Genomic DNA, 113999 nt, shown 5'->3' with positions numbered 1-113999 from the left:
CCCGCCCCCCGCCTCTCCCGCACCCCCGGCACCCTGCGCCGCCCCCCGGCCCGCCCCGGCGCCGACGCGGCCGGGGTGGCCCGCGACTGGGGCGTCCCCACCGACCGGCCCGACCCCCAGGAGGCCCCGCAGTGAAGCGCACCCTCTTCGCCCCCGAGCACGAGGCGTTCCGCGCGACCGTCCGGACCTTCCTGGCCAAGGAGGTCGTCCCGCACTACGACCGGTGGAACGAGGCCGGCATCGTCTCCCGCGAGGCGTGGCTGGCCGCCGGCCGCCAGGGCCTGCTGGGCCTCGCCGTCCCCGAGGAGTACGGCGGCGGCGGAACGCCCGACTTCCGCTACGGGGTGGTGCTGGCCGAGGAGTTCACCCGCGCCGGCGCCTCCGGCCTCGCCGTCGGCCTGCACAACGACGTGATCGGCCCGTACCTCACCAACCTGGCCACCGACGAGCAGAAGCGGCGCTGGCTGCCCGGCTTCTGCAGCGGCGAGATCATCACCGCCGTCGCCATGACCGAACCGGGCGCCGGCTCCGACCTCCAGGGCATCCGCACGTCCGCCGAGGACAAGGGCGACCACTACCTGCTGAACGGCGCCAAGACCTTCATCTCCAACGGCATCCTCGCCGACCTGGTGATCGTCGTCGCCAGGACCACCCCCGAGGGCGGCTCCCGCGGCCTCAGCCTGCTCGTCGTCGAACGCGGCATGGAAGGCTTCGAACGCGGCCGCAACCTGGAGAAGATCGGCCAGCACGCCCAGGACACCGCCGAACTGTTCTTCAACGACGTCAAGGTGCCCAAGGACAACCTCCTCGGCGAGCTCAACGGCGCGTTCCTGCACCTGGTCACCAACCTTCCCCAGGAACGCCTCACCATCGCCGTGTCCGGCATCGCCGCCGCCGAGAACCTCCTCGAGATCACCACGCAGTACGTCAAGGACCGCGAGGCGTTCGGCCGCCCGATCGCCACGTTCCAGCACATCCGCTTCGAGATCGCCGAGATGGCCACCGAGTGCGCCGTCACGCGCACGTTCGTCGACCGCTGCGTCGAGGACCACGACCGCGGCGAACTCGACGCGGTCCACGCCTCGATGGCCAAGTGGTGGGCCACTGAACTCCAGAAACGCGTCGCCGACCGCTGCCTCCAACTGCACGGCGGCTACGGCTACATGGCGGAGTTCCCGGTGGCCCGTGCCTTCACCGACGGCCGTATCCAGACCATCTACGGCGGCACCACCGAGATCATGAAAGAGATCATCGGCCGCTCCCTGCTCGCCTGAACCCTCACCCCGAGAGGCACACCCATCGTGACCACCGAAGCGTACGTATACGACGCGATCCGCACCCCGCGCGGCCGCGGCAAGGCCAACGGCGCCCTGCACGGCACCAAGCCGATCGACCTGGTCGTCGGCCTGATCCACGAGATCCGGGCCCGCTTCCCCGACCTCGACCCCGCCGCCATCGACGACATCGTCCTCGGCGTCGTCGGCCCCGTCGGCGACCAGGGCTCGGACATCGCCCGGATCGCGGCCATCGCCGCCGGACTGCCCGACACCGTCGCCGGCGTCCAGGAGAACCGCTTCTGCGCGTCCGGTCTGGAGGCCGTCAACCTGGCCGCCGCCAAGGTCCGCTCCGGCTGGGAGGACCTGATCCTCGCCGGCGGCGTCGAGTCCATGTCCCGGGTGCCGATGGCCTCCGACGGCGGCGCCTGGTTCGCCGACCCGATGACCAACTACGAGACCGGCTTCGCCCCCCAGGGCATCGGCGCCGACCTCATCGCCACCATCGAGGGCTTCACCCGCCGCGACGTCGACGAGTACGCCGCCATGTCCCAGGAGCGCGCCGCCGAGGCCTGGAAGGACGGCCGCTTCGCCCGCTCCGTCGTCCCCGTCAAGGACCGCAGCGGCCTTACCGTCCTCGACCACGACGAGCACATGCGCCCCGGCACCACCGCCGACTCCCTGGCCAAGCTCAAGCCCTCTTTCGCCGACATCGGCGACCTGGGCGGCTTTGACGCCGTGGCGCTGCAGAAGTACCACTGGGTCGAGAAGATCGACCACGTCCACCACGCCGGCAACTCCTCCGGCATCGTCGACGGCGCCTCCCTCGTCGCCGTCGGCTCCAAGGAGGTCGGCGACCGCTACGGCCTCACCCCCCGCGCCCGCATCGTCTCGGCCGCCGTCTCCGGCTCCGAGCCGCTCATCATGCTCACCGGCCCCGCCCCTGCCGCCCGCAAGGCCCTCGCCAAGGCCGGACTGACCATCGACGACATCGACCTCGTCGAGATCAACGAGGCCTTCGCCGCCGTCGTCCTGCGCTTCGCCCGCGACATGGGCCTGTCCCTCGACAAGATCAACGTCAACGGCGGCGCCATTGCCCTGGGCCACCCCCTCGGCGCCACCGGCGGCATGATCCTCGGCACCCTCGTCGACGAACTGGAGCGCCGCGACCAGCGCTACGGCCTCGCCACGCTCTGCGTGGGCGGCGGCATGGGCATCGCCACGATCGTCGAACGCATCTGACGTCCCTTCCCGACGGATCTCGCATACGGAGCCGAACAGCATGAGCTTTACGAACACCATCCGCTGGGAACAGGACGACAACGGTGTGGTCACCCTCGTCCTGGACGACCCCAACCAGTCGGCGAACACCATGAACGCCGACTTCATCGCCTCCCTCGAGGCCGCCGCCGACCGCCTCGAGGCCGAGACCCCGCGCGGCGTGATCTACGCCTCCGCCAAGAAGACCTTCTTCGCCGGCGGCGACCTGAAGGACATGATCAAGGCCACGCCCGACGACGCGGCCGACGTCTTCGCCACCGGCATGCGCGTCAAGCGCGCCCTGCGCCGCATCGAGACCCTCGGCGTCCCCGTCGTCGCCGCGATCAACGGCGCCGCCCTCGGCGGCGGCTACGAGATCGCCCTGGCCTCCCACCACCGCGTCGCCCTTGACGCCGGCAGCTACAAGATCGGCCTCCCCGAGGTCACTCTCGGCCTCCTCCCGGCCGGCGGCGGCGTCACCCGTACCGTGCGGATGCTGGGCATCACCGACGCCCTGCTGAAGGTGCTCCTCCAGGGCACCCAGTACAACCCGAAGCGCGCCCTCGACAACGGCCTGGTCGACGAGCTGGCCGCCGACGCCGGCGACCTGCGGGCCAAGGCGCTCGCCTTCGTCGACGCCCACCCCGAGTCCAAGCAGCCGTGGGACGTCCCCGGCTACCGCATCCCCGGCGGCACGCCCGCCCACCCCAAGTTCGCCGCCAACCTCCCGGCGTTCCCCGCGAACCTCAAGAAGCAGACCAACGGCGCCCCCTACCCGGCCCCGCGCAACATCCTCGCCGCGGCCGTCGAGGGCTCCCAGGTCGACTTCGAGACCGCGCAGGTCATCGAGGCCCGCTACTTCACCGAGCTGGTCACCGGCCAGACCGCGAAGAACATGATCCAGGCGTTCTTCTTCGACCTGAACGCCGTCAACGCCGGCCGCAGCCGCCCCGACGGCGTCGAACCGCGCAAGGTCACCAAGGTCGCCGTGCTCGGCGCCGGGATGATGGGCGCCGGCATCGCGTACTCCTGCGCCCGCGCCGGCATCGACGTGATGCTGAAGGACGTCTCGCAGGAGGCCGCCGACAAGGGCAAGGCGTACTCCGTCGCGCTGCTCGACAAGGCGCTCGCCCGGGGCCGTACCACCGAGGCCAAGCGCGACGCGCTGCTCGCCCGGATCACGCCGACAGCCGACCCGCAGGACCTGGCCGGCTGCGACGCCGTGATCGAGGCCGTCTTCGAGGACCCGGCGCTCAAGCACAAGGTGTTCCAGGAGATCGAGGGCGTCGTCGCCCCCGACGCGCTGCTCTGCTCCAACACCTCCACCCTGCCGATCACCGTCCTCGCCGAAGGCGTGCAGCGGCAGACCGACTTCATCGGGCTGCACTTCTTCTCGCCCGTCGACAAGATGCCCCTCGTCGAGATCATCAAGGGCGACCGGACCGGCGACGAGGCCATCGCGCGCGCCTTCGACCTCGTACGCCAGATCAGCAAGACGCCGATCGTCGTCAACGACTCGCGCGGCTTCTTCACCTCCCGCGTCATCGGCCACTTCATCAACGAGGGCGTCGCGATGGTCGGCGAGGGCGTCGAACCGGCGTCCGTCGAGCAGGCGGCGGCCCAGGCCGGCTACCCGGCGAAGGTCCTCTCCCTGATGGACGAGCTGACGCTCACCCTGCCCCGCAAGATCCGCAACGAGACCCGCAAGGCGATCGAGGCCGAGGGCGGCACCTGGGACGTGCACCCGGCGGAGCCCGTCATCGACCGGATGGTCGACGAGTTCGGGCGTACCGGCCGCAGCGGCGGCGCCGGCTTCTACGACTACGCGGACGGCAGGCGGGCCGGGCTGTGGCCGGGGCTGCGCGAGCACTTCACCAGGGCGGACACCGAGATCCCGTTCAAGGACATGCAGGAGCGGATGCTCTTCTCCGAGTCCCTGGACACGGTGCGGCTGCTGGAGGAGGGCGTGCTGACGTCCGTCGCGGACGCCAACATCGGCTCCATCCTCGGCATCGGCTTCCCGCCGTGGACCGGCGGCGTGCTGCAGTACATCAACGGCTACGAGGGCGGCCTGCCCGGTTTCGTCGCCCGCGCGCGTGAGCTGGCGCAGACGTACGGCTCCCGCTTCGAGCCGCCGGCGCTGCTGGTGGCCAAGGCGGAGAAGGGCGAGGCCTTCACCGACGCGTGACGGTGTCCGCGGCCGCCCTCCGGGGGGAGGGCGGCCGCGGGCCCTGCGCTAGCGGACGACCGTGATGCCGTCCGTCGTTATCGTCGGGCGGCCCGAGGTGCCGACGACCTTGATGGTCAGCTTGTGGGTCCCGGCGGTCGACCAGTGCGCCGCCCATATCGCGTAGCGGTAGGCGACCGCCGACGACTTGAGGTCGACCGTCGCCTTCTTCACGCCGTCCAGATACACCGCGGCCTGCCCCGAGCCGGAGGCCCGCGAGACCACCCAGCCGACGGACGTCCCCGTGAACGTCCAGCTGAGCGACGCCCCGGTGCTCGAGCTGGTCAGGGACTTGCCGCCCAGATAGCTGGTGCTCGACTTCACCTTCCAGGTCCCCGTCCTGGCCGCCGCCGTCTCCTGCACGATCGTCCCGGTACGGGTCTTCGAGCCGTTCGCCACCCGGTTCACCCAGTCGACGGTCTTCATCGTCCATGTCGTCGACACGGCCGGTTTCACCCCGGTGTTCCACGAGGTCGTCGAGCCGGAGAACGACTCCGCGCGCGGGGAGACGGACGAGGTGTAGCGGACGCCCGTGTCGTCGTGGGCGTTCCAGTAGAGCTGGACGGGCACGAAGTCCGGCTGTACGTAGCCCTTGCGGGCCCAGAAGTCCGGCCCCTTCGTGAAGGTGGGGGCCGCCGAGTCCGCCGCGTACGTCCGGATGGTCGCCACCTTCGCGTACAGCTTGGCCCCCGGGCAGGCGGTCGCGTACACGTTGCGATGGGCGCTGACCCGGTAGAGGCTGACCGTCTGGCCCTTCTTGTACGTGCCGTTGTCGACGCCCGCGGTCAGCGTCACCTTGCTCGTGGACTTCACCCCGGACAGGCCCAGCTTCCACGCCGCCAGCCGGCTGAAGGCGGCGGTGACCTTCTCCGGCACCGCGGCGCTGGAGTAGTCGCCGATCACGGCGGCGCCGGCGGTGTTGGTGTTGAAGCCCATGGAGTGCGCGCCGATCACGGGGCGGGTGATGCCGCCGTAGCGGCCCTCGTAGATCTGGCCGCACTTGTCGATCAGGAAGTTGTAGCCGATGTCGTTCCAGCCGTTGGTCCGCACGTGGTAGCGGTAGATGGCGCGGATGATCGCCGGGGCCTCCGAGCAGGAGTAGCTGTTGCTGTCCACCGTGTGGTGGACGAAGAACGCCTTCACGCTCGTGCCGTACTCCGGCGGATCGGGGCGCAGCGACTCGTCGGCGCCCCAGCTCGCGCGCGAGCGGATCGACGGCTGTGGGACGCCGGAGGCGGCGAGGGGTGTTCTCTCCAGGTAGGGGGTCGCCGTCCGGGCCGGCTGGGGGCCGGGGGAGACGAGTTCGAGCCGCGCGTTCGCGGGGAGGGCGCTCACCGTGCCGTCGGTATGACGCAGCCGCGCCTGCGCCGCGGTCGAGGGACCGGCCCACAGGGGCTCTGTCGAACGGCGGGCGCGGGCCCGCGCACCCTCCTCGGTCTGCTGCGGGGAGGACTCCAGCGTCCGCCAGGCGGACCAGTCACCGGACTTCGCGTCCCGGGTACGCACCTGGGGCGTACCCGGCAGCGGGCCGGCGGAGGCGGGCCAGGAGACGCCGACCAGGCTGAAGTCGTCGCCGCGTTCGGTGGTCGCCGCCGACGCGGGAGCGGAGGGGGCCAGCAGGCCGGCGGCGGCCAGCGCCACCGCGAGGAGGGGAGGCACCCACCGACGCCCCCGGATTCTCAGCGCGCGCATCCCCGTACCCCCGTTCGTCGAAAAGCCTATCTCCCTCCGGAAGCATGACAATTGGTGCGACAGGGTGGCAAGAGGGCTACAACAACTGGCACGACGCCGACGGACCACCCGTACGCCCATGGCACACTCGCACCCATGGCGACGACCGGGAAACCCCAGACCAGACTGACCGCCACCGTGCTCGACGGCCCCGATCCCCGGGCTCTTGCCGCGTTCTACCGGGACCTGCTCGGCTGGGAGATCACCACCGACGAACCGGACTGGGTGAAACTCGATCCGCCCGGCGGCGGCCCGGGCCTCTCCTTCAGCGAGGAGCCCCGCTTCCGGCGGCCCGTCTGGCCGGCCGCCGACGGCGAGCAGCAGATGATGATGCACCTGGACGTCGAGGTGACGGACCTGGACGAGGCGGAGGCGTACGCCGTCTCACTCGGCGCCCGGCGCGCGGAGTTCCAGCCGCAGGACGACACGCGGGTGTTCTTCGACCCGGCGGGGCACCCGTTCTGCCTGTGGGTGCGGACGTAGTCAGGCCGTTTCGTCGTCCGCGGGGAACGACGCCCGCAGCTCCTCGCGCATGGACCGCTGGAACGCGGTCACGAGGGCCTGCACGACCATCGGCTGCATATGGGCGGACAGCGACCGCATCGTCTCCACCTGCTCCGGATCCGGCCCGCCCTCGCGGTACGGCTCCCACACCTCGTCCCGGAACAGCCGGGTGAGCTCCCGCGCCGCCTCCCGGGTGTGGGTGAGCACCACGTCCCGGGCGGCCAGAATCGTCTTCAGCGCGATCGGCACGTCCAGCAGCCGCACCCCGAGCCGCAGCAGCCCCGCGTCGACCCGGAAGACGTCGGGATCCTCGGTACGGCCCAGCGCGTCCATCGCCACCAGCCGGTCGAGATCCTGCTCGCCGAGCTCCCGCCCGGCCCGCCGCTCGAGCTCCGCACGGGCGATCGTCCGCTCGGAATCCGGCTGCCAGGTCGCCACGAGAGCCCGGTGCAGCGCCAGATCGTCGGGACTGAGCCCGGCGGGCAGCTGCTGTACGTACCGCTCGATCGCGGCCAGCGTCAGCCCCTGATGCTGCAGCTCCTCGATGAGCTCCAGCCGCCGCAGATGCTCGGGCCCGTACCGCCCCACCCGCCGCGGCCCGATCACGGGCGGCGGCAGCAGACCGCGGGTGCTGTAGAACCGAATGGTCCGCACGGTGACACCGGCCCGCGCGGCCAGCTCGTCCACGGTCAGGCCGGCGGCCTCCACCTGCTGCGTCATGGTGCAACAGTATTACTGTCTCACCAAGACTGTCGCAACAGAGCCCTGACCTCGGGTCCTGCGCAGAGATCACCGGGCGGGACTCAGGGACCGGGGACCGTCCAGTGTCCGAGGGGGGTCCGGACGCCGGCTTCGAGGTGGTCGGCCACGTGGGTGAGCAGTGCCGCCAGGCTCGGCCAGGCCGGCTCGGCGGCGTGTCCGTCGCGTGAGTAGCGGATCAGGCAGCCGCGGCGGGGTCCCGGGCGGAGGTCGGCGAACAGGCCCGCGCCGCCGGTGTCGTGGGCGACGGGGATCCAGGCGGGCAGCCAGACGGCGGTGGCTTCGTGCGGGTAGGTGGTGCCGGCGGGGTCGTGGGCGCAGCGCTCCAGGAAGGCCTCGAGGTCGTCGAGGAGTGTGTCCGGGCAGATGCGGCGGGGGGTTTCGAGGAAGACCGCCTGGTGCCGGAGGGCGTCGTCCAGGGGGAGCGGGTGGCAGCTGTCCGGGAAGAGGGCGCCGGGGCCCGACGGTTGGCGCAGGCCGTGGCGGCGGCGCCACCAGGCGGCGAGGTCGGGGGGCAGGTCCGTGCCGGTGAGGTGCTCGACGCGGCGGAGGGTCGCTTCCGGGGCCGGGGGGCACAGGGCGGCGCTCATGCGGGGGGCGTGGTGGGCGAGCCAGTTCTCGATGCGGGTCCAGGTCTCGTTGGTCTGCCGCGCGGTTTCGGCCATCAATTGACGCTCCTCTTCAGCTGTACTTCGGCATGTGACGAATATGTCCCTCGGTAATCAGGTGCATTAGGTCAGACACGCATGGATACGCGTGGGGTCTCCATCTTGCGCGGTGATAGTTTCCCTCGCGCCCGCTCCGTAATCCCGGCCAGTCAAAGGAGATGAGTTGGCGATGAGGACGAAGAGAATTGGCCCGCGTAATAGTCTCGTCGGATCAATGCTGGTCGCGCTTCTGTTACCAGTCGTGCTGGCCGGATCGAGTGCGGCAGCGGATGAAACCGAGAAGACCGAGCCTCGTCTTCTGATGAAGCCGGTCGTCATGGACGACGCCGAGTACCGTGCGAACAAGGCCGATGGAACTCTCGACAGATCCGACTGGACGGTCGTCGACTCAGCCTCCGTGAAGAGTGAACCGCTCACGGAGGACCGGGCCAACGCCGAACTGGCCGAGGCGCCGGGAGCCGTCGACAAGAGTTACGGGGACACCTCCGCGGTCCCGCTGCGGTCCGCATCAAGCGGCGTCCGGGCGCCCTCGCCCCGGATGGCGGCGCCACCCACCTCATGGAGCACCACACCGACGCCCGACGCCGAGACGTGCCTCGGCCGCGACAGGGCCAACCAGTCCGGCGGACTCACGTTCAACCGGTGGACCTGGTGCCACCGGATGCGGATCGGCTTCCAGTACTGGGAGGTCGACGGACGCGGTATCCCGGTCGAGTACGAGGGCACGAACTCGCTCGTCGCCGACGTCGCGGCCGTGGGCAGCGGCGTCGAGCGCGGAATCCGCACCTACCTGCGGGCGGAGGAAGGCTCGGTCTCGTACGACGACTGGGACGTGTTCGACCGGTGGTTCACCGCTCCCGACCTCCACATGTACATCCTCTCCGACTGCGACGGCACCCCCGACCGCTGTCACGGCAGCGGCAGCGGCGTCGAACACACCTGGTCTGACTGGGACTACAGGGACGAATGGCTGTACTGGGACATCTACTCCCACGAAGACGCCGCCACCGGAGCGGACCGAGTCCTCTACCACAACTGGTTCTTCCGTTTCGGGGGCGGTGACGACGACGAGTACAAGGGGCCCGAAGGGCGCACCGACAGCTGGCAGATCCGCTGTGACTCCGCGAACTACTTCTCGTATTTCGGCGTGGACTACGCCAAGGCGTGCGTGAATTACAACGTCATTCCGCACCTGATCTACAAGGTGAGCGACGACCGGGTCGAGGCCGTGGCCCGCCACATCCGATTCGCGCAGGACGACCCCACGCGCACCTATCCGGTCGAGATCGGCGAAGAGCGGAAGGACATCCCCGGGAAATACACGGGCGTCCGGGACGGCAGAGGCCTGACCCGCGTCCCGTACCAGGGGATCGTCTACAGCGCCAACGAGGACTGGAAGAACCGCGCCTGCCAGCGCCGGGAACCCTACGGCGACGCCTGGGGCCTGCCCCCGTACGACACCGGCACCCACGACTGCGACGAGTACCCCTTCGCGGTCACGAACGAGGGCGCCGCGTCCCGCAACTTCTCGGTCCGCGCCGTACCCCGCGAACAGAACCGCGCGGCGGGCGGGCTGCTGCGGTGGTACCTCTTCGCGGACCGGATCCTGTACAACAGCGACCCGTTCTGGGTGGAGATCCAGGACTGATCACCCGGCCGGGCTGCCGCATGGCGCACGCCTTGCGACAGCCCGGCCTCCGACGTTCCACCGCGATGTTCGCGGGGCGAGAATGCACGGGTGAGCATCCCAGCGCCGCCGGCCACCTGGTGCGTGCCGTCTTCGACGACGTCTCCCTTCTCCTTCGTTCGTGGCCAGAGGCAGATGCCGACACCGGCGGAGCCCAGCCGGAGGACCAACTCGTACGGCTGTGGGAGGAACACCGGCGCCGTTCCCCGGGAGTTTCCGGTGGCGTGGACATCAACTCGAGGTGGAGGCCTCGGCGGGCCCGGTGAAGGTGAAGGCCGACAGCAGGTCGTGGCCCGAGAACAGGAGGCGGATCACGATGATCGCCATGGCCTCCAGGTGGCGGGCCTGAGTGAGGTCGCCGGTGTCCAGCGGGGTCGCGCCGAGGTCCGTGATCAGGGTGCGTGCCGCTGTCTTGCCGGCCTCGTCGCCCGCCATCGGAACCGTGAGCGGCCGGCCGTCGAACGCCGGAGGCTGCATCCGCCAGACCGAGGCGTGTGCCTGATTGAAGGCCTTGACCACGTGGGCGCCGGGCGACAGGCGGGCTATCTCCTCTGCCATCGAGGTGCCGTTCTCGTAGGTGATCTGCGAGAAGTCGGATACGTCGACCGCGTTGCCGCAGTCGATCACCGTCTTTCCTGCGAGCGTGCCTTGCGGCGCGCCGGCCGCCCGCAGCGTCTTCTCCAAGCCTTCGAGGCGGACGGCGAGCAGCACGACGTCGCCGAACTCCGCGGCCTCGCGCAGGGTGCCCGCCCGGGCGCCGATTCGCTTGGCGAGGTCGGCCGTCTTGTCGGGTGTGCGGCCGCCGATCAGTACGTCGTGGCCTGCCCGGATCCAGCCGGCCGCCAGCGCTTCGGTCATCATTCCGGCCCCGAGTACACCGATCTTCATGACAGTCCTCCTGTTGAATTCGAGGTTCTGTGAAGAACGGTAGAAAGCCGTGGGGAACCCGGCGGTGCCCTACGCGGAGGCCTGAGCGTCGAGCAGCGCGTCGGTGTTGTCCTCCGCCCAGCGGGACAGTGCGGCCAGGGGTTCGAGGAGGCTGTGGCCGAGTTCGGTGAGGCGGTATTCGGTGCCGGGTGGGGCGGTACGTAGCGCGCGCCGCTCGACGAGGCCGTTGGCGACGAGCCGGTGGAGCGTCTGCGTCAGCATCTTCTTGCTGATGCCTCCGACCGTGTCACGCAACTCCGTGTAGCGGGCGGGGCCACGCCCCAATGCGACCACGACGACCACCGACCAGGTGTCGGTGATCAGGCCGAGGGTGGTGCGGGCCGGGCAGTCGGCGAGGAAGACGTCGTAGGCGACCACCTCGGAATCGTACGCCTGGCCGGTCAGGCTACCGCAGCTGTTCGAAGTGGAAGGAGCGGACGAAGCAGTCCCGGGGCTGAGTGATCGCGAACAGGACGCAGTCGACGACCGACTGGGCGGTCAGCGGGTCGTTCGCCGTTCGGGAGGCCTCGTCCCAGGACGGGTCGAGCGGGTCTCCGTCCGTGAAGTCCGGCGGGTAGAGGGAGATGACGCGGATGCCCTCCGGGCGGAGGCGGTGGGACAGGATGTCCGCGAAGCCTGCCTGGGCGGCCTTGGCGGCGTAGAACGCGGGATGGGCCTCGGAGCGGTGGTCGCGAGGTTCCGCGGCGGAGGAGATCAGGTTGACGATGTCCGCCGCGGCGGAGGCCCGTAGCAGCGGCAGGAAGTGCTTGACCGTCAGCAGTGTGCCGGTCGCGCCGGAGGCGATGGTGTCGCCGATCGCGTCGTCGCCGGCGTCCTCGAGGCCGGGGGAGGCCAGGTAGCGGGCGCCGTTGTTGACCAGGACGTCGGTACGGTCCGTACGGGCAGCGACCGCCTCGGCGAACTCCCGGACGGAGACCGGATCGGCGAGATCGCATGCGAACGCATCGGCCGCGGCGGAACTGTCCGCCGTAACCGCATCGGCCACCCCACGAGCCGCCCCCAGGTCCCGCGCGGACACGAACACCCGCGCCCCCAGCCGCCCCGCCCGCAGCGCCAACGCCCTCCCGAGCCCCCGCCCGGCTCCCGTGACCACCACCGTGCGCCCCGACAGATCCACGCAGCCCCTCCCCTCAAAACAGACGGTGCCGCCCGGTGGCCCGGGCGGCACCATGGCGTCACCAGCGGTCGTGGATCTCCGCCCGGAACCGGCGGTCGTACAGCTCCCGCACCGCCTCCAGCGTCGACTCCGGCAGCGGCGGAAGCGCCGCGGCCCCGGCGTTCGCCCGCGCCTGCGCGGCGTTGCGCGCGCCCGGGATCACCGTCGACACCCCCGGCTGCTGCATGATCCACCGCAGCGCCGTCTGCGCCGGGGTCGCGCCCTCGGGGGCGAGGGCGGCGAACTCCACGGCCGCCTCCACACCGGTGGCGAAGTCGACGCCGGAGAACGTCTCGCCCTGGTCGAACGCCTCGCCGTGGCGGTTGAACGTACGGTGGTCGTTCTCCGCGAAGACGGTGTCCTTGGTGTACCGCCCGGACAGCAGACCGCTGGCCAGCGGTACGCGGGCGATGATCCCGACGCCGGCCTCGGCGGCGGCCGGAAGCACCTCGTCCAGGGGCTTGAGGCGGAACGGGTTGAAGATGATCTGCACGCTCGCCGTCCCCGGGCGGGCGATCGCCGCGAGGGCCTCGGCGCAGGTCTCCACGCTGACGCCGTACGCCGTGATCCGCTCCTCCTCGACCAGGGTGTCCAGGGCGTCGAAGACCGCGTCGGAGGAGAACACCGGCGTGGGCGGGCAGTGCAGCTGCACGAGGTCCAGCCGGTCCACGCCGAGGTTGCGGCGGGAGCGGTCGGTCCACGCGCGGAAGTTGTCGAGGGTGAAGTGCGCGGGATCCTGCTCCACCCGGCGGCCCATCTTCGTCGCCACCAGCACCCCGGCGTCCGGGCGCTCCTTCAGGAACCGTCCGATGAGCTGCTCGCTGCGCCCGTCCCCGTACACGTCGGCGGTGTCGAAGAACGTCACCCCCGACTCGAGGGAGGCGTCCAGCACCGCGAAGGCCTCGGCCTCCGGTACGTCGCCCCAGTCGGCCCCCAGCTGCCAGGTGCCCACACCGCAGACGGACACCCGCTGACCGGTCCTGCCGAAGACGGACTGCTCCATGATTCCCACTCTCGTCGCTGTCGAAGCAGCACGCTACGGCACGGGGGGACCGCTTCGGGCCACCGGCCGGCCGCATCGCACGCGCCTTCGGAAGTCTATGCGGACCATCGCATTCCGGCTTACGGCCTGACCGTTTCGAGTGGGTTTGACTCAGGCGATCCGGGGTACGGTCGCCCCGCGCGGGAAGCGGGGCGACCGTACCCCGAGGGCGTCAGCGGATGCCGACGGCCGCCAGCGCGGCGCGCTGGCGGGGGGTCGCCTCGTTCGGCCACAGGATGTAGCAGACGCCGCCCGTGCCGCCGCTGACGCCGCCCGACGCGTTGATGCGCTTCGTACGGAGCCAGATGTTCTCGAACTGGCGCCGCTTGTACACGTGGCGCACGGCCGGGTTGCTGGGGCTCGCCGGGTCGTTGGCGACGACGTCGCCCTCTTCGGTGAAGCCGATGACCGTCATCAGATGGCCGGAGGTGCCGTACCCGGCCCCGTCCAGCTCCTTGGCGAGGAAGGACTGCGACGTGATCAGCGGGATCCCGGCGCCGACCAGGAGCTCCGCCTCCGTGAGGGAGCCGATGCGGTGGACGACGCCGTTCATGCCGCTGTACGTGGCGGCGTACGCGGTGTTGAACGGCCAGTTGCCGCAGCCGTCGTACTGGTAGTCGAAGGTGTGACGGGCGGCGTGGCAGACCTGCGGGTCCGAGAAGTCGGGGTTCACCCAGGAGACGTCCGACGCGGACGGGCCGCGGCCCCAGTACTCGATGATCATCTCCGACGAGGTGGGGCTGCACCACGCCTCACCGCCGTTGTCGTACTCGGGGTACTGGCCGACGTGCACGTTCTGCGAGTAGCGCGGGACGAGCAGCTCGCGGGCGAGCCCCGGCTGCGAGGCGGGCACCTCGAAGCGGTCGGGCACGTCCGAGCCCATGGCCCCCAGGCGCCACACGGTCGGCGCGGCGCCGCTGCCCGGCTTGCTGTACAGCGTCACCCGCAGCCGGTAGTCGACCAGGCGCAGGCCGGTCGCCGCGTCGTCGATGGCGAAGGTGTCGGTCCAGATGCTCGACTTGCCGTCGCTCTGGTCGTCCTGCGAGGTGCGGCGGATGTCGCCGTCGCCGGCGGCCCAGCGGCCCATCATGTACCAGGGGGTGGCGGTGCCGTCGTTGTACGTGCCCTGCAGCTCGACCTGGATCCAGGTGCCCGCGGGGGTGTCGGCGTTCCACGAGGGGACGATCTCCGTGGCGGGAACCGCGAGGGTGTACGACGGCGAGGTCCACGTCGCGTAGTCCCAGGTGGCGGTGGTGCCGGTGTGCGGGTCGGTGTACTCGACGCTGCCCTGCGGGCGGCGGACGGTTATCCCCGGGCGGAACCCTCCGACGAGCTTGGTGCCCTCGTGCCGGCCGCTGAGCCAGGCGGGGGCGGTGGCCCAGCCGTGGTAGTCGGACAGCGCGCCGACGCGGCCGGGCGCCGGCGCACCGGCGCGCGGGGCGGCCGAGGCCGGTGTCGAGACGGTGGCTCCGGCGGCGGCGGCCGCGAGGGCGGCGGCGAGCACGGTGCGTCGGGAGGCGGTTCCGGGCATGCGGTAACTCCCCTGGGAGAATGGGTCGGACGTGGGTCAACGCGAACGCCACTAAACACTGTCGGCGAGGGGTTCGGTAGGTGTTCCCGGCTCGATAATTGGTGTAGGCCACTGGCGTGATCTGCGCGTTCGTACCGGAGCTTCGTCAACTTCCCTGATCGGGCGATGAGTTTCGGCTCCCGTGCAGGTCTAACCCGGCATGACACTTCACACGCCCGCGCCGCCCACCGTCCTCGAACTGCCCGAAACACCGTGCGTCACGATGCGCCGCACGGTGACCATGCGCTCGATGGGGGAGATCGCCGACCGGATCCCGGAGGTGCTCGGCTGGCTCACCCGGCGGGGGATCGCCCCGGCCGGACCGCCGTTCCTGCGGTACGAGCTGATCGAGATGGACAAGCAGCTGGTCGTCGAGGCGGGCTGGCCCGTCGCCGAGGCCGTGGCGGGGGACGGGACGGACGACGGCGTCCGGGCCGGGGTCCTGCCCGGGGGCCGGTATGTGTCCCTGGTCCATCGCGGCCATCCCGACCAGCTGATCCATGTCATCAAGGCGCTGCTGGTGTGGGCCCGGGAGCGGGGCCTGGAGTGGGACATGACGCCGACCTCCGAGGGCGAGCGGTGGGGGTGCCGGCTGGAGAGCTACCGCACGGATCCGCGGGAGGAGCCGGACCCCTCGAGCTGGGAGACGGAGCTGCTGTTCCGGCTGGCCCGCTGAGCGGTGCGCGGGGCGCTGTCAGTGCCCCGCGCTACCGTCTGTGACATGGGGGAAATCACGTATCTGCGGGGCGACGCGACGGCCCCGCAGGCCAAGGGCGTCAAGCTGATCGCGCATGTCTGCAACGACCTGGGCGGCTGGGGCAAGGGCTTCGTGCTGGCGGTGTCGCGCCGCTGGCCGGAGCCCGAGGCCGCGTACCGCCGCTGGCACCGCGAGCGCGCGGGGAACGACTTCGGGCTGGGGGCCGCGCAGTTCGTCCGGGTCGGCGAGTGGACGTGGGTGGCGAACATGGTGGGGCAGCACGGCATCCGGACGGGCAGCAAGGGGCCGCCGGTCCGGTACGAGGCGATAGGCGCCGCGCTCGGTGCGGTGGGCGACCGGGCGCTGGAGCTGGAGGCCTCCGTCCATATGCCGCGGATCGGCTGCGGGCTGGCCGGGGGAGTGTGGTCGCGCGTCGAGCCGCTGGTCGAACGTGCCCTGACGGGCCGCGGGATAGCGGTGACGGTGTACGACCACGGCTGAGCCGGACGGTTATTCGCCGGTGGCGCCGTCCACCGCCTCGCGGAGCAGGTCGGCGTGGCCGACGTGGCGCGCGTACTCCTCGATCATCGCCATGACGATGTAGCGCAGGGTGGGGGACTCACCGCGGCTGTTGGTGAAGTTGCCGAGCTGCTCGAGCCCGCCGTTCTCCAGCGCGTGCGCGATCGTCTTGTCGGAGCGGGCCACGGCGTCGCGCCACATACGGTGCAGCTCCTCCGGGCTGTCGTTGGCGGCCGTGCGCCACTCCCAGTCGGGGTCGGAGTCCCAGTCCACCTCGCTCCAGGGCGGACCGACCTCCGTACCGAGCAGCCATTCGGCGAGGGTGGTGTCCTCGACGCAGGCCAGATGCTTGAGCATCCCGCCGAGCGTCATCGACGTCGGCCCCACGGTCGTCCGCAGGCCCTCGGCGTCCACGCCGCGGCACTTCCACTCGATGGTGGCGCGCAGGAAGTCGAGATAGCCGAGGAGGGTCTCGGCCTCGCCGCCGGCGACCGGGGGCTTGGGGCGTCCTTGCTCGTCCATGTACGGCATGCGCGGGAGCCTACTGGGGATGCCCGCCGGCGGGGCTGGCGAGGGGTGGTTCGCGTCCGAGTTGCGGCGGATCAGGACCGGGGTTTGACTTCGGGGAAAGCGCCGGCGGCGGGAGGTTCGGTCGTGGGCCCGGTGCCGGCACTGCTTCTGGGGCTTGCCGCCCTGGTGGTGGGCGCCGACATGGTGGTGCGCGAGGGGTCCGCCCTGGCGGCCCGCTTCCACCTGAGCCCGCTCGTCATCGGCATGACCGTCGTGTCGCTGGGCACCAGCCTGCCCGAGCTGGCCATCGGCATCACGGCCGCCCAGCAGGGCAACGGCGGGCTCGCGGTCGGCAACATCGTCGGCACCAACGTGGTCAACGTGCTGCTGATCCTGGGGCTCAGCGCGCTGTTACGGCCCATCGACTTCGAGCTGCGGACGCTGCGCGTGGACCTGCCGGCGATGGCCGGGGCGGCGCTGCTGCTGTACGTGCTGGCCCGCGACGGCAGCCTCGCCACCGCCGACGGCTGGTGGATGTGCGCGTACGGCGCCGCCTATCTGGCGCTGATGATCGAGCTCGCCCGCCGGGACGCCCGCCGGGTTCGGCTCGTACGGGACAGCGGCGGTGGCCCCGCCCCGGCGAAGACCCGCCCGCGGCCGGTGGCCCTGGCGCTGCCGCTGCTCCTGCTGGGGCTCGCGGTCATCGTCGCCGGGGCCGAGTTCCTGGTCGACGGGGCGGTGGAGATCGCCCGTGACCTGGGCGCCGGGGACGCGCTCATCGGCCTCACCGTCGTCGCCGTCGGCACCTCGGCGCCGGAGCTCGTCACCACCGTGGTCGCCACCGTGCGCGGCGGCGACCGGTCCATCGCGCTGGGCAACCTCATCGGCTCCAGCGTCTTCAACATCGCCCTCATCCTCGGGCCCACCGTCCTGGTGGCGCCCGGCGCGGTCCCCGTGCCCGACGACGTGCTCGCGCTGGACCTGATCGTCATGGTGGCCGCCGCGATCGTGTGCGTGCCGGTCATCGTCACCCGCCGCCGGCTGACCCGCGTCGAGGGCGGCGCGTTCGTCGCCACGTACATCGGCTACATGACCTGGCTGCTCACCACGCGGCTCTGAACCGGTGTGAGCTTTCCCGAAACCCTGTGCACGGACTATCACCCTGCGCTACGTTCTCCCCACGCATAACGCTCGTATGCCCCCGGAGAGACGTTCAGGTGAGCACGATCGCCCGTCCGCGCGCGCGGAACACCGCCCTGGTGCTGGCCGCGGCCGCCGTGCTGATCGGCATCAACCCCAGTGCCCCGGCGAGTGCCCGCATCCCACCCCGTACCGGATTCGAACAGCGGGCCGGTTCGTCCTGGACCACCGAGGCCGAGGAGACGAGCTTCCTCACCACCGTCCGGCAGCGCAGCAGCCGGGTGGCCGTCGAGCGGATCGGCACCACCCGCAAGGGCCGCCCCCTGCGCCTGGTACGCGTCGGCGAGCCCCGGGAGAACGTGCTGCTCCTGATCTGCTCCCAGCACGGCGACGAACCCGCCGGCCGCGAGGCCTGCCTGACCACCATCCGCGACCTGGCCTTCGGCGAGGACCCCGCCACCCGCCGGCTCCTGGCCCGGACGACCGTGCTGGTCGTGCCCACCGCCAACCCCGACGGCCTGGCCGCCGGCACCCGCGGCAATTCCGAGAACGCCGACATCAACCGCGACCACATCGTGCTGCGCACCGCCGAGGCCCGCGCCATCGCCGCCGTCCTGCGTGACCGGCAGCCGGACATCGTGTACGACCTGCACGAATTCCTCGGCGACGAGCCGTACTACACCCGCGACCTGCTGACCCTGTGGCCCCGCCACCCCGGCGTCGACCCGGCCGTCCGCGCGGCCTCCAAGTCCCTCGCCCGAACAGACGTCCGCGCGGCGGCCGAACGGGCCGGCTTCACGACCGGCGACTACGGCATCTGGATCGACCCCAGGACCGGCGTCCCCGTCCGCCAGGTGGCCGGCGACGGCCAGGAACGGATCCTGCGCAACACCGTGGGCCTGAAACACGCCCTCGGGGTACTCGCCGAAACCCGCGTCAACCCCGCCCCGCCCGGCCCCGCCACCAACCGCCGCCGCGTCCGCGCCCAGCTCACGGCGCTCCATGGGGCACTCGCGTTCACCACCCGCAACGTGACCGCCGTCGAGGCCGCCACCACCGCGGCCCGCGCCGGCGACGGCGGCACCGGGCCGCTGGCCGTGGGCGGCGCGGACAACGCACCGCCCAGGCGCGGCGAGACGATCACGGACCTGCCCTGCGGGTACCGCCTCGACCCCACCGAGTACGCCCGCGCCAGCGAACGCCTCGCGCTGCACGGCATCGAGGTGCACCCCCGCAAGGACGGTGCCTTCGTCCCCCTGCGCCAGCCGCTGCGCAGCCTCGTACCGCTGCTCCTCGACGCCCGCGCCGCCCACCCCCTGGCGGCCGCGGTCCCGCTGCGCCGCTGCCCCTGAGGGGCTAGCCCACCAGGCGTACGACCTCGTCCGCGCACCCCCACGCCACCGTGACGCCGGCCCCGCCATGCCCGTAGTTGTGCACCACCCGCGTGCCGTCCGCCGTGTCCTCCGCCTCCAGCCGCACCGCCGGCCGGGCGGGACGCAGCCCCACCTTGTGCGCCAGCACCCGGGCCGAAGCCACCTCGGGCACGAAGCGGGCGCAGCGCGCCACGATGGCCTCGGCGGTGGCGGGGTCCGGGGTGCGGTCCCAGGCGTCCTCGTCCGCCGTGCCGCCCAGGACCAGACCGTAGGGCTGGGGCAGCAGATACGTCGTCTCGGTCTCCCGCGGGTCGGCCGCCACCAGCCACTCCTCGACCCCCGGGTTCTCCACCACGAGGATCTGCCCGCGCACCGGCGCCACGGATTCGTCCCCGGCGAGCTCCCGGGCGCCCAGGCCCGCGCAGTTGACGACCACCGACGCGCGCGGCTCCGCCAGCGACGCCGCCATGCGGTCCTCGACCCGGCCGCCCGCCGCCTCCAGCCGCCGCCGCAGCCAGCCGAGGTGGAACGGTACGTCGACCAGCGGCACCCGCGCCCGCAGGCCCCGCCCGAACGACGGCGGCAGCTCCTCCGGCAGCGCCTCGCGCAGCCCCTCCAGCTCCCGCGCCCAGGGCCCGGTGTCCTCGAAGCCGGCCCCCGCCTCCGTGCCGACGACCATCCGCACGCCCGTCTCCTCCGGCCGCTCGGCCTGCTCCCGGAAGACGTCCATCGCCCGCAGGCCCCAGCGCGTGACCAGGCCGGCCGGCTCGATGCGGTACGGCCACCAGAGCCCGCCGGCCACGGCGGACGTCGTCGCCTCCGCCGGCTCCCGGGTCCAGACGGCCACGTCGTGCCCCGCCTCCGCCAGCCGTACGGCGGAGGTCAGACCCACGATGCCGCTTCCGATCACGATCACATCTGTCATGGTTCGAGTCTGGCCCATGCGCATATCTGATCGCTAAGCTGGGGGTATGACCTGTGACCTGGAGGCTCTGCCTCACACACGATGAGCGGCGACCGGAGCGGAGCGAGGATCCGCACCCGAAGCCCCCGTGAACTCCGCCGCGACCGCCGCCCCCGCGGCCACTCCTGCTGGGACCATCTCTACGCGGCCCCCCTGTGGCCCCTGCACGGCGCCAACCTCGGCACCCTGCTCCGCACGTGCGACGCCGTCGGCGCCTGCCTCACCGTCCCCCGCTTCCCCTGGGTCCCCGAGGCCCTGGCCCGCGGCAACACCCTGCGCAGACAGCCGTGCGTGCACTGGACCGGCGACCCCCTCGGCTGGCTCACGCGCCAACGCGAACGCGGCGCGCACATCCTCGGCGTAGAACTCGCCGAGGAAGCCACCCGCCTCGCCGACCTCACCCCGGCCCGCAACCCCACGGTGATCGTCCTGGGCCACGAACAGACGGGCATCCCACCGGAGGCCCTGGACCTCCTGGACGAGGCCGTGGAGATCCCGATGGTGGGCACGGGGGCCAGCCTGAATGTGGCGGTGGCGGGATCCCTGGTCCTCTACAAGAAGGCGGGTCTCCTGTGACCCGGCGGGCCGCCGCCCTGCGGGAGCTCCTCGTCGACAGCGCGTGACGCCGATTGTCAGTGGCCGGCGTTAGCGTGAAGGGCATGGGGAGGTTCGAGGCGGTTCCGGTGTGTCATGAGTGGGCGTTACCGCGCGAGGTGGCGCGGGGGCGGGCGCCGCTTGCCGTTATGCGGGGGTGGCAGGACGGGCGTTGTGCGATCTGCGGGCTGCGCGGGGAGCTCGTCGTCGATCACCATCATGTGTCCGGGCTGATACGCGGGTTACTGTGCGGCGCCTGCAACACCGCCGAGGGCCGTCGCACCAGCCTGTACGACCAGCCCTACGGCGCCTACCGGGAGCGTCCGCCCGCGCTGATCCTCGGTGTCACCGAGGCCTATCCGGGGCGGGCCAAGGACGCCTACTACTACGAGCTCGGCGAGCCGCCCGACGATCCGGCGCAGGCGGCGCGCGTCCTCGCGTACCTGATCCGCCACCCACCGCGGAGGCCCGGGCGGCCGGTGGAGATACCGGGGCTGCCGGGGCAGTACGTGGTGCGCGACGGGATGCGGCGGATCGCCGACCGGCTGGCCGCCGGGGGGTGAGCGGTGATCGGGTACGATCCGGCGCAATGCCCCGGTGTAGCGCAGAGGAAGTCGCGCCGCTTGCACAGCGGAACACGCCGGTTCGAATCCGGCCGCGGGGGCAGCTGACGGGCCGTCCCGTGACCGGACGGCCGCAGGGGTCCCGTAGCGCAGAGGCAGGCGCGCCGCCTTGTCAGGGCGGATACGCCGGTTCGAATCCGGCCGGGACCGCGTGGAGGGGATCACCGACGACGAACTGGCCGCCTTCGACCGCACGGTCGCGAGGCTGCGCGCCCTGCCCGCCGACGACCCCGTGCGGCTGCGCGCCGAGCAGGTGGCCGCGTCCTTCGCCCGCGACGGACGCGTCCGGCGGCGCAAGGACCGCCGCGACGGGACGGCCGCCGCCGACGCCGCGCTCGTCGCCGCCACCGCGACCGGCGGCACGGCGAGGCGCGAGGACGCCCCGCTGCCCGGCGAGACGGGTGAGGGCGGCGAGCTGCTGCGCCCGCAGCGGTGCTACGTGTGCAAGCAGATCTACCGCCGCCTCGACGGCTTCTACCACCGCCTCTGCCCGGACTGCGCCGCCGACAACTCCGCCCGCCGCGCCCTGCGTACGGACCTGCGCGGCCGCCGGGCGCTGATCACCGGCGGCCGGGTGAAGATCGGCTTCCAGCTCGCCCTCATGATGCTGCGCGACGGCGCGGAGGTCCTGGTGACCACCCGCTTCCCGCACGACACCCGCCGCCGCTTCGAGACCCAGCCGGACTCCGCGCAGTGGCTCGACCGATTCGGCGTCATCGCCGTCGACCTGCGCGACCCCCGCCAGGTGCTCGGGGTGTGCGAGCACCTGCGCCGCGGCGGCGAGCCGCTGGACATCCTCGTCAACAACGCCGCGCAGACCGTACGCCGCCCGCCCGAGTCGTATGCCGCGCTCAGCGCCGGGGAGGGCGACGGACTGCCGCGCGAAGTGCTCGCGGCACCGGGGTTCCGGCCGATGGCCGCCCTTGCCGGTGACGGTGCCGCCGGCGCCCCGGCCGCCGGGGCACTGGCGCTCGTACTCGACGAGATCGACGAGGCCGGCCTGCTGCCCGACACCGCCCCCGAGAACTCCTGGTCCGCGCAGCTCGGCGAGCTGGACCCCGCCGAGGTGCTGGAGACGCAGCTGGTCAACTCCCTGGCCCCCGCGCTGCTGTGCGACCGGCTGCTGCCGCTGCTGCTGGCCGCGCCCCGCGAACGCCGGTACATAGTCAACGTGACCGCCGTCGAAGGCCGGTTCACCGTCCGCAACAAGATGCCCGGCCACCCCCACACCAACATGGCGAAGGCCGCGCTCAACATGCTCACCCGCACCAGCGGCCCCACCCTGGCCGAGCACGGCGTGTACATGTGCGCCGTCGACACCGGCTGGATCACCGACGAGAACCCGATGCCGAAGAAGGACCGGATCGCCGCGGCCGGCTTCCGCACCCCGCTGGACATCGTGGACGGCGCGGCGCGCGTCTACGACCCGATCGTGCGCGGCGAGGCGGGCGACCCGGTCGCCGGGGTCTTCCTCAAGGACTACCGGGAGGCGGCGTGGTGACCGAACCTCCTGAACCCTTCGCGGGCATCGGCCCGGTCACCCCGCGCCCCACCACCGACCTCACCCCGCTGCTGGCCTGGCTGCGCGAGGGCCGCGGCGTCACCGAACGCACCGACTTCCCGGCCGGCACGGCCCTGCCCGACGGCCGCCTCGACCTGTGCAAACAGCAGCTCGGCCCCGACGGCGCCGCCCTCGTGGCCGACGCCCTGCGCCCCGGACCGGTACGCCATCTGCTGCTCGGCACCGACGGACTCGGCGACGACGGGGCCGACGCCGTCGCCCACAAGGCCGTCGAGGCCGACGTCAAAACCCTCTACCTCGGCTGCAACGGCATCTCCGCCGACGGCGCCTGCCGGATCGCCGGCCAACTGCGCGGCTCCCCGCAGGCGGTGAGCGGCGTCTGGCTCAAGCGCAACCCGCTCGGCGCGGGCGGCGGGGACGCCGCGGCGGAGCTGATCGAGGCGGCGCGCTCGCTGCGCACCCTCGACCTGGTGCAGACCGGCCTCACCCCGCAGGGGCTCGCGGTGCTCGGCGACGCCCTGATCGCGGCGGCCGGCGCGGGACGGCGCATCGAGCGGCTCTACGCGGGCGGCAACTCCCTCGGCCCGGCGGGCGCGGCGGCGATCGCCCCCGCCGTCGGCGCCGGGGCGCTGGGCGAGCTGTACCTGTCGGCGGCCCGACTGGGCGACACCGGGGCCCTCGCGCTGGCGGAGGCGCTCCGGCAGGCCCCGTACGGCAGCCTGCGGCGGCTCTCCGCCGCCAGCAACGGCATCGGGCCCGAGGCCGCCGTCCGCCTGGTGGAGGCGGCGGTCACCGCGGGCGTCGAGGTGCTGGACCTGGGCCGGGTCCGGGCGGCGGGGACGCTCGGCGCCGCCGACAACCGGCTCGACGAAGCCGCCACCGCCGCCGTCGCCCAGGCCCTGGCCGCGCGCGAGCACCGCCTCGGCCACCTCGTCCTGTCCAACACCGGCCTGCGCAGCCGCCAGGCGCTCCCCCTCCTCGCCGGCGCCGAACGCGCCGCCACCCCCACCCGCTACCTCCTCGGCAAGGGCATCGCGACCAGCGTCCGCCGCCGCCTCGACACCCTCGCCGCCGGCCTGCCCGAGCTCCCGCCCGTCCCGGACGACGTGGCCGCGATCCGCAGCGTGCACCGCGCCCCGCCGCTCCCCGGGTGAGCCCCGGACACCCCGACGGACCCGCAGGCCAGGCCGTGAGCCGGTCTCCGGACACGACGCAGCGTCGGGGCGGGCGGACCCCCTCACCGCGATATCTGCGCGAACACCTCGATCCAGAACCGCTGCGCCTTCTCCGACGCCCCCACCAGATACGTCGACCGCAGCTTCGGCGGCAGCAGCGCCACCAGCCGCACCACCGCCTTCCGATGCCGCTTCAGCTGCGACAGCTCCGCGTTGGCCAGCACCTGGTGCACCACATCGCTGTCATCACCGCCCTCCGCCGACTCCGCCGCCGCCCGCCGCAGCCGCACCTCCCACGCCCCGACACTCGCGGCCAGCTCCCGCAGCCCCGTCACCGGCCGGTTGTCCAGCCGGTCGACGAGCGCCGTCAGCGGTACGGGCGCGTACTCGCCGTCACCCAGATAGATCGTCCCCAGCTCCAGCGGCAGCCCCTGCCGATGCAGCCGGATCAGCCGCTCGATGGTCCGCTTGGTGATCCAGGCCCGCCCGTCCTCGTCGATGTCGTGCTTCCACCACTCGAGCACCGTCTCGGCGACCGGACCGTACCTGTCGATCAGCCACTCGTTCGCCGGGATGTCCTCCGGCTGCACCTCGAGCGAGATCGTGAACCGCGTCGCCTGGGCGATGTTGTTGCGCGCGACCAGCAGCTTGCGGCCCAGGTGGTAGGGCGGGTTCTGGATGGCTATCTGGGCGCGCAGGTTCTCGATCCGGCGGCCGGCCAGCGACCACTCCTGCGTGATCTCCATCAGCTTGGCGAACGCCGCCTTGTCCTTGGGCCGGTTGTACTCGTCCCACACGATCGCCTTGGGTGCCGCGCCGGTGAACGGCAGCGCCAGCAGATTGTCCAGCGTGCCGTCCGCCGCCGGGATCGGGGCGCACAGGTCCTCGACGTTCGTCACGGGCAGCGAGAAGTACAGCGGCTCGGCGCCGAGCCCGTCCCGCACCTCCTGCCGGACCAGCTCCGTCTTCCCGCAGCCGGGCGGCCCCTGCAGCAGCACCGACCACCGGTTGCGCAGCGCCGCGCGCACCACGCGGCGTACCGGGTCCGCCACCCGCGCCGGATTCGGCACGCCGAGGGCCTTCGCGATCCGGTCCAGGATCTCCGCCGTCCGGTCCGGCGCCCTGCGGCCGTCCCCCGCGTCCTCCACCAGACGCAGCCGCTCGCCGTTGACCAGCGGCAGCCCCCAGCGCAGCGGGAACCCCTCGCGGGCACACGCCAGGACGTGCTCCAGCGTGCGCGGCGACAGCAGCTCCCGCAGCCCGGGCGTCAGCGACGCCCACACCGCGAACACGCCGCTCAGGTCCCACGGGCGGAACACGGCGCTCAGCTTGCTCCGCCACGAGGTGTCGTTCGCGGTGATCCGCAGCGTCACCATCCGGTCCAGGATCGCCAGATCGCTGCGCCGCGCGGACGTCTCGGCCAGCGACTCGTTGTCCGTCAGGAACACACCGATGCAGCCCAGCGCCCGCAGATCGTGCTCGCCGAGGGTCCAGTTGCAGGCGATCTGCATCAGCTGCGACTGGATCGTCTCACCGGCCTGCAGCGAGTCGTCGATGAGCAGGACGAACGGCCGCCCCGGCGTCAGCTGGCGCATCACGAGCTGACGCAGCACCAGCGCACCGGACTCCGCGTCCCGTACCGGCGCGTTGACCAGCAGATCGTCCGGCGTCAGATTCGCCGCCGGGACGAACACCAGCTCCGCGTCCGGGTGGGCGCGCGGGATGTGCGAGAAGAACGTCGACGTCTTGCCGATGCCGTGTTCGCCGAAGACCTGCCCCGTCTGCCCCATCTCGATCATCGCGTCGATGAACGCCTCGAGCTTGGAGAGGGTGCGCGGGGGCCGCGTGGTGCTGCCGGTCGTGCTCATCGGTCTCCTGTCGTGACGCGGTGGCAGGCCATGGGCGGGGAGTGGGCCTCCGGCCAGTCGTCGCCGTACTCGGTGATCAGCCAGATCCATTTGTCCGGCTCGGCGGGCGTGATGTGCGGGGCGTAGCCGTCGGTGAGCATCACCACGGCGTCCGGTCTCTCGTCGAAGAACTCCCCGTCCACCGCCGTGCGTCCCTCGACGTAGTCGGCGACCGCCTGGAAGCTCGTCCCGCCGCCGCCGTACACCCGCTCGCCCGCCTTGAACGGCATCACACAGCCGTCGAACGACAGCCAGTGCGCCTCGACCCCGTCGATCCGGCCGACGAGGTCGGTCAGCCACTCCACCACGTGCCCGGGCATCGAGCCGGACGTGTCGTACGCGACGACCAGCACCTTCGTCCGCTCCGCACCCCGGCGCGAGAGCATCGGGTCCTGGCCGAGGGCGGCCAGCAGCGCGCCGCGCTTCTTCGGGTACACCAGCCGCTCGCCCTCGCGCAGCTTCGAGGCGAGTACGTCGACGAGCCAGCGCTGCCACCAGTCGACGCGCCGCGTCGCGGACGTCTGCCCGCGCAGCCGGCCCGCGCCCAGCCGTCCCCAGATCCGGCTTGCCCGGTCCGTCGCCCCGTCGGTGCGGTCCATCAGGTCCAGCAGCTCGCCCTCGGCGGCGGGGTGGCCCCGGCGGGCGGCCAGGAGGGAGTTGAGCAGCACGGAGGAACAGACGGCGTCCACGGTCTCCTGGTCGGCGGGCACGCCGTCCTCCGTGAGATGGACGCACAGGGGCGGGGGCACCGGCGGGTTCTTCATCCGCTTGAGCTCGCCGTAGATCGTCATGTCGGTCTCGGCGAAGTGGTCGTAGCCGAGCGGCTCCAGGCCCTGGCCGAGGAGGTCCTCGCGGTAGTCCTCGTACACCACGCGCGGGTCGATGCCCGTGGGCTCGCCGTCCAGGAGGGGCAGCCCGGTGCGGCCCAGCCGGATCAGCGCCACATGGTTGATCGCGACCTCGGCGGCGACGGTGAACACCGGGTCCTCGCGCAGCTCCGGCTCGGCGAAGAGATGCCGGTGGACCAGATGCCGGGCCTCGTGGAACAGCACGAACTTCACGCCGTCCAGGCCGAGTCCGGTGAAGAACCCCGGGTTGAAGAGCAGCAGACAGCTGCCGTCGCCGGAGGCGACCACGGCGGCGGTGCCGACGGCCGTCGTCGCTATGTGGTGGCGGCACTTGGAGTACAGCCACGACGTGACCGCCGAGGTGGTCATGCCGAAGTCCAGCAGCGCGGCCTCCTTCAGCCGCGTCGCCTCCGCCACCACCGCGGGATCGGCGGGCCGCCACTGCTCCAGCGCCCGTCGGTCGGCGAGATCCACGACACGCCGGCGCACCACGCGCTCGTCACCGTAAGCCATGCCCGACACCCCCCGTGATCCAGCTTGACTCATTGGTATCAGGAGGCGCTGACAATTTTCGCGCGGGACCGGGGCGTCAGAAGCTGACGGGCTCCCTGATCAGCGGGCAGGTCATGCAGTGGCCACCGCCGCGGCCCCGGCCCAGTTCGGCGCCGACGATCGTGATGACCTCGACGCCGGCGTCCCGCAGCAGGGCGTTGGTCTGGGTGTTGCGGTCGTACGTGAAGACCACGCCGGGCTCGACGGCCACCGCGTTGTTGCCGCTGTCCCACTGCTGGCGCTCGGAGGCGTACACGTCGCCGCCGGTCTCGATCAGCCGGAGCTTCGACAGCCCGAGGGACTCCGCCACGACCTCGGGGAAGGCGCGGGAGCCCTCGTCGGTGACGTGGACGCCGGGCGGGCGGTCGTCCGGGCGCAGGGTGAACGTGTGGATCTCGTCCACGATCCGCGGGTAGACGGTGACGATGTCGCGGTCGGCGAAGGTGAACACCGTGTCGAGATGCATCGCGGCGCGCAGCCTCGGCATCCCGGCGACGACCACCTGCTTCGCGGCGCCGCTCTCGAACAGGGCCAGCGCGACCTGGCTGATCGCCTGCCGCGAGGTGCGTTCGCTCATGCCCATCAGCACCACGCCGTTGCCGACGGGCATGACGTCGCCGCCCTCGAACGTGGCCTGGCCCCAGTCCTGTTCCGGGTCGCCCCACCAGACGGTGGAGCCGGCGAAGTCCGGGTGGAACGTGTACACCGCCTTCATCAGCAGCGTCTCGTCGTGCCGGGCGGGCCAGTACAGGGGGTTGAGCGTGACACCGCCGTACAGCCAGCACGTCGTGTCCCGGGTGTAGAGCATGTTCGGCAGCGGCGGCATCAGATACTCGCGGGCACCCGAGTCGCCCCGCAGCAGCGCGGCGTACGCGGGCCGGAACTCGTCGAGCAGATCGTTCGTGGCCAGCCCCCCGATCAGGTAGTCGACCAACTGCCGGGGCTCCAGGGTCTCCAGAAAGGACCGCGTCCCGTCCAGCAGCCCGAGACCCACCCGGTTCGGAGTGATCTTCCGGTCGAGCAGCCAGTCCTTCGCCCCCGGTACGGCCATCGTCTGCGCCAGCAGATCGTGCAGCTCGACGACCTCGACCCCGCGCGATGTCATCTTGCCGACGAAGTCGGCGTGATCGCGCTGCGCGTTCTCCACCCACATCACGTCGTCGAAGAGCAGATCCCCGGAGTTCGACGGCGTCAGCCGCCGATGGGCGAGCCCCGGCGAACAGACCAGCACCTTGCGCAGCCTGCCGACCTCGGAGTGCACGCCCAGCGGACGGGAACCGGGGGAGTCGTCACGCACCACGGGAGCCCCTCAGAAATAGACCGGACATTTCCGGATGATATGCCGCATCACCCCGCCGCGCAGTCCCACGACCACCTGCGCCACACCCCCCGAACGGCCTAAGATCACGCCCAAGGCGGGGCCGTAACGCAGAGGCAGACGTACCGGACTCCCAATCCGGAATTTACGCTGGTTCGAATCCAGCCGCCCCGCCCCATCGCACAGCCAAGGCTCAGACCCCGCTGACCGCCCGGGTCGTCCTGAGGAGCTCCGGGAGGGTGCCCGTGAATGTCGGGAGCAGTTGGGTGAGGATCGCCCAGGGTTCCGGGGACGGGCCCAGGGACTGGGCCAGGGGGCGCAGGACCGAGGCGGCCTCCGACTGGCGGGACGGGGGGAAGGCCCAGGCGCCCAGGGCCAGCAGGGACAGGACGCGGCGGGCCGGGCGGTAGGTCTCGACGTACTCGGCGGGGCCGCTCACGATGCCGGCCTGGCGCAGGCGGTGGCGGAACTTGGGGTGGTCGCCGAACTGCGCGCGCAGCTCCGGCGGGCAGTCGATGCGGATCGCGAGGCTCCAGCGGGCGAAGCCGGGCAGTGGGGCGTCGTGGTCCGCGGCGGCGATCCGGGGCCAGTCGTCGCGGGTGACGGTGCCGGCCGCCGCGCGGCCGTGCGCCATCGTGCGGACCGCGTACAGCTCGGCCAGCAGGTCGTACTCCGCAGTGTCGACGGGCTCCGGCGGCCGGTCCCAGCGGTCCGTCTTCGGCGGCCTCACGCTTCCCGTGGCGCCGGGCGCGAAAGAGCGGCCCGCCATGATCTCGCGGCGCAGGCCGTCCGACATCCTGGGCGCCCGGTACGCGGAGATCCGGACGTCCGGATCGTCCGTCTCCAGCATCCACAGCAGCGCCGAGGCCGGCGCCGCCGTCTCGTTCAGCAGCCGCGTCACGTACCACGGGTCCCGCTGCCGGGGCGCCACCTCACCCTCCCGGAGACCGAGCCGCTCGTACACCGGCCCGGTCTCCCCGTCGAGCAGCCCCAGCAGCAGCCGGACACCGCCTGCGTCCCCCTCCGCGATCAACTCAGCGCCGGCCCTTCCCCTGGTCGCCCTTGCCCAGCAGCCCCGCACGGCGCAGGGCGTCCGCCATCGCGCTGTTCTCCGGCGCCGCCTGTCGGCCGGCCCCCTGTCGGCCGGCGCCGCCCTGACCCTGGGCGCGGCCTCCGCCCTGGCGCTGCTGCCGCGGGGCGCCACCGCGCCGGCCGCCACCGCCGCCGCCCTGGGCGGCGTCCGGCTTGCCCGGCTCGTCCTCCAGCCGCAGCGTCAGCGAGATCCGCTTGCGCGGCACGTCCACCTCGAGGACCTTCACCCGCACTATGTCGCCGGACTTGGCGACCTCACGCGGATCCTTCACGAACGTCCGCGACATCGCCGACACGTGCACCAGCCCGTCCTGATGCACGCCGACGTCGACGAACGCCCCGAAGGCGGCCACGTTCGTCACGACGCCCTCCAGGATCATCCCCGGGGTGAGGTCGGAGATCTTCTCGACGCCCTCCTTGAAGGTGGCCGTCTTGAACGCCGGCCGCGGGTCGCGCCCCGGCTTCTCCAGCTCCTTCAGGATGTCCGTCACGGTCAGCACACCGGTGGACTCGCCGACGAAGTTCTCCGGCCGCAGCGAGCGCAGCGCCTTGGAGTTGCCGATCAGCGCCGCCACCTCGGTGCCGCTGCTCTTCGCCATCCGACGCACCACCGGATACGACTCGGGGTGCACGGACGACGCGTCCAGCGGGTCGTCACCGCCCCGGATCCGCAGGAAGCCGGCGCACTGCTCGAACGCCTTCGGGCCCAGCCGGGGCACGCTCTTCAGCGCGGAACGGCTGGAGAACGGGCCGTTGGCGTCCCGGTAGGACACGATGTTGTCCGCCAGCCCCGAGCCGATGCCCGAGACGCGGGAGAGCAGCGGGGCGGACGCGGTGTTCAGGTCGACGCCCACGCCGTTCACGCAGTCCTCCACCACCGCGTCCAGCGAGCGCGACAGCTTCACCTCGGACAGGTCGTGCTGGTACTGGCCGACCCCGATCGACTTGGGGTCGATCTTCACCAGCTCCGCCAGGGGGTCCTGCAGCCGGCGGGCGATGGACACCGCGCCGCGCAGCGACACGTCCATGTCCGGCAGCTCCTGCGAGGCGAACGCGGACGCGGAGTACACGGAGGCGCCGGCCTCGGAGACCATCACCTTCGTCAGCTTCAGCTCCGGCTGGGCGGCGATCAGATCGGCGGCCAGCTTGTCCGTCTCGCGCGAGGCGGTGCCGTTGCCGATGGCGATCAGCTCCACGTCGTGCTCGCGGGCCAGCTCGGCCAGCGTCGCCAGGGACTGGTCCCACTTCTGCTGCGGGACGTGCGGGTAGATCGCGGTGGTCGCGGCGACCTTGCCGGTGGCGTCGACGACGGCGACCTTCACGCCCGTACGGAAGCCGGGGTCCAGGCCCATCGTGGCGCGGGTGCCCGCGGGGGCCGCGAGCAGCAGGTCCCGCAGGTTCGCCGCGAAGACGTTCACCGCCTCGTCCTCCGCCGCCGTGCGCAGCCGGGTGCGCAGGTCGATGCCCAGGTGGACCAGGATCCGGGTGCGCCAGGCCCAGCGGACGGTGTCCGCGAGCCACTGGTCGGCCGGGCGGCCCTGGTTGGACACGCCGAACTTCGCCGCGATGGCCCGCTCGTACGCCGTCGGCCCCTCCGGCTGCTCGTCGGCGTCCGGCTCCAGCTCGAGGTCGAGGACCTCCTCCTTCTCGCCCCGGAGCATCGCCAGGACGCGGTGCGAGGGCAGCTGGGTGAACGGCTCCGCGAAGTCGAAGTAGTCGGCGAACTTCGCCCCCGCCTCCTCCTTGCCGGAGCGGACCTTCGCCGCCAGCCGGCCCTTCGTCCACATCCGCTCGCGCAGCTCGCCGATGAGGTCGGCGTCCTCGCCGAACCGCTCGGTGAGGATCGCGCGGGCGCCCTCCAGCGCGGCGGCGGGCTCCGCGAAGCCCTTCTCCGCGTCCACGAACGCAGCGGCGGCGGCCAGCGGCTCGACCGTCGGGTCGGCCAGCAGGCCGTCGGCCAGCGGCTCCAGACCGGCCTCGCGGGCGATCTGGGCCTTCGTGCGGCGCCGGGGCTTGTACGGGAGGTAGATGTCCTCCAGCCGGGCCTTGGTCTCCGCGGCCAGGATCTGCGCCCGCAGCTCGTCGGTCAGCTTGCCCTGGCTGTCGACGGACTCCAGGATCGCGGCCCGCCGCTCCTCCATCTCGCGCAGATAGCGCAGCCGCTCCTCGAGCGTACGCAGCTGCGCGTCGTCCAGCGCCCCGGTCGCCTCCTTGCGGTACCGCGCGATGAACGGGACCGTGGAGCCGCCGTCGAGCAGCTCGACCGCGGCCCTGACCTGGCCGTCCCGTACACCGAGCTCCCCGGCGATCCTGCCTTCGATGGACACCGTCACAACTGGCCCCGCTTTCTACTCTGCCGTGCGCAACGCATTGTGGCAGGTGCCACCGACAGCCGGGGGCGGGCCCCGCGAGATCGGCGGGCGGCTACTTCCCGAAGAGACCCTGCGGGAACGCGCCCACCGCGGCGCCCGCGAACACACCGGCGAGTCCGGTGAGCCGCTCGGTGCCCTCCGCCCCCAGCCGCTCGTACGGGCCGACGGCCAGCCGGTCCGTCTCGTACTCGAGCTCCTTGCGCAGCTCGGCGCCCCGCGGCGTCAGCTCGCCGTCGGCGTCGAGGAGTCCCCGCTCGCGCAGCCGCTCCTGGGCGGCAGCCCAGTCCCCGGCCGAGTGGCCGCGGATGGTCTGCGCGGCCCGCGTGGTGAAGCCGCGGCCGGACGCGGTGTGCGAGACCAGCGCCTCGATCCCGTCCAGACCCGCGTGGGACAGGAGCGCGATGTGCCCGTCGCCCCGGTGCTCGCGCAGCATCGTCGCCGCCTGCCAGAGTGCCAGATGCGGCGCCTTCGCCCACGGCTGGTCCGCCTCGGCGGCGTACAGCGGCCGCCCGGACCGGCCGGCGCCCTCGGCGGCGCGTACGGCGAGCTCGGCGGCCTCGGCCATCTCCTTGGACCCGACCGCCTCGTCGCCCAGCAGCCGGCGCAGCATGAGGTCGGCGGCGGCCAGCCGCGCGGCGAGCACCTGCGCGGGGGAGGCGATGGCCCAGGCGTGGGGGATGTGGCGGGAGATCAGCTCGTGGCTGAAGTTGAAGAACGTCGCCGTGACCGTACCGGGGCCGACGGCGCCCATGGCGGCGGAGCGGGCGGCGAAGTAGCCGCGCATCCCGAAGAACGAGCCGGGCGCGTCGTCGTCCGTGTCCAGGCCGATGCCGCGCATCGCTTGGGTGAACTCCGGCGAGAAGTACAGCACGGCGTTCAGCGGGTTCAGGACGTGGTGGCAGCGCCGTCCGGCGCGGGCGTCGGTCATGAACGGCAGGCTACTGAGCGGGCGCTTAGTTCGGTACCCCGGTGGATCGGCGGCGATGGCAGGAAAGGTGGGTTATTCGTCATTGCGGCCATCGCGGGCGTCCCGCGACGATGGCCGCATGACGTCGACGACCGTCCTGTTCCTGCTCTACGACGGCGTCCAGGGCCTGGACGTGACCGGCCCCCTGGAGGTCTTCGCCGGAGCGTCCCGCCACCCCCGTGCCACGTACGACATCCGTACGGCGAGCCCCGGCGGAAGCACCGTGAAGACGTTCAGCGGCCTGCGCCTCACCCCGGACCAGGACCTCGCCGCCACCCCCGCGCCCGACACCCTGATCGTCCCCGGCGGCGAGGGCGCCCTCGAGCCCGACCCCCGCGTGGTGGCCTGGCTGCGCGAGCACGCCCCCCGCTCCCGCCGCGTGGTGTCCGTCTGCACGGGCTCCCTGCTGCTCGCGGAGGCCGGGCTGCTGCGGGGACGGCGGGCGACGACGCACTGGGCGCACGCCGACCGGCTGCGGGCGTACGACGGGGTGGAGGTGGACGCCGACCCGATCTACATCCACGACGGCGACGTCTACACCTCCGCGGGCGTGACCAGCGGCATCGATCTGGCGCTGGCCCTCGTCGAGGAGGACCTCGGCCGTTCGACGGCGCTCGTCGTCGCCCGCCACCTCGTGGTCTTCCTGCGCCGCCCCGGCAACCAGGCCCAGTTCAGCGTCCAGCTCACCGCCCAGACCGCCCGCCGCGAGCCGCTGCGCGAGCTCCAGACGTGGATCACCGAACACCCCGCCGCCGACCTGTCCGTCGAATCGCTCGCCGCCCGCGCCGGCCTCTCGCCGCGCCACTTCGCCCGCGCGTTCCGGGAGGAGACCGGCATGACTCCCGGACGCTATGTCGACGGCGTACGGCTGGAGTGCGCCCGCCGGCTGCTGGAGGACACCACCGACGGCGTCGAACGCATCTCCCGCACCTGCGGCTACGGAACCCCGGAGGCGATGCGCCGCGCCTTCCTGCGCACCCTCGGCACCGCCCCCGCCGAATACCGGCGCCGCTTCCGCCCGGCGTCCGTCTGACCCGCCCACCCGAAGGAGCCACCCGTATGCAGATCGTCGTCGTCCTCTACCCCCGCTTCACGGCCCTCGACATCGCCGGACCGTACGACGTGCTGGGCCGGCTGCCGGGCGCCGAGGTCGTCTTCGTCGCCGAGGAGCGCGGACTCGTACCGAACGAGAACGGGGAGCTGTCGTTCCTGGCCACCGCGTCCTTCGACGAGGTGACCCACCCGGACCTGGTGCTGGTGCCCGGCGGGCCCGGCACCAAGGAACAGCTGGCACCGGACGGTCCGCTCGTCCGCTGGCTCCGGGCCGTCGACCCGCACACCACCTGGACCACGTCCGTCTGCTCCGGCTCACTCGTCCTCGCGGCCGCCGGCTTCCTGAAGGGGAGCCCGGCGACGTCCCACTGGAAGGTGACCGGACTGCTGCCCCTCTTCGGCGCGGAGCCGGCGTCCGAGCGGGTGGTGGAGGCCGGCAAGTACATCACCGCCGCCGGCGTCTCCTCCGGCATCGACATGGCGCTCACCCTCGCCGGCCGCATCGCCGGGGACACCGACGCCCAGGCCATCCAGCTGGCGGTGGAGTACGACCCGCAGCCCCCGTACGACGCGGGCTCTCCCGCGAAGGCCGCACCCGAGGTGCATGCGGCGTTCACCGCCCGGGAGGGCGCCCTCATCGGGGGCGAGCGGGACTGACGGACCTCACGCCGGCCAGGTGAAGCGCGGCTCCCTCCGCTCCAGGAAGGCGGCGACCCCCTCCGAGGTGTCGCCGCTGTCGCGCATCTGCGCCGCCCAGTACGCGGACCGCCCGGCGTCCGCCCGGCCGTCGGCGAACTCCTTGGCGGCGGCCTGCGTCAGCAGCGACCGCCGCGCCAGCAGGGCGGTGAACTCCGCCACCCGCTTGCCGAGCTCCCCCTCCGGTACGACCTCGTCCACCAGCCCCGTCCGCTCCGCGCGCGCGGCGGAGACCAGTTCGCCGGAGAAAAGGAGGTACTTCGCGGTGGCCGGACCGACCAGCCGCACCAGCCGCCGCGTCGAGCTCTCCCCGTACACGATGCCGAGCTTCGCCGGAGTGACACCGAACCGCGCTCCCTCCGCCGCGAACCGCAGATCGCACGCGGCGGCCAACTGACAGCCGCCGCCCACGCAGTAACCGCGCACCGCCGCCACCGTCGGACGGGGGAACGCGGCGAGCGCCTCCTCGGCCGCGACGGCCAGCCCCCGGGAATCCTCCGCCCCCTCGCGCAGCGAACCGATGTCCGCCCCCGCGCAGAACGTGCCGCCCTCCCCGGTGAGCACGAGCGCCCGTACCGCCGGATCGGCCGCCAGGCCCTCCAGCAGCACGGGCAGCTCCCGCCACATCCCGGTCGTCATCGCGTTGCGCTTGGCGGGGTTGGCGATGACGACCGTCGCCACCGCCCCGTCCCTGGCCACCCGCAGCTCACCTGTGCTCATGGCCGCATCCTAGGAGGCGCGGTCACAGCGGCTCGACGGCAGTCAGCTCCCCGTCCAGCCGCACCCACCGGGTGATGCCGATCTCGCGCAGGAACGCCGTGTCGTGGCTGGCGACCACCAGCGCCCCCTCGTACGCCGAGAGCGCGTCGACGAGCTGACGCACGCTGGCGATGTCGAGGTTGTTCGTCGGCTCGTCCAGCATCAGCAGCTGCGGCGCCGGCTCGGCGAGCATCACCGCCGCCAGCGTGGCGCGGAACCGCTCCCCGCCCGACAGCGTGCCCACCGGCTGCTCCGCCCGCGCCCCCTTGAACAGGAAGCGCGCGAGCCGGGCCCGGATCTGGTTGTTGGTGGCCCCGGGGGCGAACCGGGCGACGTTCTCCGCCAGCGTCAGCGCGTCGTCCAGCACATCGAGCCGCTGCGGCAGATAGCGCAGCGGCACGTGCGCCGTCGCCTCACCCGCCACCGGCGCCAGCTGCCCGGCGATCGTCCGCAGCAGGGTCGACTTCCCCGCCCCGTTGCGCCCGGTGAGCGCGACGCGCTCAGGCCCGTACACGTCGAAGCCCTTCACCGACCCGCCGTGACGCAGCCGCAGATCCCGCAGCGTCAGCACCGTCCGCCCGGACGGCACCTCGGTGTGCGGGAGGTCGACGCGGATCACGTCGTCGTCCCGTACGAACTGCTCCGCCTCGTCGTACCGTTCCCTGGCCTCCCTCAGCTTCTCCTCGTGCATGATGCGGTGCTTGCCGGCGGACACCTGGGCTGAGCGCTTCCGCAGCTTCATCACGGCCCGCGGTTCGCGTTTGATGGCGTACATCTTGTCGGCGTACTGCTTGCGCTTGCCGAGCTTGTCGTGCGCCTCGGCGAGCTCGCGTTTCTGCCGTCTGAGGTCCGCCTCCGCGACCCGCAGCATCCGCTCCGCCGCCTCCTGTTCGGTGGCCAGGGCCTCCTCGTACGCCGTGAAGTTCCCTCCGTACCAGTGCACCTCGCCGTCGCGCAGATCGGCGATCTGGTCCACCAGGTCGAGGAGTTCCCGGTCGTGGCTGACGACGATCATCACCCCGGACCAGGACGCGACGGCCGCGTACAGCCGCTCGCGGGCCTCGAGGTCGAGGTTGTTCGTCGGCTCGTCCAGCAGCAGCACCTGGGGCCGGGAAAGGAGCAGCGCCGCCAGATGCAGCAGGACCGACTCGCCCCCGGACACCTCGCCGACGGTGCGGTTCAGGCCGATGTGCTCCAGGCCCAGGGAGTCCAGGGCGGCGCGGGCGCGTTCCTCGACGTCCCAGTCGTCGCCGACCGCGGCGAAGTTCTCCTCGGTCGCCTCGCCCGCCTCGATGGCGTGCAGCGCCCGCCGGGCGGCGGCGACACCCAGCGCCTCGTCGACGCGGACGCCGGTGTCCAGGACCACGGTCTGCGGCAGATAGCCGATGTCGCCGGCGATACGGACCGAACCCGCCGCCGGCGCCAGCTCACCGGCGATGAGCTTCAGCAGCGTCGACTTGCCGGAGCCGTTCAGACCGATCAGGCCGGTGCGGCCCGGGCCCACGGCGAGGTCGAAGTCCTCGAGGACGATGCCGCCGTCCGGCCAGTGGAAGACGAGCTGCGAGCAGGTGACGAAAGTCGGGGTAGACATAAGGGACGAACCTCCCGGAGGTCGCGGGGCTGGGGGAAACGCGACCAGCCGGCGTTACGGGAGGTGCCACACGAGAGAGGTCCGGGTCAGGACGAGGTGCCCTGCAGGGACGGGAGTGGCTGCTCCAGCCGGAGGTCGCACGTGCCGGCACACGGCTGATGGAGCCGCGGGGCAACGGTGCATTTTCGACCTCAGACGAGCAACTGCCTTCTCCTGTCAACGACTGCAGGGCACATTTGAAGGTACGGCACCCGGGACGGCCTCAGCAACGCATTTATTCGATCTCAACACTCGCCGGCATATGCGTATCCGGTCGGAAGGCGTCCAAAGATGGCCAACTTCTGCTCGACAGACGGTTGAGCTCCCATGATTCCCAACACTTCGGGGTGTGAGTGGAGGCGAAGGCAGGAGCCGTCGATGAACGAGCTCGGGAGCATCCCCGCCGAGCCGGGCTCGGCAGCTCCGGCGCCGTACGAAGGGGTGTGGAGATTCACCGCACCCGCCCTGGACTCGTCCGTCCCCCAGTCCCGGCACGCGGTACGGGACCTCCTGAACCGCCAGCGGGTCCCCGTCGAGGACGAGCTGATCCACGGTCTGCTGCTCATCGTCTCCGAGCTGGTCACCAACGCCGTCCGGCACGCGGCGCTCCTCTCCCCCCAGATCGGGGTCGAGGTCGCCGTTACCGCCGACCGGGTCCGGGTCTCCGTGGAGGACCAGCACCCGTACCGGCCCAAGGCGCTGGAGACGGACGGCGACGAGACCGGCGGGCGCGGGCTGCTGCTGGTGAAGACGATCACCGCCGAGGCCGGCGGGGTGTGCGACGTACAGCACACCGCCACCGGCGGGAAGGTGATCTGGGCCTCGCTGCCGCTGCGGACACCGCGGTCCGGCTGACTACCAGCCGCCCGCGGGGCCCGTCAGCTCGCGGATCGTGGGCCGGGCGGCGTCCAGTACGGTCATGAACCAGGCGGAGAACGGGTCCTGCGCGTGCCGCTTCTCCAGCTCCTCGGCGGTCACGTACACCGTCTGCGCGACCTCCTGCGGGTCGGGCTCCGGCTCGGCCTCGACCAGCCCGGCGAAGAGATGGTTGAACTCGCGCTCCACCAGCCCGGAGGCCGGGTCGGGGTGGTTGTACGACACCGTCCCCGCCTCGCCCATCAGCACCGGCGAGACCCCCAGCTCCTCGTACACCCGGCGCGCGGCGGCGCCGAACGGCGACTCGCCCGGGTAGGGGTGGCCGCAGCAGGTGTTCGACCAGACGCCGGGGGAGTGGTACTTGCCCAGGGCCCGCTGCTGGAGGAGGAGGCGGCCGCGCTGGTCGAAGAGGAACACGGAGAACGCGCGGTGCAGCCGGCCGGGCGGCTGATGGGCGGCCAGCTTCTCCTCGGTGCCGATGGTCCTGCCGGTCTCGTCGACGAGTTCGAGCATGATGGTGTCGCTGGGTGAGGTCGGCATTTACTTCCTTACGGCGTCGGTCGGCGTGGCTTAAGTCTGCCCCACCGGGAAGCCCGCGCAGGAGCAGACTCCCGGTTTCGCGTGTCCGGTTCCGCCGGAGATCTCCCCGGGGCGCGGTGTTGTCAGGGGGGCGTGAGCGGCAGAGAATGCGCGGATGCGCTTTTCGATCAACATTCCCAACTTCGGGGACTTCGCCGATCCACGTGCCGTGGCCCGGGTCGCGGAGGCGGCCGAGCAGGCCGGCTGGGACGGTCTGTTCGTCTGGGACCACCTGCTGCACCGCCGGCACGGCGACCGCCCCTTCGGCGACCCCTGGATGCTGCTCACCGCCGCCGCGCTGGCCACCTCGCGGATCCGGCTCGGCACCCTGGTGACCCCGGTGGCCCGCCGCCGCCCGCAGCAGCTGGCGCGTCAGATCGCCACCCTCGACCACCTCAGCGGGGGCCGGGTGACCTTCGGCGCGGGCCTGGGCGGGCCGGTCGAGGACGAGTACGGGGCCTTCGGCGACGTCACGGACCCGGTGGAGCTGGCCGGGCGGCTGGACGAGGGGCTGGAGCTGCTCGGCCGCTTCTGGTCGGGCTCGCCGGTGACCCACTCCGGGACGCACTACTGGGTGGCGGACGTCACGCTGAATCCTGCGACGGTGCAGCAGCCGCGTCCGCCGGTGTGGGTGGCGGGGTTCTGGCCGAACCGCCGGCCGATGCGGCGGGCGGCGCGCTGGGACGGGGCGGTGCCGCTGTTCCTGTCCGCGCGGCACGGGGTGGTGCCGCCGCTGGACGAGGTGCGGGCGCTGGTCGCGTACCTCCGCGATCAGCGGGAGGGCACGGAACCGTTCGAGATCGTGCTGGGCGGCGCCACGCCGGGGGACCCCGGCCGGGCCGCGGACGTGATCGGGCCGCTGCGGGACGCGGGGGCGACGTGGTGGGACGAGCGTCAGCTGCAGTCGGGGCCGGATCTGGACAGCCTCCCGGCGGTGATGCGGCGCATCGAGCAGGGGCCGCCGGCGCTGTAATCCTGCTCGCGCGGCGCCGGGCGCGACGCCTATCGTGGCGCCCGTGACGCCACAGATGATCATCCTCAACGGGGGCTCCAGCTCGGGGAAGTCCGGGATCGTACGCTGCCTGCAGGCCGTACTCCCGGACCCCTGGCTGGCCTTCGGCTGCGACTCGTTCGTCGACGCCCTCCCGGCGAACCTCCAGGACGCGGACGCGGGAATCACGATCGCGCCGGACGGCACGGTCGAGGTCGGCGAGGACTTCGCCACGCTGGAGCGGGCCTGGACGGAGGGCATCGTCACGATGGCCCGCGCGGGCGCGAGGATCATCATCGACGACGTCTTCCTGGGCGGCGCCCGCTCCCAACAACGCTGGCAGAAGGCCCTGGGAGACGTCCCGACCCTCTGGGTGGCGGTCCACTGCGCCCCCGACACGGCGGCGGCCCGCGAGATCGCCCGAGGCGACCGCACCCGGGGCATGGCGGCGGCCCAGGCCCTGACGGTGCACGAGGGAGTGACGTACGACGTGAAGGTGGACACGACGCACACGGAGTCCCTGGAGTGCGCCCGTACGATCGCCGCGCACGTCGGATAACCGTGGCGATGCCGCCGCCGTACAGGACGGCGGCGGCATCGTGGTGCCGGGGACTACTGGGCGTACACCCCGATCTCATACAGCGAGTACCGGTTGTCCGTCCCCCTCGTCTGCAGATTGATGCGGACGTAGCGCGCGTCCCTCGGGGTGAAGGAGCGGTTTTCGTTGCCGCCGGAGCCTGCCGTGGTGGTGTGGACCGTCGTCCAGGTCGCGTTGTCCGAGGAGAGCGCGATGGTGTACTTGATCGCGTACTGGTCGGACCAGTCCAGGTTCACCCGGCCCACCTTGCGGACCGCCTTGAGGTCGACCGTGATCCACGCCGTGGACTCCGTCTTGCTCGCCCAGCGGCTGTCCGGGTCGCCGTCGATCGCCTTGGCCGGCGGGTACGAGACAATGATCGCGTCCTGGTAGTCGGAGGCCGTGACCGCCGCGCCCCGGGCCATGTTGGTGAGGTTGTCGGAGCGGGTGGCCGGGAACTCCACGACCTGCTGGTACGTCGGCCGGTTCTGCCACGCGATGCGCTGGACCGTGATGCCGCCCATCGCCTTGTGGACGATGGCGTCCGCGCACACCTGGTCACCCGCGTCGCAGGAGTCGTCCGCGGGGTAGACCGTGGTGGCGGGCTGGGCCGCGGCCGTGGCCAGGGTGTTCAGCAGGATCGTCCGGCAGGACGCGACCGTACCGCTGCCGCAGTACGTGCGGTCCAGCGGCGAGGCCACGCTCCGGCCCAGCACCGACCGCAGATCCTTGTCGAGGTGGTTCCACCACCCGTGCTGGAACGCCGACCCCCGGTGCGCCCCGGCGGCGATGCCCGTGTCGACGGCACCCGAGCCGTTCTGCCCGCCCGACGGGGACTCGTTGATCGTCCCCACCGCGGTGAGCGCCTGGTACGCCTCCGTACCGAGCTTCGGCTTGAAGACGCCCTCGACCAGCAGCGGCCACCAGGCGTCCAGCGTCTGGATCGCCCGGGCGTTGCGGTATACCTTGTCGCCCTTCGCCGCCTCCCGCCGCTCCGACCCGGCCGCCAGCCACGCCCGCAGATCCGCCACCGCGGCGGCCTGCGCCGGGTCACTGATCGGCGCGGTGCCGATGACGTCGAGGATCACCGGCAGCACCTGCTCCGCGCGCAGATCGGTGGCGCCGGCGTCCTCCATCGCCTGCGTCAGCTTCGCCCGGGTCACCCCGCCGGCCCGCACCAGGTCGGAGACCCGCTTGTCCAGCAGGTCGACACGGTGCACCGCGCCGCCGTCGCCCCAGTTCGAGGCGTAGCCGGCGGCCTGCTTGTTGTTCCAGCTGACGTAGTACGCCTGGTCGTTGGACTGCGGATGCGCCGACGGGGCGGTGACGTCGGAGGTGTTGACGGCCGGGTTCCAGTGCTGCCACTCGTACGCCGGCTTGCCCCAGATGGGCTGGTCGGGGTCGGTGTCGGCGGCCCGGACCGGGTTGACCCCCGAGTTGTAGTACGCGGTGTGCCTGGAGTCGGCGTAGAACCAGTTGAAGGTGTAGCCGATGTCCCGGGCCGCCGTCTGGAAGGCGGACGCGGACGTGATCACCGAGGGGTTGTTGAACTTCTGGAACCCGATGACGGAGTCCAGCTCGTGCTGATACGTGGACCGCAGCGCCGTGTACGCGACGGGGACGCCCCCGCTGACGCCGGTGTGCGTGACCATGCCGTACGCCGAACGCAGCGACGTCAGGTCGTACGACCCGTCCTCCGTCGAGTCCGCCATAGTCGGCGACCAGGAGTTGTGCACCGTCAGCTTGTCGAACGCGGTGCAGACGCCGCGCAGCAGGTAGTACTGCGACCGGACGGTCGGCGTCGCGCCCGACGGCTCGCACAGCTGGACGGCGAAGGTGTCGGTGATGTCCTGGTTGGCCGAGGTGGCGCTCCAGGCGTAGTCGATGCCGCGGCCGATCTCCACGTAGAAGCTGATGCCGGGGAAGGACGCGCCGCGCGCCCGCAGGCCCGGACCGTCCAGCTCCTGCACCATCAGAAGCTGCGGCATGTAGTACCCGGTCTGCGGACCGAACACGGCGACGGGGTTGCCGGACGCGGTGTGCTCACCGGACACCACCAGGGCGTTGGACATCCCGTGCTTGCCGGAGATCAGGTCTCCGGGAAGCACACCCTCCGCGGTCTTGGCCGCACTCGTCGCTCCCGTGCCGGTGGCGTTCGAGATGTGGTTGTACGCGGTGACCGAGCCGCTGTCAGGGGTGGCGACACCCACCGGCGAGGCGGGGCTCGCGGCGTACGGGAACGAGGCGCCGGAGACCGTGGTCACGGCCTCGGCGTCGTTCTGCGCGCGCCAGGCCTTGTACGCGGTCGCGCCGGCCGTGGCGCCGTACTGCTTCTGCAGCGCCATCTTGGCCAGGGCGTTCTCGACCTCGCCGCCGCCCCCGCTGCCGAAGATCGCGCCGATGACGGAGGCGATCGCGACCACGTCGGTGGGCTTGAAGTCGGCGATGGAGCTGCCGTGACCCGTGAGCTCGTACTCGCCCGGGTACGTCAGATCGCCCACCGTGTCGTCGATGAACGCGTTGATGCCCGCCACGTAGTCGCCGATGTCCTGCACCGCCTGCGAACCCTGCGAGCCCGAGGCCCGGATACGGTCCAGCTGGGCCTGCAGATCCGGCTCCTGGTAGGCGGCGACCGCCCACAGGCTCTGCTCCAGGTCCCGGTTGCCCGCCGCGCCGCCCGCGAACGAGGACAGCTGGCCCCGGCCGACGTGCCGCAGCAGGTCCATCAGCCACAGCCGGTCCTCGCCGGCCGCGTAGCCGGCGCCGAACTCGGTGTCCGAGCGGGTGGTCCCCTTGATGTGCGCGGTGCCCGTGGCCTTGTCCCGCGTGATGGTGACGCCGGAGCGCGGTGCGTACGCCGAGTCGACCTGGTCGGGGGCGACACCGAAGGAGGCGTCCACGAAGTAGTTGGCGAGCTGGTCCTCGGTCAGACCGGAGTAGTCGTGGAGCAGGTTGTCGTACTTCTCGATCTGGTCGTTCGAGTGCGCGGGGCGGGTGCCGATCGTACGGTGCAGCAGGATCCCGGCCAGCGTGGCGTGGCCGTTCTCACCGGGGGTGAGGATGTCCAGGCACTGGCCCAGGCACGGGTCCGAGGCGCCCGGCTGCGGATCGGACGTCGCCGAGGCGTCGGTGGCACCGGTGGTGCCGGACAGCGTGCACGCCAGCAGCGCGGCGGCGGTCACCAGCGTGGCGACGGACCGGGATCTGCCCCGGCGGCGGATGCGAAAGCGGTTGCTGAACGGTTTCAACGCAGGGGTCTCCCGGTTTCGTTCGTGGGGGCACTGGGATGGCGCCCCCGCACGCTACGCTCGGGTAACCCCCTGGCGTAAGAGGGCGTACACGTCGGCCGGGTAATTCAACGATCACCAAACAGTGCGGAGTTGGACGATCCGGGACGGTGCGGCCGGCTCATACGCGGAACACCGATCCGATGAACTCCGCGAGCAGCCGCTCCTTCAGCCGCGGCGGCAGCGCGTCCAGCAGGGCGAGCACCGGTGCCATCCGGGCGGGCAGACCCTGGCCCCCCTCGCCGCCGAGCCCGGCGAAGGCCAGGAAACCGGCCACGTCCTCCGGGGACAGGGTGTCGGGGTCGAGGCCGGCCGCCAGCTCGGCCAGCCCCGGGTCCACCACGGCCGGTTCGAGGGTCCGCGCGGCGGAGAGGGCGTCGGTGAGGTCGGCGAGCAGGGCCCCGACCCGGTCGACGGTCGCGGGGGTGAGCGTGAGGTGCAGGTTGGGCGGGAGGCCGTCGAAGGAGAGCTGGGGCTGGAGGTACCAGCCGCGTTCGCGCATCTCGTCGGCGAGGTGCAGCACGAGGCTCAGGTCGGGCTCACCGCCGGGTCCGGTCACCGTGAAGGCGACCAGGCTGCCCGCCGGCTCACCCAGCACCCGTACCCCCTCGGCCGCCCGCAGCCCCGGCACCAGCTCCGCGGCGGCGTCCGCGATCTGCCGCGCCAGGTCCGTGTAGCCGTCCTCGCCCAGATGCCGCAGCACCGCCCACGCCTGGGCCAGCAGCCCGCCCGACTTGGTGCCCTGCACCGTCGGGTTGACGACCGGATACCCCGGCCAGCCGGCGTGCGCGAAGTACTGGTGCCGCCGCAGCTCCGCGTCCCGGTACAGGACCACGGACGCGCCCTTGTCGGCGTACCCGTACTTGTGCAGGTCCACCGACAGCGACGTCACCCCGGGCACCGCCAGCCCGAACGGCGCCACCGCGTGCCCGGCGCGGGCCAGGAACGGCAGGAACCAGCCGCCGATGCAGGCGTCGACGTGACACAGCACCCCCCGCTCGGAGGCCGCCGCCGCGATCTCGGCGACCGGGTCCATGACGCCGTGCGCGTACGACGGCGCCGACGCCACGACCAGCGCGGTCCGGTCGGTGACCGCCGCCGCCATGTCCGCCGCCAGCGCCCGGAACGTCACCGGGTCGACCGGGACGACCACTGGCTCCAGGCCCAGGTAATGGGCCGCCTTGTGGAACGCGGCGTGGGCGGTGGAGGGCAGTACCAGCTGCGGCGCGGTCACCCCGCGTACGGCGCGGGCGTGGTCGCGGGCGGTCTTCACGGCCAGCAGGATCGACTCCGTGCCGCCGCTGGTGAACGTGCCCTGCGCCCCGGGCGCGCCCAGCACCGCCGCCACGGCGCCGACCACGTCGTTCTCCAGCCGGGCCACGCTCGGGAAGACGGTCGGGTCGAGGCCGTTGACGGTCGCGAACTCCCGGTACGCGGCGGCCGCCAGCTCGTCCACCTCGGGCAGGCCGGGGTCGTAGACGTAGGCGAAGGTCCTGCCTCCGCGCGTCGGGGCGTCGGCGGCGCGCAGCTCACGCAGCGCGGCCAGCAGCTCGCCCGTGGGGCGGCCGGCCGAGGGGAGGGCTGCGGACTCGTCGGACTTGGGGTCAGCCGGCATGGTGGCTCTTTTCTTCGGTACGGGTGGTGGATTGTGCGGGGATCGCGGCCTCGAGGCGCGCGGACTCGCGCCCGTAACGGGCCAGGAGCAGCAGCGCGGCGAGCGAGAGAACGGCCGGCAGCAGGCTCATCCCCGCGGCGATCCCGGTGAGGGCGGCGGAGGGCTGCGCCACATGCTCGTCGGCGTCGGACGAACGGAACCCGGTGAAGGCCAGGACCAGCGCGAACACCCCCGGACCCAGCGCCATGGCGAGCGTCTCGGCCGCGGTCCACAGCCCCGTGAAGGTGGCCGCCCGCCGCCGCCCGGTACGCCGGGTGTCCGCGGCCAGGGTGTGCGCGAGCATGGTGAGCGGCAGCAGCTGCAGCCCCGCGTACGCCACCCCGACCAGCGCCACGGCCGCGTACCCGACGGCGGGCGCGGTGTAGGGCGTCAGGAAGAGCAGCGCCGCGGCGGCGGTGAAGAGCAGCGAGGCGCACCACTGCGCGTACACCGTCCCCCGGGCCCGGGCGAGCCGGTTCCACAGCGGCATGACCAGCACCAGCGGCCCGATCATGCAGGCGAACAGCGGTGTGACGGCCCCGGCCGAGTCCAGGGTGTACGTCGCGAAGTACTGCGTCCCCGCCAGCATCACGCCCACCGCGGCGGCCTGCACCGCGTACATCCCGGCGAGCGCGGCGAACGCCTTGTTCTCCCGCCCGGCGGCCAGCTGGGCCCGCAGCGACCCCTCCGCCTCACTGCGCGCCACCACCGGCGCCCGGCGGGTGGCACGCCAGGCGCCGAACATCCCCGCGGCGAGCAGCGCGCCGATCACGACGCCCATGGTCCGGTAGCCGGCCGTCGAGTCGCCGTCCCGCTGCGCGAGCGCGGGCGCCAGCGCCCCGGACACCAGGATGGCGGCGCCCAGGAAACCGACCCGCCAGCCCAGCACCCGCCCCCGCTCCACGGGATCCTCGGTCATCTCGGCGGGCATCGTCACGTACGGCACCTGGAACACGGCGTACGCGGTGGCCGCCAGCAGGAAGAGCACCGCCACATAGACGGCGGCGCCGACGCCGTGCAGCGGCGGGGCGGCGAAGATCAGGGCGAACAGCGGGGGCAGGGTTGTCGCGCCCGCCAGCAGGAACGGCCGGCGCGAGCCGCCGTGCGCCCGGCTGCGGTCGGCGGCGGCGCCGATCAGCGGGTTGACCAGCACGTCCCATGCCTTGGGCAGGAAGACGGCGGCGCCGGCCACGGCGGCCGGGACGGCGAGCACGTCGGTCAGGTAGTAGAGCAGGATCAGCCCGGGGACGGTGCCGAAGGTGCCGGTGGCGAAGGAGCCCAGCCCGTAGCCGACGCGTACGGTACGGGGCAGGGGGGTCGTATCGGTCATAGGGGCGCGTTCCAGGGCTGGTAGTGGCCGGTGGATGATCGGAACCACGTTCGCCCATGAACCGCCGCCGTGGGAAGCGTCGGTGATCAACAATCTCGTACGGCCGTACCGCGGCGCGGCACCCGTGCGGGGTGCCGCGCCGGGGGTCCTACGAGGCGCTGCAGCTGCCGACCGACGGCGCGGCGGTGTTGGAGCCGTTGACGGTGAAGCCGAAGCTGGCCGTCTGTCCCGCGCTCAGGGTGCCGTTCCAGCCGGCCGGGGTGACGGTCATGACGTTCCCGCTCCAGCTCGGGGTGCCGTTCCAGACGGCGCTGACGGTCTGGTTGCTGCCGAAGGTCACGGGGACCCGCCAGTTCCGCACGCCGCCGCTGCCGGCGGTGATGGTCACCTCGCCGTTGAAGCCGCCGTTCCACGAGGTGGTGGTGGCGTACCGGGCCGTGCAGGCGCCGGACCCGGACGGAGGCGGCGTGGTGCCCCCGTTGCCCGGCGGGGGAGTGGTCCCGCCGCCGCCCAGGGTGATGTTGGAGCTGCCGGAGCTCTGGTAGCCCTCGGTGGCCATGATCATGTAGTAGTTGAAGGCCCCCATCCGCATCCCGGCGGCGTTCCAGGCGTCGAAGTGGGTGCCGGTGTTGATGGAGCCGCTGGTCCGCTGGTTGTTGCGGACGCTCCAGTACTGCTGGAAGGTCTTGGTGCCTTCCACGGACGGCTGGTTGACCCGGGTGGACTCGTACATCGTGTACGTACCGCCGTCGGCGTTGACCGTGCCGCGCTGCGAGCCCGCGGAGCCCGGGTTGTACGGCCCGTGCGCCTCCACGATGTAGTACTCGACCAGCGGGTTCGAGGTCCACCCGTACAGCGCCAGATACCCGTTGCTGCCCGGGTTGAAGGTCCCGGAGTACGTCACGGTCCGCCGGCTGCCGTTGCTCCAGCCGAGCCCGCCGACCCAGTTGTTGGTCCCGCTCCACTGACTCCGGTACGCCCCGGCGGCGCCGAGCGTCATGGTGACGGTGCCGGGGGAGTCGGTCCAGAAGGAGTAGTAGTACCCGTTGTAGGTACCGGTGGCGTTGTTGTTGAGCACCTGATCGGCACGGGCCGTACCGGGCAGCAGCAGCCCTGAACCGGCGGCCACCAGCGCCCCGGCACCGCCGATCAGGAGCTTTCTACGACTGACGGGCTGAGGGTTCGAGCTTTCGGGGGCGTCGCTCATGCGTGCGTTTCCTCCTCGCGAATGGAACCGTCGGTGACCGGGAGCCACGCCGAGTGGGGTCGGCGTTCATCGACGAGGGGACATCGGTGAGAGCGTCACAACAGTCGGGCCTGGCGGGGTGGTTGTCAACAGTTCCCGCAACAATCCCGAAACTAATTCGGAACCAGAGATGGCTTCTGCCCTGGTCTGGATGCCGGAAGACGGTTATCGACGGATCAAGCGCGCAAGCTTCCCGGTCCACACCTTCCGAAAAGTTTCGAACCCATTGCCGGGCCCTCGAAAAGCTGACGCCTGGACGACGGGGGAACGCCGACGGCGCCGTACTGCGTACGATCACGCCGGAGCGTGACTCCCGCCTGAGTTCAACGGGCCTCGGCTCACTGAACACCGGCATCTGGCCGTGCCAAGACGGCGCCTCCGCGGAACCCAGTTGCGTACATGTCGCGCTGCGGGGGAATCCGCGGCCCGCGAGCCCGTACGTTCGGATCAAGCGATGTCAGACGTGCGGCTTGGATTGGGCCCATGACGCCTGGCCACTCCGATCCCAAGGTCCAGGTCACCACCCTGGACCAGCTGGTGAGCTGGTCCACCATCAGAACACCATCTACGACGCCTCCGACGAGATCGTCGCCCGCAATCAGCAGTACGCCCCTGGCTTCGGCGAACCCGGCAGCTTTGTGGCGGCCCTGAGAGAGACCTGCGGCCGATGCTGTACCAGGCCGTCGCGTCCTTTCTGCGGGAGACGGACGAGGACGTGAGCGACGCTGCCGCCGTCACCGCGATCCTCCTGGCCGAGCACCCGGCCCTGGCCGGGCATCGCGAGCACCTCGTCCCGTCAGCCCGCCGCATCCTGGCCAACGGCAACAACGACGCCGACAGGCATGTCGCCTGGAGGGCACTCAAAGCATGGGGGCAGGACGTTCCCGAGGCGGACCCCTGGGAAGAGGAACCGCACGACTGGGAGCCTCACAGCGATGGTCGCGGCGATCTGGAGCCTCCTTTCTGAGGAGTTCCCCGTCGCGAAGCACCTCGGCGTCGAAAAACCGAACCCATGCACCCTGAGTTGTGCAAACTCACTGGGGGCCGACGTCAATGACACAGCCGCGCCTCATGCTCCGCATGCCCCCGAGGCTCCAGCTGGAACGTGCAGTGCTCCACGTCGAAGTGCTCCCCCAGGCAGCCCTGGAGATCGTGCAGGAGCTGTTCGTGGCCCACCGCGTTCAGCGTCGACCGCGACACCACCACATGCGCCGACAGCACCGGCATCCCCGACGTGATCGTCCAGACGTGGAGGTCGTGGAGGTCCTCCACGCCCGGGAGGGCGAGGATGTGGGCGCGGACCGAGGCGATGTCCACGTCGCGGGGGGCCGCCTCCAGGAGGACGTCCAGGGCCTCGCGGAGGAGTTTCAGGGTGCGGGGGATGATCATCGCGCCGATGACGAGGGACGCGATCGGGTCCGCCGCGCGCCAGCCTGTGATCATGATCACGGTGGCCGAGACGATCACCGCGAGGGAGCCGAGGGCGTCCGCCAGGACCTCCAGGAACGCGCCGCGGACGTTGAGGCTCTCGTGCTGGCCCCCCATCAGCACCGCGAGCGACACCAGGTTCGCCACCAGGCCGATCGCGCCGAAGAGCAGCGTCAGCCCGCCGTGCGTGTCCGCCGGCTCCACGAAACGGGCGATCGCCTCGTACAGGACGTACCCGCCGACCCCCAGCAGCAGCACGCAGTTCGCCAGCGCCGCCAGGATCTCCGCCCGGGCCAGGCCGTACGTGCGGCGACCGCTCGCCGGGCGGTTCGCGAAGTGGATCGCCAGCAGCGCCATCGTCAGGCCGACCGCGTCCGTCGCCATGTGCCCCGCGTCCGCGAGCAGCGCCAGCGAACCGGACAGTGCCGCGCCGACGAGCTCCGCCACCAGCACCGTCACGGTCAGCGCGAGCGCGATCCGCAGCCGGCCCCGGTACGCGGCCGACACCGTCCCGGCCGCACCCGGGGGCAGGCCGTGCGCATGGTCGTGACCGGCACCCATGGCGGATCCTCCAGACGGTGGGGGCCGGGCGGGTAAAACGCCCGGGCCCCACAGTGAACTACGGGGAGGGGGTATGGAGCAACACGGCACTGAACACCGTTGTCATCGTCTGACCTGCGGAAACGCTATCCCGCCGCCCGCGCCTCGGGATGCCGCAGCACCCAGCCCTCCCACGCCGAGGTGACCATGTCCCGCAGATCCCGCCGCGGCGTCCAGCCCAGCTCCTTCTGCGCCAGCGCGTACGAGGCGACCGACCGCGCCGGGTCCCCCTCCCGCCGGGCGACCACCACCGCGGGCTCCCGGTGCCCGGTGACCTCCGCGATCATGTCGGCCATCGCCCGGACGGAGACACCGGTGCCGCTGCCCAGGTTGACCGTCAGATCGCCCGACGCCCCGGGCTGCGCGAGCCGGCGGGCGGCGGCGAGGTGCGCCTCCGCCAGATCCTCGACGTGGATGTAGTCACGGATGCAGGTGCCGTCCGGCGTCGGGTAGTCGTCGCCGAAGATCTTCGGGGCGTCCCCGCGGGTGAGCGCGTCGAAGAAGAGCGGGATGACGTTGAACACACCGGTGTCCGCCAGCTCCGGCCGCTCGGCGCCGGCGATGTTGAAGTACCGCAGGCACACCGTCGCGAGGCCGTGCGCCCGCCCGGCCGCCCGTACCAGCCACTCGCCGGCCAGCTTGGTCTCGCCGTACGGGCTCATCGGCGCGCACGGGGTGTCCTCGGTGATGACGTCGTCACCCGGCGGGGTGCCGTACACGGCGGCGGAGGAAGAGAAGAGGAAGCGGCCGATGCCGGCGCCGACGACCTCGTCCAGCAGGACGGCCAGCCCGTGCAGGTTCGTCTCGTAGTACCAGATCGGCTGCTCGACGGACTCCCCGACCTGCTTCTTCGCCGCGCAGTGCACGACGCCCGTCACCCCGTGCCGGTCGAAGGCCCTGCGCAGCGCCTCGCGATCCAGATACGAGCCGCGGACCACGGGGACGCCCTCCGGCAGCCGCGAGGGGACACCGGAGGAGATGTCGTCGAGGACGACGACGCTCTCACCCGCGTCCAGCATCGTCCGCACCACGTGGGCTCCGACGTACCCGGCACCGCCAGTGATCATCCAAGTCATGCGCCGACCCTACCCGCCGCCCCGCGTACGCAGCAGAGGCCGGGGACCCCCGACGACGCGGTTTGTCGCGCTCCCCGGCCATGGACGATGATGATCGCGCCGTCGCGCGGGCGAACGGGCGGTGAACCCCGGGTTCCAGGGATCCGCTAACCTCTGCCGACATGTTCCCCACCGAACGGGGGACAGGGCGGCATACGCCGGTACCCGGAACCTTGAGCCAAGGAGTGAGTTCGTCTGCGGACCGCAATCCTCATCGGCCCGTCCGTCCCGGAGTCGCCGCTCGAGGGCGACCTGAGGGCGCTCGGTTACGACGAGATCCGTACGGCGGCCGACGTGGCCGACGCCGCCACGGTGCTGGCCCTGCTGCCCGAGGCGGGATCGGTCGCCCTGGTCGACAGCCGCTTCACCGGGCACACGCACAGTCTCCGGCTGGCCCTCACCGACCCCCGCTGGACCGCGTCCGCCGTGCCGGGCGCCGTGGCGGCGCACACCGGGGCGCGCGCGGCCCTGGCCCGCGCCACCATGCGCAGCCACGACCTCGACGCGCTCGCCGTACAGCTGGACACCCAGCTGCAGGCGGACGGTGACCGGCTCGTACGACCGGAGCTGGGCTCCCTGGTGGCCGAGGTGCCGCAGGACGCCGCCGGACGCCGCAAGGCCGAGGACGCCGTCGCGGCCGTGGACGAGGAGAAGGTGCGGCTGAACTCCGCGGTGAAGTCCCGCGACGGGTTCTTCACCACCTTCTTCATCAGCCCGTACTCCAAGTACCTCGCCCGCTGGTGCGCCCGCCGCGGCCTCACCCCCAACCAGGTCACCACGGCCAGCCTGCTGACCGCGCTGATCGCCGCCGGCTGCGCCGCCACCGGCACCCGGCCCGGTTACATCGCCGCCGCCGTGCTGCTGATCCTCTCCTTCGTCCTGGACTGCACCGACGGCCAGCTCGCGCGCTACTCCCTGCGGTACTCCACGCTCGGCGCCTGGCTGGACGCGACGTTCGACCGGGCCAAGGAGTACGCCTTCTACGCCGGTCTGGCGCTCGGCGCCGCGCGTAACGGGGACGACGTGTGGGCGCTGGCGCTGGGCGCGATGGTGCTGCAGACCTGCCGGCACATGGTCGACTTCGCGTTCATAGAGGCGAACCAGGACGCGAGCGGCAACGCCCGGACCAACGCCGCGATCTCCGCCCGGCTCGACAGCGTCGGCTGGACGGTCTGGGTCCGGCGGATGATCGTGCTGCCCATCGGCGAACGCTGGGCCATGATCGCCGTCCTCACGGCGCTCACCACCCCCCGGATCGTCTTCTACGCCCTGCTCGCCGGCTGCGCCCTCGCGGCCCTCTACACCACCGCCGGCCGCGTCCTGCGCTCCCTGCGCACCCGCGACAGCCGCACCGACCGCGCCGTACAGGCGCTGGCCGCCCTCGCCGACACGGGCCCCCTCGCCGAGGGTGTCGCGGCGCTCGGCCGGGGCCGGCTGCCCGCCGGCGCCGGACCCGTCGCCGCCGCGATCGGGGGGCTCGCCGTGATCGGCACGGCGCTGTTCACGCCGGCCGGGAGCCGCTGGCCGCTGATCGGCGCGCTGGTGTACGTCGTGGCCTCGGGGCTGGCCGTCGCCCGGCCGCTGACCGGGCGGCTGGACTGGCTGATCCCGCCGGTCTTCCGTGTCGCCGAGTACACGACCTTCCTCGTCCTCGCCGCCCGCTCGGACGCCGACGGGGCGCTGCCCGCGGCTTTCGGCCTGGTGGCCGCCGTTGCGTACCATCATTACGACACCGAATACCGCATACGCGGCGGTGCCGGGGCCGCCGCGCCCTGGCTGGTGCGGGCGACCGGCGGCCATGACGGCCGGACGCTGGTGGCCGTGGCCGCCGCCGCGCTGCTCGGCGGTGCGGACCTCACCCTCGCGCTCACAGCCGTCGCCCTCGTCGTGGCGGTGCTCGTGCTCGTCGAGAGCATCCGTTTCTGGGTCTCTTCCGGAGCGCCCGCAGTACACGAAGAGTCAGGAGAACCCGCATGATCGGCCTTGTGCTCGCGGCCGGCGCCGGACGGCGTCTGCGCCCCTACACGGACACCCTCCCCAAGGCGCTGGTGCCCGTCGACGGGGACACCACCATCCTCGACCTGACGCTCGGCAACTTCGCCGAGATCGGCCTCACCGAGGTCGCGATCATCGTCGGGTACAAGAAGGAAGCGGTGTACGCCCGCAAGGAGGCCCTCGAGGCCACGTACGGGCTGAAGCTGACCCTGATCGACAACGACAAGGCGGAGGAGTGGAACAACGCCTACTCCCTGTGGTGCGGGCGTGACTCGATCAAGCACACGGTGATCCTCGCCAACGGCGACACCGTCCACCCGGTCTCCGTCGAGCGCACCCTGCTCGCCGCCCGCGGCGAGGGCAAGAAGATCATCCTCGCCCTGGACACGGTCAAGAAGCTGGCCGACGAGGAGATGAAGGTCGTCGTGGAGCCCGGCAAGGGCGTCCGGCGCATCACCAAGCTGATGGACCCGGCGGAGGCCACCGGCGAGTACATCGGCGTCACCCTCATCGAGGGCGAGGCCGCCGACGAGCTCGCGGACGCGCTGAAGACCACCTTCGAGCGCGACCCCGACCTGTACTACGAGGACGGGTACCAGGAGCTCGTCAACCGTGGCTTCACGGTTGACGTGGCGCCCATCGGGGACGTCACGTGGGTCGAGATCGACAACCACGACGACCTCGCCAGGGGCAGGGAGATCGCGTGCCAGTACTGACCCGGCTGATGCCGAGCCCGGTCGTCGTCGACATCCGCGCCGGCGCGCTGGATGACCTGGCCGCGATTCTCACCGACCAGCGCATCGCCCCCTCGGGCAAGCTCGCGTTCGCCCTCAGCAACGGCGGCTCGGGCAAGCTGCTGCGCGAGCGCTTCGCCGGCGCCTTCCGGAACGCCGACTGGTTCGCCGATGCCGACGGCACCATCGACGGCGCGGTCCGGCTGGCCGACTCCATCAAGCGGGGCGGCCGCTACGACGCCGTCGTCTCGCTCGGCGGCGGCAAGGTCGTCGACTGCGCCAAGTACGCGGCCGCCCGCGTCGGACTGCCGCTGGTCGCCGTCGCCACGAACCTCGCCCACGACGGCCTGTGCTCGCCGGTCGCCACGCTCGACAACGACGCCGGCCGCGGCTCGTACGGCGTGCCGAGCCCGATCGGCGTGATCATCGACCTGGCCGTGGTCCGTGACGCCCCGGCCCGCTTCGTCCGGGCCGGAATCGGCGACGTCGTGTGCAAGATCTCCGCGGTCGCGGACTGGGAGCTGGCGCACCAGGAGGAGGGCGAGACCGTGGATGGTCTCGCCGCCGCCATGGCCCGCCAGTCCGCCCACGCCGTGCTGCGCCACCCCGGCGGCATCGGCGACGACGACTTCCTCGGCGTCCTCGCCGAGTCCCTGGTGATGTGCGGGCTGGCGATGTCCGTGGCCGGTGACTCGCGGCCGGCGTCGGGCGCCTGCCACGAGATCTCCCACGCGTTCGACCTGCTCTTCCCCAAGCGCAACGCGCTGCACGGCGAGCAGTGCGGCTTCGGCGGGGCCTTCGCCACCTATCTGCGCGGTGACCACGACACCGCGCGCGAGATGGCGGGGACGCTGCGCCGGCACGGCCTGCCCGTACTGGCCGGTGAGATGGGCTTCAGCGAGCAGGACCTCGTCGAGGCGGTGCGGTTCGCCCCGCAGACCCGCCCCGGCCGCTTCACCATTCTTGAGCACCGCAAACTGTCCGCAGATGAGATCAGGGACGAATACACCGACTATGTCAAAGCCATCAGTAGCTGAGCTCCGTCCGGTCGTCCACCCGCCGGGTGTGAAGGACCGCCGGAGCGGGGAGCACTGGGCCGGCCGGCTCTACATGCGCGAGGTGTCGCTGCGCATCGACCGGCACCTGGTGAACACCCGGGTCACCCCCAACCAGCTGACCTATCTGATGACGGTCGCCGGAGCCCTGGCGCTTCCGGCGCTGCTGGTGCCGGGGATCCCCGGTGCGGTGCTCGGTGTGCTGGCGGTGCAGATGTACCTCCTGCTCGACTGTGTCGACGGCGAGATCGCCCGCTGGAAGAAGCAGTTCTCCCTCGGCGGCGTCTATCTGGACCGCGTCGGCGCCTATCTGTGCGACGCCGCCGTCCTCGTCGGCTTCGGGCTGCGCGCCGCCGATCTGTGGGGGACGGGCCGCATTGACTGGCTGTGGGCGTTCCTCGGTACGCTCGCGGCGCTCGGCGCGATCCTGATCAAGGCCGAGACGGACCTGGTGGGCGTCGCCCGGCACCAGGGCGGGCTGCCGCCCGTCCAGGAGGCGGCCGCCGAGCCTCGGTCCTCCGGCATGGCCTTCGCGCGCCGGGCTGCCGCGGCGCTGAAGTTCCACCGGCTGATCCTCGGGGTCGAGGCGTCGTTCGTGATCCTCGTCATGGCGGTGCTGGACATGATCAGGGACGACCTGTTCTTCAGCCGGCTCGCTGTGGCGGTGATGGCGGGTATCGCCGTCCTGCAGACGCTCCTGCATCTCGTCAGCATCCTGGCCTCGAGCAGATTGCGGTGAGTGGAATGGCGTCTGAACAACTGAGGGTCGGGGCCGTCGTCATCACCATGGGCAACCGGCCCGTCGAGTTCCGGGCGCTCATGGAATCGATCGCCAAGCAGGACGGCCCGCCCATCGACGTCGCGGTCGTCGGCAACGGCGCCCCCGTCCCCGAGCTTCCCCCGATGCCCGGTGCGGTGCGTACCGTCGACCTGCCCGAGAACCTGGGCATCCCCGGCGGGCGCAACGTCGGCATCCTCGAGTTCGGCCCGGGCGGGCGGGACGTGGACGTCCTGCTGTTCCTGGACGACGACGGGCTGCTGCCCAACCAGGACACCGGACAGCTCGTCCGCGAGGCCTTCGCGGCGGACCCCGGGCTCGGCATCGTCAGCTTCCGGATCGCCGACCCCGAGACGGGCGAGACGCAGCGCCGGCACGTGCCGCGGCTGCGCTCCTCCGACCCGATGCGCTCCTCGCGCGTGACGACGTTCCTGGGCGGCGCGAACGCCGTGCGCACCAAGGTGTTCCAGGAGGTCGGGGCGCTCCCCGAGGAGTTCTTCTACGCCCATGAGGAGACCGACCTGGCCTGGCGGGCGCTGGACGCCGGCTGGTCCATCGACTACCGCTCCGACATGGTGCTGCACCACCCGACGATGCCGCCGAGCCGGCACGCCACGTACCACCACAACGTCGCCCGCAACCGCGTCTGGCTGGCCCGGCGCAATCTCCCCGCGGTGCTGATCCCCGTCTATCTGGGGGTGTGGTTCCTGCTGACCGTGGTACGCAGACCGTCGGCCACCGCCCTCAAGGCGTGGCTCGGCGGCTTCAAGGAGGGCTGGCGGACCCCCTGTGGTCCACGGCACCCCATGAAGTGGCGTACGGTATGGCGGCTGACCCGGCTGGGACGCCCGCCGGTCATCTGACAAGCTTGCGTTACCAGTTTTCCGGGGGACATCCCCGGCCCCCCGGCCCGAGGACGGAAGTTTTACGACTGTGAGCGATACGGCAATGGGTGCCCCGCCCGGCAGCCACCCCGACGACGCCCTCTCGCCCGCCGACCTGGCGGCGAAGTACGGACTGTCCGTCAGCGGAGCCCGCCCCTCTCTGGGGGGATACGTCCGGCAGCTGTGGGACCGGCGGCACTTCATTCTCGCGTTCTCCCAGGCCAAGCTCACGGCGCAGTACAGCCAGGCGAAGCTGGGACAGCTGTGGCAGGTGGCGACGCCGCTGCTGAACGCGTTCGTGTACTGGGTGATCTTCGGCCTGATCCTGGGCGCCCGCGACGGTGTGCCCGGCGGCAAGCACAACTATGTGCCGTTCCTGGTCATCGGAGTGTTCACCTTCACCTTCACCCAGCAGTCGGTGATGTCGGGTGTCCGGGCGATCTCCGGCAACCTGGGCCTGGTGCGGGCGCTGCATTTCCCGCGGGCCTCGCTGCCGCTGTCCTTCGCCCTCCAGCAGCTCCAGCAGCTCCTCTACTCGATGATCGTGATGATCATTGTGCTGCTGGCCTTCAACCAGTACCCGACGTGGCGCTGGCTGGCCGTCCCGGCGGTCCTGGTGCTGCAGTTCCTGTTCAACTCGGGGCTGGCCCTGATCTTCGCCCGCATGGGCTCGAAGACCCCGGACCTGGCCCAGCTGCTGCCGTTCATCCTGCGTACCCTGATGTACGCGTCGGGCGTGATGTTCCCGATGCGGGCGATGCTGGCCAAGCACAGCGATGTCCCGAACTGGGTCGTCGATCTGATCGAGGCCAATCCGGTCGCCGTGTTCATGGACCTCATGCGGTACCTGCTCATCGAGGACTACAGGTTCAGCGACATCGCCCCCCACGCGTGGTTCCTCGCGGGCGGCTGGGCGCTGCTGTTCTTCGTCGCGGGGTTCGTCTACTTCTGGAAGGCCGAGGAGCGATATGGCCGTGGCTGAGCACATCCCCGCCGAGACCCGGCACAGCGGCGACCGCCAGCCCACCGTCATCTGCGACGGTCTGCACGTCGTCTACCGCGTCAACGCGGGCGGCGGACGCGGTTCGGCCACCGCCGCGCTGAACCGCATAATCCGGCGCCAGCCGTCGCCCGGGCGGATCCGCGAGGTGCACGCGGTGCGCGGGGTGTCGTTCACCGCGTACAAGGGCGAGGCGATCGGTCTCATCGGCACCAACGGCTCCGGCAAGTCGACGCTGCTGAAGGCCGTCGCGGGGCTGCTGCCCGCCGAGCGCGGCCGGGTCTACACCGACGGCCAGCCGTCGCTGCTGGGCGTGAACGCGGCCCTGATGAACGACCTCACCGGTGAGCGCAACGTGATCCTCGGCGGTCTCGCCATGGGGATGTCGCGCGAGCAGATCCGCCAGCGGTACCAGGGCATCGTCGACTTCTCCGGCATCAACGAGAAGGGCGACTTCATCACCCTCCCGATGCGGACGTACTCCTCCGGTATGGCGGCCCGGCTGCGGTTCTCCATCGCCGCGGCCAAGGACCACGACGTGCTGATGGTCGACGAGGCCCTCGCGACCGGTGACAAGCGGTTCCAGAAGCGCTCCGAGGCCCGGATCCGCGAGCTGCGCAAGGAGGCCGGCACGGTCTTCCTGGTCAGCCACAGCAACAAGTCGATCCGGGACACCTGCGACCGGGTCCTCTGGCTGGAGAAGGGCGAGCTCGTCATGGACGGGCCCACCGAGGAAGTCGTCAGGGCGTACGAGAAGGAGACGGGCAAGTAACCCGTCCCCCGTCCGGTACGACACCGCCCCGCCCCCTCGTCACAAGGGGCGGGGCGGTGCCGTGTACGGGTCCGGAACGGACTCACATCCGCGCGGGTACCCGCTCCGCGTCGGGTGACACGGCCGATTCCCGCAGCCCGACGCGGCCGTGCAGCCGGCGCAGGCCGCGCGGCGCGTACCAGGCGCCCCGGCCGAGCAGCCGCATCGCCGCCGGGACGAGGACGCCGCGTACCGCCACCGCGTCGACGAGGATCGCCAGCCCGCTGCCCAGACCGAACATCTGGATGAAGCTGACCTCGCTGGTGGTGAAGGCGAAGAAGCTGACCGCCAGCAGCCCGGCCGCCATGGTGACGATCCGTCCGGTACGGGCCAGTCCCTGGACGACCGCCTCGGCGGGGGCAGCGCCGGCGTCGTGGAGTTCCTTCATCCGGCTGGTGAGGAAGACCTCGTAGTCCATCGACAGACCGAAGGCGATGCAGAACATCAGCACCGTCATCGCCGTGTCCATCGGCTGCGGGGTGAAGCCCAGCAGCCCGCTCAGATGCCCGTCCTGGAAGACCCACACCATCGCGCCCATCGCGGCCATCAGGCTGACGCCGTTGAGGACCAGGGCGCGCAGCGGCTGGACGACGCTGCCGGTGAAGAGGAACAGCAGGACGAACGTGGTGGCGGCGATCCACACGACGGCGTACGGCAGCCGCTCGCCGATGGAGTGCCGGGAGTCGACGAGCCGGGCGTCGTTCCCGCCGACCAGCACCTCGCTCCCGCGCGGCGCCGGTACGCCGCGTACCTGCCCGACGAGGTCGCGGGCGGCGGCGGACTTGCTCTCGAGCCGGCTGATCACCGTGAGCCGCTGGGCGTCCGGCCGGCCCAGGGCGGCGGCCGCCGGCGCGGGTGCGGACCGCTGGCCCGTCCGCCAGCTGCCGGCGCTGGTGTCGACCCGCTGGACGCCGTCGAGGGACGACACCTTCGCCGCGTACGAACCGAGCTCCGCCGGGCCGACGGGGCCGGTGGTGACGAGGTGCAGGGCGGACTCGTCGTTCGCCGTGAAGCCCTGCCGCAGGGCCGCCGACACCTCACGGCTGCCGGCGTCCCCGGGCAGCACCCGCTCGTCCGGCGTGCCGAAGGTGACGCCCAGCAGCGGGCTCGCGGCGAGCAGCAGCACCGCCAGGACGGGCAGCGCGGTGAGGGCGGGCCGGCGCATGACGGTGCCGGCGATCCGGCCCCACAGCCGCGAGTCCGCGCTGCGTACCGTACGGGAGCCGGGCAGACGCCCCTTGTTCACCCGGTGGCCGAGGACCGCCAGCAGCGACGGGACGACGATCAGCGAGCTCACCGCCGCGACGGCCACCACGCCGATGCCGGCGTAGGCGAAGGAGCGCAGGAAGTACGGCGGGAAGAGCAGCAGCGCGGCCAGCGCGGCGACGACGGTGGCCGCCGAGAAGGCGATGGTGCGTCCGGCGGTGGTGACCGTGCGGCGGATCGCGCCGGGGACGCTGTCGCCGTGCGCCAGCTGTTCGCGGAAGCGGCTGACCAGCAGCAGACCGTAGTCGATGCCCAGGCCCAGGCCCAGGGCGGTGGTCAGGTTCACGGAGAAGACGGACACGTCCGTGAAGCTGCCGAGGACGTACAGCTCGGCGAAGGTGCCGAGGATCGCGATCAGTCCGATGGCCAGCGGCAGCAGCGCGGCGACCAGGGAGCCGAAGGCGATGACCAGCAGGATCAGCGTCAGCGGGACGGCGATCGACTCGGCGACCGCCAGATCGGCGCCGACCTGGGCCGTGACGTCGTGGTTCACGGCCGCGGCGCCGCCCGCCCGGACGGTGATGCCGTTCTCGGTGCCGGTGTACGTGTCGATGAGGGCCTCGGCGTTGGTGCCCTCGTCCTTGTCGCCGCCCTTGACGTGGGCGAGGACGAGGGCCTGTTCGCCGTCGCGGGAGAGCAGGCCGGCGCCGCCGTCGTCCCAGTACGACAGGACGTTGGCGACGGTGTCGTCGGCGCGCAGTCCCGCGGTGATGCGCTCGCCGCGTTCACGGCCGGCCGGCGTGCCGGCGCCGTCGACCAGGAGGACGAAGTTCGTGTCGCCGCCGAACTTCTCGTCGATCAGGGCACGGGCCCGGCTGGAGGGGGCGCTCGGATCGTCGAAGCCGCCTCCGCTGAGCTTGCCGAAGGCGCCCACTCCCAGGACCGCCATCGCCGCGACGGCGAGGGCGGTGATCAGCAGTAACAGTCGGGGTCTGCGGGCGGTGAGGCCGGCGATCCGGGTCAGCACGATGGGTTCCCCCTCCAATGTTTACGTCGTTAACACTGAAGGTGCCAGTGGATGTTAATGCTGTCAACATCGGGCATGATGCAATCATGCGGGAACCCAGCGGCACACGGACCGGATACCACCACGGCGATCTGGAGAACGCGCTGGTCGCCGCCGCCACGGAGCTGGCGCGCGAGGGCGGTCCCGAAGCCGTGGTCCTGCGTGAGGCCGCCCGGCGCGTCGGCGTGTCGCCCACCGCCGCGTACCGGCATTTCGCCAATCAGGCCGACCTGCTGCACGCGGTCAAGGCCAAGGGTCAGCGTCGGCTCGCGCGCACCATGGCCGGCCTCGCCGAGGGGCTGGGCGCGCAGGGCGGTCCGCGCGAGCGGTTCTACCGGCTGGGGCAGGGGTACGTGCGCTTCGCGGTCGAGGAGCCCGGGCTCTACCGCACCGCCTTCTGCCACGTCTCCGTCGCCCCCCTGCAGGGTTCGCGGGAGGGGGGTGGCGACATGAGCAGCGCGTTCGACCTGCTGGTCGGGGTCCTCGACGAGCTGGAGTCCGCCGGTGTGCTGCGGCCCGGTCTGCGGGAGGGCGCCGAGTTCGCCGCCTGGTCCGCCGTCCACGGGCTGGCGATGCTGATCCTGGACGGATCCCTCGCGGTCCTCCCGGAGCCCGCCCTGGAGCAGGCGATCGACCGTACGCTGCGGATGGTCATCACCGGCCTCACGGTGGACTGAGCCGCGGCGGCCGATGTCCGCCCTCGTGCCGGGGCGTCACGTCTGCGATCACATTCCGGTCAAGTTCATGCAGGACACGGAAGTTTCGGGGATCGTCGGATGTTGTGAGACGGAGGGCGTACCCCGGCGCACATGCCAGTTCTGTACGGCGTACGCTGTTGCGGTGCTGATTCGTCCCGAGACGGGCTGGTTCGGCACCCGGGCTGCCGGTCTTGACCCGGCAGCGTCGCAGCTCAGGGGCGTACGCCCGTGTGCGGCGTGTCCGGAATGAGTTGGTCTGGGTCGGCAGTGTAGAACGGGAGGCGTGACGGCAGTGGCCACGGATTTGTCCCGGTACCCAGCCGCCGCCGCCACAGTGCGGTGGGCGGCGGCCCCGCGGACCCCCGCGGAGCGGTCCCCGGGCAGTTTCCGGTGACCGCCGGCAACCGCGGAGGGCCGAAAGCCGTCTCCGGCAGGGTGGGGGGAAACAACCGTAAAGATCCGTCACAAGCCGTTCTGGACCAGGCCCGTGACGAGAATTTTCCTGTCGCGCCGTTCTTCCTGCCGAAGGCATGGCGCACCGATCTCATGGCCGTCTACGGCTATGCCCGGCTCGTCGACGACATCGGCGACGGCGACCTCGCTCCCGGCGGCGCGGACGCCCGGGCCCTGGGCGTCGCCCCGGAGCGCGCGGGCGACCGGCTCGTCCTGCTCCAGGCGTTCGAGGACGACCTGCACCGCGTCTTCGACGGCGAACCGCGCCACCCGCTCCTGCGGGCGCTGCAGCCGACCGTCCGCAGGCACGGCCTCGACCGCGCCCCGTTCCTCGGGCTCATCGGCGCCAACCGGCAGGACCAGCTGGTCCGCCGGTACGCCACCTACCAGGAACTCCTCGACTACTGCGAACTGTCCGCCAACCCGGTCGGACGCCTCGTGCTGGCGCTCGCCGGGGTGTCGACCGAGCAGCGGGTGGCCTGGTCGGACGCGATCTGCAGCGGACTGCAGATCGTCGAACACCTCCAGGACGTCTCCGAGGACCTGGTCCGCGACCGGATCTATCTGCCGGCCGAGGACATGAAGCGCTTCTCCGTCGGCGAGGGCGACCTCGCCCTGCCCGCGGCGAACGACGACGTCCGCGCGCTCATCGCCTTCGAGGTCGAACGGGCGAACGAACTGCTCGATCAGGGCGCTCCGCTCGTGCGCAGCGTCCACGGCAGGCTGAGGCTCCTGCTGGCGGGATTCGTGGCCGGGGGGCGTGCCGCGCTGAAGGCGATCGCGGCGGCGGGCCACGACACTCTCCCCGGTCCTCCCAAGCCCACCAAGCCCGCGCTGCTGCGCGAGGTGGGCGCGGCTCTGCGAAAAGAGAGGTGAGGATACGTGGAACCGAGTTCTCCTGTACTCGCCGCGTACAGCTACTGCGAGGCGGTCACCGGACTGCAGGCGCGCAACTTCGCGTACGGCATCAGGCTGCTGCCCGCCGACAAGCGCCGCGCGATGTCCGCCCTGTACGCGTTCTCGCGGCGCGTCGACGACATCGGTGACGGGGAGCTGGCGCCCGACGCCAAGCTGGCCAGGCTCGAACAGACCCGTGAAGTGCTCGCCCTCGTCCGCGCGGGTGAGGTGACCGAGGACGACACCGACCCCGTGGCGGTGGCCCTCGGCCACGCCGCGACGGTGTTCCCGATCCCCCTCGAGGGGCTCGACGAACTCATCGACGGCGTGCTGGCGGACGTCCGCGGCGAGGAGTACGAGACCTGGGACGACCTCAAGGTCTACTGCCGCTGTGTGGCCGGCGCCATCGGCCGGCTCTCCCTCGGCGTCTTCGGCACCGTTCCCGGCGCCCGCGACGCCGGACGCGCCCCCGAGTACGCCGATACCCTGGGCCTGGCCCTGCAGCTGACGAACATCCTGCGCGACGTCCGCGAGGACGCGGACAACGGGCGCACCTATCTGCCCGCCGAGGACCTCGCCAAGTTCGGCTGCTCCGCCGGGTTCCACGGCCCCGTACCGCCGGCCGGCTCCGACTTCGCCGGCCTGGTGCACTTCGAGGTGCGCCGCGCCCGGGCGCTGTTCGCGGAGGGTTTCCGGCTGCTGCCGATGCTCGACCGGCGCAGCGGTGCGTGCGTCGCCGCCATGGCCGGCATCTACCACCGGCTGCTCGGCCGGATCGCCGCCGACCCCGGGGCGATCCTGCGCGGCCGGGTCTCGCTCCCCGGGCGGGAGAAGGCGTACGTCGCGGTGCGCGGGCTGACGGGATACGACGCCCGCCAGACGGCACGCGGGCGGCGCCCATGATTGCGCCGGCCGCGGACGGGCCAGGGATGAGGATGCGGGTCTGCCGGCGGCGGGCAACCTTCCGCCGGAAGATCGCGTCCTCCCGCCTGATGACCAAGGGGGCTGTGCGATCTTGAACGACGGGCGGATGACAGCCGCTGCACGGCCGTCGGCCGTGGTGATCGGGGGCGGGCTGGCCGGCACCACGGCGGCGCTCGCGCTCGCGGACTCCGGGGTCGACGTCACCCTCCTCGAGGGCCGGCCGCGCCTGGGCGGACTCGCGTTCTCCTTCGAACGCCAGTCGGCCGCCGGGCCGCTCACCGTCGACAACGGCCAGCACGTGTACCTGCGTTGCTGCACCGCGTACCAGTGGTTCCTGGACCGCGTCGGCGGCCTCGACCTCGCACCGCTGCAACGCCGGCTGGACGTACCCGTACTGGACGCCGGCAACCGCAGGCTCGGGCGGCTGCGGCGCGCCGGACTGCCCGTACCGCTGCATCTGGCCGCCAGCCTGGCCCGCTACCCGCATCTGTCGCTCGCCGAACGGGCCTCCGTCGGCCGGGCGGCGCTCGCGCTCAAGGGCCTCGACCTCGCCGACCCGGCGCTCGACCGGGAGGACTTCGGCAGCTGGCTGGCCCGGCACGGGCAGTCGCCGCGGACCGTCGAGGCGCTGTGGGACCTGGTGGGCGTCGCCACGCTCAACGCCGTCGCGGGGGAGTCGTCCCTGGCGCTGGCCGCCATGGTGTTCAAGACCGGCCTGCTCAGCGAGCCCGGCGCCGCCGACATCGGCTTCGCCCAGGTCCCCCTCGGCGAACTCCACGACACCCTCGCCCGCCAGGAGCTGGACAAGGCCGGCGTCCGCACGCGGCTGCGCACCCGCGCCCGGACCCTGACCCGCACCGACACCGGCTGGCGGGTCACCGTGACCGCCGGCCCCGGGCAGGGCGCCGAGCTGGACGCCGACGCCGTGGTGCTCGCCGTACCCCAGCGCGAGGCGCACGGACTGCTGCCCGACGGCGCGATCGACGGCAAGGACCGGCTGCTGCGGATCGGCACCGCGCCCATCCTCAACGTCCACGTGGTGTACGACCGCACGCTCCTGCGCCGGCCGTTCTTCGCCGCGCTCGGCACCCGCGTGCAGTGGGTCTTCGACCGTACGGAGACCTCCGGGCTCGAGGGCGGCGGACAGTATCTGGCGCTGTCGCAGTCGGCCGCGCAGGACGACATCGACCGGCCGGTGGAGGAGCTGCGCACGCGGTATCTCCCCGAGCTGGAGCGGCTGCTGCCCGGCGCCCGGGACGCGGTCGTACGGGACTTCTTCGTGACCCGGGAGCGCACGGCGACCTTCGCGCCGGCCCCCGGTGTCGCGAGCCTGCGTCCGCCGTCGCGCACCCGCGCGCCGGGACTGGCGCTGGCAGGCGCGTGGACCGACACCGGGTGGCCCGCGACGATGGAGGGTGCCGTGCTCAGCGGCCTTTCGGCGGCGGACGGCGTGCTGGGCGGCCTCGGCCGCAGGCTGACCGCGCGGACCCGGACCAGACCTCTGCCGACGGCCGCGAGGACGTCGCCGGCGACCGCGACGGAGGCGGCATGAGTATCAGTACCGAAGGAGACAGCGTGGCCGTGATCGACTCGAACCACAGCGGTGGTACGACGGAGGCCTTGCTCGAACGCGGGCGCGCCCTGTCCCTGCCGCTGCTGCGCGCCGCCGTGGACCGGCTGGCGCCGCCCATGGACACCGTGGCCGCCTACCACTTCGGCTGGATCGACGCCCTGGGCAACCCGGCCGACGGCGACGGCGGCAAGGCCGTACGCCCCGCGCTCGCGCTGATCTCCGCCGAGGCGGCCGGCGCGCCCCCCGAGGCGGGGGTGCCCGGCGCGGTGGCCGTGGAGCTGGTGCACAACTTCTCGCTGCTGCACGACGACCTGATGGACGGCGACGAACAGCGCCGCCACCGCGACACGGTGTGGAAGGTGCACGGCCCCGCCCAGGCGATCCTCGTCGGCGATGCCCTGTTCGCCCTGGCCAACGAGGTGCTGCTGGAGCTCGGCACCGCCGAGGCCGGCCGGGCCACGCGCCGGCTGACGACCGCGACGCGCAAGCTCATCGACGGCCAGGCGCAGGACATCTCCTTCGAGGGCCGTGAGCGGGTCACCGTCCGGGAGTGCCTGGAGATGGAGGGCAACAAGACGGGCGCCCTCCTCGCCTGCGCCTGCTCCATCGGCGCCGTCCTGGGCGGCGCCGACGACGCCACCGCGGACGCGCTGGAGACGTACGGCTACCACCTGGGGCTGGCGTTCCAGGCCGTCGACGACCTGCTCGGCATCTGGGGCGAGCCGGCCGTCACGGGCAAGCAGACCTGGAGCGACCTGCGCCAGCGCAAGAAGTCGCTGCCGGTGTGCGCGGCGCTCGCGGCGGGAGGGCCGGCCTCCGACCGGCTCGCCGAGGTCCTCGCCGCCGACGCCAAGGCCACCGGCACGGAAAATCCGGAGGCGGACGACGCGTTCAGTGAGGAAGAATTCGCCACTCGCGCCGCGCTGATCGAGGAATCCGGCGGCCGGGAGTGGACCACGCAGGAGGCGCGCCGGCAGCACGCCACCGCGCTCGCCGCGCTGACGGGAGTGGCCATGCCGCAGGCCGTACGGAACCAACTGACGGAGCTCGCCGACTTCGTGGTCGTCCGCAGACGCTGACCGGCCTGACGGGTTCGACCAGACCCGCCCGGACAAGGGGAAGAAGGTGCCAGACAGTGACAGCCACAACCGACGACAGCACCGGACCGGTGCACCCCCGGCACACATCTGACTCCGCCGCGACCGCCGCCGATCCGGCGGCGGAACCGGCCTCGAGCGCCGCCAAGACCGCCGCCGAGCGGGCCACGGCGTATCTCCTGGACCGCCAGGACGAGGCCGGCTGGTGGAAGGGCGACCTGGAGACGAACGTCACCATGGACGCCGAGGACCTGATGCTGCGCGAGTTCCTCGGCATCGGCGACGACCGCACCACGGCCGCCGCCGCCCGCTGGATCCGCTCGCAGCAGCAGGCCGACGGGACCTGGAACACCTTCCACGGCGGCCCGCCCGAACTCTCCGCCACCATCGAGGCGTACGTCGCGCTGCGCCTGGCCGGCGACGATCCGGGGGCGCCGCACATGGCGGCGGCCTCCGCCTGGGTGCGCGAGCAGGGGGGCATCGCCGCGAGCCGGGTCTTCACCCGGATCTGGCTCGCGCTCTTCGGCTGGTGGAAGTGGGACGACCTGCCCGTCCTGCCGCCGGAGCTCATCTACTTCCCGAAGTGGTTCCCGCTCAACATCTACGACTTCGGCTGCTGGGCGCGCCAGACCATCGTGCCGCTCACCATCGTCTCCGCCGAACGGCCCGTGCACGAGGCGCCCTTCACCCTGGACGAGCTCCACACGGACCCGGGGAATCCCGCCCCGCCGCGCCGGTTCGCCCGAGCCGCCAGCTGGGACGGCGTCTTCCAGCGGCTGGACAAGGCCCTGCACGTCTACCACAAGGTGGCCCTGAAGCCGCTGCGCCGGGCCGCCAAACGACGCGCCGCCGAGTGGATCGTCAAACGGCAGGAGAGCGACGGCTGCTGGGGCGGCATCCAGCCCCCGGCCGTCTACTCGATCATCGCGCTGCGGCTCCTCGGCTACGGTCTGGACCATCCGGTGATACGAGCGGGGCTCAAGGCGCTCGACGAGTTCGCCGTCTGGCCCGACGAAGACACCCGCATGATCGAGGCATGCCAGTCCCCGATCTGGGATACCTGTCTCTCCATGATCGCCCTCGCCGACGCCGGAGTCGCCGCCGACGACCCCCGGCTCATCAAGGCCGCCGACTGGCTGCTCGCCGAGCAGGTCTTCGCCGACGGCGACTGGTCCGTGCGCCGTCCCGGACTGCCGCCCGGCGGCTGGGCGTTCGAGTTCCACAACGACAACTACCCCGACACCGACGACACCGCCGAGGTCATCCTCGCCCTGCGCCGCGTCCAGCACCCCGACGCCGCCCGGGTCGACACCGCGGTGGAGAAGGCCGTGCGCTGGACGGCCGGCATGCAGTCCCAGGGCGGGGCGTGGGGCGCGTTCGACGCCGACAACACCTCGCCCCTGCCCAACAAGCTCCCGTTCTGCGACTTCGGCGAGGTGATCGACCCGCCGTCGGCGGACGTCACGGCCCACGTGGTCGAGATGCTCTCGTACGAGGGCCTCGCCCAGGACCCGCACGCCCGCCGCGGCGTCGGCTGGCTGCTCGCCGAACAGGAGGCGTCCGGCGCCTGGTTCGGGCGCTGGGGCGTCAACTACGTCTACGGCACCGGCTCGGCCGTCCCCGCGCTCGTCGCCGCCGGACTGCCCGGCACGCACCCGGCGATCCGGCGGGCGGTGACCTGGCTGGAGGGCGTGCAGAACGACGACGGCGGCTGGGGCGAGGACCTGCGCTCCTACCCCGACCCCGAGTGGATCGCCCGGGGCACCTCCACCGCCTCCCAGACGGCGTGGGCGCTGCTGGCGCTGCTCGCCGCCGGGGAGCACGCCTCCCCGGCCGTGGAGCGCGGCGTGCGCTGGCTGGCCCGCACCCAGCGGGCGGACGGCACCTGGGACGAACCGGAGTTCACCGGCACCGGCTTCCCCTGGGACTTCTCCATCAACTACCACCTGTACCGGCACGTGTTCCCCCTCACCGCGCTCGGGCGCTATCTGCACGGCGGTGCGGACGCGCTGGAACGCCGGCGGGAGGGCTGATGCCGCCACCCGCCGGGGCCGCGGACGGTCCGCTCGTACTCGCCTGCGCGCTCGGCATCGAGCGCCGGGCGCTGCGCGGCGGGCTCCCCGGGGACACCGGCGGGGAGGTGGCCGTCCTGCGCACCGGGATGGGTCCCGCGGCCGCCCGGCGCCGCGTCGCGGACCGGCTGCGGACCGACGAGTTCCGCCGCTCACCTGTCCTGGCCACCGGATTCTGCGCCGGACTCGAAACCGGGATGCGTCCCGGGGACGTCATTGTCGCTACAACCGCAGAAGTGGACGACGAGCGCATTGCGTGCGAATCCGCCGCCGTGCTGGCCGAAGCCATCGGCCTGCTCGGCCTCACCGTCCACCGGGGCACCCTGGCCGGCTCCGACCACGTCGTGCGGCCGCACGAACGGGCACAGCTGCGGGCCAAGGGCGCCGCCGCCGTGGACATGGAATCCGCGGCCACCCTCAGCGAATCCCTGCGCACCGGCCCGCGGCCGGTCGCCGCGGTCCGCGTGGTGGTGGACGCACCCGGCCACGAACTACTGCGAATCGGAACGCTGCGCGGCGGCCTCAGGGCCTACCGCGTGCTCAGCACAGTCCTACCCGCCTTCTTCGAATGGCACCGCACTTTGCTCCCCAGGAGGTGAGCCCGATGGCCATGCCGCTTCGTCAGACCATCAAGGTCGCTGGTTATCTCTTTCAGCAGAAGACTCTTCGCAGGCGCGACAAATTCCCGCTCCTGGTGGAGCTGGAACCGCTCTTCGCCTGCAACCTGAAATGCGAGGGCTGCGGCAAGATCCAGCACCCGGCCGGAATCCTGAAGCAGCGGATGCCCGTGGCGCAGGCCGTCGGCGCGGTGCTGGAGGCGGGCGCCCCGATGGTGTCCATCGCCGGCGGCGAGCCGCTCATGCACCCGCAGATCCACGAGATCGTGCGCCAGCTCGTGGAGAAGAAGAAGTACGTCTTCCTGTGCACCAACGCCCTGCTGATGCGCAAGAAGATGGACAAATTCACCCCGTCCCCGTACTTCGCCTGGGCCGTCCACATCGACGGCCTGAAGGAGCGGCACGACGCGTCGGTGGCCAAGGACGGCACCTTCGACGAGGCCGTGGAGGCCATCAAGGAGGCCAAGCGCCGCGGCTTCCGGGTGACCACGAACTCCACCTTCTTCAACACCGACACACCGCAGACCATCATCGAGGTCCTCAACTTCCTCAACGACGACCTGAAGGTCGACGAGATGATGCTGTCGCCCGCGTACGCCTACGAGAAGGCTCCCGACCAGGAGCACTTCCTGGGCGTGCAGCAGACCCGCGAGCTGTTCAAGAAGGCCTTCGCCGGGGGGAACCGGAAGAAGTGGCGGCTCAACCAGAGCCCGCTGTTCCTCGACTTCCTCGAGGGCAAGGTCGACTTCCCGTGCACCGCGTGGGCCATTCCCTCCTACTCCCTGTTCGGGTGGCAGCGGCCCTGCTATCTGATGAGCGACGGTTACGTCACCACGTACAAGGAGCTCCTGGAGGAGACCGACTGGGACAGCTACGGCCGCGGCAAGGACCCGCGCTGCGCCAACTGCATGGCGCACTGCGGCTACGAGCCCACCGCGGTGCTGGCGACCCTGGGGTCGCTCAAGGAGTCGCTGCGGGCCGCCCGCGAGACCCTGGGTGGTTCCTGACGCGGCCGAGACACGGCGTGACCCCGTACATCAGGCAAGGGAAGGGGGGCCGGACATGACCCTGCTGGAGACCATCCGCGGACCGCGCGACCTGAAGGAACTGCCCGAAGAGCGACTGGCCGAACTGGCGGAGGAGATCCGCCAGTTCCTGATCCACGCGGTCGCCCGCACCGGCGGCCATCTGGGCCCGAACCTGGGCGTGGTGGAGCTCACCATCGCCCTGCACCGGGTCTTCGACTCACCGGCGGACCGCATCCTGTGGGACACCGGCCACCAGAGTTACGTCCACAAACTCCTCACCGGCCGGCAGGACTTCTCCAAACTCCGCGGGAAGGGCGGCCTGTCCGGCTACCCCTCCCGGGAGGAGTCCGACCACGACGTCATCGAGAACAGCCACGCCTCGACCGTCCTGGGCTGGGCCGACGGACTGGCCAAGGCCGGCCAGGTGCGCGGCGAGAACAACCACGTCGTCGCCGTCATCGGCGACGGGGCGCTCACCGGCGGCATGGCGTGGGAGGCGCTGAACAACATCGCCGCCGGCAGGGACCGCCCGCTGATCATCGTCGTCAACGACAACGAGCGCTCCTACGCCCCGACCATAGGCGGCCTCGCCAACCATCTGGCGACGCTGCGCACCACCGACGGCTACGAGCAGTTCCTCGCCTGGGGCAAGCGGGTCGTCCAGGAGATGCCGGTCATCGGCCGGCCGCTGTACGAATCGCTGCACGGCGCGAAGAAGGGCTTCAAGGACGCCTTCGCCCCGCAGGGCATGTTCGAGGACCTGGGGCTGAAGTACGTCGGCCCCATCGACGGACACGACACGGCCGCCGTCGAGTCGGCGCTGCGCCGCGCCGCCCGCTTCCACGGGCCGGTGCTGGTGCACTGTCTGACGGAGAAGGGCCGCGGCTACCGGCCGGCGCTGGAGGACGAGGCGGACCGCTTCCACGCGGTCGGGAAGATGGACCCGCTGACGTGCGAGCCGGTCGGGCCCAAGGGGCCGCCGTCGTGGACGTCGGTGTTCGGCGACGAGATGGTGCGCCTGGGCGCCGAGCGGGACGACGTCGTCGCGGTCACCGCGGCGATGCTGCAGCCCGTGGGGCTGAAGAAGTTCGCCGACGCCTATCCGGAGCGGGTGTGGGACGTCGGCATCGCCGAGCAGCACGCCACGGTCTCCGCGGCCGGTCTGGCGACGGGCGGGCTGCATCCGGTGGTGGCGATCTACGCCACGTTCCTCAACCGGGCGTTCGACCAGCTGCTGATGGACGTCGCGCTGCACCGCTGCGGGGTGACGTTCGTGCTGGACCGGGCCGGGATCACCGGACCCGACGGGGCGTCCCACCACGGCATGTGGGACATGTCGATCCTCCAGGTCGTCCCCGGTCTGCGGATCGCCGCGCCGCGCGACGCCGAGCAACTGCGGCTGCAGCTGCGCGAGGCGGTCGGGGTGGACGACGCGCCGACGGTGGTGCGGTTCGCCCGCGGGTCGGTCGGGCCGGCGGTGCCGGCGGTGGACCGCGTCGGGGGCATGGACGTGCTGTACCGGGGGGAGCGGGAGGACGTGCTGCTCGTCGCCGTCGGGTCGCTGGCCGAGGCGTGCACGGGGGCGGCGGCGCTGCTCGCCGAGCGGGGGATCGGCGTCACCGTCGTCGACCCGCGCTGGGTCAAGCCGGTCGACGAGGCCCTCGCGCCGCTGGCCCGGCGGCACCGGATGGTCGCCGTGGCCGAGGACAACAGCCGCAACGGCGGCGTCGGTTCGGCGGTGGAGCGGGCGCTGCGCGACGCCGACGCCGACATGCCGGTGCGCTGCTACGGTCTGCCCGAGCGGTTCCTGCCGCACGCCGAGCGCGGTGAGCTGCTGGCCGACCTGGGGCTGACGCCGGCGGAGCTCGCGGGATCGATCGGCGGGGTGCTGGCGCGGCTGGACGACAGGGCCGCGGACGACACCGCACCGGCCGCGGTCGCGGTCCGGGTCCAGGGCGCGAAGGGAAACGGGAAGAGATGACGTTCGACCTCGGGAAGCTGCTGGACGAGCGGGGCGGGGAGCGTTACGAACTCCACGGCCGCCACGTCAACCACCAGCTGCCGCGGATGCTGCACACCATCGGCTTCGACAAGACGTACGTCCGGGCCGAGGGCGCGCACTTCTTCGACGAGGAGGGCAACGACTACCTCGACATGCTCGCCGGCTTCGGGGTGATGGGCATCGGCCGCCATCACCCCGTGGTCCGCAAGGCGCTGCACGACGTGCTGGACGCGGGGCTGGCGGACCTGACCCGGTTCGACTGCCAGCCCCTGCCCGGGCTCCTCGCCGAGAAGCTCCTGACGTACACCCCGCATCTGGACCGGGTGTTCTTCAGCAACTCCGGCACCGAGGCCGTGGAGACGGCGCTGAAGTTCGCCCGGTACTACACCGGGCGGACGCGGGTGCTGTACTGCGACCACGCGTTCCACGGGCTGACGACGGGCTCGCTGTCCGTCAACGGCGAGGCGTCCTTCCGCGACGGCTTCGCACCGCTGCTGCCGGACACCGCGGTGCCGCTGGGTGACCTCGACGCGCTGGAGCGGGAGCTGCGCAAGGGTGACGTGGCGGCGCTCATCGTCGAGCCGATCCAGGGCAAGGGCGTGCACGCGGCGCCGCCCGGGTATCTGCGGGCGGCGCAGGAGCTGCTGCACAAGCACAAGGCGCTGCTCGTCGCCGACGAGGTGCAGACGGGACTCGGCCGCACCGGGGACTTCTACGCGTACCAGCACGAGGACGGTGTGGAGCCGGACCTGGTGTGTGTGGCCAAGGCGCTGTCGGGCGGCTATGTGCCGGTCGGGGCGACGCTGGGCCGCGACGCGGTGTTCAAGAAGGTCTACTCCTCGATGGACCGGGTCCTCGTCCACTCGGCGAGCTTCGCGGGCAACGCCTCCGCGATGGCCGCTGGCCTGGCCACGCTGGCGGTGATGGAGGACGAGGAGATCGTCGCCAACGCCCGCCACGTCGGGGACCTGCTGCGCGGCCGGCTCGCGGCGCTGGTCGACACGTACGAGCTGCTGTACGAGGTACGCGGCCGGGGGCTGATGATCGGCATCGAGTTCGGCCGGCCGAAGTCCCTGAAGCTGCGCAGCCGCTGGACGATGCTGCAGGCGGCCCGCAAGGGGCTGTTCGCGCAGATGGTCGTTGTCCCGCTGCTGCAGCGGCACAGGATCCTGACGCAGGTCTCCGGGGACCATCTGGAGGTCATCAAGCTGATCCCGCCGCTGGTGGTGACGGAGGCCGACGCGGACCGGTTCGTCGAGGCCTTCACCCAGGTGATGGACGACGCGCACGCGGGCGGCGGGCTGATCTGGGACTTCGGCAAGACCCTGGTGAAACAGGCGGTGGCCAACCGCTGAGGTGGTACAAAACCGTGGCCCCGGACGGCTCGTGGTGTCTAGGCTGCGCGGATGATCTCGACGACGACCGTCCGTGCCGTCAACGCGATGACCGCCCGCTGGGCGCGTACCGGCTGGGAGCCCGGGAGCGGCAGCGTGTTCGCCGCTCCCGGCGCCTGGCCGCTGATCGGCCTGCTGGCCGGCGCCGCCGACGGCCCCGCCCGGACCGAACTGGAGGGCGCGCTCGGCGTGCCCGCCCATGAGGCCGCCCGGCGTTCCTGGGACGTGCTCGACACCCTCGCCGACGCCGCGGGCGTGGACTCGGCGCTCGGGCTGTGGATCCGCGAGGACCTGCTGCGGCTGCGCCCGGAGTGGGAGGCGGGACTCCCGGCCGGGGTACGCGGCGCGCTCAGCGGGGACCCGGCCGCCGACCAGGACGCCCTCGACGCGTGGGCGGCGGCGCGTACCGACGGGCTGATACCCGCGATGCCCGTACCGGTGACCGACGACACCGAACTCGTCCTGGCCTCCGCCCTGCTGCTGCGCACGACCTGGCTGCGGCCGTTCCAGGAGGCCTGGGGCGGCACGGAGGAGGGGCCGTGGGCCGGGCGGGACCTCCACCTGCTCCACCGCGTCACGTCGGTCCTCGACCGCCTGCGGGTGATCCGCACGTCCGGCGGCCCGCACACCATGGTCGAGGTCGTCGGGGACAACGGGACCGACGTCCATCTGGTGCTGGGCCCCGAGGGCTCACCGCCCGGAGAGGTGCTGGCCGCCGGCGCGGAGGCGATCGCCGGGCGGTGGCCGCGTACGCCCGGCGGCGCGCTGCCGCTGGGGGAGGCCGGGCCGGGGGTGGAGGTCAGCCATGTGCGCAGCGAGCGGCGGGAGGACCGGCTCCTGCTCGAGACCGTGCAGTTCGGCGTCGACGCGTCGCACGATCTGGTGGGGCTGCCCGAGGTGTTCGGGCTGTCCGCCGCCGCGGACACCGGGCACGGCCACTTCCCCGGCATCAGCTCACGCCCCCTCGCGGTCGGCGCGGCGGCGCAGCACGCCTCCGCCACGTTCGGCCCGCTGGGCTTTCGCGCGGGGGCGGTCACGGCTGTCGCGATGGTCGCCGGCGGGGTGCCCGCCGAGCCGCGGCAGCCGTACATCGTGAAGCACGTCGATGTCCGCTTCCTGCGCCCCTTCGGCTTCCTCGCCGTGCACCGCCGGTCGAAGCTGATTCTCGCGGCCGGCTGGGTCGAGACGCCCGACGAGTACGACGTGGCCGCCGAGCTCGCCGGGTGGGAGGACTAGACCAGCAGCTTTTCGCGCAGCCGGGTTCGCGTCGGCTCGTCGAGGCCCAGGCCCTCGGTGAGGTAGTTCTCCGGGGAGCCCCAGGTCAGCTCCATCTGGTCGAACGCCGCCGCCAGATATGCCGTGCGCGCCTCGAACAGCGGGCTCAGCAGCGCCACGACCTCCGGCGACATGCCCTCCGCCGCGTCCTTGGCGCGGTGCATCCGGTAGCGGCGGTGCTTGGCGTTGGACTCGAGATAGTCCGCCTCTATCGCCTCCCGCTCCACCCCGAGCGCGAGAAGCGTGACGGCTATCGTCATCCCGGCCCGGTCCTTGCCGGCGGCGCAGTGCATCAGCGAGGGGACCGCGTCGTTCGCCAGGGTGCGCAGGACGCGGGACTGGTCCGCGGTCCGCGTCGCGACCAGCCCGCGGTACGTGGCCTCCATCCGCGCGGCCGCCCTGCCGTCGCCGAGCATCTCGTTGAGGGTGGACAGGTCGCCGTGGCGGACCAGGCGCCAGAACTCCTTGCCGTCCGCCGGGTCGTCGAGGGGGACGTTCAGATTCCGTACCCCGGGCAGCGAGACGTCGGGGCCCTCCAGGGCTATGTCGGCGGCGTTGCGGAAGTCGAAGATCGTGTGCAGGCCGAGCGAGGCGAGGAACGCGGTGTCCTCGGGCGTGGCGTGTGCCAGATGGCCGCTGCGGTAGAGGACCCCGGTCCTGGTCTGCCGGCCGTCCGCGGTGGGCAGACCGCCCACGTCACGGAAGTTGCGCACACCGGTCAGCTCGGGCTCGGTCGTCTGCGTCATCTGCTGCTCCTCAGGGCCGTCGGGGCGTTGTCGACGATACGACATACGTTCCCCGGTCAATCAGTTCGAGGCCGGTGACGATGTCCACAGGCGCCCCGCCGCTGAACCGGTGATCCCCCGGGAGTGGCGCCCGCGCCCCGTGCGCGGCGGATGCTGGGATACGGCCATGCCCCCTGTGAGACGAATCGTCACCCTTGTCCTCGGCGCCCTGCTCCTCGCCCTCCCGACGGCCACCACCGCCGTCGCGGCACCCCGCGCACCCGAACCGGTCACCGTCGCCGTGACCGGTGAGGGAAGCGCCACCAGCCCCCCGGACGCGGCGGTGCTCAACGCCGGAGTGGAGGTCACCGGCGAGACCGTCGCGGCGGCCATGGCCGCGCAGAACACCGCCGCGCGGGCCTTCCTCGACGCCGTCGCGGCGCAGGGGATCGCGGACGGCGACGTCCGGACGGACGGGATGTTCCTCGGCCGCGTCGACCCGCCGTTCAACCCTGACGGCTCGACGACCGGCTACCGGGCCGGGCAGTCCTTCACCGTCACCGTCCGCGACATCGCCCGGATCGGCGACGTCATCACCGCGGTGAGCGAGGCCACCGGGAACGCGGGCCACATCAACGGCATCTCCTTCGACGTCGCCGACCGGCACGCGCTGGAGGCGCGGGCGCGGGTCGAGGCCTTCGCGGACGCGCGGGCCAAGGCCGAGCAGTACGCCGTCCTCGCCGGCGGCGAGGTGGGCCGCCTGGTGTCCGTGAGCGAGGACGGCGCCTTCGTCCCGCCCGCGTTCCGGCTGCCTCCGTCCGGCGCGGGGGAGACGGTGCCCGTCGCGCCCGGAGAGGTGACGAGCACGGTCACGGTGTACGCCGTCTACGAGCTCACCTGACGCGTATTCCCGGGCCGGGGGCCGGCGGCGCGTGGCGTTTCTCACCCGCCGTCAACCCCTCCCTACGGTCGCGTAGGTCACATCCGAGGGGGAATCATGGGCCGACGTGGCAGATGGTTCGATTTCTTTCGCGGGTTCCTTCCCTTCCTCCGAGATCACGTCCTACGTGGCGATCGGTGACAGCTTCACCGAGGGCGTCGGCGACCCCGGACCGGACGGGTCCCTCGTCGGCTGGGCGGACCGGTTCGCGGCACTGCTCGCCGGGGGAGCGCGCGGCGGCGGCTTCCGCTACGCGAACCTCGCCGTCCGCGGCCGGCTCCTCGACCAGATCGTGGCCGAGCAGGTGCCCCGGGCCGTCGAACTCGGCCCCGACCTGGTGAGCTTCTGCGCCGGCGGCAACGACATCATCCGCCCCGGCACCGACCCCGACGACGTCGCCGAGCGGTTCGAGGCGGCGGTGGCCGAGCTCACGTCCGAGATCGGCACCGTGCTGGTGACCACCGGCTTCGACACCCGCGGGGTGCCCGTCTTCAAGCATCTGCGCGGCAAGATCGCCACGTACACCGCACACGTCCGCGCCATCGCGGACCGCTACGAGTGCCCCGTCCTCGACCTGTGGTCGCTGCGCTCCGTCCAGGACCCCCGGGCCTGGGACGCGGACCGGCTGCACCTCTCGCCCGACGGCCACACCCGGGTCTCGCTGCGCGCCGCGCAGGTCCTCGGCCTCACCCCGCCCGCCGACCCGGACGAGGCCTGGCCGCCGCTGCCGCCCCGCGGCACGATGGAGGTGCGCCGGGACGACATCCACTGGGCACGCGAGCATCTGGTGCCGTGGATAGGGCGGCGGCTGCGCGGGGAGTCCTCGGGCGACGGACTGACGGCGAAGCGGCCGGACCTGGCACCCCTAGAGGTCTAGTTCGCGGGTGACCGCTTCGTCGATCCACGCCCGCATCGTCGCCGGCCGCAGGGCCCCCGGGTAGCTCGTCAGCTGGACCGCCAGACCGTCCAGGAACGCCGTCAGCCGCCACGCCGTCGCCCGCGGGTCGGCGCAGCGGAACTCGCCCGCCGCGGTGCCCTCGGCGATGACGTCCGCCAGCGCGGACTTCCAGCGGGCGTCCAGGTCACGGGCGACCTCGCGCAGCGCCGGTTCGCGCAGGGACGCCGCCCAGCCCTCGATCCACAGCCGCCAGCCCTTCGCCGGGCCGGTGGGCGCGTACCAGCGGATCGCGGCGCGCAGCCGCTTCAGGGCCGGCTCGCGGCGGGCGACGATGGCGTGGAGCTGCGCGAGGTCCGCCTCCGCGGCGTAGGCGAAGGACGCGGCGACCAGCTTCTCCTTGGTGGCGAAGTGGTAGAGGACGAGGGCGTTGCTGACGCCCAGGGCGGCCGCCACGTCGGAGATGCGCAGGGCGGCGATGCCGCGTTCCCCGATCTGTCCGACCGCCGCCCGCAGCAGCTCCTCGCGCCGCTCCCCGACGGCCAGTCTGGTCCTCGCCACGCCCCGAACCCTATCCGTCCGGCGGCGTGTTCGGACCCTCCGTTCAGCGGTGGGTGCCGTACCGTGCCCGCAGCACCCGCAGCCGCTCCTCGACCAGCGCGTGCGCCGCCGCCCGCGGTGTCGTACCGGCGTCCGCCGCCCGGCGCAGCACCTCGCCGACCAGCGCCCGCATCGAGCGGCGGATGTGGCCGAAGGCCTCGTCGGTGTCCGCGCCGATGTCGCCGAACAGCGTCCACCACCACCAGGCGTTGGTCGCCGAGTTGACCACCACGTCCGGCAGTACGGTCACCCCGCGCGCCGCGAGCAGCACCTCCGCCTCCGGCCGTACCGGCATATTGGCGGCCTCCACGATCCACCGCGCCCGCACCCGGTGCGCGTTGGACGCGTCGACGCAGTACGACACCGCCGCCGGCACCAGCACCTCCGCGTCCGCCGCCAGCCACGCCCCGGCGTCCAGCTCCCGGTCACCGGGGCCGAGCGCCGCCCGGTCCACCCCGCCGTGCGCGTCCCGGGCGGCGAGCAGCGACTCGACGTCCAGCCCCGCGTCGTTGGCGATCGTCCCCCGCACGTCCGCGACGGCCACCACCGTCAGCCCCGCCTGCGCCAGGAACCGCGCCGTGGCCCCGCCCATCGTCCCCAGCCCCTGCAGCGCGACCCGGGTGCCCGCGTACGGCCGCCCGTCGCGCTCCAGCGCCACCAGCACCGCCTCGGCCACCCCGCAGCCGCCCGCCAGCTCACCGAGACCGATCCCGCCGACCCGTACGGCGAAGGCGTCCGCGAGCCGCCGCCGGGCCGCGGGCTCGTCGTCCAGCAGCGGGTACACGGCCTGGATGGACGACACCATCCCGGCCTCCGCCACCGCCCGGTCCACGGTCTCCTGGGTGAGCCCGAGGTCCTCGCCCATCGTCCAGAAGTGCTCGATGTACGGCCGCATCGCGCGCAGATAGCGCACCAGCACGCCGTACGCGTCCGGGTCCGACGGCGCGCAGTCGATGCCCCCCTTGGCGCCGCCGAGCGGCACGTAGCGCGCCGAAGGGTCGTAGTGCAGGGCCTCCTTCATCGTCATCCCCCGGGCGAGGCCCGCGACCTCGTCCAGCGTGCAGCCCGCGCGCATCCGCAGCCCGCCGCTGGACACGCCGCGCACCAGCCGGTCGACGACCAGATGGCCGCGGCGGCCGGTGACCTCGTCCGTCCAGGTGACGCAGAGCATGGGGGCGGTCATGGGGCGCCCTCCTCGGGGACGTGGATCAGGGTGGGGCCGGGGACGGTCAGCGCGGTGCGCAGGGCGTCGCCCAGTGCGGCGGGGGTGTCCGCCCGGACGCCGTGGCCGCCGTAGGCGCGGGCCAGGGCGGGCAGGTCGACGGGCGGCAGGTCGACGGCGTACGGGGTGTCGCCGCGGGCGCGCATGCCGTCGCGGATCTCGGCGTAGCCGCCGTTGTCGAACACCACGACGGGCAGCGGGTGGCCGAGGGCGGCGGCGGTCGCCAGCTCCTGCACGGTGAACTGCAGTCCGCCGTCGCCGCACAGGGCGATCACCTGCCGGCCGGGATCGGCGCACTTGGCGCCCACGGCGGCGGGCAGCGCGTAGCCGAGGGTGGCGAAGCCGGTGGGGTGCAGCAGGCGGCCCGCGGGGCCGAGGGGGAGGTGGGGGAGGGCGCCGTAGTAGCAGCACTGGGCCTGGTCGGAGGTGATGACGGCGTCGGGGGCGAGGATGGAGCGGAGGGTGCGCAGGTACGGGAGCCAGCGGGCGTCGCGGGCGGCGGTTTCGGCGTTGCGTTCCTCGAGCAGGTCGCGTACGTCCCGCGGGCCGTCGGGGGACGGGGGGCCGTCGAGCAGGGGGAGGAGGGCGCGCAGGACGGTGCGGGCGTCGCCGACGAGGGGGTGGGCGGCGGGGATTGTGGCGTAGGTCTGGGCGGGGTCGAGGTCGATGCGGATCAGGGTGCCGGTGAGGGGGAGTTCCGTCGTCCAGAGGTCGGATTCGGCGAGCTCCGTGCCGATCGCCAGGACGGTGTCCCTCGCGCAGAGGCGGCGGCGTACGGAGGGGCTGTGGAGGCTGACGCCGGCGGAGAGGGGGTGGTCCTCCGGGACGATGCCCTTGCCGTTCGCGGTCGTGAGGACGGGGGCGCCGAGTTTTTCGGCGAGGGTCAGGCATTCGGCGGCGGCTCGTCGGGCGCCGCCGCCGAGGACGAGGGCTGGGGTTCGGGCGGCGGAGAGTGCGGCGGCGGCCTTGCGGAGGGCGGTGGGGGCGGCCTGGCGCGGTGCCGCGGGGGGAGCCAGGGGTGGGGGGCCGGTGGGCTCGGGGGACTCCATCAGGTCCAGGGGGATCTCGAGGTGCACCGGGCGGGGGCGCTCGTGGCGGAAGAGGGTGAACGCCCGTGCCACGGCCTCCCCGACCTCGGCCACGGACGACACGCGGTGGCTGACGGCGGCCACCGCGGAGAGGGCGGCCGTCTGGCTGCGGGTCTCGTGGAGGAGGCCGGTCGGGAGGACGGGATGCCGCAGCGGCATTCCCGGGGAGACGACGAGGAGGGGCACGCTGTCGGAGTACGCCTGGCCGACGGCGGCCGTGATGTTGAGCAGGGCGGGGCCGGTCGTGGTGACGGCGATCCCGGGGCGGCCGGTCGTACGGGCGTAGCCGTCGGCCGCGTAGCCGGCGCCCTGTTCGTGGCGGGGCGCGACATGGCGGATGCCGTGGGCGGGGAAGTGGCGGTACAGCTCGAGGTTGTGGGTGCCGGGGATGCCGAAGACGAGGTCGACGCCGTGCGCGGCGAGGGCGCGGACCAGCGCCTCGCCGCCCGTACGGGGAGCCGGGATGGTCGTCACGGGGCCTCCAGCGGGTGGTGGTTACTGAATGGCGGTTCAGTGTCGGTTCAGGCAGACGGGGTGTCAACGACCGGCGCCGCCGGGATCCGTTCGAGCACCCCTCCGGCGAAGACGTCGTACAGCGGCAGCGACTCCAGATGGACGTATCCGATGTGGCAGTCACAGGTCGCCAGCGGACACGGCCGCGGCCGCAGCGCGGTGCGGTACGTGCCGTCGTAGAGGTTCCCCAGCTCCTGCCGTACGAAATGGCAGCGGCGCACCGTGCCGTCGCCGTCCACCGAGATCACCGACTCGCCGGTGCGGCACGGCAGCCCGCCGCTGGCGTGGGGCCGGCGGCTGTACGGGAACAGCGGGTCCAGGCGCTCCCAGGGCGCCGCCTGTGCGTCCGTGTAGGTACGGCCCTCGGCTGCGTTCACCCACAGGTACACGTGCGGCGGCAGGTCGGCGCGCAGCCGGCGGGCGGCGTCCAGATGCTCGGGCAGACCGACGATCCCCACGCTGAAGCGGACGCCGGCGTCCGCCAGCTCGCGGGTCTTGGCCAGGAACCGGTCGTACGGCGTCTGGCCCGGGTGGAACGTGCACCACAGGGCGAGGGAGGTGAGGTCGGCGTCGGCGAGCCAGTCGGTGCGGCAGCTGAGGTTGGTCTGGATCGCGACCCGACCCACCTGCGGCAGCCGCGACAGCCCCACCAGCGCGCGGCGGTACCACGACCGGGTCAGGCCCTCGCCCCACGGGGTGAACAGCACGGAGAGCCGGTCGTCGTGGCTGTCCGCCACCCAGCCGGTGAAGCGCTCCAGCGCGCCGCGGTCCGCCCGTAGCTGCTCGCGGCTGTCGCGGCGCTTGGCGAAGGGGCAGTACGGGCAGTCGTAGTCGCAGGACGCGAGCGGTCCGCGGTAGAGGAGGGTCAGGTTCATTTGACCTCGTACGCGGCCATCCGCGCCCGGACGGCGGGGGAGAACAGGGCGGGGCCCAGGGCGTCGGAGTGTGCCAGCCCTTCGGGGGTGAGCGTGAGTCCCGAGGTGTCCAGCCAGCCGCGGTCCGCGAACTCCGCCAGCTCGGCGGGGAAGTCGTCCGCCGGGTCCGTGCCGAACCGCTTGCGGTACGTCTGCGGATCCAGGCCCTCGGCCTGGAGCAGCGACTGGATGAGATGGCGGCGGCGCGACTCGTCGTCATCCATGCGGTAGCCGACCTCGGCCCTCGAGAAGTCCTCCGTCGCCAGATAGCCGTCGATGATCCCCCGTATCTCCCGCATCTCCACCGCGTAGTCGAAGGAGTAGTGCAGCCGGGAGGTGTACGAGCGGGCGCCGCAGCCCAGTCCGATCATGCCGTCCGTCTGGCACGCGTAATCGTCGTCCCCCGTCCGCGGGGCGCCGGGGCGGCGGAACATCCGCATCGAGACCTGCTCGTACCCGGCGGCCAGCAGATGGTCGCGTCCGGCCCGGTACAGCCGCAGCCGCTGCTCGTCCCACGCCTCGCGGTCGTCCGCCGGACGGCGGCCCAGCGGCGTGAGCGGGCGGACGTACAGCGGATACAGGTACAGCTCCTCGGGCCGCCACGCCAGGGCGGCGTCCAGCGACGTGCGCCAGCTCGTCTCCGTCTGGCCGTCGATCCCGTAGATCAGGTCGATGTTGAGCACGGGGATCCCCGCCGCCCGTATCCGCTCCAGCGCACTGTCGACGTCCCTGCGCCGCTGCGGGCGGACGGCGGCCCGGGCCTCCGACTCGACGAAGCTCTGCACGCCGAGGCTGAGCCTCGTCGTACCGCGCTCCGCCAGCACCGCCAGACGGTCGGCCGTAGCGGTCGCCGGAGACGCCTCGACGGACAGCGGGACGGCGCGGAGATCGGCGCCCATCCGCCGCTCGGCGATGTCGCACAGCCGCTCCAGCTCGGCGGCGGTGAGGAAGGTGGGCGTGCCGCCGCCGAACGCCGCGTTGGCGAACCGCGCGCCGTCGTCCAGCGCGTCGTGGGCGGCCGTCGCCTGGCGGTCCAGCGCGTCGAGATAGGCGGTCGTCATCTCGCCGGGGGCGCCGATACGGGTGAACAGATTGCAGAACCCGCAGCGGACCTCGCAGAACGGGATGTGCAGATAGAGCGAGAGGGCGTCCTGCCGCTCGCCCGCCCACAGGTCCGCCAGCCGCGGTCTGGGGTCGGTCAGCGGGCGGTACGCCGTCTTGTGCGGGTAGGCGTAGACGTACGACTCGTACGGGGTGTTCATCCGGCGCCTCCGTGCTGTCCGTGCTGTCCGTGCTGTCCGTGCTCTCTGTGCTCTCCGTGCTCTTCGGGCTCGAGGAAGAACTGTGCGTACGGCACCGTCCACACCGACTCGTGTGCCAGCCGGTGACCCGTCCAGCCGTCGTCGCCGTAGGCCGTGCCGTGGTCGGAGCAGACGATCGCGAAGCAGCGGCGGCGGCTGCTCGCGGCGGCGAACAGCCGGCCGATGTGCCGGTCGACGTACTCCAGGGCCGCCGCGTGGGTGGCCCGGGAGTCGCCGTCGTCCCGGGTGGCGCCCGGGAGATGGAACCAGTTCGGCTGGTGCAGCGCCGACACGTTGACGAACAGGAACAGCCGGCGGTCCGCCGGCAGCCCGGCGACGATCCGCTCGGCGCGGTCGACCTGCGCCTCGAAGGACGTCGGCGAGGCGACCCCGAACTCCGGCTCCCAGTGGCTCTCCTGGAACAGGCCCGGCAGCACGCCGCCCAGCGCGCCCCCCTTGTTGAAGAACCCCACCCCGCCGATGCACACCGTCCGGTAGCCCTCGGCCGCCAGACCGGACACCAGATCCGGCGTGTCGTAGACGAACGTGCCCTCGGCGGTGGTCTCGCTGCCCGCGAAACGCGCCGCGAACAGCCGCGGATGCGGTCCCGGGGCCGCCGGGGTGGGCAGGAAGCCGGCGAACATCGCCTGGTGCGAGGCGTACGTGAAGCTGCCCGGGGCGTGCCGCTCCTCCCAGACACCGCCCGGCAGATGACGCGCCAGAACGGGGATCCGGCCGGCCGCCGCGAGCTCGCGCGCCACGTCGTACCGCAGCGTGTCCAGGGTGACGAGGAGGAGGTCGTGGGTGCCCACGACCCGCGTCATGTCGACGTCAGACACGGCGGGTCTCCCCGTACGCGCCGCGCAGGACGGCGGCCACCTGCGCGTCGTACGTGTCCAGCCCCTCCGCGCCGCCGCCCGCGAGGCCGGTGAGGCCGGGGAGCAGATCACCGAACGCGTTGACCTCGCCCACGGCGAACCGCCGCCAGCCGATGCCCGGCAGCAGATCGACGCCCACGCACAGGGTGCGCGGGAAACAGGCGGCGGCCCGTTCGCAGACGGACAGCGCCTGGGCCCAGCGCTCCGGACCGATCGCCGCCCGCACCGCGTCCAGATCGCCGCGGGTGCCGCCCAGATGGAGGTTCGTCATGGGGGAGCCGCTGGTGCGCAGCACCGCGTGCGTGGCCCGTCCCGCCACCACGACGACCCGCAGATCCGCCGCCCGCCCGTGACGGGACGCCTTGGGGAACCAGCGCTCGACGTGCAGGCCGTCCGGCGCCAGCGTGTCCACGATGGCGCCGATCTGCGTCTCGTCCGTGTAGCGCCGCACCCGCAGGGAGTTGAACAGCGCCCCGTCCGGCGCCAGCTCCACCGACGTCGTCGCCCGCACCCGGCCCGGCCCCGCCGCCTCCACGGCCAGCACACCGGACGCGGACGACCCGTGCGCCGGCTTGACGAAGAACCGCCGCAGCCCCGTGCGCCGCACGTCGTCCCAGCTCCGGACCGGGTCCGCACCGCCCGACGTCGGCGACTCCGGGACCGGGACGCCCGCGGCGTGCAGCACGGCGTGGCAGCGCCGCTTGTCGAACACGACGGCGAGGTCGTCCGGGTCGGTGAGCAGCCGGGCGCCCGGATCCATGGCGTCGGCCACGGAGCGTACGGCGGCCAGGAACCGCCGGTACCAGCGTGCGGTGCCCTCGACCCGCTCCGGGGCGGCGGCGCCGCGCAGGATCCGGTCCACGGCGGCGTTCTCGCCGGGGGAGTCGATTCGTACGACGTCGCCCGCGACGCGCGGGGCGGCGCCGGTGAGGACGTCGAGCCACGGGACCACGTGCGGTGCCGGCAGACCGGCGCGGGCGGTGGCCTCGGCGTACAGGCGCACGCGGCGGTTCTCGGGGTTGCCGACGACCGTGAGCCGGGGGGCACTCACTCGGAGACCGCCGTGTACCGCCACTCGCGGCCGTCCCAGTTGTCGGGGGTCTCCTGCTCCGACACGTCCACCTCCACGCCGTGCGGCTCGAGGGCCTCGCGGACCCTGGCCGTCATCGCGTCGGACAGGAAGTGGTGGTGCAGGTCCAGCCACTGCAGATGGGTCAGCGGCTGGCCGCCGAGCAGGGCCTCGGCGCCGGTGTCGGTGAGGACGCCGAGCGACAGGTCGAGGGAGTTGAGCTGCGCGACGACGGGGGCGGCGGCGACCGCCGACGCCACCTCGTCCTGGATCTCCGAGTTCCGCAGGCCCAGATGGCGCAGGGCCGGGAAGCGGCCGCCGGCCAGCAGCGGCGCCAGATCGGCGGCCGTCGCGTCGCCGCCGTACTCGGACACGCCGAGCCACAGCTCCAGATACTTCAGCGCCGGCAGCTCACTGGCGCCCAGCGCCCGCACCACGGCGGCGGGCAGACCGCCCGCCTCGAACGTGAGCGTCCGCAGCATCTCGTGACGGAACTGCTCGAGGACCAGCCCCGTGCCGCCCCGCACGCCGAACTCCTCGAGCGCCGGGTAGGCCTTGAGCAGCGGCGTCAGATCCGACTGCTCGATCCAGGAGATCTCGGCCTCCTCCTGCTCCAGATCGCCGACGAACAGCGCCCGCAGCGCCGGGAAGCGGCCGGCGTCGGCGACGAGCCGCTCCACGATCTCCGACGAGTCGCCCTCGTACGACTCGCCCCACTGGCCGATCACCAGGCCGCGCACCCCGGCGGGGTCGATGGCGGCGACGAAGCGGTCGTAGCGCTCGAGGAACTCCTCTTCCTCCTCGTACGCGTCGACGGACAGCCGCCAGGCGACGTCGCCGGCCGCGGGCAGCGGTTCCTTGCGGTCCTCGGGGCCGAATTCGTGGACGGGCAGACCGTGCAGTTCGGTGAGGTGCTCGACTCCAGACATGCGGAGAGTTGTACCAAGCCGGTACGACAGCCCCGTTGTCAGACCCCCCGCGTAGCGTGATTTCTACCGGTCGGGCCAGGTGCGGCCGGGCCGACGAGGAGGGGAGACGCCGTGTACCGGCAAGGGGATGTGCTGATCGTGCCCGTCGCGGAGGAGGAGGTTCCGCCGCAGGTGGCGGGCGCGCCGGGCGAGCCGCGCGACGGGCGGGGGCGGATGGTGCTGGCGCTCGGGGAGGTCACGGGACACGCGCACGCGGTGGTCGGGCCGGGTCGGCTGGTGCGTGAGCCCGGGCCGTTCGCGCCGATGACGCTGCATCTGCCGGACGGTGGCCGGGTGGTGCACGAGGAGCACGGGGCGATAGCGCTGCCCAAGGGGTGGTATCGGGTGATCAGGCAGCGGGAGTACGTGCCGGGCGCGGTCCGGGTGGTGGCCGACTGATGGGCACCGTCGTCGATGTGGTGGGGCGCTGGCGGGCCGTCGCGGCGGCCACCGGACCCGCGGACCGGGACGCGGCGGAGGCCGGGGTGCGGCTGGCGTACCGGCTGGCGGGGCTGGCCGAGCCGGAGCGGATCGAGTGGGCGGCCTCGCCCCGGGCGGGTGCGCTGGCCGTGTTGGAGCCGGGTGACGGGCGGGGGCGCAGTGTCCTGGACCGGGTGCGTACGCTGCCGTGGGCCGCGGCGCGCGAGCGGATCCACGGTGAACTCGGCGCGGCCGGCTGGGCGGAGCGCTGGGCGGTGACCGGGGAGCAGCTGTGGGGGACCACGGCGATGCTGGCGGAGCGGATCCGGCGCGGGGTCGTGGAGGACCTCGCCGCGGAGGCGTCGCAGGAGCCCGCGATACGGCTCGTGCTGCTCGACGCCGTCCTCGGGCAGCACGACGCGCCCTGGCTCGCCGCGTTCGAGGGCGAGGCGCCGGAGCTGGCGGGACTGGCGGCGGTCGCCGGGTCGGCCGGCTGGTGGTGGCCGTACGAGAAGGTGGCCGTGATCTGCGAACGGCCCGAGGCGCTGCACCGGGACGAGGCGGGGCGGCTGGACCGGTCGGACGGCCCGGCGATCGGCTTCCCGGACGGGTTCGCGCTGTACGCCTGGCGGGGGATGCCCGTGCCGGCCGCGTTCCTGGACGAGCTCGGCGGGCTGACCCCGGAGCGGATCCGCACCGAGGAGAACGCCGAGCTGCGCCGCGTGATGCTGGAGCACTACGGCTACGAGCGCTGGCTCGAGGCGGAGGGCGCGCAGCCGGTGCACCGGGACGCGACGGGGGTGCTGTGGCGCATCGAGCTCGACGACGACGAGCCGGTGGTGATGGTCGAGGTGATCAACTCCACGCCGGAGCCGGACGGGACGAGCCGTACGTACTGGCTGCGCGTGCCGCCGACGACCCGCACCGCCCGGCAGGGCGTGGCGTGGACGTTCGGGCTCGATTCGGAGACGTATCAGCCGGAGCGGGAGACCTGAGCCGGGTCGCCGGCGGGTGACGGACCCGCCGGCGAAGGTGTTCCCGTCACGCCGCCTTCGGGGGCGCCGCGGTCTCGCCGGCCGGTGAGACGCCGGGGATGTCGCAGGAGTCCTTGAAGCCCTGGCTCGTCAGGCCGAGGGCCGCGTTGATGCGCGACCGCAGGTTCTCGACGGCCACCATGGTCGTCAGCTCGACGAACGCCGCCTCGCCCAGTTCGTCGAGCAGCGTGGCGGCGAGGACGTCGTCCACCTCCGGCGGAGTGGCCGTCATCGCCTCGGCGTACTCCAGCACGTCCCGCTCCAGCGGTGTGTAGGCGGCGCTGTCGCGCCACATCGGGATGTCCTGCAGCTTGCGGTGGTCCGTGCCGTGCGCGCGGCTCTCCCAGTACCCGAAGTCCATGCACCAGCTGCAGCCGATCGCGGCGGACGTCGCCATCACCGCGAGGTCCTTCAGCTGCGGGTCCAGCGCGTCGAACTTGGCGACCTTCCGCTCGAAGCCGACGTCGGCCATCAGCACCCGGCGGTTGTGGGCGAGAGCCGCGCCCGGCTCGAGCACCTTGCCGTACGTGCGCTTCGAGTACCACTCCATGAGGCGGACGAACGGGGTACGGGGCGGGCTGAGCGAGATGCGGGCCATGTGTCTGGCGCCTCCATCCGGTGCGAGGGGTGCGTGACACAGATGGGATGGACGGCGGCGGCCGGAATGTGACATCGGCGGGACGTTTGTGACCTGAATCACAAACACCCGTCCGGTGCCTCAGCCGCCCGCCGGTGTCGCGCTGCGGATGACCGCGAACATGCCGCCGTACGGGTCGGTGAACATCGCGATCCGGCCGACGTCCGGCAGGTCCGTCGGGGGCATCAGCGTCGTCGCGCCCTTCCCCGCGGCCTTGCCGGCGATCGCGTCGGGGTCGGTGACCTCGAAGTACGGGTGCCACTCGGAGGTCGCGCCCGCGACCCGGTTCTCCTCGGCCAGCCCGTGCAGACCGCCGAAGCCGGACGACTCGTTCCCGCCGGCCGGTCGCACCACGGTGTACGGGCCCGCGGGCGTCGGCATCTCGTCGGTCTCCCACCCGAACACCTTGCGGTAGAACGCCACGGCGGCGCCGGGATCCGTCGTATGGGACTCGATCCAGCACAGTGCGCCGGGTTCGTCCACGACCTGCATCCCGGCCATGCCCGGGTCGAAGACCTGCCAGAGCGCGAACTCCGCACCCGCCGGGTCGCGCAGCATCGCCGAGCGGCCGACGGACATCACGTCCGCGGGCGGCTGGACCACGGTGCCGCCCGCCTGCTCCGCGGCCTTCACGGTGGCGTCGACGTCTGCCGACCTGAAGTAGACCGACCAGCCGGTCCGCTGCTCCGGGGACATCAGCGGGCCCACCCCGCCGATCATCTTCCCGTCGAGCGTCAGGAAGCCGTAGCCGCCCGCGCCGGAGCCGGCGGGCTGGAACTCCCAGCCGAAGAGCTCCCGGTAGAAGCCGGTGGAACCCTCCACGTCGGCACTGGCGAGGTCCACCCAGGTGGGTGCCCCCTCGGGCGGATCTGTGGTGAGCATCGTCGCTCCTCCCAGCGTGGGAAATCCGGGCCCCTCCAGCATGGCAGCGGCCGCCGGCAACCGCCTTTCGGGCGGGATTCCCGCAGGTGGGGGGCCTCAGCGTTCCGGGACCACCGCCACCGGGCAGCTCGCGTGCTGCAGGACGTCGTGGTTCACGTGCCCCAGATGGATGCCCGACTGGCCGGTGCGGCGCCGCGCGCCGACCACCACCAGGTCCGCCTCGTCGCTCGCGAGCAGCAGCGCGTTACGGGCCGGTCCCTCCGCCGTGACGCGCCGGACGTCGACGTCGGGGAAGCGCTGCACGCTGTCCTTCACCGCGTGCTGCAACGCCCACTCCGCGTCCCGCATCCGCGGGTCGGCGGCCCCGGCCAGGGTGTGCGCGTGGGTGGCGACGCCGCGCTCCGGCGAACGCCAGGCCCGGATCGCGTCCAGCCGTCCGCCCCGTACCGACGCCTCGCGGAACGCGAACCCCACCGCCGCACCGCGCTCACCGGTCTCACCGACGCCCAGCACCACCCGGTCGAAGCCGCCGGCCGTGTTCCGCCCGCCGCCCCGTACGACGATCACCGGCCCCTGTGCGCGGGACGCGACCGCCAGCGCCGTCGAGCCGAGGGGGAGCGGGAGCCGCCCCCGGCCGCGGTCGCCGACGACCACGGCGAACGAGTCCCGTCCGGCGCGCAGCAGCCCCGGCACGGTGTCCTCCGCGAGGATGTCGGCCGTCAGCTTCAGCCGGGGGCCGCGGGCCTGCGCCAGCTCGGCCGCCGACGCCACGATGTGCTCGGCCTGACCGCGCCCCGCCGGCACGGGCGGTGAACCGGCGGGCAGCGAGCCGTCGTAGTACTCCCACAGGGACGCGTACACGATCCGCAGCGCCGCCCCGTGCCGTACCGCCTCGTCGACCGCCCACTCCAGCGCGCGCCGCGCCGCGTCCGAACCGTCGACACCCACCACCAGCGGAGCAGCCACGCCCCTCACCGCCTTCCGGGACCGCTCTGAGCGGCCCCCAGCTCACCCCCCGGAGCCGGGGCGCGTCAAGACCCGCACCCGCCCGGGCACTTACCGCATCCGCCCCAGGGAAGCCCGCACCCGCCGCGCCTCACGCAGCCGCTGCTCGTACGTGGCCCCGACCGCGAGCAGCAGCACCCCCACGAGCGCCGGCGGCAGCCAGCGGGGGAGGGCGCCGACCACCTGCATGACGTACGGGGCGAGTTCGTGCAGCGTGTCCAGGGCGAGGACGCCCGCGCCGAGCAGCAGCGGCGCCTGGAGCCGGTGGCGGGCGCCGAGCAGGGTGACGGCCAGCGCGGCGAGCCCGAGGAGCAGCGGGCGCTGCCAGTGCGGGTCGCCCCACGCCGCGGCCAGGCTCGGCAGCAGGGTGGCCGCCAGCCCCGGCCCGTACGCCGCCCAGGAGCTGAACTCCGCGTCCCGGCGCCGGCGCAGCCATCCCGCCGCGAGGGCGACCAGGGAGGCGGGCAGCGTGTACGCCTCGGGGGTGTCCACCCCGGAGGCGGCCAGCCGCGCCCACAGCGAGCAGACGAACAGCACCCCCGACGCATAGCCGGCCCAGCGGCGTTCGGCGCGCAGGGCCGTGCCGGCGGCCACGACGCCCGCGAGGGCCAGCGCCCCGGCCAGCCACGCGGCGTCACCGGCGGCGAGGGCCAGGGCGAGCAGCCCGGCGGCGGCGCCCGTCGCCTCGATCGCGGGGCCGACGGCGGGCTCCTTCAGCCGCTCCGCGAGCAGCGAGGCGAGCGCCGGCACCAGCAGCACGACGGGCGCGACCTGATGCGCGGGCAGCCCGGCCGCCGCGGGCGCGGCCACCGCCAGCCCGGTGGCCCAGGCGGTGGCAGCGGCGGCGACGACAGCCCGGTACGCGGGGTGCCGGAGCGCCGCCGTCGCGCCGGCCGTCGCCGCGAGGACGGCGGCGCACACGGCGAGGGTCGCCGTTTCCGTGGCCAGCGCCGCCAGCGTGGCGTCCGCCGCGGCGACGAGCCCCAGGCACAGGGCGGTCGTCACAAGCCCGGGACGGGTCCGGCCGGCGTCGGCCCCGCCCCGGCGTTCCAGCACCACCGCGGTGGTGAGCGCGGCCCCCGTGACGCACAGGAGCAGCACCAGCGCCGCGGGATAGGCGAGCGCCGTCGTCGCGGGCAGCGTCAGCGCCGCGCCGCCGGCCAGCGCGAGCGCCGCACAGGCGGCCACGTCCCGGGCGCGCCCCGCGGCGGCCCGCGCGACGAACACCCCGGCGGCGGCCGAGACGGCGAGCGTGACGGGCACCTGCAGCCCCTCGCCCCAGGGGAGTTCACCGAAGGAGGAGGAGCCCCGTATGTCGTCCGGGGCGCCCGACCACACCTCGGACGTCCACCGCACAGGCCCCAGCACCGCGGCCGCCAGCACCGGAACCGCCCACCACAGCGCGATCGCCTGCACGACCGCCGCGCCGGCGGCCAGCCCCCGGCGCAACTGTTCCGGTACGGAGAGGGCGACCGCCGCGACGAGCAGCGCGGGCAGCAGATACCCCGGCACCGCCCAGTCGTCCGGCACGGCGACCCGGATCACCCCGCCCACCGCGCCGATCACCGCCAGCGCGCCGACCACGGACGGCGCCGTCCACCGCGCCCGCCACGCCGCGTACAGCGCGACACCGCCGCCGGCGACGAGCAGCGCCCCGGAGCGCAGCGCGAGGGCCGCACCCTGGGCGGACAGCGACAGCGCGAGCCCACCGAGCAGCCCGCAACCGCCCACCGTCCAGGCGGCGACGACGGCCGTCCGCCGTACGGACGGGCGGGTGATCCACAGCACCGCCGCCAGATCGGCGGCCGCCGTGGCGACCAGCGCCCACAGCACGCTCTCGTCACCCCCGGCGGTCGCGGCCAGCAGCGGCAGCACCGCCTGTCCGGCCACGACGCCCGCGGGCAGCGGCAGTCGCAGCCCCCGCAGCAGCAGTCCGTACCCGAGCCACCCGGCGGTGAGCACGGCGAAGGCGACCGCCCAGAAGCCCGTCTCGTCGGCCGGATCGGCCACCAGCCGTACGGCCAGCGCGTCCACGAGGGTCAGCACCAGCGCCAGTGCCCCCACGGCCTCCGCGCTTGAGGTCAGACCGCGCCGCGTCAGCAGCACCGGTATGCCGCCCGTGACGGCGGTGACGGTGCCGAGCACCAGGGCCCGGCCGCCGGTCCCCATCGAGCCCCAGCTCACCAGGGTGAACGCCAGCGCGGCGATCGCCAGCAGCACCCCGCCCAGGGTGAGGAGCACGTTCTGGGCGCTGGGCGGCGACACTTCGGGGGCCGCCGTGGCAGGCCGGGGCTGCCACGACGGCCGGAACGGGGGCGGGCCGGCGGGGCCCGCGGTGGTGCGGAGCACGTCGAGGAGCCAGGCGCGCCGGGCGACCAGCTGCGCCCGGCGGGCGTCGAGCATCGCGAGCTCGGCGTCGATGTGCCGTAGCTCCTCGGCGGGCGGCTGCGGTGTGGTCATACGACGAGTGTGTCGGGGGTCACAGGCGTGCCGCATGAGTGCGCGTACTCAGACGACGGTGAGTAGGCCCCGCCTTCCGGCCGTCGGCTAGCGTGTCGCCCGTGCCGACCCCCGCCGCGCTGCTGAGCGCCCTCCACGACCCGGGCGAACCGCCGCTGCGCCCGCTCCCGCCGGGGGTGCCCGAACTGCTGCTGGAGCTCCCCGCATCCCCGCGACTGGCCGCGCATCTGCGGCTGGTGCACGACGTGGCGGCGACGCTCACCGACTGGCTGGCGCGCGAGTACCCGGCGCTCGACGTGGACCGCGAGGCCGTCCTCTTCGGCGCGGCCACCCACGACATCGGCAAGGCCCTGCACCCGGCGGAACTCTCCGGTCCCGGCTCGGCGCACGAGGAGGCCGGCCGGGAACTGCTGCTCGCGCGGGGCGTCGAGGCCCGGCTGGCGCGTTACGCGGGGACGCACGCGTCCTGGACCGCGTCCGGCACCACGACCGAGGACCTCCTCGTCAGCCTCGCGGACAAGATCTGGAAGAACAGACGCGTACCCGAACTGGAGGACCTGGTGGTGCACAGGCTGGCCGCCGCCCGCGGCCGCGAGGCCTGGGCGGAGTTCCTCGCCCTGGACGACGCCCTGACGGGCATCGCCGCGGACGCCGACGCCCGGCTGGCGTTCCAGGCCGCCTACCCGGTGACCGCGTGACCGGGCGCCCGGCCGCCGTCGCGGTCGCCCTGCTCGTGGTCGCCGCCGGGCTCGGCAGCCGCGCCGTACTCACCGGGTCGAGCGGTAAGTACGCCGGGGACGCGCTGTACACCGTGCTCGTCTGCGCCCTCGCGCTCGTCGCCGCCCCGCGGGCGAGGCCGGCCGCCGCGGCACTGACCGGCCTCGGCGTCAGCTGCGCCGTGGAGCTGCTGCAGCTGACGGACCTCCCCGCGACACTGGCCGAACGCAGCGTGCTCGCCCGGCTGGTGCTCGGCACGACGTTCAACGCCCCCGACGTCCTCTGGTACGCCGCCGGTGCCGCCCTCTGGTGGCTCGGCCACCGCCTGGCGGGGCGGCGGCCGGTCACACCCGTCGCAGGACGCGCAGCAGATACTCCTTCCGGTGCAGCGGATCGTGATCCGTCCGCGCCCGGGCCGGCGGGGGGCCGCTGACCGGCGCGTAATGGGAGAAGCCGGCCTCCAGGATCCCCTCGCCGCGCGTCAGCCCCGGCAGCCGCTGCTCCAGCGTGTGGACCCGGGCGGCCGGGACGACGCCCTCCAGGACGTACACCGCCCCGCGCAGCGACGGCGCCTGCGGCACCGCCCGCAGCCGCGTCAGCACCGGCAGGAGGGTGCCGAACGTGTCGGCGGGGATCTCCAGCCGGAAGCGGTGCATCGGTTCGAGCACCTGGGTGCCCGCCCGCCGCAGCGCGTCCATCAGCACCAGGGGTGTCAGCCCGCGGAAGTCACCCGCCGTCGTCGACATGCTCTTGTCGAACGTGGCGTGCGCGTGACTCTGCCGCGGGTAGTACTTCGTGTGCGTGACGGTTACCGCCGCGTCCGGTACGTCCCAGCCGTGCGGCCCCTGGCGCAGGGTCTCGCGGACGGTCTCCTCCACGGCGGCGAAGAACGCGTACGGCATCGACCCGAGTTCGACGTCCAGCCCGAACGACACCCCCGAGCCGGGCGGTGACGGCTCGACGCGCAGTCCGAGGCCCGCGAGGAACGGATTGCCGTCCTCCTTGATGCGTTCCTCCGCGTGTCCGCTGCCGACAGGCCGTTCGATGTGGAGGGTCGTCGTTTCGCGAAAGCCCGCCGTCAGCCCGAACTCGTCCGCGAGGGTGGCCTGGATGACCTCCTTCTGCACCTCGCCGTAGAGCGACACGTACAGCTCGCCCCGCAGATCGTCCTGCCGCAGGTTGATCAGCGGATCCTGCTCCGCCAGCACCGCCAGCGCGCCGTGCAGCGCCCCCTTGCGGGACGGTACGTCCGGTACGACGACGGTCTCCAGGGTCGGCGGCGCGAAGAAGTGCTCCTCCGTCCGCTCCGGGGGATCGCCGATCGCGTCGCCGATCCGGACGTCGTCCAGGCCCCACAGCTTGCCGATGCGCCCGGCCGGTACCGCGTCCCGGGAGCGGACGGAGCCCTCTTCGAAGACGCCGACGGACGTCACCTTGGCCTCGAGAGTGCCGCGGAACGTCACCCGGTCCCGTACCCGTACGGTCCCGGAGAACATCCGGACCCAGGCGATCTTCTCCCCGGCCGGTCCGCGTTCCACCTTGAACACCGTCCCGGCGACCGGCCCTTCGCCGTCCGTGGGCGCGGTGGGGAGCAGCTCCCTGATGCCGCCGGTCAGTTCGGCCACCCCGGCTCCGGTGATGGCGGAGCCGAAGTACACCGGGTGGACCTGTGCGCGGGCCGTCTGTCCGGCCAGGGCGGTGCGCAGCCGTCGCGGGGTGAGGGACGCCGGTTCGTCGACGTACGCCGCCAGCAGCGCGTCGTCCTGTCCGGCGAGCAGCTCGGCCAGCTCCGGCCGGTCGGCGCCGTCCGGCTCGTACGGGGTGAAACCGGCGTCCGCCGTGCCGAGGCCGTGCGGGGTGCCCATCGCGACGACGGAGGGCGTGAGCCGGCGGGCGAGTTCGGCCAGCAGCTCGTCGCCGCGGGCGCCGCGGCGGTCGAGTTTGTTGACGAAGACGAGCGTGGGGATGCGCAGCCGCTGCAGGGTGCGCATCAGCACCCGGGTCTGCGCCTGGACGCCCTCGACGGCGGACACCACGAGCACCACGCCGTCGAGGACGCCGAGGACGCGTTCGACCTCGGCGATGAAGTCCGGGTGGCCGGGGGTGTCGATCAGATTGACGGTGACGCCGTCCACGACGAACGACACGACCGCCGATTTGATGGTGATGCCGCGCTGCCGTTCCAGCGCCAGTGAATCCGTCCGGGTGCTGCCGTCGTCGACGCTGCCGATCTCGTCGATCACTCCGGCGTCGTGCAGCAGCCGTTCCGTCAGGCTGGTCTTGCCGGCGTCAATGTGCGCGAGAATTCCCAGGTTGAGCGTGCGTTCCAAGCGTCAGGTCCTTTGCAGAGGAGGTGATTCCTTCCGTGAGGGACTCCGACGCAGCTCGCATGTCACGCTCCTGGTATCGCTGACTGATGACCCCCCGACTCCACCAGAGGCGGAGCCGGGGGGCAACCGATTAAGTGCTCAGAGGGCCGCGGCGAGGGCCTCCCGGGCCGCCGGCAGGGCCGCCTCGCGGTCGTCCGGCACCAGGCCGATCCGGGTGCGGCGGTCCAGCAGGTCCGCCTCGTCCAGCGCGCCCTCGTGCCGCACCGCCCACAGCAGTTCGCCCACCGTCGTCGCGTGCCCCGGGACCACCGGCGCCGCGCCGAGGGCGTGCACGGCCGGCGCCTCCGTCCCGTAGCGCCGCACCAGCCGCCACGGCGCGTCCAGGGCCGCCAGCCGCTCCGGCGCCGCCGCCCCCACGAGCGGGAGCCGCGTCGTACGGCACGCGCCGGCCGTCAGCCCGCGCGCCGCCACCGCCGCGTCCACCGCGTCCTGGGCCATCCGCCGGTACGTCGTCAGCTTGCCCCCGACCACGGTCACGACCCCGTCCGGCGACGTGCGGACGGCGTGGCGGCGGGAGATGTCGGCGCTGGCCCCCTCGGCCTCCAGCAGCGGGCGCAGCCCGGCGAACGCCCCCGCGACGGTCTCCCGCCGCACCGGCTTCTCCAGCGCCGAGTCCAGCAGGTCCAGCAGGAACCCGATGTCCGCCTCCGGCGCCTGCGGCTCGTCCGGTACGGGCCCGGTCACCGGCTCGTCCGTGAGCCCCACGTACACCCGCCCGTCCCCCTGCGGCAGCACCAGGGCGAACCGTCCGTAGTGCCCCGGCACGGGGATGTGCACCCCGGCGGACGGCCCCCCGAGGTCCGCCGACCGCAGCACCAGATGCGTGCCCCGCGAGGGGCGCAGCCGGATGCCGTCGACGAGCCCGTCCGCCCACACCCCCGTCGCGTTGACGACGGCACGCGCGCGTATCGCGAACCGGTCGCCCGTCAGCTCGTCCCGTACCGCCGCACCCCCGTCGCCGAGCTCGAGCGCCCGCACCCGCGTCAGCACCCGCGCCCCGAGCCCGGCGGCGGTGCGCGCCAGCGCGGTCACCAGCCGGACGTCGTCGGACACCTTGCCGTCCCACGACAGCAGTCCCGCGCGCAGCCCCTCGCGGCGCAGACCGGGCATCAGCTGCAGCGTCTCGACGGCCGACAGCCTGCGGGGCCGGGGGAGCGTCCGCCGCGAGGTACGGGCCGCCGCCCGCAGCGCGTCGCCCGCGCGCAGCCCCGCCCACCCGAGCGCCGCGTCCTTGCGGGAGGTCAGCGGCGTCAGCGGCAGCACGAACGGCTGGGCCTGCACCAGATGCGGGGCGGTGTGCTCCATCAGCACGCCCCGCTCCACGGCGCTCTCGTGCGCGATGGCGAACTGGCCGGAGGCCAGATAGCGCAGCCCGCCGTGGATCAGCTTCGAGCTCCACCGGGAGGTGCCGAAGGCCAGGTCGTGCGCGTCGACCGCGGCGACGGTCAGCCCCCGGGAGGCGGCGTCCAGCGCCACCCCGGCGCCGGTCGCGCCCAGCCCGACGACGAGGACGTCGACGGCCGTACCGGAGGCCAGTTCGGCGAGCTCCCGGGCGCGGCGTTCGGCTGTCAGCGAGGAGTTCATGGCAGGAGCGTCCTTTCCAGCACCAACCGCAGCTCGTCCTCGAACGCCTCGGTGGCCAGGAGGGGGTCGGAGTCGTCGGTCATCGTGCGCAGCGAGAGGGTGAACGACTGGACGATCAGCAGCACCACGCGCGACTGCCGCACCGGGTCGTCGGTCCGTACCGAACCGTCCGCGTGGCCGACGCGCAGCGTGTCCGCCAGCTGCTCCAGCAGCGCGTCCTGGGAGGCGCCCCGGCGGTCCAGCATGTACGGCAGCAGCAGCTCGGGGTCGACGTCGATGATCTTGCGGAAGAGCGGATGGGCGCGCAGCGCCCGCGCGCCGTCCGTCAGCCCCTCCACCAGCCGCTCCCGGGCCGGCCGCGGATCGTCGTCGGCCGGCCGGGCCCCGGCCGCCGCGGCGAGCCACTCACGGGTCATCAGATCGCCGACCAGCGCCCGCACGTCGGGCCACCGCCGGTACACGCTCATCCGGGACACCCCGGCGCGGCGGGCCACGTCGGTGAGGGTCGTACGGCGCACGCCGACGGCGAGCACACAGTCGCGGACCGCGTCGAGCACCGCGTCGTCCACCGAAGTCTTGTGACGTTTGGGCTTCACATGTCACAGTGTAACCAGCCGAGGAGGAAGCCCGTTGAACATGTTGTGGAACGGTTGGGGAGATCCGGAGCGGGCGACGCCCCTGCCGCAGGCGGTCGCCGGCCTGCTGCGCGAGCTGCTGGGCGTGGAGCCCGCCGCGCACCCCCCGGTGGCGCTGGCGGACGTCGCCGTCGCGCCGAGCCGGCTGACCGACGGGCTGCTGGCCGCCCTCACGGCCGTGACGCAGGTCCGTACGGACGACGAGACGCGTGTCCGCCGCACCCGTGGCAAGTCGACGCCCGACCTGATGCGGATGCGTGACGGAGAGGCCGCCGACGCCCCGGACGCCGTCCTGCTGCCCGCCTCGCACGACGAGGTGCTCGCCGCCCTGCGCGTCTGCGCCGAGCACGGAGTCGCCGTCGTCCCGTTCGGCGGCGGCACGTCCGTCGTCGGCGGACTCACCCCGCGGACGACCGGCTGCCGGGTGGCCCTCGACCTGCGGCGGCTGAACGGGATGACGTCCCTCGACCCCGTCTCGCGGACCGCCGTCCTGCAGGCCGGACTGCGCGCGCCGGAGGCGGAGCGGCTGCTCGCGGCGGAGGGCTTCACCCTCGGCCACTTCCCGCAGTCCTTCGAATGGGCGACCATCGGCGGCTTCGCCGCCACCCGCGGCAGCGGCCAGGCGTCCGCCGGCTACGGCCGCTTCGACGACATGGTCGTCGCCCTCACCGCCGCCACCCCCCGGGGCACCCTCGACACCGGCCGCGCCCCCCGCTCGGCGGCGGGACCGGACCTGCGCCAGCTGCTGCTCGGCTCCGAGGGCGCCTTCGGCGTCATCACCTCCGTCACCGTCCGCGTCCGCCCCCTGCCGCGGGAGCGGCGCTACGAGGGCTGGCGGTTCGCCTCCTTCGCCGAGGGCACCCGCGCGATGCGCTCGCTCGCCCAGGACGGCCCGCTGCCCACCGTGCTGCGCCTCTCCGACGAGACGGAGACCATGGTCGGCCTCGCCCGCCCGCAGTCCATCGCCGAGTCCGCCGGGGCGGCGGGCTGTCTGCTGCTCGCCGGCTACGAGGGCGACGCCGCCCGCACCGAAGACCTGCGCGCCCGCACCCACGAGGCGCTGCGCGGCCTCGGCGGCGAACCGCTCGGCGACGAACCCGGCGAGCAGTGGGCACAGGGCCGCTTCGACGCCCCGTACCTGCGCGACTCCCTGCTCGGCGCCGGAGCCTTCGCCGAGACGCTGGAGACCGCCACGTTCTGGTCGAACATCCCCGCCCTCTACACGGCGGTACGCGACGCGCTGACGGCCACCCTCACGGCCGCCGGCACCCCGCCGCTGGTCATGTGCCACATCTCCCACGTGTACGAGACGGGCGCCTCCCTGTACTTCACCGTCGTGTGCGCCCAGGGCAAGGACGACCCCCTCGCCCACTGGGACACCGCGAAACGGGCGGCGAACGACGCGATCCTCGCGGCCGGCGGCACCATCAGCCACCACCACGGCGTCGGCACGGACCACCGCCCCTGGTACGAGCGGGAGGCCGGTGACCTGGGCACACAGACGCTGCGGGCGGTCAAGGCGGCCCTCGACCCCCAGGGGATCCTCAACCCCGGCGTCCTCGTACCCTGACGATTCGGTCCCGGACCTTCCCAAACACCGCCCGTATCCCGTACAGATCATCTGTCGCGATCCCGTCACGAGAAGCGAGCCGCCGCCATGCGCCAGTACACCGCCGTCATCAACCCCGCCGCGGGCGGCTCGGCGGGTGCCGCCGTCCTCCACCCCCTCGCCCGGCTGCTGCGCGAGGCCGGCGCGGAGGTCGAGGTCTCGTACAGCCGCAGCCTGGACCACGCCGCGGAGCTCGCCCTCGAGGCGGGGCAGGCCGGCCGGACGGTGCTCGCCGTCGGCGGCGACGGGATGACCGGCCGCATCGGCGGCGCCCTGGCCGGCACGGACACCGTCTGCGGCATCGTCCCGGCCGGCCGCGGCAACGACTTCGCGCGCGCCCTCGGCCTCCCCACCGAGCCCGGCCCGCTCGCCGAACTGCTGCTGAACGGCGAACCGCGCGCCGTCGACGCGATCCGGCTGACGTCCGCCGTACACAAGGACACCGCGGTCCTCGGCAGCGTCTACTCCGGGGTGGACGCCGTCGCCAACCAGAACGCCAACAACTCCCGGCTGCTGCGCGGCTCCGCCTCGTACTACATGGGCGCCCTGCGGGCGGTCGCCGGCTGGCGCCCGGCCGGCTACCGGCTCACCGTCGACGGCACGGAGTACGAACGCCGTGGTTACACGGTCGTCGTCGCGAACTCCGGCTACTACGGCTTCGGCCGGCAGATCGCCCCGGCGGCGAAGGTGGACGACGGGGTGCTGGACGTCGTGGTGCTCCACCACGTGCCGCGGCGGATGTTCTTCGCCGTCATGAACGAACTCAAGGACGGCAGTCACGTCAAGCGCCCCGAGGTGGAGGTGCTCACCGGGACCGAGGTGCGCATCGAGGCCGACCGGGAGCTGCCGTACGGCGCCGACGGCGAGATAGACGCCTCGCTGCCGGTGACCGCGCGGGTCCTGCCGGGGGCCCTGCGCGTCCTGGCCTGACCCATGCGCGGACGATCACCTTGCGACGGTGATCGAATCGTCACCCGGGGGCGAAACCGAACGTGCTACCCATGACGTCCTAGAGACAGGAACACCCGTACCACCGGGTTGAACAGGCGCCTGAACCCGGCGAGTCGGGGATAAGGGCACCTGCACCGGGGGAGTAACGGGCAAGGACGGACGAGCACGCCCAGGGGGACGAATTCATGATGTACGGGAAGCGCCGGCGCGTGGCGGGGGCGGCGGTCGCCGCCGTGGCGGCGCTGCTGCTGGCCGGCTGCACTGGGACGGGCAAGGCGGACACCGAATCGGGGTCCGGCGGGGGCGACAAGAAGAGTGAACCCTTCGCCATGACCCTCGCCCCCGCCGCGGGGAAGAAGGACGTCCCCGTGGCGAAGAAGGTCACCGTGGGGGTACGCGGCGGCAAACTGGTCTCCGTCGAGGTCGCCTCGCCCGGCCCCGGGAAACTCGCCGGCAAGCTGAACGGGCAGCGCACCTCCTGGACGTCCAGCGCGGCGCTGGCGCCGGGGGCCTCGTACACCATCACCGCGCGCGGTATGGACGACAAGGGCAAGCAGCAGACGCAGACCGCGGAGTTCAGCACGGCCGCGCCCAGCAAGGACAAGACGTTCTTCGGCGAGTACTACCCCGACAAGGGCGTCACCGTCGGCGTCGCCCACCCGGTGTCCGTCACCTTCAGCAAGCCCGTCAAGAACAAGGCCGCCGTCGAGCGCGCCCTGTCCGTGCAGGCCGAGCCGGCCGTCGAGGGCTCGTGGAGCTGGCTGAAGGCCTGGGACGGCCGCGACAGGATCGACTACCGGCCGCGGGAGTACTGGAAGGCCCACACCAAGGTCACCCTGACGATGCATCTGGCCGGCGTGGACGCCGGCGGCGGGGTCTACGGCACGCAGGAGCGCGTCGTGGACTTCAGCATCGGTGACGCGGTCACCTCCACCATGGACGTGAACAAGAAGACCCTCACCCTGGAGCGCAACGGCAAGGTCGTCCGCACCGTGCCCGTCTCCAGCGGCAAGCCGGGCTTCGAGACGTGGAACGGCACGATGGTCGTGCTCAGCAAGGTCCCCACGATCCGGATGAACTCCGAGTCCGTCGGCATATTCGGCAGCGAGGCCTACGACCTCGGCGCCGTGAAGTGGGACGTCCAGCTCACCACCTCCGGCACCTACGTGCACGCCGCGCCCTGGAACGAGGGCAAGTTCGGCCGGGTCAACGGCAGCCACGGCTGCATCGGGATGAGCACGTCGACCGCGCAGTGGTTCTACAGCCAGGTGAAGGTCGGCGACCCGGTGACGGTGCTCCACTCCACCGACGTCGTGCAGCCCAACAACGGCTACGGCGACTGGAACGTGGACTGGGACGCCTGGGTGAAGGGAAGTGCGCTGTCATAGCCCCCCGTTAGGGTGGAGGCCTGGACCCAGGGGAGGGCGGCAGGATGAAAGAGGAACTCCGCGCGCGGGCGCGGGCGGTCATCGACGGCAACCTGTACATGGTGCTCGCCACGGTGGGCCCCGACGGCGCCCCCTGGGCCTCGCCCGTCTTCTACGCCACGGAGGACGGGCGGGACTTCTACTGGATGTCCTCCCCGGAGGTCACCCACTCCCGCAACGTCGCCCACGAGCCGCGCGTGAGCATCGTGCTCCACGACTCGACGGCCAAGGTGGGCACCGCCGCCCCGCTCGCGCTGTATCTGTCGGCGCGGGCGGAGGAGCTCGACGGGGACGGCATACCCGAGGCCCTGCGCGTCTACCCGGGCGATCCGTCGCGCGGCGGGCGCCCGCCCGCCCCGGAGGCCGTGCGGGCGCCGGGGAAGTGGCGGATGTACCGGGCGCGGGTCACGGAGTACTCCGTGATCTGCCCCCGGGACGGCGGCCCGTGCGCCGAGCACGGGCTGGACCACGAGCACCGGACGACGCTCGAGCTCTGACCCACGCGGAGGTGCCGCCATGCTGACGTCCAACGGCCACGTCCTCGACGAGTCACGGCACCGCCTCGGCGAACTCCGCCCGGTCCCCGAGCGCGTACGGGACGACCGGGCGGAGCTCTGGCGCCGGCTGCGCCGCGACGGCTACCTGTACCTCCCGGGGCTCCTCGACGCCGACGTCGTACGGGACTTCCGGCGCACGTACTTCGAGGCCGTCGCCGCGGCCGGCCTGCTGGACCCGGCCACCGACCCCGCCGCCGGCCGCGACAGCGGCGGTCAGGTGGACCTCGCCGTCCTGCGCCGGATCCTGTACCGCGACGTCGTCCCGGGCGACGCCTACGCCCGGTTCTGCTCCCAGCCCGCGCTGCGTGGCTGGTTCGCCCGGCTCTACGACGACCCCGTCTTCCTGCACCGCCGGAAGATCATCCGGCATGTCCGCCCCGGCGAGCGCGGCGTCGGCACGGCCACCCAGGCGCACTACGACCTCGTCTACCTCCGCGAGGGCACCGACCGGCTGCTGTCCGCCTGGATCCCCCTGGGTGACTGCCCCGTCCCCCGCGGACCGCTCATCTACCTCGAGGGCAGCCACCGGGTGTTCACCGAACGCGAGCGCGCCGGCCAGGCCCTCCCGGCAGCGTCGATGACCGCCGACCTGCCCCGGCTGGCGGACGAGCACGACGCCCGCTGGCTGGTCACCGGCTTCGCCGCCGGCGACGTCATGGTCCACTCGCCGTACCTGGTGCACGCCTCCCTGGACAACACCGACCCCGACGGCATCATCCGGCTGTCCACCGACATCCGCTACCAGCGGGCGGGCGACCCCATCGACTGGCGCTGGCAGCAGCACTGGCACGACCTCGACGGCCTCTGAACCGGCCCGCGCCCACCCCCGCTTGATTGTTTCTGCTCAATTGCAGGCAGGACCACTTGACATCGATCACCCCTGCTTCGACCATGACGGGCACACCACGCCCGCCGCCGGGAAGGGGATCACCGGTGATCGACACCCAGCGGAAACCGGACGAGACCGTGGCCCCCGCCCCGACGGCCGTAAAAGGGCGCCGGCGAAGCCTGTGGCAGCGGTCGTTACCCGCCCGCTGGCTGGCCCCGAGCACCGCGCTGATCGCCCTCGTCGTCGTCTTCCCGGCCGTCTACATGGTCTGGGTGTCCTTCCTCGACGTGAACCGGATCGGCCGCATCGACGGCTTCGCCGGACCGGACAACTACCGCCGCCTCTTCGCGGAACAGGCCCTCGGCCAGATCATCGGCAACACCCTCCTGTGGCTCGCCGTGGTCGTCGGCGTGACCGTCGCGGTGTCCCTGCCGCTGGCCCAGTTCCTCTCCAAGGAGTTCACCGGCCGCCGCCTCGTCCGCCTCGCCCTCATCGTGCCGTGGGCGACCTCCCTGGTCATGACGGCGACCGTCTGGCGGTTCATCTACGAGGGCGGCAACGGCCTCCTCAACCGCCTCCTGATGGACCTCTCTCTGATCTCCTCGCCCGTGGACTGGTACAAGGACCCCGGCATCGCCTTCTTCTCCATCATGTTCGTCGGCATCGTCACCTCGGTCCCCTTCACCACGTACGTCCTCCTCTCCGGCCTCCAGGCCATTCCGCACGACGTCCTCGAGGCCGCGCGCATCGACGGCGCCGGACCCTGGGGCACCTGGCGCCACGTGACCCTCCCGCTGCTGCGCCCGTCACTGCTCGTCGCCCTGGTGCTCAACATGCTCCACGTCTTCAACGCGTTCACGGTGATCTGGGTGATCGCCGGAAAGACCGCCGGCACCCACGCCGACACCACCGTCACCTGGATGTACAAGATCGCCTTCACCGCCCAGCTCGACTCCGGCGAGGCCGCCGCCCTCGCCGTCGTCAACGTCACCTTCCTCCTGCTGCTGATCGCCGCGTACGTACGCCTCCTGCGCCCCGCCGACGAGGGCGGCGGCCGCACCCGCTTCGCCCGCCCCGCGAACCGCACCGACGCCTGGGCGCTCCGGTGGCACACGGCGACCCGACGGCTCGCCGCCGCGGCCCGCCCGGCGACGACGGCGATCGCCCGCGGCTGGCGGCGGATACGGCCCGTGGGCCTCCCGGCGGCGGGGCTGCTGATCGCCGCCTTCTTCCTCGCCCCCTACGTCGCGATGCTCCTGGGCTCGCTGAAGACCGACGCCGAACTCTTCGCCGTCCCGGCCGACTACCTGCCCAAGGACTGGGCCTGGTCGAACTACGCCGACGTCTGGCGGCGCATCCCCCTCGCCGACTACCTCCGCGTCAGCCTCACCGTGGCCCTTGTCGCCACCGCCGCGGTGCTGCTGATCGCCACCCCCACGGCGTACATCCTGGCCCGCACCCGCTTCCGCGGCCGCACCGCGTTCCTCGGGCTCGTCCTGGTCACCCAGATGTTCCCCGGCGTCGCGCTGCTCATCGGGCTGTTCCGCGAGGCCCTGTTCTTCGAGGCGGTGCACTCGTACTGGTTCATCATCGCCATCAACACCGCGTTCAACCTGGCCTTCGCCATCTGGATGCTCCACGCGCACGTGTCGACCGTGCCCGTGGACCTCGACGAGGCTGCCATGCTCGACGGGCTCGGGCGGGTCGCGATCGTCCGCCGGATGATCGTCCCGATGATCGCGCCCAGCCTGATCACCGTGACGATCTTCACCTTCATCCAGGTGTGGAACGAGTTCGTCATCGCCCTCACCGTCTTCAACGACCCCGGAGCCGGCCGGGTGACACTCACCGTCGGCGTCCAGCAGTTCGTCGGCCTGTACGAGACGAACTACCAGTACCTCTTCGCCGCGGCCCTGATGGCGATCGTCCCGGCCGTGATCCTGTTCTCGCTCATCGAACGCCATCTGGTGAGCGGCCTGACGACGGGCGGTGAGCGGTAACCCCGGACGACCCCAACCCGACCACGGTCACGATGAGGTGGGAGACATGAAGATCACCAGATCCATGGTCGCCGGCGCCGCGGTCCTCGCGGTTCTCGCGGCCGGCTGCGGAACCGGCGGCGGTGACAGCGCGGACCAGTCCACGATCAAGCTGGTCGTCGCGCAGTACACCGAGGGCACGCAGCCCTACTGGAAGAAACTGATCAAGTCCTTCGAGGCCGACCACCCCGGCAAGTCGGTCGAACTGCAGGTCATCGACTGGTCGAACCTGCAGAGCCAGATCAACACCATGGTGCAGACGAACCGGCTGCCCGACATCTTCAACTCCAATCTCTTCGCCGACTTCGCCGAGTCCGGCCTCCTCTACCGGGCCGACGAGGTGATGTCCGAGGACAAGCTCGGCGACTTCCTCCCGGCGTTCGCGCGCAACGCCGACTTCGACGGCAAGCAGTACGCCTTCCCCTTCGTCGCCACCGTCAACGGGCTCTACTACAACAAGACGATCTTCAAGAAGGCCGGCATCGAACAGCCGCCCGCCACCTGGGACGAGTTCACCGCCGACGCCAAGAAGATCGCCGCACTGCCCGGCGACTACATCCCCTACGCCCTCGCCCTGGGCACCGAGGGCGGCACCTACGAGTTCGGCACCTGGGCCCGCTCCAACGGCGGCGACTGGCGCACCGGCGGCAAGTGGACGATCAACAGCGACCGAAACGTCGAGACCCTCGGGTTCCTCAAGAACCTCACCGCGAGCGGCTGGACCCAGCCCAACCCCGGCCAGACCAACCGCGCCGACGGCACCTGGCCGCTGTTCGCCCAGGGCAAGGCGGCCATGGTGTACGGCTCGTTCGGCACCCGCGCCTTCATGGACCCGGTGCGCAAGGCGGACATCGACTACGGCATCGGCACCCATCCCACGGCGCACGGCGCCGAGCCGGTGACGCACGGCGTGCAGGACTACCTCATGGCGTTCCGGAAGGACGGCAACCGCGAGCTCGTCCAGCAGTTCCTCGAGTACTTCTACCAGCCGGCCAACTACGTCGAGTACCTGCGCGTGGAGGGCCTGCTGCCCACGACGCAGTCCGGCGCCGACGAGTTCGCCAAGGACCCGGAGACCGCCGAGTACGTGAAGCTCATGCCGAAGGCGCGCTTCGACCCCACCGCCGAGCCCGTCTGGGCGGAGCTGAGCGGGACGATGGGCACCGAACTGGGCACCGCCGTCGCGAAGAACGGCGACCCCAGAGCCGTACTCGACCGCTTCCAGGACATCGCGGAGGCCGGGCGGTGACATGGGCGGGCGGCCCCCGAGGGGCCGCCCGTGCCCGGTATTCGTGTGCGCGGTGCAATCGTTTTCCGGCAGAGTGCGGGGCATGACCTGGACGACGACGGACCTGCTGCCCGACTACGAAGCCGCCGCCGGCGCGTTCCTGCGCGGCGACGTGGTACGCCACACCGTGCTGCTGACGGTGGTCGAGGGGCTGCGCCGGGACGCCGACCGCTTCGGTGACGACCCGCCGCGGTTCGGCTGGTGGACGGCGCCCGACGGCACGGTCCGCGGCGCCTACCTGTGCACCCCGCCCTTCCCGCCGCTGCTGTCCACCATGCCCGAGACGGCCGCCGCGGAGCTGGCCCGCGTCCACGCCGGGGAGGAGCTGTCCACCCCCGGCGTGAACGGGCCGGTCCAGGCCGCCCGCGCCTTCGCCGCCGAGTGGACGCGCCTCACGGGCATCGCACCGGCCGGAGACGGTCTGCGCAGCCGGCTGTACCGCCTGGACGGCCTCGTCCCGCCGGAGCGCCCCGCCCCCGGCGCCGCGCGCTTCGTCCACGAGGGCGACCGGGCGCTGCTCAAGGCGTGGCTCCCGGCGTTCGTGGCGGAGACCGGCACCATCCTGGGCAACCCCGACCGCCTCATCGACCGGATGACCGCCGACGGGCTCGCCGTCCTGTGGGAGGACGACGGCCGCCCCGTGTCCCTCGCCGCCCGCTATCCGCAGGTCGACGGCATGGCCCGGATCGGCCCCGTCTACACCCCGCCGGAGTCCCGCGGCCGGGGCTACGCCGCCCAGGCCACCGCGAGCGCCAGCCGGGCGGCGCTGGACGCGGGGGTGAAGGAACTCCTGCTCTTCACGGACCTCGCCAACCCCACCAGCAACGCCCTGTACCAGCGCCTGGGCTACCGCCCCCTGGAGGACATGCTGAACGTCAGCCTCTGAGCCCGATGTCACACCCGCGCGCTACGGTCATGGAATGACCGCCCGCACATCGGACGACGTCCGCAAGATCGCGCTGTCCCTTCCCGAGACCACCGAGAAGACCGCGTGGCAGATGCCCACGTTCCGCGTCGCGGGCAAGATGTTCCTCACGATCCCCGACGACGAGACGTCCTTCGCCGTCCGCTGCCCCATGCTCGAGCGCGACGAACTGGTGCTGGCGGAGCCGGAGAAGTTCTGGATCGCGTCGCACGAGGCGTCCTTCGCCTGGATCCGGGTGCGCATCGCCGCCCTGGACGACCTCGACGAGCTGCGGGCCATCGTCGTCGACTCCTGGCGCCAGGCCGCCCCGCCGCGCCTGGCGGCGGAGCACCCGGACCCGCTGAAGGGCTGACTCAGACGGGAGGCCGCCGCAGCAGTACGAGGGCGTCGATCGCGTCGGCGGTCGTGCCGTCCGCCCGCTCCACCGGACGCCGGACCTGATCGGCCCGTACGGTATCCAGCCGCGCCTGCGCCAGGTCGTCCAGTACGTCCGCCGGGGTGAACAGCACCCGGGCGTCCTGCGGCCCGCCCGTGCCCTCGGTGAGGTTGGTCGTGTCGTGCCCGACGACCAGCAGACTGCCCCCGGGCGCCAGCCCGGCCGCCGCCGCCCGCAGCACCGTGGCACGCTCCGCGGCCGGCAGCTGCAGATAGCAGAGCACGACCAGGTCGTACGCCTCCTTCTCCGGCGTGTACGCCAGCACGTCCTCGCACACCCAGGTGATCCGCCCGGCGGCCTGCGGCGCCTGCGCGGCGGCCAGCTTCCGGCCCCGGTCCAGGGCCACGGCGGAGAAGTCCACGGCGGTCACCCGCCAGCCGCGGTCCGCCAGCCAGATGGAGTTGCGGCCCTCCCCGGCGGCCACGTCGAGGGCCCGGCCGAGGGGCAGTTCACCGGTCTCCTGAGCCACCCAGCGGTTGGGCGTACCGCCCCAGACGAGGTCGGCGGCGGCGTAGCGGTCATCCCAGTCGCGGCTGTCCATAAACCAAATCGCTCCTCAGCGCGTCATAGATGTAAGGAGCCCGAGGCTCTCACAGAACGAGCGGAGTACACGGTATGCGACAGATCCACCTCGAAGCAGCTCACAGCGTCCTCGCCCGCCTGCGCCGCGTCCCCGTCTGCCCGCGCTGCGGCCGGGTCCGCTGCATCTGCCCGCCGTGACGGTTCCTCAGACCCTGACGCCCTTCGAGCGGAGGTAGCGCAGGGGGTCGATGTCGGAGCCGTAGTCCGGTCCGGTGCGTATCTCGAAGTGCAGGTGGGGTCCGGTCGTGTTGCCCGTGGAGCCGGAGCGGCCTATGCGCTGGCCCGCGTTGACGTGCTGGCCGCCTCGTACGGTGAGCGCCGAGAGGTGGGCGTACTGGGAGTAGTGGCCGTCGCCGTGGCGGATCACCACCTGGTAGCCGTACGAGCCGCCCCAGCCCGCCGACACGACCGTCCCGCCGGACACGGCCCGCACCCCGGTCCCCACGCCGACGGGGAAGTCGACCCCCGTGTGGTGGCCGCTGGCCCAGGAGCTGCCGCTCACGCCGTAGCCGGTGCCGGTGTGGGCGCCGGACAGCGGGGTGGTCCAGCCGGTGGTGGTCCGGGTCTTCTTGCCGGAGTCGGTGTGGGAGGCCTTCTTGCCCGAGTCGGTGTGGGAGCCGGAGCTCTTCTTGCCGGAGTCCTTCTTGCCCGAGTCCTTGGTCCTGGGCTTCGCCGCGGACTTCGGTTTCCCGCTCTCCTTTGCGGGCGGGGCCGCCGCCCGCTGTCCGTGCAGCTTCAGCCGCTGGCCGGGGATGATCAGGTCGGGGTCGGCGCCGATCACCTGCCGGTTGCGCTCGTACAGCGCCGGCCAGCCGCCCCGTACCTCATGGGCGTCGGCTATCGCCGAGAGCGTGTCGCCGGCGCGCACGGTGTAGTGCGTGACCCGCTTGTCCGGCTTGGACTTCGCGGGGAGCGTGATCACGGCCGCCCGTACGGTCTGGGTCCCGGCGTCGGTACGGGGCGCGGGTGCCCCGTGGTGGCCCTCGGCCGGTGCCGGGACCGGCGCGGCGGTGGCGCCCGAGGCGGTGAGCAGCGGCAGGGCGAGTCCGGCGCTGCCGGCCGTCACCGTGAGCGTGGTGCGGGACACGGAGGCGGGGCGGGGCCGGCGGTGGCGGCCGCGCTCACTTAAATCGGGCATGGGAAGTCCTCTCCCGCGCGTGGGCGGTATCGGACTGCAAGATAGGTGCGTCCATGACATCCCACAAGAGGGCGTCGTGTCGTGCTGTGGCCGGGCATGTGCGACCTGTGCCGATGGTGCGGCGGTCGTACTCCCGGCGCACGGATCGGTGACCCTGCGCGCACCGACGCGTACGTCGTCCGGCCGATTTCCGCCCGCCGTGCCTACGGTGGGCACATCGGCGAACGAGGAGGACGCATGGTGCGGGAAGCGGACGTGGCGGTCATCGGGCTGGGGCCCGGAGGTGAGGCCGTCGCGGGCCGGCTGGCGGAGGCGGGGCTGGACGTGGTCGGCATCGAGGCCGAACTCGTCGGCGGGGAGTGCCCGTACTGGGCGTGCATCCCCAGCAAGATGCTGATCCGGGCCGGGAATCTGCTCGCCGAGGCCTACCGGATCCCCGGGATGGCCGGGGGCGCCGACGTCATGCCCGACTTCACCGTCGCGGCCGCCCGGATCCGCGACGAGGCCACCGACGACTGGAACGACCAGGTCGCCGCCGACCGCTTCACCGGCAAGGGCGGCACCCTGGTCCGGGCCCGCGGCCGGCTCGCCGGGGAGGGCCTCGTCGAGGCCGGCGGGGAGACGTTCCGGCTGCGGCGGGGGGTGGTGATCGCCGCCGGTTCGAAGCCGTCCGTGCCGCCGGTGCCGGGGCTGGCGGACACCCCGTACTGGACGAACCGGCAGGCCGTCTCCGCCAAGCAGGCCCCGGCGTCGCTGATCGTGATGGGCGGCGGCGCCGTCGGCGTCGAGCTCGCCCAGGCCTTCGCCCGCTTCGGCACCCGGGTGACCGTCGTCGAGGCGCAGGAGCGGCTGCTCCCGCTGGACGAGCCGGAGGCCGGGGAGCTGATCGCCGCGACCCTGCGCAAGGAGGGCGTGGACGTCCGTACCGGTGCGCGCGCCGCCGCCGTCGCCCACGGGGCGGACGGCTTCACGGTGACCGTCGAGGGCGACGACCGGGCGCTGACCGCCGAGCGGCTGCTGGTCGCCACCGGCCGGCACAACGACCTCGCCGGCCTGGGGCTGGAGACCGTGGGCCTGGACCCGAAGGCGCGCTCCCTGGACACCGACGGGCAGCTGCTGGTCCGGCCGGGGCTCTGGGCGGTCGGCGATGTGACCGGGCGCGGGGCGTTCACCCATATGGCGATGTACCAGGCGGACATCGTGGCGCGGGCGGTCCTCGGCGAGCCCGGACCGGAGGCCGACTACCGCGCGGTGCCGCGGGTGACCTTCACCGACCCGGAGGTCGGCGCGGTGGGGCTCACCGAGCGGGCGGCCCGGGAGGCGGGGCTGACGGTGCGGACCGGGACGGGGCAGGTGCCCGCGTCCACCCGGGGGTGGATCCACAAGGCGGGCAACGAGGGGTTCATCAAGCTGGTCGAGGACGCCGACCGGGGGGTCCTGGTCGGGGGCACGTCGGTGGGGCCGATGGGCGGCGAGGTGCTGTACGGGCTGACGGTCGCCGTGCAGGCCGAGGTGCCGGTGGAGCGGCTGCGGCACATGATTTACGCGTACCCCACCTTCCACCGGGGGATGCTCGACGCGCTCGCCGACCTGGCCGGCTGAGGCGTGACCCCGGGATGATTTTAGACAATGTCTAAGCTAGGATGGAATCCATCAAGGCGAAGATCAGAGATCGCTGAAGCAAGGAGTTCGTGATGAGCACCACGCTCGACCGGCAGGCCCAGAAGACCGTGCACGAGACGCTGCAGTCTGCCCTGGTGGATCTGCTGGACCTGTCCCTGGAAGCCAAGCAGGCGCACTGGAACGTGAGCGGACCGCTCTTCCGGGAGCTGCACCTTCAGCTCGACGAAGTGGTCGGTGTCGTCCGCGAGCACGCCGACACCGTGGCCGAGCGGGCCGCGGCCCTCGGCGCCAGCCCCGACGGCCGGGCGACGACGCTCGCGGAGCAGCGGGTCCTGCCCGACGTCGGCCCGGGCGAGCTGTCCGACCAGAAGGTCATCGACGACGTGACGGACCTGCTCGACAAGGCCGTGGCCCGGATGCGCGAGCGGGTCGCGGACACCGAGACGGCGGACCCGGTGACGCAGGACCTCTTCATCGGCATCACGGCGGATCTGGAGAAGCAGGCGTGGTTCTTCCGGTCGCACAAGATCGGCGGCCGTAGCTGACACCTCGCCCCGACGGGCTCGGCCTCGTCCGGCGTCGGGGAAACGTGTTAGGGAAACGTGTTACTCACCCGGGCGCCCCCGGCCGACCTGACTGTCGGCCGGGGGGCCGGGGGTTGTCCCCCGGAAAATGCAGCCGTTATGTGCGGACTCATCGCCCTCCGGCGGAAGTTCCGATATAAGTCGTCCCGGGTGGAACCGGCCGGCGCACGGCCGTGTCTGTCCCATCGTTGAAACGACAGGCATCCGCGCTGCGGATGGAGCCCGTACCGGGGGGTGGGGCGATGAACGGCTGGACGGTTCCCGGATACCGGGAGGCCCGGGAGCTGGGATCGGGCGCGAGCGGCCGGGTGGTCCTCGCGGTGCACGAGGCGACCGGGACACCGGTCGCGATCAAGTATCTGAGCGACGAGCTGTGGGCCGACCAGAACTTCCTCCAGGAGTTCCGGGACGAGGCCGGACTCCTCGGCGCCCTCGACACGCCGTACGTGGTCAAGCTCTACGACTACGTCGAGTCGGCGTCCGGCGCCGCCATCGTGATGGAGGTCGTCGACGGCATCGCGCTGCGCGCCCTGCTCAAGCAGGAGGGCGCCACCGGGCCGGAGGCCGCGCTCGTCGTCCTCAAGGGCTCGCTGCTGGGGCTGGCCGCCGCGCACGCGAGCGGCATCGTGCACCGGGACTACAAACCGGAGAACGTGCTGGTCGCGGCGGACGGCTCGTCCAAGCTCGTCGACTTCGGCATCGCGGTACGCAGCGGCGCCACGCCGGACGTCGCCGGTACGCCGCTGTACATGGCGCCCGAGCAGTGGAACGGCGCGCCCGCCTCGCCCGCCACGGACGTGTACGCGGCGACCGCCACGTTCTACGAGTGCCTCACCGGACAGCGGCCGTACACCGGCGACACGTTCGCCGAACTCGCCGTCAAGCACATCACCGCGCCCATCCCGGCGGAGAACGTCGACCTGCCCGTCCAGGAGCTCATCCGGCACGGCATGGCGAAGGACGCGGCCGACCGGCCCGCCAGCGCCGACCTGTTCGTCGCCGAGCTCGACCTGGTCGCCGGCGCGGCGTACGGGCCGGACTGGGAGGAGCGCGGGCAGCGCCGGCTCGCCGCACTGGCCGCCCTGCTGCCGCTGCTCTTCCCCTCCGCGTCCGGCGCGTCCGGCGGGGTGACGTCGCTGGCCCGGACCGTCATCGCCGGGGGCGGGCGCGGGGCGTTGGCCGGGCGGCGGGGGCTGATGGCCGGGGTCGGGGCGGTCGTCCTGCTCGGTGCGCTCGCCGTGACGTCGGTGGCGACGGAGGGCGGGGGCGGGGAACCCACCCGGGCGGTGGCCACGACCGACGCGTCGCCGTCGGTGCCGGACTCCGGGGGGCCGGCGAGCGGTTCGCCCGGGCCGTCGGCCACGAGCGCGTCCCCGTCGGACTCCGCGTCGCCTTCGGCGTCCGGTTCGCCGTCGGCGTCCGCCACGGCGCCGGCGACGGGCGGCACGACCGGCGGGGGTACGGACGGCGGTGACACGACGGGGGGCGGTACGACCGGCGGTGGCACCACCGGGGGCGGGACGACGGGGGGTGGCACGACCGGCGGGACGACGGCGCCGCCGACTACGGATCCGCCGGAGGGCACGGTGGTGACGGCCATGGGGCTGGGCGGGCTCAGCCTGAGCGGGCAGACGGCGACGGTGCAGGTCCGGGTGAGCATGACCGGGCCGGGGCCCGTGACCCTGAACCTCAAGTGGACGTTCACCAACGCCCAGGGCGAGCCCCCGCACACGTACACCACGACGGCGTCGGTGAGCACCACGTCGTCCAGCGCCTACAGCTACACCTTCGGCGAGAAGGACTTCTGCAACCGCGGCGGCGTCGTCACCGTCTCCGTGACGACGAGTCCCGCCGCCCCCTCCCAGCCCCAGGAAGCCAAGACGCAGACCCAGGGATGTGTCATCGGATGACCGACCCCGAGGACCGCAGACCCGAGGAATCCACCCGCCGCCTGCGTAAGCAGGACGCCGCACCGCCGGCGCCGGAGGAGCCCGACTACAGCGCCACCCGCCTGGACTGGGGCGGGCCCCCGGCGCCCACGCCCTGGCTGGAGGTGACCCCGCCGTACTCCTCGTCGACGGGCCTCACCCCGCCCGACACCGTCCGCGAGCCCGTCCCGGAGGCGGCCCACCCGGCGACCACCGTCCGGCGGCGCCCGCCGGCGACCGCCCCCACCGCACGCTTCGCGACCGGCGACCACGTGCTGCACTTCGGCCCCGGTGTCCCCCCGAACACCGGCACCGTCTCCGCCGTCTGGCACGGCCTCCTGACCCCCGAGCCGCCCCCGCGCCGGCGGCCCGCCTGGCGGGGGTATCTGCTCGCCGGGTTCGTCCTCCTGTGCTCCCTGGCCTACGCCGTCTGGCAGTGGCTCGGCACCGGCCTCGACGTCAAGGGCGTCACCGTCACCACCGCCCCCGCGGGCCCGGCCTGCGACGGCACCGCCGACATCGTCGCCACCGTCCGCACCAACGGCCGCGGCGGCAGTGTCACGTACCGCTGGGAGCGCAGCGACGGTACCGGCTCCGGGGTGCTGACGGAGCACTTCGGCCGGGGTCAGGAGGAGGCCCGGATCCATCTGCTGTGGAAGTTCCGGGGCGAGGGCACGGTGGCGGCCCGGGCCGAGTTGGTGGTCACGAGTCCCGGACGGACCGCCGCCGCCACCGAGTTCACGTACTCCTGCCCCTGACCTTCCGCCTGCGCCGCCTGCGGGCCGCCGCGAACACCAGGACCAGGGCGGCGGCCACCGCGGCCGGCC

At 72.6% G+C, this 113999-nt stretch carries 101 protein-coding genes and 3 tRNA genes (1 of these 104 running past the window's edge); 59 read left to right on the top strand and 45 right to left on the bottom strand.

Annotated features, from left to right (window positions below; all coding sequences use genetic code 11):
- Positions 1-131: 131 nt before the first annotated feature.
- From SRB5_RS03485 to SRB5_RS03475, 3 genes are read left to right on the top strand one after another with little or no spacing between them, the layout of a single operon-like run.
- Positions 132-1274, top strand: coding sequence for an acyl-CoA dehydrogenase family protein (locus SRB5_RS03485; protein ID WP_323376948.1), 1143 nt, complete (start codon positions 132-134; stop codon positions 1272-1274).
- A 27-nt stretch (positions 1275-1301) separates the two neighbouring features.
- Complete coding sequence (locus SRB5_RS03480) at positions 1302-2516, top strand: acetyl-CoA C-acetyltransferase (RefSeq protein ID WP_323376947.1); 1215 nt, start codon at positions 1302-1304, stop codon at positions 2514-2516.
- A 40-nt stretch (positions 2517-2556) separates the two neighbouring features.
- A complete protein-coding gene (locus SRB5_RS03475) occupies positions 2557-4722 on the top strand; it encodes a 3-hydroxyacyl-CoA dehydrogenase NAD-binding domain-containing protein (protein WP_153449821.1) in 2166 nt (721 codons plus the stop codon).
- 48 nt (positions 4723-4770) lie between these two features.
- Here the strand turns inward: SRB5_RS03475 and SRB5_RS03470 are convergent, their stop codons facing one another.
- Positions 4771-6420, bottom strand: coding sequence for an N-acetylmuramoyl-L-alanine amidase (locus tag SRB5_RS03470; RefSeq protein WP_323376946.1), 1650 nt, complete (start codon positions 6418-6420; stop codon positions 4771-4773).
- Between the two features lie 168 nt (positions 6421-6588).
- Here SRB5_RS03470 and SRB5_RS03465 point away from each other — a divergent pair, with 168 nt between their 5' ends.
- Positions 6589-6975, top strand: a complete 387-nt coding sequence (locus tag SRB5_RS03465; RefSeq protein WP_153449819.1) for a VOC family protein — start codon at positions 6589-6591, stop codon at positions 6973-6975.
- On the opposite strand, the gene SRB5_RS03460 is transcribed toward SRB5_RS03465, so the two are convergent.
- Both SRB5_RS03460 and SRB5_RS03455 read right to left on the bottom strand, forming a co-directional pair.
- Complete coding sequence (locus tag SRB5_RS03460; protein ID WP_153449818.1) at positions 6976-7716, bottom strand: MerR family transcriptional regulator; 741 nt, start codon at positions 7714-7716, stop codon at positions 6976-6978.
- Between the two features lie 83 nt (positions 7717-7799).
- Positions 7800-8420 (bottom strand): SMI1/KNR4 family protein, encoded by a 621-nt coding sequence (locus SRB5_RS03455; RefSeq protein ID WP_153449817.1) that lies wholly within the window; start codon positions 8418-8420, stop codon positions 7800-7802.
- 304 nt (positions 8421-8724) lie between these two features.
- Between SRB5_RS03455 and SRB5_RS03450 the strand changes: the two genes are divergently transcribed.
- Positions 8725-10071: a NucA/NucB deoxyribonuclease domain-containing protein gene (locus SRB5_RS03450; RefSeq protein WP_153449816.1), complete on the top strand. Its 1347-nt coding sequence runs from the start codon at positions 8725-8727 to the stop codon at positions 10069-10071.
- A 270-nt stretch (positions 10072-10341) separates the two neighbouring features.
- Here the strand turns inward: SRB5_RS03450 and SRB5_RS03445 are convergent, their stop codons facing one another.
- From SRB5_RS03445 to SRB5_RS03425, 5 genes are all read right to left on the bottom strand, one after another.
- Entirely contained in the window at positions 10342-10998 is a 657-nt protein-coding gene (locus SRB5_RS03445; RefSeq protein ID WP_153449815.1) for an NADPH-dependent F420 reductase, read from the bottom strand.
- 69 nt (positions 10999-11067) lie between these two features.
- The gene (locus SRB5_RS03440; RefSeq protein ID WP_323376945.1) at positions 11068-11415 is read right to left on the bottom strand and encodes a winged helix-turn-helix transcriptional regulator; all 348 of its coding nucleotides are present in this window, start codon (positions 11413-11415) and stop codon (positions 11068-11070) included.
- 28 nt (positions 11416-11443) lie between these two features.
- Positions 11444-12175: an SDR family oxidoreductase gene (locus SRB5_RS03435; protein ID WP_323376944.1), complete on the bottom strand. Its 732-nt coding sequence runs from the start codon at positions 12173-12175 to the stop codon at positions 11444-11446.
- A gap of 58 nt (positions 12176-12233) precedes the next feature.
- Entirely contained in the window at positions 12234-13217 is a 984-nt protein-coding gene (locus tag SRB5_RS03430; RefSeq protein WP_153449812.1) for an aldo/keto reductase, read from the bottom strand.
- Between the two features lie 211 nt (positions 13218-13428).
- Positions 13429-14787 carry a peptidase C39 family protein gene (locus tag SRB5_RS03425; RefSeq protein ID WP_153449811.1) on the bottom strand — a complete coding sequence of 453 codons (1359 nt, stop codon included), beginning with the start codon at positions 14785-14787 and terminating at the stop codon, positions 13429-13431.
- 199 nt (positions 14788-14986) lie between these two features.
- Here SRB5_RS03425 and SRB5_RS03420 point away from each other — a divergent pair, with 199 nt between their 5' ends.
- Complete coding sequence (locus SRB5_RS03420) at positions 14987-15502, top strand: GyrI-like domain-containing protein (RefSeq protein ID WP_153449810.1); 516 nt, start codon at positions 14987-14989, stop codon at positions 15500-15502.
- A gap of 45 nt (positions 15503-15547) precedes the next feature.
- Positions 15548-16024, top strand: a complete 477-nt coding sequence (locus SRB5_RS03415) for a macro domain-containing protein (RefSeq protein ID WP_153449809.1) — start codon at positions 15548-15550, stop codon at positions 16022-16024.
- A 9-nt stretch (positions 16025-16033) separates the two neighbouring features.
- Here the strand turns inward: SRB5_RS03415 and SRB5_RS03410 are convergent, their stop codons facing one another.
- Positions 16034-16573: a DinB family protein gene (locus tag SRB5_RS03410; protein WP_153449808.1), complete on the bottom strand. Its 540-nt coding sequence runs from the start codon at positions 16571-16573 to the stop codon at positions 16034-16036.
- Between the two features lie 132 nt (positions 16574-16705).
- Between SRB5_RS03410 and SRB5_RS03405 the strand changes: the two genes are divergently transcribed.
- Positions 16706-17671 (top strand): calcium/sodium antiporter, encoded by a 966-nt coding sequence (locus SRB5_RS03405; RefSeq protein WP_323376942.1) that lies wholly within the window; start codon positions 16706-16708, stop codon positions 17669-17671.
- Between the two features lie 107 nt (positions 17672-17778).
- On the top strand, positions 17779-19044 hold the full coding sequence (locus SRB5_RS03400) for a M14 family metallopeptidase (protein ID WP_407703872.1): 1266 nt from the start codon (positions 17779-17781) through the stop codon (positions 19042-19044).
- 4 nt (positions 19045-19048) lie between these two features.
- Here the strand turns inward: SRB5_RS03400 and SRB5_RS03395 are convergent, their stop codons facing one another.
- On the bottom strand, positions 19049-19990 hold the full coding sequence (locus SRB5_RS03395) for an FAD-dependent oxidoreductase (RefSeq protein ID WP_153449807.1): 942 nt from the start codon (positions 19988-19990) through the stop codon (positions 19049-19051).
- Positions 19991-20071: 81 nt separating this feature from the next.
- On the opposite strand from SRB5_RS03395, the gene SRB5_RS03390 reads away from it, so the two are divergent.
- From SRB5_RS03390 to SRB5_RS03365, 6 genes are all read left to right on the top strand, one after another.
- Entirely contained in the window at positions 20072-20605 is a 534-nt protein-coding gene (locus SRB5_RS03390; RefSeq protein ID WP_153449806.1) for a TrmH family RNA methyltransferase, read from the top strand.
- 83 nt (positions 20606-20688) lie between these two features.
- Complete coding sequence (locus SRB5_RS03385; RefSeq protein ID WP_153449805.1) at positions 20689-21186, top strand: endonuclease domain-containing protein; 498 nt, start codon at positions 20689-20691, stop codon at positions 21184-21186.
- 29 nt (positions 21187-21215) lie between these two features.
- Positions 21216-21287 (top strand) — tRNA-Cys (locus tag SRB5_RS03380).
- 37 nt (positions 21288-21324) lie between these two features.
- Positions 21325-21396 (top strand) — tRNA-Asp (locus tag SRB5_RS03375).
- A gap of 1 nt (position 21397) precedes the next feature.
- A complete protein-coding gene (locus tag SRB5_RS03370; protein WP_323376940.1) occupies positions 21398-22747 on the top strand; it encodes an SDR family NAD(P)-dependent oxidoreductase in 1350 nt (449 codons plus the stop codon).
- Positions 22744-23922, top strand: a complete 1179-nt coding sequence (locus SRB5_RS03365) for a leucine-rich repeat domain-containing protein (RefSeq protein ID WP_228389697.1) — start codon at positions 22744-22746, stop codon at positions 23920-23922. The genes SRB5_RS03370 and SRB5_RS03365 overlap by 4 nt, the downstream gene beginning before the upstream one ends.
- Positions 23923-24005: 83 nt before the next feature.
- On the opposite strand, the gene SRB5_RS03360 is transcribed toward SRB5_RS03365, so the two are convergent.
- The 3 genes from SRB5_RS03360 to SRB5_RS03350 all read right to left on the bottom strand — a co-directional run bounded on the left by SRB5_RS03360 (position 24006) and on the right by SRB5_RS03350 (position 28547).
- Entirely contained in the window at positions 24006-25811 is a 1806-nt protein-coding gene (locus tag SRB5_RS03360) for an AAA family ATPase (RefSeq protein ID WP_153449804.1), read from the bottom strand.
- On the bottom strand, positions 25808-27211 hold the full coding sequence (locus tag SRB5_RS03355; protein ID WP_153449803.1) for a vWA domain-containing protein: 1404 nt from the start codon (positions 27209-27211) through the stop codon (positions 25808-25810). The genes SRB5_RS03360 and SRB5_RS03355 overlap by 4 nt, the downstream gene beginning before the upstream one ends.
- 76 nt (positions 27212-27287) lie before the next feature.
- Entirely contained in the window at positions 27288-28547 is a 1260-nt protein-coding gene (locus SRB5_RS03350) for an arginine deiminase (RefSeq protein WP_407703864.1), read from the bottom strand.
- A 118-nt stretch (positions 28548-28665) separates the two neighbouring features.
- On the opposite strand from SRB5_RS03350, the gene SRB5_RS03345 reads away from it, so the two are divergent.
- Positions 28666-28746, top strand: a tRNA-Gly gene (locus SRB5_RS03345).
- A 15-nt stretch (positions 28747-28761) separates the two neighbouring features.
- Here the strand turns inward: SRB5_RS03345 and SRB5_RS03340 are convergent.
- From SRB5_RS03340 to SRB5_RS03330, 3 genes are all read right to left on the bottom strand, one after another.
- Positions 28762-29601 carry a hypothetical protein gene (locus SRB5_RS03340; protein ID WP_153449802.1) on the bottom strand — a complete coding sequence of 280 codons (840 nt, stop codon included), beginning with the start codon at positions 29599-29601 and terminating at the stop codon, positions 28762-28764.
- Position 29602: 1 nt separating this feature from the next.
- On the bottom strand, positions 29603-31993 hold the full coding sequence (locus tag SRB5_RS03335) for a Tex family protein (RefSeq protein WP_323376938.1): 2391 nt from the start codon (positions 31991-31993) through the stop codon (positions 29603-29605).
- 91 nt (positions 31994-32084) lie between these two features.
- Positions 32085-32960, bottom strand: a complete 876-nt coding sequence (locus tag SRB5_RS03330; protein ID WP_153449801.1) for an SCO6745 family protein — start codon at positions 32958-32960, stop codon at positions 32085-32087.
- A gap of 118 nt (positions 32961-33078) precedes the next feature.
- Here SRB5_RS03330 and SRB5_RS03325 point away from each other — a divergent pair, with 118 nt between their 5' ends.
- Positions 33079-34032, top strand: coding sequence for a GlxA family transcriptional regulator (locus SRB5_RS03325; protein ID WP_153449800.1), 954 nt, complete (start codon positions 33079-33081; stop codon positions 34030-34032).
- Between the two features lie 26 nt (positions 34033-34058).
- The gene (locus tag SRB5_RS03320) at positions 34059-34709 is read left to right on the top strand and encodes a DJ-1/PfpI family protein (RefSeq protein ID WP_153449799.1); all 651 of its coding nucleotides are present in this window, start codon (positions 34059-34061) and stop codon (positions 34707-34709) included.
- A gap of 6 nt (positions 34710-34715) precedes the next feature.
- Here SRB5_RS03320 and SRB5_RS03315 read toward each other — a convergent pair whose 3' ends face one another.
- A complete protein-coding gene (locus SRB5_RS03315; protein ID WP_153449798.1) occupies positions 34716-35468 on the bottom strand; it encodes an enoyl-CoA hydratase/isomerase family protein in 753 nt (250 codons plus the stop codon).
- Between the two features lie 22 nt (positions 35469-35490).
- Positions 35491-37098 carry an ABC-F family ATP-binding cassette domain-containing protein gene (locus SRB5_RS03310; protein ID WP_153449797.1) on the bottom strand — a complete coding sequence of 536 codons (1608 nt, stop codon included), beginning with the start codon at positions 37096-37098 and terminating at the stop codon, positions 35491-35493.
- 417 nt (positions 37099-37515) lie between these two features.
- Here SRB5_RS03310 and SRB5_RS03305 point away from each other — a divergent pair, with 417 nt between their 5' ends.
- On the top strand, positions 37516-37992 hold the full coding sequence (locus SRB5_RS03305; RefSeq protein WP_153449796.1) for an ATP-binding protein: 477 nt from the start codon (positions 37516-37518) through the stop codon (positions 37990-37992).
- Here the strand turns inward: SRB5_RS03305 and idi are convergent, their stop codons facing one another.
- The gene (gene idi / locus SRB5_RS03300) at positions 37993-38553 is read right to left on the bottom strand and encodes an isopentenyl-diphosphate Delta-isomerase (RefSeq protein WP_153449795.1); all 561 of its coding nucleotides are present in this window, start codon (positions 38551-38553) and stop codon (positions 37993-37995) included.
- A gap of 154 nt (positions 38554-38707) precedes the next feature.
- On the opposite strand from idi, the gene SRB5_RS03295 reads away from it, so the two are divergent.
- Together SRB5_RS03295 and cpt are read left to right on the top strand one after the other, a co-directional pair.
- Positions 38708-39565 (top strand): LLM class flavin-dependent oxidoreductase, encoded by an 858-nt coding sequence (locus SRB5_RS03295; protein WP_153449794.1) that lies wholly within the window; start codon positions 38708-38710, stop codon positions 39563-39565.
- A gap of 55 nt (positions 39566-39620) precedes the next feature.
- Positions 39621-40142, top strand: a complete 522-nt coding sequence (cpt, locus tag SRB5_RS03290) for a chloramphenicol phosphotransferase CPT (protein ID WP_153449948.1) — start codon at positions 39621-39623, stop codon at positions 40140-40142.
- 53 nt (positions 40143-40195) lie between these two features.
- On the opposite strand, the gene SRB5_RS03285 is transcribed toward cpt, so the two are convergent.
- The 4 genes from SRB5_RS03285 to SRB5_RS03270 all read right to left on the bottom strand — a co-directional run bounded on the left by SRB5_RS03285 (position 40196) and on the right by SRB5_RS03270 (position 47638).
- Entirely contained in the window at positions 40196-43381 is a 3186-nt protein-coding gene (locus SRB5_RS03285; RefSeq protein WP_407703871.1) for a penicillin acylase family protein, read from the bottom strand.
- A 187-nt stretch (positions 43382-43568) separates the two neighbouring features.
- Positions 43569-45062, bottom strand: a complete 1494-nt coding sequence (locus SRB5_RS03280; RefSeq protein ID WP_153449792.1) for a pyridoxal phosphate-dependent decarboxylase family protein — start codon at positions 45060-45062, stop codon at positions 43569-43571.
- Positions 45052-46431: an MFS transporter gene (locus SRB5_RS03275; protein ID WP_153449791.1), complete on the bottom strand. Its 1380-nt coding sequence runs from the start codon at positions 46429-46431 to the stop codon at positions 45052-45054. The genes SRB5_RS03280 and SRB5_RS03275 overlap by 11 nt, the downstream gene beginning before the upstream one ends.
- Before the next feature lie 148 nt (positions 46432-46579).
- Complete coding sequence (locus tag SRB5_RS03270) at positions 46580-47638, bottom strand: glycoside hydrolase family 11 protein (protein WP_153449790.1); 1059 nt, start codon at positions 47636-47638, stop codon at positions 46580-46582.
- Positions 47639-48344: 706 nt separating this feature from the next.
- Between SRB5_RS03270 and SRB5_RS03265 the strand changes: the two genes are divergently transcribed.
- Positions 48345-48644: a hypothetical protein gene (locus tag SRB5_RS03265; protein ID WP_153449789.1), complete on the top strand. Its 300-nt coding sequence runs from the start codon at positions 48345-48347 to the stop codon at positions 48642-48644.
- An 83-nt stretch (positions 48645-48727) separates the two neighbouring features.
- Here SRB5_RS03265 and SRB5_RS03260 read toward each other — a convergent pair whose 3' ends face one another.
- Positions 48728-49666: a cation diffusion facilitator family transporter gene (locus tag SRB5_RS03260; RefSeq protein WP_153449788.1), complete on the bottom strand. Its 939-nt coding sequence runs from the start codon at positions 49664-49666 to the stop codon at positions 48728-48730.
- A 125-nt stretch (positions 49667-49791) separates the two neighbouring features.
- Positions 49792-50781: a UDP-glucose 4-epimerase GalE gene (gene galE / locus SRB5_RS03255; RefSeq protein WP_153449787.1), complete on the bottom strand. Its 990-nt coding sequence runs from the start codon at positions 50779-50781 to the stop codon at positions 49792-49794.
- Positions 50782-51015: 234 nt separating this feature from the next.
- Between galE and SRB5_RS03250 the strand changes: the two genes are divergently transcribed.
- The 7 genes from SRB5_RS03250 to SRB5_RS03220 all read left to right on the top strand — a co-directional run bounded on the left by SRB5_RS03250 (position 51016) and on the right by SRB5_RS03220 (position 58038).
- Positions 51016-52797 (top strand): DUF5941 domain-containing protein, encoded by a 1782-nt coding sequence (locus tag SRB5_RS03250; RefSeq protein WP_153449786.1) that lies wholly within the window; start codon positions 51016-51018, stop codon positions 52795-52797.
- The gene (locus SRB5_RS03245) at positions 52794-53531 is read left to right on the top strand and encodes a phosphocholine cytidylyltransferase family protein (protein ID WP_153449785.1); all 738 of its coding nucleotides are present in this window, start codon (positions 52794-52796) and stop codon (positions 53529-53531) included. The genes SRB5_RS03250 and SRB5_RS03245 overlap by 4 nt, the downstream gene beginning before the upstream one ends.
- Positions 53519-54586 (top strand): iron-containing alcohol dehydrogenase family protein, encoded by a 1068-nt coding sequence (locus SRB5_RS03240; protein ID WP_323376937.1) that lies wholly within the window; start codon positions 53519-53521, stop codon positions 54584-54586. The genes SRB5_RS03245 and SRB5_RS03240 overlap by 13 nt, the downstream gene beginning before the upstream one ends.
- Positions 54564-55343, top strand: a complete 780-nt coding sequence (locus SRB5_RS03235) for a CDP-alcohol phosphatidyltransferase family protein (protein ID WP_153449784.1) — start codon at positions 54564-54566, stop codon at positions 55341-55343. Before SRB5_RS03240 ends, SRB5_RS03235 begins: the two co-directional genes overlap by 23 nt.
- Before the next feature lie 5 nt (positions 55344-55348).
- Entirely contained in the window at positions 55349-56245 is an 897-nt protein-coding gene (locus SRB5_RS03230; protein WP_153449783.1) for a glycosyltransferase family 2 protein, read from the top strand.
- Positions 56246-56330: 85 nt separating this feature from the next.
- Positions 56331-57248: an ABC transporter permease gene (locus SRB5_RS03225; RefSeq protein ID WP_153449946.1), complete on the top strand. Its 918-nt coding sequence runs from the start codon at positions 56331-56333 to the stop codon at positions 57246-57248.
- Positions 57235-58038, top strand: coding sequence for an ABC transporter ATP-binding protein (locus SRB5_RS03220; protein WP_153449782.1), 804 nt, complete (start codon positions 57235-57237; stop codon positions 58036-58038). The genes SRB5_RS03225 and SRB5_RS03220 overlap by 14 nt, the downstream gene beginning before the upstream one ends.
- A gap of 82 nt (positions 58039-58120) precedes the next feature.
- Here the strand turns inward: SRB5_RS03220 and SRB5_RS03215 are convergent, their stop codons facing one another.
- Positions 58121-60310, bottom strand: a complete 2190-nt coding sequence (locus tag SRB5_RS03215; protein ID WP_323376936.1) for an MMPL family transporter — start codon at positions 60308-60310, stop codon at positions 58121-58123.
- Between the two features lie 86 nt (positions 60311-60396).
- Between SRB5_RS03215 and SRB5_RS03210 the strand changes: the two genes are divergently transcribed.
- From SRB5_RS03210 to SRB5_RS03160, 11 genes are all read left to right on the top strand, one after another.
- Positions 60397-61026 (top strand): TetR/AcrR family transcriptional regulator, encoded by a 630-nt coding sequence (locus SRB5_RS03210; protein ID WP_153449781.1) that lies wholly within the window; start codon positions 60397-60399, stop codon positions 61024-61026.
- 456 nt (positions 61027-61482) lie between these two features.
- Entirely contained in the window at positions 61483-62376 is an 894-nt protein-coding gene (gene hpnC, locus SRB5_RS03205) for a squalene synthase HpnC (protein WP_323376935.1), read from the top strand.
- Between the two features lie 6 nt (positions 62377-62382).
- Positions 62383-63300, top strand: coding sequence for a presqualene diphosphate synthase HpnD (gene hpnD, locus SRB5_RS03200; protein WP_323376934.1), 918 nt, complete (start codon positions 62383-62385; stop codon positions 63298-63300).
- A 127-nt stretch (positions 63301-63427) separates the two neighbouring features.
- Positions 63428-64873 carry a hydroxysqualene dehydroxylase HpnE gene (gene hpnE / locus SRB5_RS03195; RefSeq protein WP_153449780.1) on the top strand — a complete coding sequence of 482 codons (1446 nt, stop codon included), beginning with the start codon at positions 63428-63430 and terminating at the stop codon, positions 64871-64873.
- On the top strand, positions 64870-65973 hold the full coding sequence (locus SRB5_RS03190) for a polyprenyl synthetase family protein (RefSeq protein WP_153449779.1): 1104 nt from the start codon (positions 64870-64872) through the stop codon (positions 65971-65973). The genes hpnE and SRB5_RS03190 overlap by 4 nt, the downstream gene beginning before the upstream one ends.
- 56 nt (positions 65974-66029) lie before the next feature.
- A complete protein-coding gene (gene shc / locus SRB5_RS03185; protein ID WP_323376933.1) occupies positions 66030-68024 on the top strand; it encodes a squalene--hopene cyclase in 1995 nt (664 codons plus the stop codon).
- Positions 68024-68662, top strand: coding sequence for a phosphorylase family protein (locus tag SRB5_RS03180; protein ID WP_153449778.1), 639 nt, complete (start codon positions 68024-68026; stop codon positions 68660-68662). The genes shc and SRB5_RS03180 overlap by 1 nt, the downstream gene beginning before the upstream one ends.
- A 5-nt stretch (positions 68663-68667) precedes the next feature.
- Positions 68668-69687, top strand: a complete 1020-nt coding sequence (hpnH, locus tag SRB5_RS03175) for an adenosyl-hopene transferase HpnH (protein WP_153449777.1) — start codon at positions 68668-68670, stop codon at positions 69685-69687.
- A 55-nt stretch (positions 69688-69742) separates the two neighbouring features.
- On the top strand, positions 69743-71689 hold the full coding sequence (dxs, locus tag SRB5_RS03170; protein WP_153449776.1) for a 1-deoxy-D-xylulose-5-phosphate synthase: 1947 nt from the start codon (positions 69743-69745) through the stop codon (positions 71687-71689).
- Positions 71686-73065, top strand: coding sequence for an aspartate aminotransferase family protein (locus tag SRB5_RS03165; protein WP_153449775.1), 1380 nt, complete (start codon positions 71686-71688; stop codon positions 73063-73065). The genes dxs and SRB5_RS03165 overlap by 4 nt, the downstream gene beginning before the upstream one ends.
- Positions 73066-73116: 51 nt before the next feature.
- Positions 73117-74340 carry a serpin family protein gene (locus tag SRB5_RS03160; RefSeq protein ID WP_153449774.1) on the top strand — a complete coding sequence of 408 codons (1224 nt, stop codon included), beginning with the start codon at positions 73117-73119 and terminating at the stop codon, positions 74338-74340.
- Here the strand turns inward: SRB5_RS03160 and SRB5_RS03155 are convergent.
- Entirely contained in the window at positions 74337-75125 is a 789-nt protein-coding gene (locus SRB5_RS03155; RefSeq protein WP_153449773.1) for a tyrosine-protein phosphatase, read from the bottom strand. The genes SRB5_RS03160 and SRB5_RS03155 overlap by 4 nt on opposite strands.
- A 175-nt stretch (positions 75126-75300) precedes the next feature.
- On the opposite strand from SRB5_RS03155, the gene SRB5_RS03150 reads away from it, so the two are divergent.
- Together SRB5_RS03150 and SRB5_RS03145 are read left to right on the top strand one after the other, a co-directional pair.
- Positions 75301-76005 carry an SIMPL domain-containing protein gene (locus SRB5_RS03150; RefSeq protein WP_323376932.1) on the top strand — a complete coding sequence of 235 codons (705 nt, stop codon included), beginning with the start codon at positions 75301-75303 and terminating at the stop codon, positions 76003-76005.
- A gap of 106 nt (positions 76006-76111) precedes the next feature.
- Complete coding sequence (locus tag SRB5_RS03145; protein ID WP_407703863.1) at positions 76112-76921, top strand: SGNH/GDSL hydrolase family protein; 810 nt, start codon at positions 76112-76114, stop codon at positions 76919-76921.
- Here SRB5_RS03145 and SRB5_RS03140 read toward each other — a convergent pair.
- Genes SRB5_RS03140 through SRB5_RS03105 form a run of 8 tightly spaced genes read right to left on the bottom strand, consistent with a single transcriptional unit; the run spans position 76910 to position 85453 of the window.
- Positions 76910-77500, bottom strand: coding sequence for a TetR/AcrR family transcriptional regulator (locus tag SRB5_RS03140; protein ID WP_323376931.1), 591 nt, complete (start codon positions 77498-77500; stop codon positions 76910-76912). The genes SRB5_RS03145 and SRB5_RS03140 overlap by 12 nt on opposite strands.
- Before the next feature lie 43 nt (positions 77501-77543).
- Complete coding sequence (locus tag SRB5_RS03135) at positions 77544-78722, bottom strand: glutamate dehydrogenase (protein WP_153449771.1); 1179 nt, start codon at positions 78720-78722, stop codon at positions 77544-77546.
- Complete coding sequence (locus SRB5_RS03130) at positions 78719-80323, bottom strand: 5-guanidino-2-oxopentanoate decarboxylase (RefSeq protein WP_323376929.1); 1605 nt, start codon at positions 80321-80323, stop codon at positions 78719-78721. The genes SRB5_RS03135 and SRB5_RS03130 overlap by 4 nt, the downstream gene beginning before the upstream one ends.
- Positions 80324-80370: 47 nt before the next feature.
- Positions 80371-81237: an STM4011 family radical SAM protein gene (locus SRB5_RS03125; protein ID WP_153449770.1), complete on the bottom strand. Its 867-nt coding sequence runs from the start codon at positions 81235-81237 to the stop codon at positions 80371-80373.
- Positions 81234-82538, bottom strand: coding sequence for an STM4012 family radical SAM protein (locus SRB5_RS03120; RefSeq protein ID WP_153449769.1), 1305 nt, complete (start codon positions 82536-82538; stop codon positions 81234-81236). Before SRB5_RS03120 ends, SRB5_RS03125 begins: the two co-directional genes overlap by 4 nt.
- Positions 82535-83401, bottom strand: a complete 867-nt coding sequence (locus tag SRB5_RS03115) for an STM4013/SEN3800 family hydrolase (protein ID WP_194292818.1) — start codon at positions 83399-83401, stop codon at positions 82535-82537. Before SRB5_RS03115 ends, SRB5_RS03120 begins: the two co-directional genes overlap by 4 nt.
- 7 nt (positions 83402-83408) lie before the next feature.
- Entirely contained in the window at positions 83409-84506 is a 1098-nt protein-coding gene (locus SRB5_RS03110) for an STM4014 family protein (RefSeq protein ID WP_323376927.1), read from the bottom strand.
- Positions 84503-85453, bottom strand: coding sequence for an STM4015 family protein (locus SRB5_RS03105; protein WP_153449768.1), 951 nt, complete (start codon positions 85451-85453; stop codon positions 84503-84505). The genes SRB5_RS03110 and SRB5_RS03105 overlap by 4 nt, the downstream gene beginning before the upstream one ends.
- A gap of 111 nt (positions 85454-85564) precedes the next feature.
- Here SRB5_RS03105 and SRB5_RS03100 point away from each other — a divergent pair, with 111 nt between their 5' ends.
- On the top strand, positions 85565-85891 hold the full coding sequence (locus tag SRB5_RS03100; RefSeq protein ID WP_323376926.1) for a hypothetical protein: 327 nt from the start codon (positions 85565-85567) through the stop codon (positions 85889-85891).
- A complete protein-coding gene (locus SRB5_RS03095; protein WP_153449767.1) occupies positions 85891-86907 on the top strand; it encodes a DUF6745 domain-containing protein in 1017 nt (338 codons plus the stop codon). Before SRB5_RS03100 ends, SRB5_RS03095 begins: the two co-directional genes overlap by 1 nt.
- A gap of 46 nt (positions 86908-86953) precedes the next feature.
- Here the strand turns inward: SRB5_RS03095 and SRB5_RS03090 are convergent, their stop codons facing one another.
- From SRB5_RS03090 to SRB5_RS03075, 4 genes are all read right to left on the bottom strand, one after another.
- Complete coding sequence (locus SRB5_RS03090) at positions 86954-87544, bottom strand: carboxymuconolactone decarboxylase family protein (RefSeq protein WP_153449766.1); 591 nt, start codon at positions 87542-87544, stop codon at positions 86954-86956.
- 120 nt (positions 87545-87664) lie between these two features.
- Positions 87665-88465, bottom strand: a complete 801-nt coding sequence (locus SRB5_RS03085; RefSeq protein WP_153449765.1) for a VOC family protein — start codon at positions 88463-88465, stop codon at positions 87665-87667.
- A gap of 96 nt (positions 88466-88561) precedes the next feature.
- Positions 88562-89431 (bottom strand): universal stress protein, encoded by an 870-nt coding sequence (locus SRB5_RS03080; RefSeq protein WP_323376924.1) that lies wholly within the window; start codon positions 89429-89431, stop codon positions 88562-88564.
- 90 nt (positions 89432-89521) lie between these two features.
- Positions 89522-91930, bottom strand: coding sequence for an SCO7613 C-terminal domain-containing membrane protein (locus SRB5_RS03075; protein ID WP_153449764.1), 2409 nt, complete (start codon positions 91928-91930; stop codon positions 89522-89524).
- Positions 91931-92031: 101 nt separating this feature from the next.
- Here SRB5_RS03075 and SRB5_RS03070 point away from each other — a divergent pair, with 101 nt between their 5' ends.
- The gene (locus tag SRB5_RS03070; protein WP_407703862.1) at positions 92032-92628 is read left to right on the top strand and encodes an HD domain-containing protein; all 597 of its coding nucleotides are present in this window, start codon (positions 92032-92034) and stop codon (positions 92626-92628) included.
- Positions 92625-93080: a ribosomal maturation YjgA family protein gene (locus SRB5_RS03065; RefSeq protein WP_323376918.1), complete on the top strand. Its 456-nt coding sequence runs from the start codon at positions 92625-92627 to the stop codon at positions 93078-93080. The genes SRB5_RS03070 and SRB5_RS03065 overlap by 4 nt, the downstream gene beginning before the upstream one ends.
- Here the strand turns inward: SRB5_RS03065 and SRB5_RS03060 are convergent.
- From SRB5_RS03060 to SRB5_RS03050, 3 genes are all read right to left on the bottom strand, one after another.
- Positions 92992-94977 carry a GTP-binding protein gene (locus SRB5_RS03060; protein ID WP_153449762.1) on the bottom strand — a complete coding sequence of 662 codons (1986 nt, stop codon included), beginning with the start codon at positions 94975-94977 and terminating at the stop codon, positions 92992-92994. The two genes, SRB5_RS03065 and SRB5_RS03060, sit on opposite strands and share 89 nt — an antisense overlap.
- Before the next feature lie 138 nt (positions 94978-95115).
- Positions 95116-96621: a glycerol-3-phosphate dehydrogenase/oxidase gene (locus SRB5_RS03055; protein ID WP_153449761.1), complete on the bottom strand. Its 1506-nt coding sequence runs from the start codon at positions 96619-96621 to the stop codon at positions 95116-95118.
- Positions 96618-97217, bottom strand: a complete 600-nt coding sequence (locus SRB5_RS03050; protein WP_323376916.1) for a TetR/AcrR family transcriptional regulator — start codon at positions 97215-97217, stop codon at positions 96618-96620. The genes SRB5_RS03055 and SRB5_RS03050 overlap by 4 nt, the downstream gene beginning before the upstream one ends.
- Before the next feature lie 40 nt (positions 97218-97257).
- On the opposite strand from SRB5_RS03050, the gene SRB5_RS03045 reads away from it, so the two are divergent.
- The 9 genes from SRB5_RS03045 to SRB5_RS03005 all read left to right on the top strand — a co-directional run bounded on the left by SRB5_RS03045 (position 97258) and on the right by SRB5_RS03005 (position 107233).
- A complete protein-coding gene (locus SRB5_RS03045; RefSeq protein ID WP_228389696.1) occupies positions 97258-98826 on the top strand; it encodes an FAD-binding oxidoreductase in 1569 nt (522 codons plus the stop codon).
- 87 nt (positions 98827-98913) lie between these two features.
- A complete protein-coding gene (locus tag SRB5_RS03040; RefSeq protein ID WP_153449759.1) occupies positions 98914-99795 on the top strand; it encodes a YegS/Rv2252/BmrU family lipid kinase in 882 nt (293 codons plus the stop codon).
- A 206-nt stretch (positions 99796-100001) separates the two neighbouring features.
- The gene (locus SRB5_RS03035) at positions 100002-101204 is read left to right on the top strand and encodes a L,D-transpeptidase (protein ID WP_153449758.1); all 1203 of its coding nucleotides are present in this window, start codon (positions 100002-100004) and stop codon (positions 101202-101204) included.
- 44 nt (positions 101205-101248) lie between these two features.
- The gene (locus SRB5_RS03030) at positions 101249-101740 is read left to right on the top strand and encodes a pyridoxamine 5'-phosphate oxidase family protein (protein WP_153449757.1); all 492 of its coding nucleotides are present in this window, start codon (positions 101249-101251) and stop codon (positions 101738-101740) included.
- 19 nt (positions 101741-101759) lie between these two features.
- Positions 101760-102608, top strand: a complete 849-nt coding sequence (locus tag SRB5_RS03025) for a phytanoyl-CoA dioxygenase family protein (protein WP_153449756.1) — start codon at positions 101760-101762, stop codon at positions 102606-102608.
- A 125-nt stretch (positions 102609-102733) separates the two neighbouring features.
- Positions 102734-104629 (top strand): ABC transporter permease, encoded by a 1896-nt coding sequence (locus tag SRB5_RS03020; RefSeq protein ID WP_323376914.1) that lies wholly within the window; start codon positions 102734-102736, stop codon positions 104627-104629.
- A gap of 46 nt (positions 104630-104675) precedes the next feature.
- Positions 104676-105917, top strand: a complete 1242-nt coding sequence (locus SRB5_RS03015) for an extracellular solute-binding protein (protein ID WP_153449754.1) — start codon at positions 104676-104678, stop codon at positions 105915-105917.
- An 82-nt stretch (positions 105918-105999) separates the two neighbouring features.
- Positions 106000-106842: a GNAT family N-acetyltransferase gene (locus SRB5_RS03010; protein ID WP_153449753.1), complete on the top strand. Its 843-nt coding sequence runs from the start codon at positions 106000-106002 to the stop codon at positions 106840-106842.
- Between the two features lie 34 nt (positions 106843-106876).
- The gene (locus SRB5_RS03005) at positions 106877-107233 is read left to right on the top strand and encodes an MmcQ/YjbR family DNA-binding protein (RefSeq protein ID WP_153449752.1); all 357 of its coding nucleotides are present in this window, start codon (positions 106877-106879) and stop codon (positions 107231-107233) included.
- A 1-nt stretch (position 107234) separates the two neighbouring features.
- Here SRB5_RS03005 and SRB5_RS03000 read toward each other — a convergent pair whose 3' ends face one another.
- Both SRB5_RS03000 and SRB5_RS02995 read right to left on the bottom strand, forming a co-directional pair.
- The gene (locus tag SRB5_RS03000) at positions 107235-107858 is read right to left on the bottom strand and encodes a class I SAM-dependent methyltransferase (RefSeq protein ID WP_153449751.1); all 624 of its coding nucleotides are present in this window, start codon (positions 107856-107858) and stop codon (positions 107235-107237) included.
- Positions 107859-108044: 186 nt separating this feature from the next.
- Positions 108045-109037 carry a M23 family metallopeptidase gene (locus SRB5_RS02995; RefSeq protein ID WP_153449750.1) on the bottom strand — a complete coding sequence of 331 codons (993 nt, stop codon included), beginning with the start codon at positions 109035-109037 and terminating at the stop codon, positions 108045-108047.
- Positions 109038-109274: 237 nt separating this feature from the next.
- Here SRB5_RS02995 and SRB5_RS02990 point away from each other — a divergent pair, with 237 nt between their 5' ends.
- From SRB5_RS02990 to SRB5_RS02975, 4 genes are all read left to right on the top strand, one after another.
- On the top strand, positions 109275-110639 hold the full coding sequence (locus SRB5_RS02990) for a dihydrolipoyl dehydrogenase family protein (protein ID WP_153449749.1): 1365 nt from the start codon (positions 109275-109277) through the stop codon (positions 110637-110639).
- 92 nt (positions 110640-110731) lie between these two features.
- Positions 110732-111205, top strand: a complete 474-nt coding sequence (locus tag SRB5_RS02985; RefSeq protein ID WP_153449748.1) for a Dps family protein — start codon at positions 110732-110734, stop codon at positions 111203-111205.
- 281 nt (positions 111206-111486) lie between these two features.
- Positions 111487-113154 carry a serine/threonine-protein kinase gene (locus SRB5_RS02980; RefSeq protein WP_228389695.1) on the top strand — a complete coding sequence of 556 codons (1668 nt, stop codon included), beginning with the start codon at positions 111487-111489 and terminating at the stop codon, positions 113152-113154.
- Positions 113151-113930, top strand: a complete 780-nt coding sequence (locus SRB5_RS02975) for a hypothetical protein (protein WP_153449747.1) — start codon at positions 113151-113153, stop codon at positions 113928-113930. Before SRB5_RS02980 ends, SRB5_RS02975 begins: the two co-directional genes overlap by 4 nt.
- Here SRB5_RS02975 and SRB5_RS02970 read toward each other — a convergent pair.
- Positions 113911-113999: the end of an SRPBCC family protein gene (locus SRB5_RS02970; protein ID WP_153449746.1), read on the bottom strand. It continues 541 nt past the right edge of the window; the window shows 89 of its 630 coding nt (coding positions 542-630); its start codon lies beyond the right edge, outside the window; its stop codon occupies positions 113911-113913. The two genes, SRB5_RS02975 and SRB5_RS02970, sit on opposite strands and share 20 nt — an antisense overlap.

The organism is Streptomyces smaragdinus (genome assembly GCF_009604385.1).
Lineage (GTDB): Bacteria > Actinomycetota > Actinomycetes > Streptomycetales > Streptomycetaceae > Streptomyces > Streptomyces smaragdinus.
Note: the sequence above shows the minus strand (reverse complement) of the source record. Positions and strands in the feature narration are given on the sequence as shown.

Bases quoted from the DNA above. Each gene is read 5' to 3' on its own strand.
- SRB5_RS03135 (WP_153449771.1), bottom strand. From the start codon at position 78,722: ATGACCGCCCCCATGCTCTGCGTCACCTGGACGGACGAGGTCACCGGC.
- SRB5_RS03230 (WP_153449783.1), top strand. From the start codon at position 55,349: ATGGCGTCTGAACAACTGAGGGTCGGGGCCGTCGTCATCACCATGGGC.
- SRB5_RS03475 (WP_153449821.1), top strand. From the start codon at position 2,557: ATGAGCTTTACGAACACCATCCGCTGGGAACAGGACGACAACGGTGTG.
- SRB5_RS02985 (WP_153449748.1), top strand. From the start codon at position 110,732: ATGAGCACCACGCTCGACCGGCAGGCCCAGAAGACCGTGCACGAGACG.
- SRB5_RS03040 (WP_153449759.1), top strand. From the start codon at position 98,914: ATGCGCCAGTACACCGCCGTCATCAACCCCGCCGCGGGCGGCTCGGCG.
- SRB5_RS03045 (WP_228389696.1), top strand. From the start codon at position 97,258: ATGTTGTGGAACGGTTGGGGAGATCCGGAGCGGGCGACGCCCCTGCCG.
- SRB5_RS03245 (WP_153449785.1), top strand. From the start codon at position 52,794: ATGATCGGCCTTGTGCTCGCGGCCGGCGCCGGACGGCGTCTGCGCCCC.
- SRB5_RS03275 (WP_153449791.1), bottom strand. From the start codon at position 46,431: ATGACCGATACGACCCCCCTGCCCCGTACCGTACGCGTCGGCTACGGG.
- SRB5_RS03425 (WP_153449811.1), bottom strand. From the start codon at position 14,787: ATGCCCGGAACCGCCTCCCGACGCACCGTGCTCGCCGCCGCCCTCGCG.
- SRB5_RS03310 (WP_153449797.1), bottom strand. From the start codon at position 37,098: ATGTCTACCCCGACTTTCGTCACCTGCTCGCAGCTCGTCTTCCACTGG.
- SRB5_RS03025 (WP_153449756.1), top strand. From the start codon at position 101,760: ATGCTGACGTCCAACGGCCACGTCCTCGACGAGTCACGGCACCGCCTC.
- SRB5_RS03420 (WP_153449810.1), top strand. From the start codon at position 14,987: ATGACACTTCACACGCCCGCGCCGCCCACCGTCCTCGAACTGCCCGAA.
- hpnE (WP_153449780.1), top strand. From the start codon at position 63,428: ATGACAGCCGCTGCACGGCCGTCGGCCGTGGTGATCGGGGGCGGGCTG.
- SRB5_RS03355 (WP_153449803.1), bottom strand. From the start codon at position 27,211: ATGGCTTACGGTGACGAGCGCGTGGTGCGCCGGCGTGTCGTGGATCTC.
- SRB5_RS03090 (WP_153449766.1), bottom strand. From the start codon at position 87,544: ATGGCCCGCATCTCGCTCAGCCCGCCCCGTACCCCGTTCGTCCGCCTC.
- SRB5_RS03225 (WP_153449946.1), top strand. From the start codon at position 56,331: ATGGGTGCCCCGCCCGGCAGCCACCCCGACGACGCCCTCTCGCCCGCC.
- SRB5_RS03295 (WP_153449794.1), top strand. From the start codon at position 38,708: ATGCGCTTTTCGATCAACATTCCCAACTTCGGGGACTTCGCCGATCCA.
- hpnH (WP_153449777.1), top strand. From the start codon at position 68,668: ATGGCCATGCCGCTTCGTCAGACCATCAAGGTCGCTGGTTATCTCTTT.
- SRB5_RS03030 (WP_153449757.1), top strand. From the start codon at position 101,249: ATGAAAGAGGAACTCCGCGCGCGGGCGCGGGCGGTCATCGACGGCAAC.
- SRB5_RS03155 (WP_153449773.1), bottom strand. From the start codon at position 75,125: ATGACGCAGACGACCGAGCCCGAGCTGACCGGTGTGCGCAACTTCCGT.
- SRB5_RS03410 (WP_153449808.1), bottom strand. From the start codon at position 16,573: ATGCCGTACATGGACGAGCAAGGACGCCCCAAGCCCCCGGTCGCCGGC.
- SRB5_RS03165 (WP_153449775.1), top strand. From the start codon at position 71,686: ATGACGTTCGACCTCGGGAAGCTGCTGGACGAGCGGGGCGGGGAGCGT.
- SRB5_RS03120 (WP_153449769.1), bottom strand. From the start codon at position 82,538: ATGAACACCCCGTACGAGTCGTACGTCTACGCCTACCCGCACAAGACG.
- SRB5_RS03085 (WP_153449765.1), bottom strand. From the start codon at position 88,465: ATGCTCACCACAGATCCGCCCGAGGGGGCACCCACCTGGGTGGACCTC.
- SRB5_RS03330 (WP_153449801.1), bottom strand. From the start codon at position 32,960: ATGACCGACGCCCGCGCCGGACGGCGCTGCCACCACGTCCTGAACCCG.
- idi (WP_153449795.1), bottom strand. From the start codon at position 38,553: ATGCCGACCTCACCCAGCGACACCATCATGCTCGAACTCGTCGACGAG.
- SRB5_RS03115 (WP_194292818.1), bottom strand. From the start codon at position 83,401: ATGACGCGGGTCGTGGGCACCCACGACCTCCTCCTCGTCACCCTGGAC.
- SRB5_RS03095 (WP_153449767.1), top strand. From the start codon at position 85,891: ATGGGCACCGTCGTCGATGTGGTGGGGCGCTGGCGGGCCGTCGCGGCG.
- SRB5_RS03180 (WP_153449778.1), top strand. From the start codon at position 68,024: ATGCCGCCACCCGCCGGGGCCGCGGACGGTCCGCTCGTACTCGCCTGC.
- SRB5_RS03280 (WP_153449792.1), bottom strand. From the start codon at position 45,062: ATGCCGGCTGACCCCAAGTCCGACGAGTCCGCAGCCCTCCCCTCGGCC.
- SRB5_RS03465 (WP_153449819.1), top strand. From the start codon at position 6,589: ATGGCGACGACCGGGAAACCCCAGACCAGACTGACCGCCACCGTGCTC.
- SRB5_RS03360 (WP_153449804.1), bottom strand. From the start codon at position 25,811: ATGAGCACGACCGGCAGCACCACGCGGCCCCCGCGCACCCTCTCCAAG.
- SRB5_RS02990 (WP_153449749.1), top strand. From the start codon at position 109,275: ATGGTGCGGGAAGCGGACGTGGCGGTCATCGGGCTGGGGCCCGGAGGT.
- SRB5_RS03125 (WP_153449770.1), bottom strand. From the start codon at position 81,237: ATGAACCTGACCCTCCTCTACCGCGGACCGCTCGCGTCCTGCGACTAC.
- SRB5_RS03105 (WP_153449768.1), bottom strand. From the start codon at position 85,453: ATGTCTGGAGTCGAGCACCTCACCGAACTGCACGGTCTGCCCGTCCAC.
- cpt (WP_153449948.1), top strand. From the start codon at position 39,621: ATGATCATCCTCAACGGGGGCTCCAGCTCGGGGAAGTCCGGGATCGTA.
- SRB5_RS03075 (WP_153449764.1), bottom strand. From the start codon at position 91,930: ATGACCACACCGCAGCCGCCCGCCGAGGAGCTACGGCACATCGACGCC.
- SRB5_RS03235 (WP_153449784.1), top strand. From the start codon at position 54,564: ATGTCAAAGCCATCAGTAGCTGAGCTCCGTCCGGTCGTCCACCCGCCG.
- SRB5_RS03455 (WP_153449817.1), bottom strand. From the start codon at position 8,420: ATGGCCGAAACCGCGCGGCAGACCAACGAGACCTGGACCCGCATCGAG.
- SRB5_RS03000 (WP_153449751.1), bottom strand. From the start codon at position 107,858: ATGGACAGCCGCGACTGGGATGACCGCTACGCCGCCGCCGACCTCGTC.
- SRB5_RS03305 (WP_153449796.1), top strand. From the start codon at position 37,516: ATGAACGAGCTCGGGAGCATCCCCGCCGAGCCGGGCTCGGCAGCTCCG.
- SRB5_RS03160 (WP_153449774.1), top strand. From the start codon at position 73,117: ATGATCTCGACGACGACCGTCCGTGCCGTCAACGCGATGACCGCCCGC.
- SRB5_RS03270 (WP_153449790.1), bottom strand. From the start codon at position 47,638: ATGAGCGACGCCCCCGAAAGCTCGAACCCTCAGCCCGTCAGTCGTAGA.
- SRB5_RS03385 (WP_153449805.1), top strand. From the start codon at position 20,689: ATGGGGAGGTTCGAGGCGGTTCCGGTGTGTCATGAGTGGGCGTTACCG.
- galE (WP_153449787.1), bottom strand. From the start codon at position 50,781: ATGACTTGGATGATCACTGGCGGTGCCGGGTACGTCGGAGCCCACGTG.
- SRB5_RS03315 (WP_153449798.1), bottom strand. From the start codon at position 35,468: ATGAGCACAGGTGAGCTGCGGGTGGCCAGGGACGGGGCGGTGGCGACG.
- SRB5_RS03035 (WP_153449758.1), top strand. From the start codon at position 100,002: ATGATGTACGGGAAGCGCCGGCGCGTGGCGGGGGCGGCGGTCGCCGCC.
- SRB5_RS03015 (WP_153449754.1), top strand. From the start codon at position 104,676: ATGAAGATCACCAGATCCATGGTCGCCGGCGCCGCGGTCCTCGCGGTT.
- SRB5_RS03460 (WP_153449818.1), bottom strand. From the start codon at position 7,716: ATGACGCAGCAGGTGGAGGCCGCCGGCCTGACCGTGGACGAGCTGGCC.
- SRB5_RS03390 (WP_153449806.1), top strand. From the start codon at position 20,072: ATGAGCGGCGACCGGAGCGGAGCGAGGATCCGCACCCGAAGCCCCCGT.
- SRB5_RS03265 (WP_153449789.1), top strand. From the start codon at position 48,345: ATGCTGTACCAGGCCGTCGCGTCCTTTCTGCGGGAGACGGACGAGGAC.
- SRB5_RS03210 (WP_153449781.1), top strand. From the start codon at position 60,397: ATGCGGGAACCCAGCGGCACACGGACCGGATACCACCACGGCGATCTG.
- SRB5_RS03260 (WP_153449788.1), bottom strand. From the start codon at position 49,666: ATGGGTGCCGGTCACGACCATGCGCACGGCCTGCCCCCGGGTGCGGCC.
- SRB5_RS03415 (WP_153449809.1), top strand. From the start codon at position 15,548: ATGGGGGAAATCACGTATCTGCGGGGCGACGCGACGGCCCCGCAGGCC.
- SRB5_RS03190 (WP_153449779.1), top strand. From the start codon at position 64,870: ATGAGTATCAGTACCGAAGGAGACAGCGTGGCCGTGATCGACTCGAAC.
- SRB5_RS03395 (WP_153449807.1), bottom strand. From the start codon at position 19,990: ATGACAGATGTGATCGTGATCGGAAGCGGCATCGTGGGTCTGACCTCC.
- SRB5_RS02980 (WP_228389695.1), top strand. From the start codon at position 111,487: ATGAACGGCTGGACGGTTCCCGGATACCGGGAGGCCCGGGAGCTGGGA.
- SRB5_RS02995 (WP_153449750.1), bottom strand. From the start codon at position 109,037: ATGCCCGATTTAAGTGAGCGCGGCCGCCACCGCCGGCCCCGCCCCGCC.
- SRB5_RS03430 (WP_153449812.1), bottom strand. From the start codon at position 13,217: ATGGAGCAGTCCGTCTTCGGCAGGACCGGTCAGCGGGTGTCCGTCTGC.
- SRB5_RS03055 (WP_153449761.1), bottom strand. From the start codon at position 96,621: ATGAACTCCTCGCTGACAGCCGAACGCCGCGCCCGGGAGCTCGCCGAA.
- SRB5_RS03220 (WP_153449782.1), top strand. From the start codon at position 57,235: ATGGCCGTGGCTGAGCACATCCCCGCCGAGACCCGGCACAGCGGCGAC.
- SRB5_RS03450 (WP_153449816.1), top strand. From the start codon at position 8,725: ATGAAGCCGGTCGTCATGGACGACGCCGAGTACCGTGCGAACAAGGCC.
- dxs (WP_153449776.1), top strand. From the start codon at position 69,743: ATGACCCTGCTGGAGACCATCCGCGGACCGCGCGACCTGAAGGAACTG.
- SRB5_RS03320 (WP_153449799.1), top strand. From the start codon at position 34,059: ATGCAGATCGTCGTCGTCCTCTACCCCCGCTTCACGGCCCTCGACATC.
- SRB5_RS02975 (WP_153449747.1), top strand. From the start codon at position 113,151: ATGACCGACCCCGAGGACCGCAGACCCGAGGAATCCACCCGCCGCCTG.
- SRB5_RS03325 (WP_153449800.1), top strand. From the start codon at position 33,079: ATGACGTCGACGACCGTCCTGTTCCTGCTCTACGACGGCGTCCAGGGC.
- SRB5_RS03445 (WP_153449815.1), bottom strand. From the start codon at position 10,998: ATGAAGATCGGTGTACTCGGGGCCGGAATGATGACCGAAGCGCTGGCG.
- SRB5_RS03005 (WP_153449752.1), top strand. From the start codon at position 106,877: ATGACCGCCCGCACATCGGACGACGTCCGCAAGATCGCGCTGTCCCTT.
- SRB5_RS03010 (WP_153449753.1), top strand. From the start codon at position 106,000: ATGACCTGGACGACGACGGACCTGCTGCCCGACTACGAAGCCGCCGCC.